At 61.5% G+C, this 112,660-nt stretch carries 103 protein-coding genes and 1 tRNA gene (1 of these 104 only partly in view); 42 read left to right on the top strand and 62 right to left on the bottom strand.

Annotation, left to right across the window (positions count from 1 at the left end; all coding sequences use genetic code 11):
* Positions 1–43: 43 nt before the first annotated feature.
* A tRNA-Thr gene (locus ACQ4WZ_RS22285) sits at positions 44–118 on the top strand.
* Between the two features lie 98 nt (positions 119–216).
* Here the strand turns inward: ACQ4WZ_RS22285 and ACQ4WZ_RS22290 are convergent.
* Positions 217–1,086 (bottom strand): TraB/GumN family protein, encoded by an 870-nt coding sequence (locus ACQ4WZ_RS22290; RefSeq protein ID WP_243857893.1) that lies wholly within the window; start codon positions 1,084–1,086, stop codon positions 217–219.
* Positions 1,087–1,176: 90 nt separating this feature from the next.
* Here ACQ4WZ_RS22290 and ACQ4WZ_RS22295 point away from each other — a divergent pair, with 90 nt between their 5' ends.
* From ACQ4WZ_RS22295 to pabB, 3 genes are all read left to right on the top strand, one after another.
* Positions 1,177–1,911 (top strand): pyrimidine 5'-nucleotidase, encoded by a 735-nt coding sequence (locus ACQ4WZ_RS22295; RefSeq protein ID WP_133988954.1) that lies wholly within the window; start codon positions 1,177–1,179, stop codon positions 1,909–1,911.
* 102 nt (positions 1,912–2,013) lie between these two features.
* Positions 2,014–2,589, top strand: coding sequence for a nucleoid occlusion factor SlmA (slmA, locus tag ACQ4WZ_RS22300; protein ID WP_092798863.1), 576 nt, complete (start codon positions 2,014–2,016; stop codon positions 2,587–2,589).
* Between the two features lie 21 nt (positions 2,590–2,610).
* A complete protein-coding gene (gene pabB / locus ACQ4WZ_RS22305; RefSeq protein WP_101483389.1) occupies positions 2,611–4,446 on the top strand; it encodes an aminodeoxychorismate synthase component I in 1,836 nt (611 codons plus the stop codon).
* On the opposite strand, the gene ACQ4WZ_RS22310 is transcribed toward pabB, so the two are convergent.
* Positions 4,443–4,802, bottom strand: coding sequence for a DUF1428 domain-containing protein (locus tag ACQ4WZ_RS22310; protein ID WP_076565604.1), 360 nt, complete (start codon positions 4,800–4,802; stop codon positions 4,443–4,445). The two genes, pabB and ACQ4WZ_RS22310, sit on opposite strands and share 4 nt — an antisense overlap.
* Positions 4,803–4,923: 121 nt before the next feature.
* Entirely contained in the window at positions 4,924–5,520 is a 597-nt protein-coding gene (locus ACQ4WZ_RS22315; RefSeq protein WP_133988956.1) for a glutathione peroxidase, read from the bottom strand.
* 176 nt (positions 5,521–5,696) lie between these two features.
* On the opposite strand from ACQ4WZ_RS22315, the gene ACQ4WZ_RS22320 reads away from it, so the two are divergent.
* Entirely contained in the window at positions 5,697–6,824 is a 1,128-nt protein-coding gene (locus ACQ4WZ_RS22320; protein WP_436574549.1) for an extracellular catalytic domain type 2 short-chain-length polyhydroxyalkanoate depolymerase, read from the top strand.
* A 6-nt stretch (positions 6,825–6,830) separates the two neighbouring features.
* Here ACQ4WZ_RS22320 and gabD read toward each other — a convergent pair whose 3' ends face one another.
* The 15 genes from gabD to ACQ4WZ_RS22395 form a co-directional block, all read right to left on the bottom strand.
* Positions 6,831–8,285, bottom strand: a complete 1,455-nt coding sequence (gene gabD, locus ACQ4WZ_RS22325; RefSeq protein ID WP_133988957.1) for an NADP-dependent succinate-semialdehyde dehydrogenase — start codon at positions 8,283–8,285, stop codon at positions 6,831–6,833.
* 92 nt (positions 8,286–8,377) lie between these two features.
* Positions 8,378–9,220: a PPK2 family polyphosphate kinase gene (locus ACQ4WZ_RS22330; RefSeq protein WP_133988958.1), complete on the bottom strand. Its 843-nt coding sequence runs from the start codon at positions 9,218–9,220 to the stop codon at positions 8,378–8,380.
* Entirely contained in the window at positions 9,217–9,639 is a 423-nt protein-coding gene (locus ACQ4WZ_RS22335) for a CoA-binding protein (RefSeq protein WP_133988959.1), read from the bottom strand. Before ACQ4WZ_RS22335 ends, ACQ4WZ_RS22330 begins: the two co-directional genes overlap by 4 nt.
* Before the next feature lie 66 nt (positions 9,640–9,705).
* Entirely contained in the window at positions 9,706–10,359 is a 654-nt protein-coding gene (locus ACQ4WZ_RS22340; protein ID WP_101483384.1) for a bifunctional 2-keto-4-hydroxyglutarate aldolase/2-keto-3-deoxy-6-phosphogluconate aldolase, read from the bottom strand.
* A gap of 13 nt (positions 10,360–10,372) precedes the next feature.
* Positions 10,373–11,266: an SMP-30/gluconolactonase/LRE family protein gene (locus tag ACQ4WZ_RS22345; RefSeq protein WP_436574550.1), complete on the bottom strand. Its 894-nt coding sequence runs from the start codon at positions 11,264–11,266 to the stop codon at positions 10,373–10,375.
* A 14-nt stretch (positions 11,267–11,280) separates the two neighbouring features.
* The gene (araD, locus tag ACQ4WZ_RS22350; RefSeq protein ID WP_101483382.1) at positions 11,281–13,011 is read right to left on the bottom strand and encodes an L-arabinonate dehydratase; all 1,731 of its coding nucleotides are present in this window, start codon (positions 13,009–13,011) and stop codon (positions 11,281–11,283) included.
* Positions 13,008–14,021 carry a 2-dehydro-3-deoxygalactonokinase gene (locus tag ACQ4WZ_RS22355; protein WP_133988961.1) on the bottom strand — a complete coding sequence of 338 codons (1,014 nt, stop codon included), beginning with the start codon at positions 14,019–14,021 and terminating at the stop codon, positions 13,008–13,010. Before ACQ4WZ_RS22355 ends, araD begins: the two co-directional genes overlap by 4 nt.
* 84 nt (positions 14,022–14,105) lie before the next feature.
* Positions 14,106–14,873: an aldose epimerase family protein gene (locus tag ACQ4WZ_RS22360; protein WP_133988962.1), complete on the bottom strand. Its 768-nt coding sequence runs from the start codon at positions 14,871–14,873 to the stop codon at positions 14,106–14,108.
* Positions 14,870–16,069 carry a XylR family transcriptional regulator gene (locus tag ACQ4WZ_RS22365; RefSeq protein ID WP_101483379.1) on the bottom strand — a complete coding sequence of 400 codons (1,200 nt, stop codon included), beginning with the start codon at positions 16,067–16,069 and terminating at the stop codon, positions 14,870–14,872. Before ACQ4WZ_RS22365 ends, ACQ4WZ_RS22360 begins: the two co-directional genes overlap by 4 nt.
* Positions 16,070–16,101: 32 nt before the next feature.
* The gene (locus ACQ4WZ_RS22370) at positions 16,102–17,244 is read right to left on the bottom strand and encodes a sugar ABC transporter permease (RefSeq protein ID WP_101483378.1); all 1,143 of its coding nucleotides are present in this window, start codon (positions 17,242–17,244) and stop codon (positions 16,102–16,104) included.
* A complete protein-coding gene (gene xylG, locus ACQ4WZ_RS22375) occupies positions 17,241–18,812 on the bottom strand; it encodes a D-xylose ABC transporter ATP-binding protein (protein ID WP_436574551.1) in 1,572 nt (523 codons plus the stop codon). The genes ACQ4WZ_RS22370 and xylG overlap by 4 nt, the downstream gene beginning before the upstream one ends.
* A 198-nt stretch (positions 18,813–19,010) precedes the next feature.
* On the bottom strand, positions 19,011–19,985 hold the full coding sequence (gene xylF, locus ACQ4WZ_RS22380; protein WP_101484799.1) for a D-xylose ABC transporter substrate-binding protein: 975 nt from the start codon (positions 19,983–19,985) through the stop codon (positions 19,011–19,013).
* 130 nt (positions 19,986–20,115) lie between these two features.
* Positions 20,116–21,903, bottom strand: coding sequence for an IlvD/Edd family dehydratase (locus tag ACQ4WZ_RS22385; RefSeq protein ID WP_436574552.1), 1,788 nt, complete (start codon positions 21,901–21,903; stop codon positions 20,116–20,118).
* Positions 21,900–22,667: a D-xylose 1-dehydrogenase gene (xylB, locus tag ACQ4WZ_RS22390; RefSeq protein ID WP_436574553.1), complete on the bottom strand. Its 768-nt coding sequence runs from the start codon at positions 22,665–22,667 to the stop codon at positions 21,900–21,902. The genes ACQ4WZ_RS22385 and xylB overlap by 4 nt, the downstream gene beginning before the upstream one ends.
* A 26-nt stretch (positions 22,668–22,693) precedes the next feature.
* Positions 22,694–23,854 carry a fumarylacetoacetate hydrolase family protein gene (locus ACQ4WZ_RS22395; protein ID WP_436574554.1) on the bottom strand — a complete coding sequence of 387 codons (1,161 nt, stop codon included), beginning with the start codon at positions 23,852–23,854 and terminating at the stop codon, positions 22,694–22,696.
* A gap of 429 nt (positions 23,855–24,283) precedes the next feature.
* On the opposite strand from ACQ4WZ_RS22395, the gene chvE reads away from it, so the two are divergent.
* The 3 genes from chvE (at position 24,284) to mmsB (ending at position 28,163) form a co-directional block, all read left to right on the top strand.
* Positions 24,284–25,306: a multiple monosaccharide ABC transporter substrate-binding protein gene (gene chvE, locus ACQ4WZ_RS22400; protein WP_243858246.1), complete on the top strand. Its 1,023-nt coding sequence runs from the start codon at positions 24,284–24,286 to the stop codon at positions 25,304–25,306.
* A gap of 114 nt (positions 25,307–25,420) precedes the next feature.
* Positions 25,421–26,962, top strand: coding sequence for a multiple monosaccharide ABC transporter ATP-binding protein (mmsA, locus tag ACQ4WZ_RS22405; protein WP_133988967.1), 1,542 nt, complete (start codon positions 25,421–25,423; stop codon positions 26,960–26,962).
* Entirely contained in the window at positions 26,952–28,163 is a 1,212-nt protein-coding gene (gene mmsB / locus ACQ4WZ_RS22410; protein ID WP_101483372.1) for a multiple monosaccharide ABC transporter permease, read from the top strand. The genes mmsA and mmsB overlap by 11 nt, the downstream gene beginning before the upstream one ends.
* 50 nt (positions 28,164–28,213) lie before the next feature.
* Here the strand turns inward: mmsB and ACQ4WZ_RS22415 are convergent, their stop codons facing one another.
* On the bottom strand, positions 28,214–29,833 hold the full coding sequence (locus ACQ4WZ_RS22415; protein WP_436574555.1) for an NAD(P)-binding protein: 1,620 nt from the start codon (positions 29,831–29,833) through the stop codon (positions 28,214–28,216).
* Positions 29,833–31,344: a polyamine aminopropyltransferase gene (locus ACQ4WZ_RS22420; RefSeq protein WP_436574556.1), complete on the bottom strand. Its 1,512-nt coding sequence runs from the start codon at positions 31,342–31,344 to the stop codon at positions 29,833–29,835. Before ACQ4WZ_RS22420 ends, ACQ4WZ_RS22415 begins: the two co-directional genes overlap by 1 nt.
* 59 nt (positions 31,345–31,403) lie before the next feature.
* Here ACQ4WZ_RS22420 and ACQ4WZ_RS22425 point away from each other — a divergent pair, with 59 nt between their 5' ends.
* The 7 genes from ACQ4WZ_RS22425 (at position 31,404) to rsgA (ending at position 36,831) form a co-directional block, all read left to right on the top strand.
* Positions 31,404–31,790 (top strand): DUF350 domain-containing protein, encoded by a 387-nt coding sequence (locus ACQ4WZ_RS22425; RefSeq protein ID WP_101483369.1) that lies wholly within the window; start codon positions 31,404–31,406, stop codon positions 31,788–31,790.
* Between the two features lie 31 nt (positions 31,791–31,821).
* Positions 31,822–32,868, top strand: a complete 1,047-nt coding sequence (locus ACQ4WZ_RS22430) for an SPFH domain-containing protein (RefSeq protein ID WP_436574557.1) — start codon at positions 31,822–31,824, stop codon at positions 32,866–32,868.
* A gap of 10 nt (positions 32,869–32,878) precedes the next feature.
* Entirely contained in the window at positions 32,879–34,342 is a 1,464-nt protein-coding gene (locus tag ACQ4WZ_RS22435; protein WP_436574558.1) for a DUF4178 domain-containing protein, read from the top strand.
* Positions 34,339–34,509 (top strand): hypothetical protein, encoded by a 171-nt coding sequence (locus ACQ4WZ_RS22440; RefSeq protein WP_157814714.1) that lies wholly within the window; start codon positions 34,339–34,341, stop codon positions 34,507–34,509. Before ACQ4WZ_RS22435 ends, ACQ4WZ_RS22440 begins: the two co-directional genes overlap by 4 nt.
* Before the next feature lie 2 nt (positions 34,510–34,511).
* On the top strand, positions 34,512–34,883 hold the full coding sequence (gene speD / locus ACQ4WZ_RS22445; protein WP_101483366.1) for an adenosylmethionine decarboxylase: 372 nt from the start codon (positions 34,512–34,514) through the stop codon (positions 34,881–34,883).
* Between the two features lie 63 nt (positions 34,884–34,946).
* Entirely contained in the window at positions 34,947–35,501 is a 555-nt protein-coding gene (locus ACQ4WZ_RS22450; protein WP_071080003.1) for a hypothetical protein, read from the top strand.
* 265 nt (positions 35,502–35,766) lie between these two features.
* Complete coding sequence (gene rsgA, locus ACQ4WZ_RS22455) at positions 35,767–36,831, top strand: ribosome small subunit-dependent GTPase A (protein WP_436574559.1); 1,065 nt, start codon at positions 35,767–35,769, stop codon at positions 36,829–36,831.
* Between the two features lie 89 nt (positions 36,832–36,920).
* Here rsgA and ACQ4WZ_RS22460 read toward each other — a convergent pair whose 3' ends face one another.
* The 13 genes from ACQ4WZ_RS22460 to mnmG form a co-directional block, all read right to left on the bottom strand.
* The gene (locus ACQ4WZ_RS22460; protein ID WP_065307860.1) at positions 36,921–37,340 is read right to left on the bottom strand and encodes a F0F1 ATP synthase subunit epsilon; all 420 of its coding nucleotides are present in this window, start codon (positions 37,338–37,340) and stop codon (positions 36,921–36,923) included.
* A gap of 62 nt (positions 37,341–37,402) precedes the next feature.
* The gene (gene atpD, locus ACQ4WZ_RS22465; RefSeq protein WP_101483364.1) at positions 37,403–38,803 is read right to left on the bottom strand and encodes a F0F1 ATP synthase subunit beta; all 1,401 of its coding nucleotides are present in this window, start codon (positions 38,801–38,803) and stop codon (positions 37,403–37,405) included.
* Between the two features lie 29 nt (positions 38,804–38,832).
* Positions 38,833–39,708: a F0F1 ATP synthase subunit gamma gene (atpG, locus tag ACQ4WZ_RS22470; protein ID WP_101483363.1), complete on the bottom strand. Its 876-nt coding sequence runs from the start codon at positions 39,706–39,708 to the stop codon at positions 38,833–38,835.
* 62 nt (positions 39,709–39,770) lie between these two features.
* Complete coding sequence (atpA, locus tag ACQ4WZ_RS22475) at positions 39,771–41,312, bottom strand: F0F1 ATP synthase subunit alpha (RefSeq protein ID WP_071080007.1); 1,542 nt, start codon at positions 41,310–41,312, stop codon at positions 39,771–39,773.
* A 78-nt stretch (positions 41,313–41,390) separates the two neighbouring features.
* Positions 41,391–41,936, bottom strand: coding sequence for a F0F1 ATP synthase subunit delta (locus tag ACQ4WZ_RS22480; protein ID WP_010393786.1), 546 nt, complete (start codon positions 41,934–41,936; stop codon positions 41,391–41,393).
* A gap of 2 nt (positions 41,937–41,938) precedes the next feature.
* Positions 41,939–42,409: a F0F1 ATP synthase subunit B gene (locus ACQ4WZ_RS22485; protein ID WP_099761157.1), complete on the bottom strand. Its 471-nt coding sequence runs from the start codon at positions 42,407–42,409 to the stop codon at positions 41,939–41,941.
* Positions 42,410–42,452: 43 nt separating this feature from the next.
* Positions 42,453–42,731, bottom strand: a complete 279-nt coding sequence (atpE, locus tag ACQ4WZ_RS22490; protein WP_071080009.1) for a F0F1 ATP synthase subunit C — start codon at positions 42,729–42,731, stop codon at positions 42,453–42,455.
* A gap of 59 nt (positions 42,732–42,790) precedes the next feature.
* The gene (gene atpB, locus ACQ4WZ_RS22495) at positions 42,791–43,600 is read right to left on the bottom strand and encodes a F0F1 ATP synthase subunit A (protein ID WP_071080010.1); all 810 of its coding nucleotides are present in this window, start codon (positions 43,598–43,600) and stop codon (positions 42,791–42,793) included.
* A 51-nt stretch (positions 43,601–43,651) separates the two neighbouring features.
* Positions 43,652–44,020 carry an ATP synthase subunit I gene (locus ACQ4WZ_RS22500; protein WP_101483362.1) on the bottom strand — a complete coding sequence of 123 codons (369 nt, stop codon included), beginning with the start codon at positions 44,018–44,020 and terminating at the stop codon, positions 43,652–43,654.
* Positions 44,021–44,290: 270 nt separating this feature from the next.
* Positions 44,291–45,175 (bottom strand): ParB/RepB/Spo0J family partition protein, encoded by an 885-nt coding sequence (locus tag ACQ4WZ_RS22505; RefSeq protein WP_101483361.1) that lies wholly within the window; start codon positions 45,173–45,175, stop codon positions 44,291–44,293.
* 65 nt (positions 45,176–45,240) lie between these two features.
* Complete coding sequence (locus ACQ4WZ_RS22510) at positions 45,241–46,011, bottom strand: ParA family protein (protein ID WP_046681849.1); 771 nt, start codon at positions 46,009–46,011, stop codon at positions 45,241–45,243.
* Positions 46,012–46,179: 168 nt separating this feature from the next.
* A complete protein-coding gene (gene rsmG / locus ACQ4WZ_RS22515; protein ID WP_101483360.1) occupies positions 46,180–46,824 on the bottom strand; it encodes a 16S rRNA (guanine(527)-N(7))-methyltransferase RsmG in 645 nt (214 codons plus the stop codon).
* On the bottom strand, positions 46,821–48,758 hold the full coding sequence (mnmG, locus tag ACQ4WZ_RS22520; protein ID WP_101483359.1) for a tRNA uridine-5-carboxymethylaminomethyl(34) synthesis enzyme MnmG: 1,938 nt from the start codon (positions 48,756–48,758) through the stop codon (positions 46,821–46,823). The genes rsmG and mnmG overlap by 4 nt, the downstream gene beginning before the upstream one ends.
* A 317-nt stretch (positions 48,759–49,075) precedes the next feature.
* Between mnmG and ACQ4WZ_RS22525 the strand changes: the two genes are divergently transcribed.
* The 3 genes from ACQ4WZ_RS22525 (at position 49,076) to ACQ4WZ_RS22535 (ending at position 51,011) form a co-directional block, all read left to right on the top strand.
* On the top strand, positions 49,076–49,396 hold the full coding sequence (locus ACQ4WZ_RS22525) for a DMT family transporter (RefSeq protein ID WP_101483358.1): 321 nt from the start codon (positions 49,076–49,078) through the stop codon (positions 49,394–49,396).
* A gap of 11 nt (positions 49,397–49,407) precedes the next feature.
* Positions 49,408–49,767: an NADH-quinone oxidoreductase subunit A gene (locus ACQ4WZ_RS22530; RefSeq protein ID WP_101483357.1), complete on the top strand. Its 360-nt coding sequence runs from the start codon at positions 49,408–49,410 to the stop codon at positions 49,765–49,767.
* 86 nt (positions 49,768–49,853) lie between these two features.
* Positions 49,854–51,011, top strand: coding sequence for an iron-containing alcohol dehydrogenase (locus ACQ4WZ_RS22535; protein WP_436574560.1), 1,158 nt, complete (start codon positions 49,854–49,856; stop codon positions 51,009–51,011).
* 57 nt (positions 51,012–51,068) lie between these two features.
* Here the strand turns inward: ACQ4WZ_RS22535 and ACQ4WZ_RS22540 are convergent, their stop codons facing one another.
* From ACQ4WZ_RS22540 to ACQ4WZ_RS22570, 7 genes are all read right to left on the bottom strand, one after another.
* Complete coding sequence (locus tag ACQ4WZ_RS22540; protein ID WP_436574561.1) at positions 51,069–53,129, bottom strand: 3-hydroxybutyrate oligomer hydrolase family protein; 2,061 nt, start codon at positions 53,127–53,129, stop codon at positions 51,069–51,071.
* Between the two features lie 76 nt (positions 53,130–53,205).
* Positions 53,206–54,186, bottom strand: a complete 981-nt coding sequence (locus tag ACQ4WZ_RS22545; RefSeq protein ID WP_101483354.1) for a branched-chain amino acid ABC transporter permease — start codon at positions 54,184–54,186, stop codon at positions 53,206–53,208.
* A 31-nt stretch (positions 54,187–54,217) separates the two neighbouring features.
* Positions 54,218–55,102: a branched-chain amino acid ABC transporter permease gene (locus tag ACQ4WZ_RS22550; RefSeq protein WP_070288905.1), complete on the bottom strand. Its 885-nt coding sequence runs from the start codon at positions 55,100–55,102 to the stop codon at positions 54,218–54,220.
* A 166-nt stretch (positions 55,103–55,268) separates the two neighbouring features.
* The gene (locus tag ACQ4WZ_RS22555) at positions 55,269–56,477 is read right to left on the bottom strand and encodes an ABC transporter substrate-binding protein (RefSeq protein ID WP_436574562.1); all 1,209 of its coding nucleotides are present in this window, start codon (positions 56,475–56,477) and stop codon (positions 55,269–55,271) included.
* 70 nt (positions 56,478–56,547) lie between these two features.
* Positions 56,548–57,276 (bottom strand): ABC transporter ATP-binding protein, encoded by a 729-nt coding sequence (locus ACQ4WZ_RS22560; protein WP_101483352.1) that lies wholly within the window; start codon positions 57,274–57,276, stop codon positions 56,548–56,550.
* Positions 57,276–58,046 carry an ABC transporter ATP-binding protein gene (locus tag ACQ4WZ_RS22565; protein ID WP_101483351.1) on the bottom strand — a complete coding sequence of 257 codons (771 nt, stop codon included), beginning with the start codon at positions 58,044–58,046 and terminating at the stop codon, positions 57,276–57,278. Before ACQ4WZ_RS22565 ends, ACQ4WZ_RS22560 begins: the two co-directional genes overlap by 1 nt.
* A 133-nt stretch (positions 58,047–58,179) precedes the next feature.
* Positions 58,180–59,805 (bottom strand): GMC family oxidoreductase, encoded by a 1,626-nt coding sequence (locus tag ACQ4WZ_RS22570; RefSeq protein ID WP_436574563.1) that lies wholly within the window; start codon positions 59,803–59,805, stop codon positions 58,180–58,182.
* Positions 59,806–60,170: 365 nt separating this feature from the next.
* Here ACQ4WZ_RS22570 and ACQ4WZ_RS22575 point away from each other — a divergent pair, with 365 nt between their 5' ends.
* Positions 60,171–60,503: a hypothetical protein gene (locus tag ACQ4WZ_RS22575; RefSeq protein WP_436574564.1), complete on the top strand. Its 333-nt coding sequence runs from the start codon at positions 60,171–60,173 to the stop codon at positions 60,501–60,503.
* Positions 60,504–61,273: 770 nt separating this feature from the next.
* Complete coding sequence (locus ACQ4WZ_RS22580) at positions 61,274–62,050, top strand: 5'-methylthioadenosine/adenosylhomocysteine nucleosidase (RefSeq protein WP_436574565.1); 777 nt, start codon at positions 61,274–61,276, stop codon at positions 62,048–62,050.
* Positions 62,051–62,217: 167 nt separating this feature from the next.
* Here the strand turns inward: ACQ4WZ_RS22580 and putA are convergent, their stop codons facing one another.
* On the bottom strand, positions 62,218–65,871 hold the full coding sequence (gene putA, locus ACQ4WZ_RS22585) for a trifunctional transcriptional regulator/proline dehydrogenase/L-glutamate gamma-semialdehyde dehydrogenase (protein WP_436574566.1): 3,654 nt from the start codon (positions 65,869–65,871) through the stop codon (positions 62,218–62,220).
* A 207-nt stretch (positions 65,872–66,078) separates the two neighbouring features.
* Here putA and ACQ4WZ_RS22590 point away from each other — a divergent pair, with 207 nt between their 5' ends.
* Positions 66,079–66,534: an Lrp/AsnC ligand binding domain-containing protein gene (locus ACQ4WZ_RS22590; protein WP_010393827.1), complete on the top strand. Its 456-nt coding sequence runs from the start codon at positions 66,079–66,081 to the stop codon at positions 66,532–66,534.
* Between the two features lie 202 nt (positions 66,535–66,736).
* On the top strand, positions 66,737–68,296 hold the full coding sequence (locus tag ACQ4WZ_RS22595) for a methyl-accepting chemotaxis protein (protein ID WP_436574567.1): 1,560 nt from the start codon (positions 66,737–66,739) through the stop codon (positions 68,294–68,296).
* Between the two features lie 54 nt (positions 68,297–68,350).
* Here the strand turns inward: ACQ4WZ_RS22595 and ACQ4WZ_RS22600 are convergent, their stop codons facing one another.
* Positions 68,351–69,331 carry a LysR family transcriptional regulator gene (locus ACQ4WZ_RS22600; protein ID WP_034752642.1) on the bottom strand — a complete coding sequence of 327 codons (981 nt, stop codon included), beginning with the start codon at positions 69,329–69,331 and terminating at the stop codon, positions 68,351–68,353.
* Positions 69,332–69,523: 192 nt separating this feature from the next.
* Here ACQ4WZ_RS22600 and ACQ4WZ_RS22605 point away from each other — a divergent pair, with 192 nt between their 5' ends.
* On the top strand, positions 69,524–69,829 hold the full coding sequence (locus ACQ4WZ_RS22605) for a hypothetical protein (protein ID WP_101483346.1): 306 nt from the start codon (positions 69,524–69,526) through the stop codon (positions 69,827–69,829).
* Positions 69,830–69,893: 64 nt separating this feature from the next.
* On the opposite strand, the gene ACQ4WZ_RS22610 is transcribed toward ACQ4WZ_RS22605, so the two are convergent.
* The 5 genes from ACQ4WZ_RS22610 to ACQ4WZ_RS22630 all read right to left on the bottom strand — a co-directional run bounded on the left by ACQ4WZ_RS22610 (position 69,894) and on the right by ACQ4WZ_RS22630 (position 73,252).
* Positions 69,894–70,490 (bottom strand): chalcone isomerase family protein, encoded by a 597-nt coding sequence (locus ACQ4WZ_RS22610; protein WP_101483345.1) that lies wholly within the window; start codon positions 70,488–70,490, stop codon positions 69,894–69,896.
* A gap of 106 nt (positions 70,491–70,596) precedes the next feature.
* Complete coding sequence (locus ACQ4WZ_RS22615; protein WP_077398358.1) at positions 70,597–70,863, bottom strand: YfhL family 4Fe-4S dicluster ferredoxin; 267 nt, start codon at positions 70,861–70,863, stop codon at positions 70,597–70,599.
* A 14-nt stretch (positions 70,864–70,877) separates the two neighbouring features.
* Positions 70,878–71,375: a pantetheine-phosphate adenylyltransferase gene (gene coaD / locus ACQ4WZ_RS22620; RefSeq protein WP_034752633.1), complete on the bottom strand. Its 498-nt coding sequence runs from the start codon at positions 71,373–71,375 to the stop codon at positions 70,878–70,880.
* A gap of 100 nt (positions 71,376–71,475) precedes the next feature.
* Complete coding sequence (gene rsmD / locus ACQ4WZ_RS22625) at positions 71,476–72,135, bottom strand: 16S rRNA (guanine(966)-N(2))-methyltransferase RsmD (RefSeq protein ID WP_436574568.1); 660 nt, start codon at positions 72,133–72,135, stop codon at positions 71,476–71,478.
* Between the two features lie 211 nt (positions 72,136–72,346).
* Entirely contained in the window at positions 72,347–73,252 is a 906-nt protein-coding gene (locus ACQ4WZ_RS22630) for a DUF6279 family lipoprotein (protein ID WP_180338547.1), read from the bottom strand.
* A 27-nt stretch (positions 73,253–73,279) separates the two neighbouring features.
* Here ACQ4WZ_RS22630 and glmU point away from each other — a divergent pair, with 27 nt between their 5' ends.
* Positions 73,280–74,656: a bifunctional UDP-N-acetylglucosamine diphosphorylase/glucosamine-1-phosphate N-acetyltransferase GlmU gene (gene glmU, locus ACQ4WZ_RS22635; protein WP_101483343.1), complete on the top strand. Its 1,377-nt coding sequence runs from the start codon at positions 73,280–73,282 to the stop codon at positions 74,654–74,656.
* 387 nt (positions 74,657–75,043) lie between these two features.
* Here glmU and ACQ4WZ_RS22640 read toward each other — a convergent pair whose 3' ends face one another.
* Together ACQ4WZ_RS22640 and ACQ4WZ_RS22645 are read right to left on the bottom strand one after the other, a co-directional pair.
* Positions 75,044–75,472, bottom strand: a complete 429-nt coding sequence (locus tag ACQ4WZ_RS22640; RefSeq protein ID WP_436574569.1) for an ATP-binding protein — start codon at positions 75,470–75,472, stop codon at positions 75,044–75,046.
* 371 nt (positions 75,473–75,843) lie between these two features.
* Positions 75,844–76,317 (bottom strand): Lrp/AsnC family transcriptional regulator, encoded by a 474-nt coding sequence (locus ACQ4WZ_RS22645; RefSeq protein ID WP_101483341.1) that lies wholly within the window; start codon positions 76,315–76,317, stop codon positions 75,844–75,846.
* A 161-nt stretch (positions 76,318–76,478) separates the two neighbouring features.
* Here ACQ4WZ_RS22645 and glmS point away from each other — a divergent pair, with 161 nt between their 5' ends.
* Both glmS and ACQ4WZ_RS22655 read left to right on the top strand, forming a co-directional pair.
* Positions 76,479–78,308, top strand: a complete 1,830-nt coding sequence (gene glmS, locus ACQ4WZ_RS22650) for a glutamine--fructose-6-phosphate transaminase (isomerizing) (RefSeq protein WP_101483340.1) — start codon at positions 76,479–76,481, stop codon at positions 78,306–78,308.
* A 175-nt stretch (positions 78,309–78,483) separates the two neighbouring features.
* Entirely contained in the window at positions 78,484–79,644 is a 1,161-nt protein-coding gene (locus tag ACQ4WZ_RS22655; protein ID WP_436574570.1) for a serine hydrolase domain-containing protein, read from the top strand.
* Between the two features lie 30 nt (positions 79,645–79,674).
* On the opposite strand, the gene ACQ4WZ_RS22660 is transcribed toward ACQ4WZ_RS22655, so the two are convergent.
* Positions 79,675–80,607, bottom strand: coding sequence for a LysR family transcriptional regulator (locus ACQ4WZ_RS22660; RefSeq protein WP_133988981.1), 933 nt, complete (start codon positions 80,605–80,607; stop codon positions 79,675–79,677).
* Between the two features lie 128 nt (positions 80,608–80,735).
* On the opposite strand from ACQ4WZ_RS22660, the gene msuE reads away from it, so the two are divergent.
* From msuE to ACQ4WZ_RS22685, 5 genes are all read left to right on the top strand, one after another.
* Entirely contained in the window at positions 80,736–81,317 is a 582-nt protein-coding gene (gene msuE / locus ACQ4WZ_RS22665; protein ID WP_436574571.1) for an FMN reductase, read from the top strand.
* A 70-nt stretch (positions 81,318–81,387) separates the two neighbouring features.
* Positions 81,388–82,368, top strand: a complete 981-nt coding sequence (locus ACQ4WZ_RS22670) for a DUF1852 domain-containing protein (protein ID WP_101484795.1) — start codon at positions 81,388–81,390, stop codon at positions 82,366–82,368.
* Positions 82,369–82,390: 22 nt separating this feature from the next.
* A complete protein-coding gene (locus ACQ4WZ_RS22675; RefSeq protein WP_101483337.1) occupies positions 82,391–83,419 on the top strand; it encodes a methionine synthase in 1,029 nt (342 codons plus the stop codon).
* Between the two features lie 318 nt (positions 83,420–83,737).
* Positions 83,738–84,463: a hypothetical protein gene (locus tag ACQ4WZ_RS22680; protein WP_436574572.1), complete on the top strand. Its 726-nt coding sequence runs from the start codon at positions 83,738–83,740 to the stop codon at positions 84,461–84,463.
* A gap of 208 nt (positions 84,464–84,671) precedes the next feature.
* Positions 84,672–87,137: a DUF3772 domain-containing protein gene (locus ACQ4WZ_RS22685; protein ID WP_243857894.1), complete on the top strand. Its 2,466-nt coding sequence runs from the start codon at positions 84,672–84,674 to the stop codon at positions 87,135–87,137.
* Here the strand turns inward: ACQ4WZ_RS22685 and ACQ4WZ_RS22690 are convergent.
* Entirely contained in the window at positions 87,134–87,622 is a 489-nt protein-coding gene (locus ACQ4WZ_RS22690) for a DUF2938 domain-containing protein (protein WP_101483335.1), read from the bottom strand. The genes ACQ4WZ_RS22685 and ACQ4WZ_RS22690 overlap by 4 nt on opposite strands.
* A gap of 63 nt (positions 87,623–87,685) precedes the next feature.
* On the opposite strand from ACQ4WZ_RS22690, the gene ACQ4WZ_RS22695 reads away from it, so the two are divergent.
* The 4 genes from ACQ4WZ_RS22695 (at position 87,686) to ACQ4WZ_RS22710 (ending at position 91,704) form a co-directional block, all read left to right on the top strand.
* Complete coding sequence (locus tag ACQ4WZ_RS22695) at positions 87,686–88,330, top strand: ArsR/SmtB family transcription factor (protein ID WP_436574573.1); 645 nt, start codon at positions 87,686–87,688, stop codon at positions 88,328–88,330.
* Positions 88,330–88,842 (top strand): ClbS/DfsB family four-helix bundle protein, encoded by a 513-nt coding sequence (locus tag ACQ4WZ_RS22700; RefSeq protein ID WP_101483333.1) that lies wholly within the window; start codon positions 88,330–88,332, stop codon positions 88,840–88,842. The genes ACQ4WZ_RS22695 and ACQ4WZ_RS22700 overlap by 1 nt, the downstream gene beginning before the upstream one ends.
* Positions 88,843–88,936: 94 nt before the next feature.
* Positions 88,937–90,652 carry an NAD+ synthase gene (locus ACQ4WZ_RS22705; RefSeq protein WP_436574574.1) on the top strand — a complete coding sequence of 572 codons (1,716 nt, stop codon included), beginning with the start codon at positions 88,937–88,939 and terminating at the stop codon, positions 90,650–90,652.
* A complete protein-coding gene (locus tag ACQ4WZ_RS22710; protein ID WP_101483331.1) occupies positions 90,649–91,704 on the top strand; it encodes a bifunctional nicotinamide-nucleotide adenylyltransferase/Nudix hydroxylase in 1,056 nt (351 codons plus the stop codon). Before ACQ4WZ_RS22705 ends, ACQ4WZ_RS22710 begins: the two co-directional genes overlap by 4 nt.
* 34 nt (positions 91,705–91,738) lie before the next feature.
* Here ACQ4WZ_RS22710 and ACQ4WZ_RS22715 read toward each other — a convergent pair whose 3' ends face one another.
* Together ACQ4WZ_RS22715 and ACQ4WZ_RS22720 are read right to left on the bottom strand one after the other, a co-directional pair.
* Entirely contained in the window at positions 91,739–92,569 is an 831-nt protein-coding gene (locus tag ACQ4WZ_RS22715; protein ID WP_101483330.1) for a hypothetical protein, read from the bottom strand.
* 139 nt (positions 92,570–92,708) lie between these two features.
* A complete protein-coding gene (locus tag ACQ4WZ_RS22720) occupies positions 92,709–93,611 on the bottom strand; it encodes a LysR family transcriptional regulator (RefSeq protein WP_436574575.1) in 903 nt (300 codons plus the stop codon).
* Positions 93,612–93,738: 127 nt separating this feature from the next.
* Here ACQ4WZ_RS22720 and ACQ4WZ_RS22725 point away from each other — a divergent pair, with 127 nt between their 5' ends.
* Positions 93,739–95,160 carry an MFS transporter gene (locus tag ACQ4WZ_RS22725; protein WP_436574576.1) on the top strand — a complete coding sequence of 474 codons (1,422 nt, stop codon included), beginning with the start codon at positions 93,739–93,741 and terminating at the stop codon, positions 95,158–95,160.
* Entirely contained in the window at positions 95,157–95,555 is a 399-nt protein-coding gene (locus ACQ4WZ_RS22730; RefSeq protein ID WP_436574577.1) for a DUF4440 domain-containing protein, read from the top strand. Before ACQ4WZ_RS22725 ends, ACQ4WZ_RS22730 begins: the two co-directional genes overlap by 4 nt.
* Position 95,556: 1 nt before the next feature.
* On the opposite strand, the gene ACQ4WZ_RS22735 is transcribed toward ACQ4WZ_RS22730, so the two are convergent.
* The 5 genes from ACQ4WZ_RS22735 to ACQ4WZ_RS22755 all read right to left on the bottom strand — a co-directional run bounded on the left by ACQ4WZ_RS22735 (position 95,557) and on the right by ACQ4WZ_RS22755 (position 102,343).
* Positions 95,557–96,132 (bottom strand): DUF1349 domain-containing protein, encoded by a 576-nt coding sequence (locus ACQ4WZ_RS22735; protein WP_436574578.1) that lies wholly within the window; start codon positions 96,130–96,132, stop codon positions 95,557–95,559.
* 25 nt (positions 96,133–96,157) lie between these two features.
* Positions 96,158–97,561 carry an efflux transporter outer membrane subunit gene (locus ACQ4WZ_RS22740; protein WP_436574579.1) on the bottom strand — a complete coding sequence of 468 codons (1,404 nt, stop codon included), beginning with the start codon at positions 97,559–97,561 and terminating at the stop codon, positions 96,158–96,160.
* Positions 97,558–100,656, bottom strand: coding sequence for a MexW/MexI family multidrug efflux RND transporter permease subunit (locus ACQ4WZ_RS22745; RefSeq protein WP_436574580.1), 3,099 nt, complete (start codon positions 100,654–100,656; stop codon positions 97,558–97,560). Before ACQ4WZ_RS22745 ends, ACQ4WZ_RS22740 begins: the two co-directional genes overlap by 4 nt.
* A 15-nt stretch (positions 100,657–100,671) precedes the next feature.
* Positions 100,672–101,781 carry an efflux RND transporter periplasmic adaptor subunit gene (locus tag ACQ4WZ_RS22750; protein ID WP_436574581.1) on the bottom strand — a complete coding sequence of 370 codons (1,110 nt, stop codon included), beginning with the start codon at positions 101,779–101,781 and terminating at the stop codon, positions 100,672–100,674.
* 82 nt (positions 101,782–101,863) lie between these two features.
* Complete coding sequence (locus ACQ4WZ_RS22755; protein ID WP_436574582.1) at positions 101,864–102,343, bottom strand: DUF2165 family protein; 480 nt, start codon at positions 102,341–102,343, stop codon at positions 101,864–101,866.
* A gap of 123 nt (positions 102,344–102,466) precedes the next feature.
* Here ACQ4WZ_RS22755 and ACQ4WZ_RS22760 point away from each other — a divergent pair, with 123 nt between their 5' ends.
* Positions 102,467–103,126 (top strand): helix-turn-helix transcriptional regulator, encoded by a 660-nt coding sequence (locus tag ACQ4WZ_RS22760; protein ID WP_436574583.1) that lies wholly within the window; start codon positions 102,467–102,469, stop codon positions 103,124–103,126.
* On the opposite strand, the gene ACQ4WZ_RS22765 is transcribed toward ACQ4WZ_RS22760, so the two are convergent.
* Positions 103,102–104,394, bottom strand: coding sequence for an MFS transporter (locus ACQ4WZ_RS22765; protein WP_101484792.1), 1,293 nt, complete (start codon positions 104,392–104,394; stop codon positions 103,102–103,104). The two genes, ACQ4WZ_RS22760 and ACQ4WZ_RS22765, sit on opposite strands and share 25 nt — an antisense overlap.
* A 112-nt stretch (positions 104,395–104,506) precedes the next feature.
* Between ACQ4WZ_RS22765 and ACQ4WZ_RS22770 the strand changes: the two genes are divergently transcribed.
* Entirely contained in the window at positions 104,507–105,406 is a 900-nt protein-coding gene (locus ACQ4WZ_RS22770; RefSeq protein WP_436574584.1) for a LysR substrate-binding domain-containing protein, read from the top strand.
* Here ACQ4WZ_RS22770 and ACQ4WZ_RS22775 read toward each other — a convergent pair.
* Positions 105,403–106,155 carry an SDR family oxidoreductase gene (locus ACQ4WZ_RS22775; RefSeq protein ID WP_101483320.1) on the bottom strand — a complete coding sequence of 251 codons (753 nt, stop codon included), beginning with the start codon at positions 106,153–106,155 and terminating at the stop codon, positions 105,403–105,405. The two genes, ACQ4WZ_RS22770 and ACQ4WZ_RS22775, sit on opposite strands and share 4 nt — an antisense overlap.
* 149 nt (positions 106,156–106,304) lie before the next feature.
* Positions 106,305–107,336 carry a methyltransferase domain-containing protein gene (locus ACQ4WZ_RS22780; protein WP_101483319.1) on the bottom strand — a complete coding sequence of 344 codons (1,032 nt, stop codon included), beginning with the start codon at positions 107,334–107,336 and terminating at the stop codon, positions 106,305–106,307.
* A 140-nt stretch (positions 107,337–107,476) separates the two neighbouring features.
* On the opposite strand from ACQ4WZ_RS22780, the gene ACQ4WZ_RS22785 reads away from it, so the two are divergent.
* Complete coding sequence (locus ACQ4WZ_RS22785) at positions 107,477–108,367, top strand: helix-turn-helix domain-containing protein (protein ID WP_101483318.1); 891 nt, start codon at positions 107,477–107,479, stop codon at positions 108,365–108,367.
* A gap of 55 nt (positions 108,368–108,422) precedes the next feature.
* A complete protein-coding gene (locus tag ACQ4WZ_RS22790; RefSeq protein WP_436574614.1) occupies positions 108,423–108,833 on the top strand; it encodes a VOC family protein in 411 nt (136 codons plus the stop codon).
* A gap of 161 nt (positions 108,834–108,994) precedes the next feature.
* Here the strand turns inward: ACQ4WZ_RS22790 and ACQ4WZ_RS22795 are convergent, their stop codons facing one another.
* Complete coding sequence (locus ACQ4WZ_RS22795) at positions 108,995–111,871, bottom strand: insulinase family protein (protein ID WP_436574585.1); 2,877 nt, start codon at positions 111,869–111,871, stop codon at positions 108,995–108,997.
* A gap of 297 nt (positions 111,872–112,168) precedes the next feature.
* On the opposite strand from ACQ4WZ_RS22795, the gene ACQ4WZ_RS22800 reads away from it, so the two are divergent.
* A protein-coding gene (locus ACQ4WZ_RS22800; protein WP_436574586.1) for a HAMP domain-containing sensor histidine kinase crosses the window boundary here: on the top strand, positions 112,169–112,660 show its beginning. It continues 921 nt past the right edge of the window; the window shows 492 of its 1,413 coding nt (coding positions 1–492); it begins with the start codon at positions 112,169–112,171; the stop codon falls past the right edge of the window.

The raw sequence follows: 112,660 nt of genomic DNA on the forward strand, positions 1-112,660 counted from the left end.
GAGTAGTTTGGCGGCGCAGATCACCTGGCGCCGCTTTTAATTTGCCCTTGTAGCTCAGTGGTAGAGCACTCCCTTGGTAAGGGAGAGGCCACGTGTTCGATCCACGTCAAGGGCACCAGTATCCTTTCCCCGCAGCTGAAAAACTGTCCATGGCGGCGTTGTCCTGAACACTTTTCCATCTGCTCTGCTATCTGTAGCCCGCATCTACTGCGCGTTTCAATACACCCGCTCGACCTTCAAACCCTTCTGACGCAACAGATCCGGCACGCTTTTCGTTCCGACCAGATGCAGCACGCCGATGGCGGCCAGGCTGTTCTTTTCGCGCGCCAGCAGCTTGGCGATGCCGTCGGCCAGGGCCGGGTTGCGGCCATCGAGCAGCACTTTTTGCACGAATTGCGCGGCGAACGAAGGGTCTGTTGCCGCTTTCGCAGCCAGCTTGTCAAAGGCGGCCGCGTCGGCCGTGCGCCAGGCGTTGGCGATCTCGCGCGCTTCCTGGCTTTGTTCCTGATCTTCGATCGACGCCACGCCGTCTTCCAGGAAGCGGCACTGGTCGACCGGCGACATGGCGCCAAACAGCGCCATCTGGCCTTCCATCGATTCGAGTTCCACCACGGGGATCTTGCGCGCCTTGGCCTGCTGCGACAGATAATTGTCCACCGCCAGGTCGGAGCGGTAGCCGAGGCTGGAAAATTCGCCGATGGCCAGCATGCTGGCCAGCATCCACGGCTTCATCGGCGCCACCGATTCGGCTGCAATGCCGTATTTTTGCAACAGCGGCGCCAAGCGCGGCGCCAGGGTCTGGCGGCAGTCAATCGGTACTTTGCTACCCGGTGCCTCCATGCCGTATTTCAGCACGGCGCCCAGTGCGGCGCGCGGATCGGCGCCGGGATCGATCTCCAGCGCCAGCGCCCCGGCGCCTTCCAATGCCTGCGTTACGGTCGGCTCCAGCGGATAAAAATCGGGCGCGCCCACATGGATGGTACCGAACAAATACAGGGTGTGGCTGGCATCCTGCACCTTGAACAGGGCGCCCCGGTTTTGCGCCACGGGCGGCGCTTCCGCCAAGGCCGCCTGCAACGGCAGCAAGAATAATCCGCAAAACATCACTATAATCTGGCGTCGCATGGTTTTCCTGATTGTTGAATTTTTCATCTACTCTCGCTAGCAAAGACTCTTGTGCCTGTGTCCCATCTTAACCGCTCGTCGCCGGTGTGGCTGTTTGACCTCGACAACACGCTGCACAATGCCTCGCATGCCATTTTCCCCACCATCACGGCCAATATGAACACGTATATTGCCCGCGTACTGGGCGACGGCGTGACGCCAGCCGACGACGCCATCGTCAATGCGGCGCGCGCGGCCTACTGGCGCCGCTATGGCGCCACCTTGCTGGGCATGGTCAAGCACCATCAGGTGCAGGCCGCGCACTTCCTCCACGAGACGCATACCTTCGACGATTTGCGCGCCATGATACGCGCAGAGCGGGGGTTGGGGGCTTTACTCAAACGCCTGCCAGGCCGTAAAATTTTACTCACCAACGCGCCGCTGCGCTATTCGAGCGACGTGATGCGCCACCTGGGCCTGCGCCAGCACTTTGCGCAGCATATCGCCATCGAGGCGATGCATGTGCACCGCCAGCTGCGGCCCAAGCCATCGACCCTGATGCTGCGCAAACTGATGCGCAAGCACCAGATCCGCCCTGGCCGCTGCATCCTGGTGGAAGACACCCTGGCCAACCTGAAGGGCGCAAAAAGACTGGGCCTGCGTACGGCCTGGGTAACGCAATACCTGAAAATGGCCGATCCGATCGGCGTGGCGAAGTTGCCCAAGGCGTTAAATCGCCCCGCTTACGTCGATGTCAAAGTAAAATCTGTCCGGCATTTGGCACGCCGCCTTCACCGTCTGCGTTGAAGGGGACTCCTGCGCTTCCGGTTGACGCCGGAAGCCACACCGCTAGCGGCGGTGACGGACCTCCCCATCAAGGCAGCATTTTTTTTAACGACAAGAGAAAATATGGCAAGCACACCGCCGGGCCAACGCAGGCTACAAATTCTTCAGGCCCTCGCCGCAATGCTGGAGCAGCCGAAAGGCGAAAAGATCACTACTGCCGCACTGGCGGCCAGACTGGCCGTGTCGGAAGCGGCCCTGTACCGACATTTCGCCAGCAAGGCGCAAATGTTCGAAGGGCTGATCGAATTCATCGAGTCGAGCGTCTTCGGGCTAATCAACCAGATCGCGGACAAGCACAGCGACGGCATGACGCAGACGCGCGACATCATCGGCATGCTGCTCAATTTTGCCATCAGCAATCCGGGCATGACGCGCGTGCTAATCGGCGATGCGCTGGTCAATGAGGACGAGCGCCTGCAAGTACGCATGAACCAGTTCTACGACCGCGTGGAACTGGCGCTCAAGCAGGCCTTGCGCGTGGCCGCCGCCGAAGGCCATGGCAAGGAAAGCGAAGTGGCGGCGCGCGCCACCCTGATCGTCAGCTTCGTCATCGGACGCTGGCACCGCTACGCCAAGAGCGGCTTCAAGATCAATCCATCCCAGGAAGCGGCGCTGCAAATCGCCATGCTGCTGGGGTAAGTCACCGCCGCGGCTGTCACCATGCATACCGACTGTTTCGCCCTGCTCGACGACGCCAGCACCCCGGGCGCCGGTTCGCGCCTGTACACGGGCCTGGCGGCGGTCTTGCGGTGTACCGAGGGGGAACAGTGGCCGGCCCTGCTCCAGGGGCTGCAAGGGGCGTTAGAACGCGGCCAATACGCCGTCAGCGTGTGCAGCTACGAGCTGGGTGCGCATTTGCTGGCCATGCCGCCACGCGCGGCCATCTCCGGCGCGCCGCCACTGGCGCAAGTACTCGTCTTTGACCAATGCACGCAGCTGTCGCAGGACGAGGTGGCACGGTGGCTGGACGAACGCGTCCGCGCGGACGCCGCGCCGGCCGGCGTGGCCGATATACACGCGAATGTGGATCAAGCCGAATTCACCCGCGCGCTGCACCGCATCCACGACTACATCGTGGCAGGCGACACCTACCAGGTCAACTATACGTATCGTTTGCGCTTCGACGCCTTCGGCTCGCCCCTGGCACTGTATGCGCGGCTGCGTGCGCGCCAGCCCGTACCCTACGGCGCGCTGGTGATGCTGCCCGATGGCGGCGCACTGCTGTCACTGTCGCCGGAGCTGTTCGTGCGCCATGCGCAAGGCGAGCTGACGGCGCGTCCCATGAAAGGCACGGCGCCGGCCGCCCCTGCGGATCAAGTGGCAGAGAACGCGCGCCGCGCCAGCGCCCTGGCCAATGATCCAAAGAATCGCGCGGAAAACCTGATGATCGTTGACCTGCTGCGCAACGACATCGGCCGCATCGCCGTCACGGGGTCCGTCAAGGTACCGGCCCTGTTCGAGGTCACGCGCTACAGCAGCGTGCTGCAAATGACCTCCACCGTGCAGGCGCGCTTGCGCGTAGATGCCAGCCTAGCCGATATTTTCCAGGCCTTGTATCCATGCGGCTCAATCACGGGCGCGCCAAAACGGCGAACCATGGAAATCATCGCCGAATTGGAGGGGGCGCCACGCGGCATCTATACGGGCGCCATCGGCTGGTTCGATCCGCCCGCCGCCGGCGCTGCCCACGCGGTGGGTGACTTCTGCATGTCCGTACCGATCCGCACGCTGGCGCTGCAGGCACCCGGGACGAACGGCATCCGGCGCGGCGAGATGGGCGTGGGCGCCGGCATCGTGCTCGACAGCGACCCGCAGGAGGAATTTGCGGAGTGTCAGCTCAAGGCCCGCTTCCTGACGGGGCTGAGCAACGACTTCGAACTGTTCGAGACCCTGCATGCCAGCCGTGCCGGTGGCTGCCGCCAGCAGGAGCGCCATCTGGCACGCCTGGCCGCCTCCAGCGCCTACTTCGATTTCGCCTGGGATGACAACGCTGCACGCATCGCACTGCAGGCGGCCTGCGCGGCACGCCCCGACGATGCCCCTTTCCGCCTGCGCCTGGCGCTGCGCCAGGATGGCCAGTTTACGGTGCAAAGCGGCACGCTGGCCCCCTTACCAGCCACGGTCAATGTCATGCTGGCGCCTGACCCTACGATGGCAAACGACCTGTTCCTGCGCCACAAGAGCAGCGTGCGCGCGCACTACGATGCAGCCTGGCGCGCGGCCGAGGCGCAAGGCGGCTTCGACATGCTGTTCTTTAACGAGCGGGGTGAGCTGACCGAGGGCGGACGCAGCAATGTCTTCATCCGGCTCGATGGCCGCTGGCATACGCCGCCCCTGTCCTGCGGCCTGCTGCCTGGCGTGCAACGCGCGGCCATGCTGGCCGATCCCGCCTGGGATGCGCAGGAAACCATCATTACGCGCGCCATGCTGGCGCAGGCAGAGGCGATTGTCGTGTGCAATGCGCTGCGCGGGGCGTTGCCGGCAGAAATTATTTAAAGATCCACACGCATTTCATAACCACCATAGATCATCCGCTTGCCATCGAACGGCAGCTTGGCCGGATCCATCATCTCGGCCAGGCGGGGGTCTTTCATGACCTTGTCGTTGATTTCATCGCGCTTCGCGCGCGACTCATACACGATCCATGAAAACACCACCACTTCGCCATCTTGCAAGTCCACCGCCTGCGGGAACGAGGTCAGCTTTCCGGGTTTGACATCGTCGCCCACGCATTCGCGAAATTCAAGCGCGCCATATTCGCGCCAGACGGCGCCGCAGGCGCGCGACATAGCCAGGTAAGCATCGAGCTTGGCTTTCGGTACGGGCACCACAAATCCATCGACATACGCCATGATGTTCTCCTTGATGGTTGTTTTGACAAACACGAACAACCAGCTTAGGACAATGATGGGAAGGCGACAAGCACGGCATTAAAAAAAAGCAGGCATTCAAGCCTGCTTGTGTATCGGCAACTTACATCGCCAGCGCTTTTTCCACCGCGCCAACCAGCTTCTTGTCGTCCGGCGTCACCTTGCTGGGGAAGCTGTCGACGACCTTGCCATGGCGGTCGATCAGGTATTTATGGAAATTCCAGGCCGGCGTCTTGCCCGTTTGCTTGATCAGATCCACGTATAGCGGATTCGGCGTGGGGCCGGAGACCACCGATTTGGCGAACATGGGGAACTTCACGCCGTAGGTGTTGTAGCAGAAATCGGCGATTTCCTTGCTATTGCCGGGTTCCTGCTTGCCAAAATCGTTCGACGGGAAACCCAGCACCACCAGGCCCTTGCTGCCGTACTTCGCGTACAGCGCTTCGAGCCCTTCGTATTGATTGGTAAAACCACAATAACTGGCCGTATTCACGACCAGCACGACCTTGCCCGCGTACTGGCACAGATTTTGCGGTACTTCATCCTGCAAGCGCTTGAATGTCTGCTTGAGGATGGCAGGACAAGCGGCCGCTGAAGCACTCGTGGCAGCAGCGGTTTCAGCAGCATGGGCTGGCACGGCCAGGGCGGAACTGGCGGCAAGGGTGGTCAGCGCGAAGAGCTGGGCAAGGGTCTTGGACATGAAGGGCACCATGGTCGAAAAGGAAAAAAACCATTCTATGTCAAACGCCGCGCACGCGTATGATGGCCACAACCACTGCAATTGCTTGACCGGCATCAAGAACGGTGCAGTACTTGCCCAACACACAGTTTTTTTACCTATGCTCGGCCTTCCTGCCCTTGCCCTGTGGAGTAGCCATGCCCTTCCCGCAACTGACCGCATTACCCACCACCCTGCTGGCCGCCAGCCTGCTCATCCTGGCGCCAGACGGCGCATCCGCCGCCACGGCCGTCAAGACAGTCAAGACGGGCACCGCGAGCAAAGACGCCCCCGCCCTGCCCGCCTACCAGGCTGACCTGAGCCAGACCACCGTATCGGGCCTGTCCTCGGGCGGCTTCATGGCGGCGCAATTTGCCGTCGCCTACTCGGCCACCGTCGCCGGTGCCGGCATCATCGCGGGCGGCCCGTATTTCTGTTCGGGCCAGCCGGGCCGCTTCCCCTACATTCCCTATCTGACGAATGCCCTGAGCACCTGCATGAATCCCGGCAGCGCGCAGGTGGCGCCGCCTGTCGCCAGCGAATTGCTGCGCGCGGCCAACGACTTCGCGCGCGCCCGTCTCATCGACGACACGGCCAACCTGAAACGCCAGCGCATCTATCTTTTCAGCGGAACGAAAGACCAGACCGTGACGCGGCCGGTAGTGGAGCAGGTGGGAAAATTCTATGCATTGGCGGGCATGCCGGCGGCGCAGATCCGCTTCGTCGACACGCTAGTCGCAGGCCACGCCATCTTGACCGACAGCCAGCAGGACAAGCCCTGCGCCGTGACGGAGTCGCCCTTCATCAACGACTGCGACTACGTGCAGGCGCGCGACATCCTGCAGCACCTGTACCCGGACCTGCAGCCCTCGTCGAGCACCCTGAGGGGCAAGCTGATCGCCTTCAATCAGCGCAGCTTCATCCAGAACGCGTACTCCAGCATGAACAATACAGGCTACGCCTACATCCCGAAAGCCTGCGACAGCGAGAGCTGCCGCGTGCATGTGGTCTTCCACGGCTGCCTGCAAACGACGCAAGCGATCGGCGACCGTTTCTATACCAGCACCGGCTACAACCAGGTGGCGGATGCCAACAAGATCATCGTGCTGTATCCGCAAGCCGAACCGAGCCCCGTCTACCCGTACAACCCGAAAGGCTGCTGGGATTTCTGGGGCTACACCAGCATCAATCCGATCGACCCGGATTTTTACCGCAAGAGCGGCACGCAGATGGAGGCGGTCAAGGGCATGCTGGACCGCCTCGCCGCGCGCCGCGGCTCACGCTAGGATGCCTTAGATGCCGCCCATGCAGATGTACTTGATAACGAGATAATCCTCGATACCGTAGGTCGACCCTTCACGGCCCAGGCCCGATTGCTTGACGCCGCCGAAGGGCGCGATCTCGTTCGAGATCAGGCCCGTGTTGACGCCAACCATACCCGTTTCCAGGCCTTCTGCCACGCGCCAGATGCGGCCGATGTCGCGAGAATAAAAGTAGGCGGCCAGGCCGAATTCCGTGTTGTTGGCCAGGGCGATGACTTCATCGTCCGTCTTGAAACGGAACAGGGGCGCCAGCGGGCCGAAGGTTTCTTCCGTCGCCACGCGCATGTCGTTCGTCACATCGGCGATGATGGTCGGCTCGAAAAAGCCGTTGCCCAGCGCATGACGCTTGCCGCCAGCCAGCAGGCGGCCGCCCTTGGCCAATGCATCGGCCACGTGCTCTTCCACCTTGGCGACGGCCTTGCCATCGATCAGCGGGCCTTGCGTCACGCCCGCCTCGATGCCATTGCCGACCTTCAGCTTGGCCACGGCGGCCACCAGCTTTTCGGCAAACGCGTCATACACGCTGTCCTGCACGTACAGGCGATTGGCGCAGACGCAAGTCTGGCCCGCGTTGCGGTATTTCGAGGCGATGGCGCCTTCCACGGCCGCGTCCAGGTCGGCGTCGTCAAAGACGATGAACGGCGCATTGCCGCCCAGTTCCAGCGACAGCTTCTTGATCGTCGGCGCGCATTGCTCTGCCAGCAAGCGGCCCACCTGAGTCGAGCCCGTAAACGTCAGCTTGCGCACGATGGGGTTCGACGTCATTTCGCCGCCGATGTCTTTCGGCGCACCCGTGACGATGCTGAACACGCCTGCAGGCACGCCCGCGCGCTCGGCCAGCACGGCCAGCGCCAGCGCCGAAAACGGCGTTGCTTCAGCCGGTTTCAAGACCATCGGGCAGCCGGCGGCCAGGGCCGGACCGACTTTGCGGGTGATCATGGCGGCGGGGAAATTCCATGGCGTGATGGCGGCGCACACACCGATCGGCTCCTTGGTGATGACCAGGCGGCGGTCAGGCCATGGCGATTGCAGGGTATCGCCCGCGACGCGCTTGCCTTCTTCGGCAAACCACTCGATGAAGGAGGCGCCGAACTGCACTTCGCCCTTCGCCTCCGGCAACGGCTTACCCTGCTCGGTGGTCATGATCAGCGCGAGGTCGTCGGCGTTTTCCAGGATCAGGTCATGCCAGCGGCGCAGCACGGCCGCGCGCTCCTTGGCCGTCTTCTTGCGCCAGGCAGGCCAGGCGGCATTGGCCGCCTCGATGGCGCGGCGCGTCTCGGCTGCGCCCATCAGGGGCACCGTGCCGATATGCTCGCCGGTGGCGGGATTGCTCACATTAATCGTCTGGCCACCATCGGCATCTGCCCAGGCTCCATTCAGGTAAGCCTGGTGACGCAACAAGGTAGGATCTTTCAACTGCAGCATATGGATCTCCGGTCTGGTTTGAATTATCGACGAGGGATACTATGCCACAGCGCGGCCGATTCCGCAGGCGCAGCGCTGAACTGCCCTCAGCTCTACTCGACCTTGAAAGACGACAGTTTCGGGTCCGGCGCCGGGTATTCCAGCTTCATGCCCTGCAGGGTTTCCAGCAGCAGGGAGGCGACCACCAGGTTGCGCTGGGTCTTGGAATTGGACGGCACCACGTACCACGGCGCGTGATCGGCATCCGTCTCGCGGATCGCCGTTTCATAGGCGCGCTGGTAGCCATCCCACTTCTTGCGCTGGGCGATATCGTTGGGATCGAACTTCCACTGGCGGTCTGGATCGTCGAGCCGCTCCTGCAGCCGTCCGCGTTGCTCGTCCTTGGAGATATGCAGGAAGACTTTCAGGATGACGGTGCCCGTTTCGCTCAGCATGCGCTCGAAATCGCGGATCTGCGCGTAGCGGCGCTGGCATTCGGCCTTGTCTATCATGTCCTGCACGCGCGTGATCAGTACATCTTCATAATGGCTGCGATTGAAGATGGCGATCTCGCCCTTGACGGGCACCTGCTGGTGCACGCGCCACAGATAATCGTGCGCCAGTTCGATATCGGTGGGGCCCTTGAACGCCACGGCGCGAATGCCCATCGGGTTGATATTGCTGAAGATAGCCTTGACAGTACCATCCTTGCCCGACGTGTCCATGCCCTGCAGGACCAGCAGCACCTTTTTCTTGTGCTGCGCATACAGCATGCTCTGGCACTCGGCGATCTGCGCCGTCAGCGCCACGGTTTCCTCACGGTCCAGGGCCTTGCACTGGGCTGGCGTCAGCTTCTTGTTCGCCGCCTTGGTGGCGGCGCCCAGCAGGCGCTTGCCGGCGAATTTCTCGTTCAGCTCAAAGCCCTGCCCGGCGCGAAATTGCGTGCGCGCCTTCATGCCGCCACCGCCAGCTTGCGGTGCTCGATTTTTGTGCAATGGTCCATCACCACGTCCAGGCCCGCCGCCCGCGCCAGCTGCGCCGCCTCTTCATTGACGACGTCGAGCTGCAGCCACAGGCAGCCGGCCTTGACGGCAACGGCTTCCACGGCGATGGGCAGAATATCTGCCGACTTGCGGAAGCAGTCGACGATGTCGATGCGCGCCGGCGCGACAGCCGCCGCGGCCTCCGTCAGGGTGGCGTAAGCGCGCTGCCCCAGCACGTCGTGCCCTGCGAGTGCCGGATTGACGGGCAACACGCGGTAGCCATGCTGCAACAGGTAATCTGCCACTTCATGGCTGGCGCGTTCGGGCTTGTCGGACATGCCGACGATGGCGATGATGCGGCTCTCTTGCAGGATGCGGGCGATGTTGGGCATATTCTGGTCGTGGTTAGGCGTGCGACATTGCCCGCCTAGCGTAGCAGAATTATCCCGCTGCGGGAGCTAGCCAGAAGATCTAGCCGTGCGCACCAACGCCATCTTCGCCACGAAGGCCTGTGCGCGCGCCGTCACTGCCGCATAGTCTCCCGTGGCGCCCGGTCCACTCAGGCTGCTGCCGATACCCACGGCCACGGCACCGCTGGCAAACCATTCCTGCAGGTTCTCCACCGTCACGCCGCCGGTCGGCATCAATGGCGCTTGCGGCAAGGGGGCGCGCAGGGCCTTGATGTAGGCGGGGCCGAACATCTCGGCGGGGAAAACCTTGACGATGTCGGCGCCCGCCTGCAGGGCCGTGACGATTTCCGTCGGCGTCATCGCCCCCGGCATGGCCAGCACCTGGTAGCGCTGGCACAGCGCGATGGTTTCCACGTTCACGCCGGGCGAGATGATGAACTGGGCGCCGGCCAGGATGGCGGCGCGCGCCGTCTCAGTATCAAGCACCGTGCCCGCACCCAGCAGCACGTCATGACCATGGCGTTCCCGCAGGGTGCGCAACACGCCCAGGGTATCTGGCGTCGTGAAGGCCACTTCCAGCGCCGTGATACCGCCGGCGATGCATGCCTCGGCGATCTGCACGGCCGCCTGCGCCGAAGGTGCGCGTACGATGCCCACCATGCCCCGTTCAATAATGCCCTCAAAAACCGTGTGCTTTTGCATATGCTATCTCCTGTCAGGCCGGCAGGGCGCCAAAGCGCACTTCCGGCAAACCGCGCACATCCACCTGGCGCGCATGAAACAATCCACCGGCCAGCGGTTCGCTCGCCAGCTGCGCTGGCGTCAAACTCTCCTGAGCGGTGGTGACGAACAATTCGTCGTAGTGGGGCCCACCCAGGCTCACGCAGCTGGGCTGCGACACGGGCAAGGTGATCGCGCGCTCGACGCTGCCGTCCGGCGCGAAGCGCAAGACCGTGCCGGCGCCCCACTGCGCGCTCCACAGGTGGTCATCCGCATCGATGGTGGCGCCGTCGGCGGCGCCGGGCCCCGGCTCGAGCACGGCAAACACGCGCACCCGGCTGGCATCACCCCCCAGGTAATCATCCCAGCGGTAGATCGCCTTCTTCATCGAGTCGCAAAAGTACATGGCCGTGCCATCGACGCTGAAGCAGATGCTGTTCGAGATGGCGATCTGCGGCAGCGGCAAGCATTCCAGGCTCAGGTCCAGGTTGAGGCGGTAGAAGCTGGCGATGGCATCGCGGCACGGGCGCTCATCGAGCGTGCCAAAGACAAAGCGTCCCTGGCGGTCGCAGCGGCCATCGTTCAGGCGCGTCATGGGCAAGTCCGCCTCCACCGTGTGCAGGAGCGTGACGGCGCCGCTGCGCGCGTCAAACCAGGCCAGTCCGGAGGCTAGTCCCAGCAGCAGCACGTCGTCGCTGGCCGTCAGCGCAAAGCACGCCAGGCGCTCGGGCATGGCCCAGCTCCGGCGCTCCCCCGTGGCCAGCACCAGCGCATGCAACTGGCAGCCTTCGATATTCGTCCAGAAAACACGACCGCTGCGTTCGCACCAGCGCACGCCCTCGCCCAGGAAGTTCTGCGCATCGACCAGTAATTGGGCCCGTGTCCCCATATCTGCTCCTTCTTTCAATGTGACTCACGCGGCACGGCAGAACCACGGCAACCGACGAGGAAGTCGAGGTCCGCGCCTTCGTCGGCCTGCGTCACGTGCTTGATGTACATAGCCTGGTAGCCGCCCTTCATGGCCGGCTGAGGTGCGCTCCATTCTGCACGCCGGCGCGCCAGCTCGGCCTCGTCGACGTCCAGGTGCAAACGCCGTCCCGCCACGTCCAGTTCAATCATGTCGCCATCGCGCACCAGTGCCAGCGGGCCGCCCACGGCCGCTTCCGGCGCCACGTGCAGTACCACCGTACCGTAGGCAGTACCGCTCATGCGCGCATCCGAAATGCGCACCATGTCGCGGACACCTTGCTCCAGCAGTTTTTTCGGCAGTCCCATATTGCCCACTTCAGCCATGCCCGGATAGCCCTGCGGGCCGCAATTCTGCAGCACCATCACGCAGCTGGCATCGATATCGAGCGCAGGATCGTCGACGCGCTTTTTGTAATGCTCGATGCTGTTGAAGACGACGGCACGGCCACGGTGCTGCATCAGTTCCGGCGAGGCGGCGGACGGCTTGATGACGGCGCCGCGCGGGGCCAGGTTGCCATGCAGGACGGCGATGCCGCCCTCGTCCTTGAAAGGCTGCGCCAGCGGCGTGATCACTTCGGGATTGAAATTTTCCGCCTCGGCCACGTTGACGGCCATGCTGGCGCCCGTGACGGTAAGCGCCTCGCCATGCAATTTGCCCAGCAGGTCGCGGATGATCACCGGCAGGCCGCCCGCATAGTAAAAATCTTCCATCAGGTACTGGCCCGACGGCATCAGGTTCAGCAAACAAGGAATGTCGCGGCCCAGGCGGTCCCAGTCGCCCAGTCGCATGTCCACGCCGATGCGCCCGGCAATGGCCAGCAGGTGGATCACGGCATTGGTCGAGCCGCCGATGGCGCCGTTGACCATGATGGCGTTTTCAAACGCGTCGCGCGTGAGGATCTGCGACAGTTTCAGGTCTTCATGCACCATGTCGACGATGCGCCGCCCCGTCAGCTGCGCCTGCAGCTTGCGGCGCGCATCGACGGCGGGGATGGCGGCGTTGCCGGGCAAGGTCACGCCCAGCGCCTCGACCATGCTGGCCATGGTGGACGCCGTGCCCATGGTCATGCAGTGGCCGGCGGAGCGCGACATGCACGATTCGGCCTGCTTGAATTCGTTTGATGTCATGCGCCCGGCGCGCACGTCTTCGGAAAACTTCCACACATCCGTGCCCGAGCCGATCGGTTTTCCGCGGTAATTGCCGTTCAACATGGGGCCGCCCGACAGCACGATGGTGGGCAAGTCCACGCTGGCCGCGCCCATCAGCAAGGCCGGGGTGGTCTTGTCGCAGCCCGTCAGCAGCACCACGCCGTCGATCGGGTTGGCGCGTATCGATTCCTCGACATCCATGCTGGCCAGGTTACGGAACAGCATGGCCGTCGGGCGCAGATTCGTCTCGCCCAGCGACATCACGGGGAATTCGACAGGAAAGCCGCCCGCCTCGAGCACGCCACGCTTGACCATCTCGGCCAGGTCGCGGAAATGGCCATTGCAAGGTGTCAGCTCGGACCAGGTATTGCAAATGCCGATGACGGGACGGCCATCGAAAGCGTCACTGGGATAGCCCTGGTTCTTCATCCAGCTGCGGTGAATAAAACTGTCCTTGTCGTCGCCGCCAAACCACGCTTGCGAACGCAAGGGACGCTTGTTCTTGTTGTCACTCATACTGTCTCCTGCGGGGAAATCAAGCCGCGCGCAGCGGCGATCAGCAGCGCACCGTGACCGGCCAGATAATCCTGCTGCTGGTCGTCGACGATGATGCGCTTGCCATAAAAAAATCCGTGTTCTTCGATCAGCAGCCCGAGCGCCTGGCGCAACATGGGCTTGCCGGTAATGACGAGCGGTGTATCGGGCCGCATCTGGATGGCGGTACTGTTGCGCAGTGCCAGCAAGTCGCCGCTGAGGACGGCGCCCATCAAAAAATTGGCCCGCTCATTGCATTCGACGGCGCTGAACTGGCCCAGGGTGCGCACGCTGAAGCAGGCGCGCGCCAGCCCTGTTTTTTGCGCCGCAGCCGCGCCGGCCAGCAGCATTTTCGGCACCAGGGTCTGGGCAAAACCGCCATCGACCGATTGCTTGATCAGCGTGTGCTGCGTGATTGCCTGCAGCAGCTCGCCAGCGATGGTGGTGCTGCAGCCGAGGATGCGGCGCTGCTCGTCCACGCTGATCAATTTGGTATGCGAACCGGGCATGATCAGGGTCGCCGCGCCCCGCAGTTGCAGGCGCTCGAGCAGCGCGATAACTTCCGTCTCTTCGCCGCGCATCATGTCCATCGCTTCGACGTTATGCAGGCCGACGGCGCCATGCTGGTTGCGCACGCCGGGGATCAGCCACAGGGGCTGCGCCAGCACGTCGGGCAAGTCCACCGCCAGCATGCCTTGCGCCAGCTGGGCCAGGCCGGCGGGCGCCGGCAAATGCGGCACTTCCTGCACCCCCATGGGTGAGGTGATCATGCCCGAGGCCAGCGCCAGGTCAACCTCGGACGGCGCAATGCCCGCGCTGGCCAGCACGCTGGCGATGGTGTCGCGCAGCGCCTGTTTCAGCGCACCGTTATGACCGTCGATGGCGGTATTGCGCACGCCCGTTTCCAGCTGCGCCTGGGCGACGACGGCGCCCGCGCGCCACAGCAAGGTACGCGTATTGGTGGTGCCGGCATCGATGGTGAGTATGTTCATGGGCAGGTTCGCAGCGTTGGTAAGGGCAAAAATAAATGAGGGAAAAACCACCCCATGGTAGAACTGCCACGCATATCTGACCAATCACTTATTTGACATCATTGATACCGGTTCTGATATGTCAAACGCGTCGATATCCTGCACGCCCAATCGGTAGGCGAGCTTGAACTGCTTCACCTGTCCCGGCTGCAATTGCACGCCCTGCGCCAGCAGGGAAAAACAGCGCGCATCGGAGTACAGACGGCAGCTATCCTGGGTACTGGAAAAACGCAAGACCCGGCCGGAAGCGGGGTCGGCAACCCGCGCCGCTTCGCGCAGCTGGCCGCAGCCCGTCCAGTAAAAGTCATGCCGGAATCCCGGCAAGTGCACCAGCGCGGGCCAGGCCAGGCGCGAAGCGAGCGGCGCCGGCTGGCGGAAGTCAAACGCGCTGCCGGCCACATCGAGAAGAGCGCCGCCCGCGCCGCCGCCGGGCCAGTAGCGATCGGCGGCCAGGCGCAGCACATGGTCGCCCACGCTAGCGCGGCGGCCCTGCAGATTGAACAGGGGCGCAGCAAGCGCAAACCGGGAAACAGTATCGGCCGTGGCAGTGCAATCGAGGTGCAGGCTGCCATCGTCGTCGAGCCGGTAAGCCAGGTGCACCGACAGGCCGTCTTGTGCCAGGCGCAACAGCAAGTGGCCGCCGTCCGGCGATGCACACTGCCAGCCCGTGGAAGCACGCCCCGCAGGGGGCACCGCTCCCAGCACATCGGCCAGGCGGCCATAGCGGTCGGGCGCCCACCAGGCCCGCACACTGGCATCGTGCGCGTCGATGGCCACGCGCATGCCGCGCGCATTGCGCAGCAGATGCATCATGGCGCCTGTCCGGGGGCTGGAGGTGGCCGGCTGCGTTGCTGGAATTCGCGCGGCGTGCAACCGAGTTCGCGCTTGAAGACGGCATGCATGTACTGCACCGTGGTAAAGCCGCAACGCACAGCCACCTCGGCCACCTGCCCCGGCCCGCGCGCCAGCAGGGTCTTGGCCGCATCGAGCTTGAAATGCAGGATCTCGTCGTGCACGCTGCGCCCCAGCTCATGGCGAAAGTGCGATTCGAGCGAAGACCTCGACACCCCCACGTAATCGGCCACCTGCTCCGTCTTGATGCCCTGGCACGCATACTGGCGGATGAAGTGGCGCGCCTGCATCACCTGCGGATGCTGGAAGGGCTGGTGGCGGGTGGAGGCAAGCACGTTCAGGCCGGCCGGCGGTACCAGGATGCGCGTGCCGGACAGGCGCGCGCCATTCAGCATCTGGTGCAGCAAATGCGCCGCCGTGCGGCCCATTTCCTCCGTTCCCTGGATCACGGAACTGAGCGGAATGCGCGTGAGCATGCGCGCCAGCGGATCGTTGTCGATGCCGATCAGGGCCACTTGCTCCGGCACGGCGATGCCCGCATGCATGCAGGCTTGCAGCAGCTGGCGCGCGCGCGCGTCGCTGACGGCGATGATGCCGACGGGTTTTTCCAGGCTGTTGAGCCAGGCGATCTGCTGCTCCACCGCTTCATCCCACGCGGGCGCGCTGGTGGCGACGCCCCGGTACACGTCGGCGCGCATGTGGTCGCGCTCCATCAATGCGCAAAAAGCCGTTTCGCGCTCCTGCGCCCAGCGGTTGACGTCCGCCTCGGGCAGGCTGAAACAGGCAAAGCGCGTCAGGCCCGCTTCCACCAGGTGCTCATAGGCCAGCTTGACGATCTTGAAATTATCGGTTGCCACATACGGAATGCCGGCCGGGTAATCGTCCGTGCGCGCATACGAGCCGCCAACGGCCACCACGGGCAGACGGCTGTGGGCCAGCGCAGCGCAGACGGCGGGATCGTCGAAATCGGCGATGATGCCGTCGCCTTGCCAGCGTTCGATGCCGGGCAGGCGGCAGCGAAAATCCTCTTCCAGGAACAGGTCCCACGACACGCGCGTGGTATTCAGGTAGGCGGCGATGCCCGCGATGATGTCGCGGTCGTAGATTTTATTCCCGTTAAACAGCAGCGCGATCCGGTGCGCGGTCGGCATCTTCATGGTGTCTCCTCCCGTGCCAGATGTTTTCACGGCTATCTGCGCCCTGCCCGCGTGCTGACATCGACCCACACGGCGAGGGTGAGGATACTGCCTTTCACGATCATCTGCCAGTAAGTGTCGACGTCCAGCATGGACATGCCGTTATCCAGGCTGGCCATCACCAGCGCGCCGATCAAGGCGCCATACACCGTGCCCGAGCCGCCGCGCATCGAAGTGCCGCCGATGAAGCAGGCGGCGATGGCATCGAGTTCGCTGAAGGTGCCGGCTGACGGCGACCCGGCCGCCAGCCGGCCCGTGTTGATCAGGCCAGCCAGCGCGCACATCAGGCCCATGATGCCGAAGATCCACAGCTTGACGGCTTTCACGTTGATGCCGGACAAACGCGTCGCCTCCATATTGCTGCCCACGGCGTAGATGCGGCGGCCAAACACGGTCTGGCTGGTGATGTAGCTGAACAGTCCCAGCAAGGCCAGCAGCAACAGCACGGGCAGCGGGATGCCTTCATAACCGTTCAGGGTTTGCACGAAGGCATACAGCACGGCGCCGATGACCGCCAGGCGCAAGCCATCGGCCCAGGGCGCCGTCTGCGGCAAGCCATGCTGCGCGCGGCTGGCGCGCGCGCGCCACGTCAGGAAGGCGGCCAGCAGGAACAGGCCTATGCCCAGCGCAATGCCGGGCATCGCGGGCAGGTAGCCTTGCCCCAGGTAGACCATAGGCTCGGAGACGGGCGCGATCGTGATACCGCCCGTGATGCCCAACAGGATGCCGCGATACGCCAGCATGCCGCCCAGTCCGACAATAAAGGAGGGGATGCCCCGGTACGCCGTCAGGTAGCCATTGAGCAAACCTATCACCAGGCCGCAGCCGAGTACTGCCGCCAGGTTCAGCGCCAGCGGCCAGTGCTGCGTCACGTCCAGCACGGCGGCGATGCCGCCTAATAGGCCCAGCAGGGAGCCGATCGACAGGTCGATCTCGCCGGCGATAATCACCAGCACCATGCCGCAGGCGAGGATGCCGGTGACGGACATCTGGCGCAGCAGGTTCGACAGGTTGCGCGGTGTGAGGAAACTGCCCTGCGTCTTCCACGAAAAGAAGGCCCAGATCAAGGCGACCGCGATCAGCAGGGCCAGCATCTTGTATTGGGTGAACAGCTGTTTGATACTGTGCGGTTTCATGCTGCGGGTTCCTTGTTGTCGGTATGGGCGGCTGGCACCGGGCGCTGGTCCAGCGCCGCCGCCAGCACGGTTTCCTGGCTCAGGCCATCGTTGATAAAGTCGCCGCGCAGGCGGCCCTCGCCCATCACCAGCACGCGGTCGGACACGCCCAGCACTTCTGCCAGTTCCGACGAGACCATGATGATGGCCACGCCCTGGTCGGCCAGCGCCAGCATCAATTTGTAGATTTCATATTTGGCGCCCACATCGACGCCGCGCGTGGGTTCGTCGAGGATCAGCACGCGCGGGCGCGTCAGCAGCATCTTCGCCAGCACGGCTTTTTGCTGGTTGCCGCCCGACAAGCTCGTAATGGGCAGCGACGGGCTGGCCGCCTTCAGTTCGAGCTGGGCGATCTCGCCGCGCACGGCCTTCAATTCAGCCTCTCCATCGATGCGCGTGGCGCGCGCGAATTGCTCCAGCACAGCCAGGGTGATGTTCTGCCCCACGTCGAGATCGGGCACGATGCCGTGATGCTTGCGGTCTTCCGGCACCATGGCCAGGCCCATGGCAATCGCCTTTTGCGGCGAGCGGGTATCGATTTTGCGGCCATCGAGCCAGACTTCGGCCTGGCACGGCCCCTCATAGGCGCCGAACAGGGCCGAGACCAGCTCCGTGCGCCCCGCCCCGACGAGACCGGCGATGCCGAGGATCTCGCCTTTGCGCAGGGTGAACGAGACGTCGTCGACGCGCTTGCGCTGCGGATTGTCGGCGTCGATGCAGCTCACGTGGCGTGCCTCGAACAGCACCTCGCCGATCGCATCTTTTTTTGTGCGCTGCGGATACAGCTGGTTCATTTCGCGGCCCACCATCTGCGCGATGATGCGTTCCACATTCATCTGCGCCATCGGCGTGGTGGCGATATGCTTGCCGTCGCGGATGACGACGATGGTGTCGCAGATGGCCGCCACTTCATCGAGCTTGTGCGAAATGTAGATGCAGGTGACGCCCTTGGCTTTCAGAGCACGCAGGATATCGAGCAGCACGGCGATTTCCGACGCCGTCAGCGACGACGACGGCTCGTCGAGAATCAGCAAGCGCGCATTCTTGTTCAGCGCCTTGGCGATTTCCACCAGTTGCTGGTGGCCACCGCCGTAGTTCATCACGGGCTGCGCCACGTTCAGTTCGGGAATTTTCAGTTCGCGCAGCAGCTCGTCAGCGCGCTTGTACATGGCCGCATAATGCATGCGCCCGCCCGGCAGGGTGAGCTCGCGGCCCATGAAGATATTCTCGGCCACGGACAGCTGCGGCACCAGCATCAGTTCCTGGTGGATGATGATAATGCCCGCGTCTTCCGTATCGCGGATCGATTGCGCGCGCAAGGGCTGGCCATCCCACAGGATGTCACCATCCCAGGTGCCGTGCGGGTAGACGCCGGACAGCACCTTCATCAGGGTTGACTTGCCGGCGCCATTCTCGCCGCACAAGCCGATGCACTCGCCGGCCCGCACCTGCAGATCGATACCGTCAAGCGCGCGGACACCGCCAAACTGTTTGACGATGCCTCTCATTTCAAGCAGATAGTCGGACATGCTCACTCTCGTTGCGGATACGGGGGGGAAAAGTCGGATTACGCGACGCCAAGGCGTCGCTAATCCGACCTACGATCGATGCGGACGGCCGACACCACAACCGGCGTTTCCGGAGCCGGCGATTGTCGGATAACGGCCGATGCGGGCAATCGTAGGTCGGCTTAGCGCGCAGCGCGTAAGCCGACATCAAGCGGGTGATCAATTACCCAGCTGCGCCTTGGTATAGAAGCCGTCATCGACGAGAATGTTCACATTCGCCTTGGTCAGCGGCGTTGGTTTCAGCAGCACGGTGCTGACTTTTTTCAGGCCGTTGTCATAGCTGGAGTTGTAGGCCGGCTTTTCATTGCGCGCCAGCTGGATGGCCAGCTTGGCCGCTTCCGAAGCGATGGTTTTCAACGGTTTGTAGACCGTCATCGATTGCGTGCCGGCGATCACGCGTTTCACCGCCGCCAGATCGGCGTCCTGGCCCGAGACCGGCACCTTGCCGGCCAGCTTTTGCGCGGCCAGCGCCTGGATGGCGCCGCCGGCCGTGCCGTCGTTCGAGGCGACGATGGCGTCGATCTTGTTGCCGTTGGCCGTCAGCGCGTTTTCCACGATGGACAGCGCTTCGGTGGCGCTCCAGTCCTTCACCCACTGCTGGCCAACGATCTTGATGTCACCCTTGTCGATGAACGGTTTCAGTACCTTCATCTGGCCTTCGCGCAGCATCTTGGCGTTGTTGTCGGTCGGCGAGCCGCCCAGCAGGTAGTAATTGCCCTTCGGCTGCAGCTTGGTCACGCCTTCGGCCTGCATTTCGCCCACTTTCTCGTTGTCGAACGAGATATACGCGTCGATATCGGCGTTCAGGATCAGGCGGTCATACGACAGCACCTTGATGCCGGCCTTTTTCGCCTCCTTGACGGTGTTGTTGAGGACTGTGGCGTTGAACGGCACGATCACCAGCACGTCCACGCCGCGCGAGATCAGGTTCTCGATCTGCGAAATCTGGCGCTGCTCGCTGGCGTCGGCCGATTGCACGAAGACCTTGGCGCCCTGCTTTTCGGCGGCGGCGATGAAGAAATCGCGGTCGCGCGTCCAGCGTTCCACGCGCAAATCGTCGATGGAAAAACCGATCTTCGGGTTTTTCGCATCGGCCAGGGCGGCGCTGCTGGTCAATGCCAGCATGGCGGTCATGATGGCTGCGCTGATGATCTTGTTCATTGTGTGTCTCCTTGTGGATTTTATTAACAACGTTTTTTCACTGCGGGGTACTTCTAAAATCACGTCGGGTTACGCCATACCGGCTAACCCGACCTACGTGCTGCTAATGGTTGTGGCGCGGCAGGGTCTGGCCCACGGCACGGTATTTCAGCGCCAGCTCCATGCAGGCGCCCGTTTCCAGCTGGCCCACGCTGGCGCGGTAGATTTCCTGCCACGGCGTGGCGCTGTCGTTGACGGGCGGCGGCAGTTCCTGTGCGCGGCGCGCCAGCTCTATGGCATCGACCAGCATGTCGCAGCGGCCCGCGTTCAGGTCCACGCGGATGATGTCGCCCGTGCGCAGCAGCGCCAGGCCGCCACCGACCGCGCTTTCCGGCGACGCGTTCAGGATCGAAGGGCTGTCCGACGTGCCCGACTGGCGCCCGTCGCCCAGGGTTGGCAAGTTCAGGATGCCCGCCTTGAGCAAGGCATCGGGCGGCTGCATGTTGACCACTTCGGCCGAACCGGGCCAGCCCACGGGGCCAGCGCCGCGCATGACCAGCATGCAGCTGTCGTCGATGGCCAATGCCGGGTCGTTGATGCGCGCGTGGTAGTCGGCAGAACCGTCAAAGACGATGGCGCGCGCCTCGAACACACCTTCGCTGCCGGAACGCGACAGGTAACGCTCGCGGAAAGCGGGCGAAATCACGCTGGTCTTCATGATGGCGAAGTCGAACAGATTGCCCTGCAAGGCCATGAAACCGGCCTTTTCCTTCAATGGCGCGGCAAACGGACGAATCATCTCGCGGTCCGCGCTCTCGCGCCCGGCCAGGTTCACCGCCATGCTCTGGCCCGTGACGGTGGGCCGCTGCGTGTGCAGCAAGCCCGCCTGCTGCAACTCCCACATCACGGCAGGCACGCCGCCGGCGCGGTGGAAGCGCTCGCCCAGGTATTTTCCGGCCGGCTGCATGTTGAGGAGCAGGGGCACGTCGTAGCCGTGCTCCATCCAGTCGCTCGAGTGCAGTTCCACGCCCGCATGGCGGGCCATGGCCATCAGATGCGGCTGGGCATTGGTGGAGCCGCCGATGGCCGCGTTGACGATGATGGCGTCCAGGAACGCTACACGCGTGAGGATGCTCGACGGACGCACGTCCTCGAACGCCAGGTCGACGATGCGCCGCCCCGTTTCGTAGGCGATCTGGCCCCGTTCGCGGTACGGCGCGGGAATGGCCGAGCAGCCAGTCAGCGACATGCCCAGCGCCTCGGCCAGCGCATTCATGGTCGATGCCGTGCCCATGGTGTTGCAGTGGCCGGCCGACGGCGCCGAGGCAGCGGCGATTTGCAGGAATTTGTCGTTGTCGATCAAGCCGGCAGACAGCTGGCGGCGGCCCTTCCAGATGGCGGCTCCGGAACCCACCAGTTCACCGTCCATCCAGCCATCGAGCATGGGACCGCCCGACAGCACGATGGCGGGAATATCGACCGTGGCGGCAGCCATCAGCTGGGCCGGCGTGGTCTTGTCGCAGCCGGTGGTCAGCACCACGGCGTCGATCGGGTAGCCATGCAGGATTTCCACCAGGCCCAAGTACGCCAGGTTGCGGTCCAGCGCGGCCGTAGGACGGCGGCAGTTCTCGAAGATCGGGTGCAGCGGGAATTCCATCGGGATGCCGCCGGCGTCGCGGATGCCGTCGCGCACGCGCTGCGCCAGTTCCAGGTGGATGCGGTTGCAGGGACTGATGTCGCTGCCGCTTTGCGCAATGCCGATGATGGGCCGGCCCGAACGCAGCTCCTCGGCCGTGATGCCGTAGTTCATGAAGCGCTCCAGGTACAGCGCCGTCATGTCGATGTGGTCGGGATTGTCGAACCAGTCCTGCGAGCGGAAGCGCCGCGCCTGGCGTTGGGCTGGAATGTTCATGCGCCGTACCAGCCAGCGTCGACATAGTATTCGCGTCCGGCGCACTTGGCCGCGTTGTCCGACGCCAGAAACAATGCCAGCGCCGCCACGTCCTCCGGCTCCACGCGCAACTGCAGGCATTGTCCCTGCAGGATCACGGCTTCCGCTTCCGGCGTATGCCACAGTTTTTCCTGGCGCGGCGTACGCACGGCGCCGGGAATGATGCAGTTGACGCGGATGCCATGCACGCCCAGGTCGCGCGCCAGGCCGCGCGTCAGGCCCTCGATCCCGGCTTTCGCCGTCATGTAGATTGACAGGTTCGCTTGCGCCAGGTGCCAGGAAATCGAGCCCAGGTTGAGGATTACGCCACTGCCCTTGGCGCGCATGGCCGGCGCCACTGCCTGGGCGCAGAAATACTGGTGGCGCAGGTTGACAGCGATGCGCTCGTCCCAGTAGGCGGGCGTGACATCCTGCAGCTGGTGGCGGTCGTCATTGGCTGCGTTGTTGATGAGGATATCCGTGGCGCCCGCGCTGTGTTCGATCTCGGCGAAAGTGGCGGCCAGGGCGCCCAGGTCGGTCAGGTCGCAATAGCGAAAAACGGGCGGCTGCGGCAAGTGGGCGAGCTTCTCTTGCAGCGCCAGCGACGCTACACGGGCGATATCGATAAAGGTGACGTGGGCGCCCTGGCGTGCGAACGCTTCGACGATGGCCACGCCGATACCGGTGCCGCCGCCCGTGATGACGACGTGCTTGCCGGCCAGGCTGGGATAGATTGCGTGCTGCATGGTGTCTCTCTCTTAAAAAAAACGGATCAAAGCAAGCCGCGTTGGGCCAGGTTCTGGTACAGCGCGCGCACGCCAAACGTCCAGGGAGGGATCGCATCGCAGCGCTGCACTTCGTTGACCAGCGCGCCCAGCGCGGCGCTGGCGATGGTGACGCGGTCGCCCAGGTGGTGCGTAAAGCCGCCGCCCCGCGCACCGCGGTCCTTCACGGGCGAGAACATGGTTCCCAGGAACAGCATGAAGCCATCCGGATACTGGTGGTACTGACCTGCCGTCTGGCGCACCAGGTCGAGCGGGTCGCGACTGATCTCGCGCATGAAGCTGGCGCCTTCGAGCACAAAGCCGTCGTCCGCGCCCTCGATCAGCAGCGACACTTCCGCCTGGCGCACAGTGTCGAGCGTGAAGTGTTCGTCGAACAGGCGAATGAAGGGGCCGATGGCGCAGGAACCGTTGTTATCCTTGGCCTTGCCCAGCAACAGGGCGCTGCGCCCCTCGATATCGCGAAGGTTGACGTCGTTGCCCAGTGAAGCCCCCAGCACTTCGCCGCGGCTGTTCACGGCCAGGACGATCTCCGGCTCGGGGTTGTTCCAGGCGGACGATGGCAGCAAGCCCACCGGCGCGCCGCAGCCCACCGACGACATCGGCTGCGCCTTGGTAAACACTTCCGCATCGGGGCCGATACCCACTTCCATGTATTGCGACCAGGCGCCGCGCTGCTGCAGCTGCTGTTTCAGGCGCTGGGCCGCATCCGAGCCGGGTTTTAATGCAGACAAGTCACTGCCCAATGTCGTTTGCAGCGCGGCGCGCAGGCTCGCCGCGCGCGCCGCGTCGCCCCCCGCCTGTTCCTCGATCACCCGTTCCAGCAGGCTGACGGCGAAGGTCACGCCGCAGGCCTTGACGGCCTGCAGGTCGCACGGCGCCAGCAGCAGCGGCTCGCCGGCAGGCGCGGCCAGCGCCTGCGCCATCAGCGCCTGCACTGGGCCGAGCGCAATACCGGGCGCATGGCGGGCGATATCGAGCGCATCGCCGCGCTCGAACAGCTCGGCCACCGTCGCCACCGTCCGCGTGATATCGACCACTTCGCCGGCGCGCACGGCGACGATGCAAGGGCCGTCACGCCAGATGCGGCCGATGAGGAGGGCCTGCGCCAGGTCGGCGGGCAACAGGGAGGCGGAGGAAATCGGCTGCATGGCAAGCTTTCAAAAGTTCATGACGGGATGGCTGCTCTTCAAGTTCGGACCGATTCTGCGCGCCGCCCTGTGTCGCCGCAATTACGAAAATCACCAAATTGAATGATGATTATTGGTATTGCGGCGCACCAAAAAAAGCCGCCGGCCGGCCTCCGTTTCCGCCCTGTCAGCAGGTGGGAAGGGGCTGATGGCGCATTGCATCAATTGGCTCATCGATATCGTTTTGGATATCGCCAATGCGAAAAAAGTGATTGGTGAGGGATGGATGGACAAACTAGTATCAGCCGTGGCCTGCAATCGGCCATTCGCACAGAGCCCGCCCCACTGGACGACGGCCCTGGCACATTCAACTATCGAAGACGGTGGAGACCTGAAATGAAAACAACAATGAAAATGCTGACCGCGAGCCTGGCGCTGGCCATCTCCGGCATGGCAGTGATGCCTGTGGCAAGCGCCGCCGACAAGGGCGCGATCGGCATCTCGATGCCGACCAAGTCGTCCATGCGCTGGATCGCCGACGGCGACAACATGGTCAAGGTATTCAAGGAGCGCGGCTACAAGACAGACTTGCAGTTTGCCGACGACGATATCCCGAACCAGCTGGCGCAAGTGGAAAACATGATCACCAAGGGCGCCAAGGTGCTGGTGATCGCCGCCATCGACGGTACCACCTTGTCGAACGTGCTGCAAAAGGCGGCCGACAAGGGCATCAAGGTCATCTCATATGACCGTCTGATCCGCGGCACGAAAAACATCGATTACTACGCCACCTTCGACAACTTCCAGGTCGGCGTGCTGCAAGCGGGCTATATCGAATCGGCGCTGAAACTCAAGGAAGGCAAGGGTCCGTTCAATATCGAACTGTTCGGCGGTTCGGCTGACGACAACAATGCGCACTTCTTCTACAACGGCGCGCTGTCGGTCCTGAAACCCTACATCGACAGCGGCAAGCTGGTGGTGCGCTCGAAGCAGATGGGCATGGAAAAGGTCGCCACCCTGCGCTGGGATGGCGCCGTGGCGCAGGCCCGCATGGATAACCTGCTCAGCGCCTACTATGGCAATGCGCGTGTCGATGCTGTGCTGTCGCCGTATGACGGCTTGAGCATCGGCATCCTGTCCTCGCTCAAGGGGGTCGGCTACGGCACGCCGAAACAGCCCTTCCCCGTCGTGACGGGCCAGGATGCGGAAATCCCGTCGGTAAAATCGATTATCCGGGGCGAACAGGCGTCGACCGTGTTCAAGGACACGCGCGAACTGGCCAAGGTGACGGCGAATATGGTCGACGCGATGATGGGCGGCAAGACGCCGACCGTCAACGATACCAAGACCTATAACAACGGCGTCAAGGTGGTTCCATCGTACCTGCTCAAACCCGTCACCGTCGACAAGGCGAACTGGAAGCAGGTGCTCGTCACCGGCAGCGGCTACTACACGGAAGCGCAAGTGAAATAAGCATCGACGGTACTGAAGGCCCGGCGCTGCCGGGCCTTTCGCTTCATGCAATATCCAGAACAAGACTGCCGCACGACCGATGACGAAAACGTGCGGCCGTGCCAGAGAGGTTATATGACGAACACTATCCTGGAAATGCGCGGGATACGCAAAACATTCCCGGGCGTCGTTGCGCTCGACAATGTCAACCTGCGGGTACGCAGCGGCGAGATCCACGCCATCGTCGGCGAAAACGGCGCTGGCAAATCGACCCTGATGAAAGTGCTGAGCGGCGTCTACGGCCATGGCAGCTATACGGGCGACATCGATTACCTGGGCCAGACGCGGCACTTCCGCGGCATCAAGGACAGCGAAGAAATCGGCATCATCATCATCCACCAGGAACTGGCGCTAGTGCCCCTGCTATCAATCGCCGAGAATATCTTTCTCGGCAACGAGCCGGCCCGCATGGGCGTCATCGACTGGGAATACGCGCAAACGAAGACGCGCGAACTGTTGCACAAGGTCGGCCTGAAGGAGTCGCCCGACACCCTGATCACCAATCTGGGCGTGGGCAAACAGCAGTTGATTGAAATCGCCAAGGCGCTGTGCAAGGACGTCAAGCTCCTGATCCTCGACGAACCGACTGCCAGCCTGAACGAAAGCGACAGCGCGGCCCTGCTCGATTTGCTGCTGGAGCTGAAACGCCAGGGCATCGCATCGATCCTGATTTCGCACAAGCTCAATGAAATTTCACGGGTCGCCGATGCCATCACGGTGCTGCGCGACGGGAACACGGTCGACAGTTTCGACTGCCGCGTCGAACCGGTCAGTGAAGACCGCATCATCGAAAAAATGGTCGGGCGCGAGATGGCCGACCGCTATCCCCCGCGCACGCCCACCATCGGCGAGACCATTTTCGAAGTGCGCGACTGGCGCGTCTTCCATCCCGAGCATGCCGACCGCCCCGTCATCAAGGGCATCAGCATGCATGCAAAAAAGGGGGAAATCATCGGCATCGCCGGCTTGATGGGATCCGGGCGCACGGAACTGGCGATGAGCATTTTCGGGCGCGCCTACGGCCAGCGCATCAGCGGCACGGTGCTCAAGAATGGCCAGGAAATCGACGTCAGCACCATCGGCAAGGCGATCGCCCACGGCCTGGCATATGTCACGGAAGACCGCAAGGGCCTGGGCCTGATCCTGGAAGAGGACATCAAGAAAAATACCAGCCTGGCCAACCTGGACGCGGTGTCGACGCGCACGGTCATCGACGAGGCGCGCGAGTTTGGCGTGGCCGACGAGTTCCGCCGCAAGCTCAAAATCCGCTGCTCGAGCATCCTGCAAAAGGTGGTCAACCTGTCCGGCGGCAACCAGCAGAAAGTGGTGCTGGCGAAGTGGCTGTTTTCGCGTCCCGACATCCTCATCCTCGATGAACCGAGCCGCGGCATCGACGTGGGCGCCAAATACGAGATCTACAGCATCATCAGCGAGCTGGCTGCCGAAGGCAAATGCATCATCATGATTTCCTCGGAAATGCCGGAATTGCTGGGCATGTGCGACCGGATCTATGTCATGAACGAAGGCCGCTTTGCGGCAGAACTCAGCGCAGCAGAAGCATCGCAGGAGCGAATCATGCGCGCAATCGTTACACACGGAGAAAACAATGGACAATAAACTGACAGCGGGGGCAGCGGCAGGCACCACCACCGCGCCGGCCGGCAAGAGCTATGCTGGTTTTTTGAAGAACAATATGCGCGACTACGGCATGCTGCTCTCCCTGATCGTCATCATGGGCTTTTTCCAGTACATGACCGACGGCACCCTGATGCAGCCGCTCAATCTCACCAACCTGGTGCTGCAAAACAGCTACATCGTCATCATGGCGCTGGGCATGCTGATGGTTATCGTGGCCGGCCATATCGATTTGTCCGTTGGCTCGGTGGTCGGCTTCGTCGGCGCGCTGGCGGCCGTCCTGATCGTCAACTACCACATGAATTTTGTCGCCGCCAGCATACTCTGTCTGCTGGCTGGCGCCGTGATCGGCGGCGCGCAAGGATATTTTGTCGCCTTCTTTAAAATCCCGTCCTTCATCGTCACCCTGGCCGGTATGCTGGTATTCAAGGGCCTGACCCTGGCGCTGCTGGCTGGCCAGTCGGTCGGTCCCTTCCCGGAAGGCTTCCAGATGCTCAGCTCGGGCTTCCTGCCCGACCCGTTCGGCGGAGAGAATCTGCGCGGCCTATCGCTGCTGCTGGGCGTGATCGCCGCCGCGGCGCTGATCATCACCTCGCTGCGCAGCCGCGCCAAGCAACTCAGGCACGGCATGGAAAACGAGCCGCGCGCCTTCTTCCTGCTGAAAAACGGCATCTTCGCCGCCGTGATGGTGTATTTCAGCTACCTGCTGGCCTCGTACCGCGGTTTCCCCAACGTGCTGGCCGTGATGTCCCTGCTCATCGTCGCCTACACCTTCATTACCAACCGCACCGTGCTGGGCCGCCGCGTGTATGCCGTGGGCGGCAACGAAAAGGCGGCGCGCCTGTCCGGCATCAAGACGGAACGGGTCAGCTTCTACACTTTCGTCAACATGGGCATGCTGGCCGCGCTGGCGGGCCTGATCTTCGCAGCGCGCCTGAACACGGCCACACCGAAGGCAGGCACGGGTTTCGAGCTGGACGTGATCGCCGCCTGCTTCATCGGCGGCGCCTCGGCCTCGGGTGGCGTTGGCAAGGTGATGGGGGCCGTCATCGGCGCCTTCATCATGGGCGTGATGAACAACGGTATGTCCATCATGGGCATCGGCATCGACTACCAGCAGGTGATCAAGGGGCTGGTGCTGCTGGCCGCCGTCTTTATCGACGTGATCAACAAAAACAAGTAGACCGGTTCGAGCCTTAGGGGGCTCTGGCCGGCGCTTGCGCCGGCCTTTTTTCATTTCACCGCCAGCCGCGCCGCCCTGTCACCCCACCACGCCGCCTCCTCGAACACGGAAAAGCCGGACAAATCGGCATGCGCGAACAGGATCGCGCCGTCGTGTTCACGCAGCGCCTTCAGCCCCGCATTGCTGCGAAATCCCGGCAACGGCGCGGCCATCGCATGGCCGCGCACGGTAATGTCGACGCGTTCGACGCAGCTGGCAAAATCGCGCCCATACGCCGTTTTCAGGTCGACGCTGGCCAGCGCCAGCAATTCCTCGGAACTGGCCGTGTCGAGCCACTTGCGCGCTTCCTGCGGCGTGCGGTCGGACAGGGCCACGTAGGCGCTGAAGACAGTTTTCTCGGGCGGGCGCACGCGGATATCCTGGTGCGTGGAGACGACATAGCCGAGGCCAGGTTCCTGGTACACCACGTTGTCCCAGCAGAGCGGCGCATGCGGCAGTTCGTCAGGAAAGCGCTTGAGCAGGAAATTGGCCACCATCCATGGCGCATAGGCGGGCGTATGGCGTTTCGCGTCGAAGCCGTAGTCGGCGATGTTGTTCACCACGCGCGCCGCCACATACAGTGGCATGGCGCAGATGGCCTTGCGTGCCTTGACCAGGTAAGTGCGCGGCTGGCCGTCGACCAGTTCAAAACACAGCGCTTCCACGCCATCAGTCGTGGTGGTGACGGAGATCACCGTACCCGCATGGCGTTCGACGCCGGAGGCCTTTTCCATGGCCGTGGCCACGGGTTGCATGCCACCGGGCCAGGTCAGCCAGGCGCCGTTACCGGCATTGGCCGCCTGGCCCCAGCGGCTGCAGTAGTAATGCAGGCCGGCCCAGGCCGAGACCTGGTCGTAGCGCGTGCCGTAGTCGTCGCGGCAGCAGTAATTCAAATACCAGTGCAAGGTGGGCGAGGTATAGCCGTGCTGCTCCATCCAGGTCTTCAAGCTGATGTTGTCGAGCGCGTGCCAGGCTGGGTCTTGCGACGATTCCACGGTGGGAAAGACAAACACGCGCTTGCCATCGTTGCCGCGCGCCTGGCGCAGCTGCGCCACCTGCGCAAAGAAGCGCTGGTGCTGCGCCAGTTCCGCCGGCGGCACGCCTTCGGTGGGAATGAAGCCATCCTGCCACTGGCCATTGAACAGCAATCGTTCCTCGGGCGCGTGCAGAATATAGCGCTCGTCGTAGGTCGGCTTTTCCGCCATCGGGTCGCGTTGAATGATCCCCAGGTCGAACAGGATCTCACGCACATGGATCGATTCGGGCGAGGGCAACGGCAAATAATGGCCACCGGTCGGATAGGCCAGGTCGCCGAAATGGCCTCCGGCCGCGTTGCCGTAGGGCTGGGGGCCGTCGATCATCAGGAAATCCCGGTGCCCAAGCTTGTTCAGGCGCCAGGCAGCCGTCAGGCCGGCGATGCCGGAACCAAGGATGGCCACATCGGTCGTCAGCGTTCGGGTAGGCGCTGGCAATGCCTTGCGATCGCGAAGATAGTGTCCTTCGCTGCGGCCCGGATACAGCACTGTCGGCGTGATTTCCTGCCAGCGCAGATACGCGGTGATGCTGCCGATGCCAGCTGCGGCTGCCGCCGTGCCGCCGGCGGCCCACAGCATGAAGGAACGGCGCTGCATCAGCGGATCACCCGGTTCCAGTCCTGCTCGAATTCATGCACGAGCGACTGGGTATTCAAGCGATTCGGCGCCATCGGCAGCGGCTGCATGTCAGGCGGGAAGATGAACATTTCGCGCGTAGTGTCCGCATTCAAGTAGCGCATCGGCAGGCGGTACTTCGTCGGCGGTGTGTAGTCGAGCTGGGGTGAAGCCAGGATAAACCCCCATTCGCCGAACGAGGGCACGTAGGCGTGGTAGGGCCAGGTGCGCATGCCCACTTCGCGCAAGGTCGAATTGATGGTCCAGTAGGCATGCGGAGCAAAGAAGGGCGACGTCGATTGCACCACCATCAGGCCTTTGGCCGCCAGGTGCTTTTTCACCAGATCATAGAAGGGAACAGAGTACAGTTTACCGAGCGCGAAGCTGGACGGATCGGGGAAATCGACGATGGCCGCATCGAACATGTCGGCGTTGTTGCGCAGCCAGACGGCGGCATCGGCATTGACGACGGTGACACGCTTGTCCGAGAACGAGCTGTTATTCAACTTGGCCAGTTCCGGGCGCGTAGTAAACGCGCCCGTCATGGCGGGGTCGAGGTCGACCACGGTGACGTGTTCGATATTCGGATAGCGCAGGATCTCGCGCAGCGCCAGGCCATCGCCGCCGCCCAGCACCAGCACGCGGCGTGCCCACGGCAAGGCTTCCAGCACGGGATGCACCAGCGCCTCGTGGTAGCGGTACTCGTCGCGCGAGGAAAACTGCAGGTTGCCATTGATGTATAAACGCGTATCGTCCTTCCAGCGCGTGATCACCAGACGCTGGTAGGGCGTGGTGGTGGAATACACGATCTGGTCGCCGAACAGGCCGTGTTCGCCCCAGGCCACCATGCGGTCCGACATGGCAAAGCCGGCGATCAGCACCAGCATCACGGCGCAGGCGCGCAGGAAGCGCCCCGCGAGGTTCTTCAGCTCCGCGCGAAACACGTAAATCGTCCACAGGCCCACGCCCACGTTGAGCATGCCGAACAAAAAGCCTGTGCGTACCAGTCCCAGGTACGGTGACAGCACCAGCGGGAACAGCAGCGAGACGGCCAACGCGCCCAGGTAATCGAAGGTGAGCACGCGGCTGACCAGTTCAGAAAATTCCGTCTGGCGCGAATTCAAGGCGCGCATCACCAGTGGCACTTCCATGCCGACCAGTGCGCCGATCAGGAACACCATCACATACAATAAGGTGCGAAATGGCGCGGCCATCCACGAAAACGTCATGAACAGGATGGCGGCCGACAGGCCACCGATCAGGCCCACGGCCAGTTCGATGTCGACGAAGCGAGAGAGCACATCATCGTCCCGTACATACTTTGAAAAGTGAGCACCCACACCCATGGCAAACAAGTAACAGCCAATGATGGTGGAAAACTGCAGGATGGAGTCGCCAAGCAGGTAGCTGGACATGGCGCCCGCGATCAGCTCATACGCGAGGCCGCAGGAGGCGACCACGAAGACGGACAAAATCAGAATCTTTTTGTTCATTGGACTTTTTTTGTTCTAATATGCGTTGACGTTATCAAATACTCATTGCGAGGAATGCCGTGCCCGCCATCCTAAACTATCTGATCCATCTTTTACTGGCCGCCGGGCTGCTGATTGTATTTTTTATCATCTACACGCGCGTCACGCCGTATAACGAGGTGCTGCTGATCCGCCAGGGCAACCACGCGGCGGCCCTGTCGCTGGGCGGCGCCCTGCTGGGCTTTTCCGCCACCATCGCCTCGTCCCTGATGCACACGGCCGATTACCAGCAATTCTTCGCCTGGGCCTTCGGCGCCATGGTGGTGCAATTGCTCGCCTATGTGGTCACCACGCGCTTGCTGCGCATGTCGAAGGACCAGATCGAATCGAACAACAGCGCCTTCGGCGGCCTGCTGGGCGCCGTTTCCCTGTCGATCGGCGCCATCAACGCCGCCTGCATTTCCTGACACCGCTTTATCTTATTCAAGGATATCCATCATGAGCCTCGGCAGCTTTATCAAGAAGCAGTTTATCGACGTACTGCAATGGAACGAAGAGACGGAAGGCGTGCTGGCCTGGCGTTTTCCCATGCAGGATTTCGAGATCCAGAATGGCGCCATCCTGAATGTGCGCGAATCGCAGGTCGCCGTCTTCGTCAACGAAGGCAAGATCGCCGACGTCTTCGGTCCCGGCACGCACAAGCTGACGACGCAAACATTACCCTTGCTGACCAACCTGAAAAACTGGGACAAGCTGTTCGACTCGCCCTTCAAATCGGATGTGTATTACTTCAGCACCCGCGTGCAGACAGGCCGCAAATGGGGCACGCCGCAGCCGATCACCATCCGCGACAAGGATTTCGACATGATCCGCGTGCGCGCCTTCGGCATGTACTCGTACCGTATCGCCGACGCCCGCACCTTCTTCACCGAGATCAGCGGCACGCGCGAGGTCTATACGCGCGACGAGGTGGAAGACCAGCTGCGCGGTATCTTGATGTCCAGCATGGCCAGCTCGCTGGGCGGCGCCAACGTGCCCTTCCTCGACATGGCTGCCAACCAGGCGCTGATGGCGCAGGAAGTCAAGGATGGCCTGGCGCAGGCGTTTGCCCGCTATGGCGTGGGCCTCGATGAATTCAACGTGGCCAGCATCAGCCTGCCCGAGGAATTGCAGGCTGCGCTCGACGAGCGCATCTCGGCCGGCATGAAGGGCGGCCTGGGCGCCGACAAGATGAGCGGCTTTACCAAATTCCAGGTGGCCAACGCGATCCCGCTGGCGGCGCAAAACGAGGGCGGCATGGCCGGCATCGGCGCCGGTCTCGGTGCAGGGCTGTCGATCGGCCAGGTGATGGCGCAAAGCATGGGCGGAGCGCTACAGCAGCCGGCACCTGCCCCGGCCGCACCGCCTGCGGCGCCACCGGCCCCTGCGGAAGAACCGATCGAGGCGCGCCTGGGAAAACTCAAAGGCTTGCTCGACAAGGGCCTCATTTCGCCAGCCGACTACGACGGCGCCAAGGCTGAACTGCTGAAAAAACTGATCGGCTAAGCGCGACTGCATGCAAACTGTTTCCTGTCCCAGCTGCGGCGCGGAAGTTCACTTCCGCTCGCACGCTTCCGTGCTCGCCGTGTGCGAGTACTGCCACAGCACCATCCTCAAGGACGCCGATTCCGTCAGGGACGTGGGCAAGATGTCGGCCGTCCTGGAAGACTATTCACCGATCCAGATCGGCACGGCCGGCGTGCACGATGGCTTGCACTTTACCGTCGTCGGCCGCATCCAGCAGCGCTACAGCGCCGGCGCGTGGAACGAGTGGTATCTGCTGTTCGACGACGCCAGCACGGCCTGGCTGGGCGACTCGTCCGGCCTGTACACACTGACGCGGGTACGCGCGACCCAAGACGCCCTGCCCGTCTTTGGCGAACTGGCGCCGGGCAAGCGCTACACGATCTGCGGCGAGCCTTATACGGCGGCCGAGATCCGCAATGCCGAATGCATCGCCGGCCAGGGTGAATTGCCGTTCAAGGTGGGCGCCGGCTGGCGCATCCAGGTGGCGGACTTCCGCAACTACGCCAGCTTTGTCACGCTTGACTACACGGATGGCCCGCAACCCGTCGTCTACCAGGGCGTCGCCGTCACCTTGGACGGCTTGCAGTGCCAGCTGCTGCGCGACGATGACGCCATCGCCAAAAGCGCTGGCAAGTACCGCGGCAAGCTCGACGCGCTCGACTGCCCGTCCTGCGGCAGCGGCATCCAATATGTGCCTGGCGCGGCGGCGCAGCTGGTGTGTCCTGCCTGCCACGCGCAGCTCGACGCCAGCGGTCCGGAGGCGCAGGTGCTGGCCATCGGCAAGCAGGTGCACGACAACGCTGACATCACGCTGGAGCTGGGCGCCAGCGCGAAGATCAGCAATGTCGATTTCACGGTCATCGGCATGATGCGCCGCGCCGACGATGAAGGCAGCGAGTGGAACGAGTACCTGCTGTACAACGCGCGCGCCGGCTTCTTCTGGCTGGTGGAAACGGACGATGGCTGGTCGCGCTCGAACGTGCTGCCGAACTGGCCCAACTGGGCGTCATTGGACGCCGATACCTGCAAGCTCGATGGCGCAAGCTACCGCAAACTGTATGACTACGGCTCGCAGGTCGTGTACGCGGCAGGCGCCTTCAACTGGAAGGTGGCCGTCGGCGACAGCACGCGCGTCTATGAATTCGAGCAGGGACAGACCAAGCTGGCGGCGGAGCTCACCAGCGAGGAAATGACCTGGTCGCGCTCCGTACCCGTTGCCTATGACCAGATGGCAGCCTGGTTCGGCGCCGCCTTCCATGGCGGCGCCAAGGTGCAGAATATCCAGCTGAGCCACCGAGGCATCGCCAAGGTCTTCATCGTCATCGTGCTGGTCTTGAATGCGATCCCCATGTTTGTCTCGTTCTCCAGCACCTTGATGTGGAGTTTGCTGGGCTGCCTGGCGCTGTTCCTGCCCGCCGTTTTCCTCGACAAGAATGCAAAGAATCCTCCATGAGTAAATATGTGATCTATGCCCTGATGGTGACCTTCAGTGTCACGGCCGCCAATTGGGTGCGCATGTTCAAGGTAGCCGGCAGCAGCAGCGGCAGCAGCTGGAGTTCGCGCACGGGCAGCGGCGGCGGCAGCTATGGTGGCGGCTCCAGCGGCGGCAGCCACAAATAAGCATGACCGCCACACCGCATCTGCCCCTGGGCATCCATCTGCTGGCCGACTTGTCCGGCATCGCGCCGGAACGCCTGCGCGACTGCGCCGCGCTCGAACGCCTGCTGCGCGCAGCGGCCATCGCGGCCGGCGCGCAAGTGCTGCACGGCCATTTCCACAGCTTTGGCCCGGGCCAGGGCGTCACGGGCGTGCTGCTGCTGGCCGAATCGCACATTTCCATCCACACCTGGCCGGAATGCAGCTTTGCCGCCGTCGACATCTTCATGTGCGGCGCGGCCCGGCCGCAGCTGGCGCTGGACGTCATCAAGGATGCGCTGCAGGCGGCGCACTGCCAGCCGCAATCCGTGAGGCGCGCCCCGCCGGAGCACTCCTAGCGTCGCTGGTGGATCGCGTGGCGATCGCTTACACTGTCGGCTGATCCTCCAACCGTGACTCCCATGCGCCGTTCCGCCCTCCTCGCCCTGCCCCTGCTACTGCTGGTTTCCGCCTGCGACGACTACACGGCGCCCAGCCTGTACCAGGCTACCACGCCCGAGTGCAAGACCTGGACGGAGGGCTCGCGTTTCGAGCTGCCGCGCGGTATCAGCGTGTATGCCACGCCCCCCGTCACCTTGAAGGAAGGGGGAACGGAGCTGGCGCTGATTTTTACCTTGCCCGTCGGTACCCAAGCCAGTTTTACGCGCCTGTCCTTCCTGCTGGAAGAACCGAAACAAGCACCGTTCGCCGAAGCCAAGATACTCACCATTTACCAGCGCGGCGTGAGCCGCAAGGCGGAGATGGTCGACGTCATCGAAACACTGCCCATCATGTTTTCCGCCGTGGGTTCGAGCGCCGAAACCCAGTGGCGCTTGCGCCTGCAACTGCCGCGCCAGCTGCCGCAGCGCTTTGATCTGTCGATGCCCGACATGCTCGTCGCCGGCAAGCGCTATCCCGTGCGCACGTTTACGTACCGCTATTTCCCCGAGCGCCAGGCTTACGGCATGTGCAGCTGAGGTTGACGCCGGCGCACGCCGCTGGCACACTGGCGTTTTCCATCACACAACAGGAGTAGACAACATGCGCCATTCGGATACTGCCGTGCTGTCGGCTGCCTGATCACGGTCTTTCCCGGCTAAGACCCTTAGCCCGCTCTTCTTCATACGCGTGATCGCGTAGCCGACCTCCCCTTTCTTTCGTGCCAGTCATGGCGACTGGCGGTGCCTGCACGCGCAGGCTACATGTCCGCACGCGGACGACAGAATCTGGAATCACGCTACCATGATCGCATTCGATTTTGCGCAACTACGCCTTATCGGGCTGCAGCAGGCCATCGCCGGCGCGGCCACCCAACTCGACTTATCCTCTCCCGCCGCGCAGCTGATGCGCGTGAGCGCTGTGCACCGCGACAGCATCCTCGTGCACGACGGCATCCAGGAACACCCGGCGCAGCTCCTGCCGTGCCTGCTGCACGAGCTGCTGACGCAGAACACCATGCTCACGGTCGGCCACTGGATCGCCGCCGAACCCGATCTTCACGGCACCTTGTGGATAAGGGCGCACTTATCCCCAGTCACGCAAATCGCCCGGCGCGGCAATGACGGCCGGCGCCAGGTACTTGCCAGCAATGTCGACACAGCCTTGCTGGTGATGGGGCTGGACGAGGACTTCAACCCGCGCCGCCTGGAACGCTACCTTGCCATCGTGCTGGCGGCCCAAGTCAGCCCCGTGGTGGTGCTGAGCAAGGCTGACGTGGCCGACGACGTGGGCGGCAAGCTGGCGCAGCTGAAACACCGTCTGCCGCAGCACGTGCCCCTGTTTGCCGTCGATACGCGCCATGCGTATGACGTGGCCATCCTGGAACCCTGGCTGGGTGCCGGCCAGACCCTGGTGCTGCTCGGGTCATCGGGCGCCGGCAAGTCCAGCCTGACCAATACGCTGTGCGCGGCGAATCAAGCGACCAGCGGCGTGCGCCATGGCGATGGGCGTGGCCGCCATACGACGACGGCGCGCTCGCTGCATCTGTGCGCGGGCGGCGCCTGCATCATCGACACGCCGGGCTTGCGCAGCTGGCAGGCCGATGCCGATGCGGACACCCTGGCCGCCACGTTTGATGACATCGCGGAACTGGCATCCACCTGCCAGTTCCGCGATTGCCAGCATGCCAGCGAACCCGGCTGCGCCGTGCGCGGCGCCGTCGATGGGGACCGCTTGCGCAACTATCACAAGCTCCTGCGCGACGCGCGCCGTATTGACGAGACGCCACTCGAACGCATTGCCGCCCGCGCCAAGTGGAAGACAATATTGAAGGCGGGACTGGAACGGGGAAAGGACAAGCGCCGTTAACTTGTACTGAAATCAGCTTTACTGAAATGAGTTTTGCAAAAAAAAAGGCAGCCCGGAGGCTGCCTTTCTTGCTGCTGCTTGCAAACGAATTAATGCTTGCGCAGCTTCTGGATCGCTGCCAGCTGCGCAATCGCGCTGGCCAGCTCGGCTTGCGCTTGCGCGTAGTCGATGCCCGAATCCTTGTTGTGGATATTTTCTTCCGCCAACTTCTTCGCTTCCAGCGCTTTCGCTTCATCCAGGTCGTGACCGCGGATCGCGGTATCGGCCAGGACGGTCACGGTGTCCGGTTGCACTTCCAGCAGACCGCCAGCAACGAAGACGAATTCTTCTTCAGCCTGGCCGACTACCTTGATGCGGACCGCGCCCGGACGGATGCGGGTAATCAAAGGCGTGTGGCGTGGGTAGATACCCAGCTCGCCCTGTTCACCCGGCAACGCGACGAATTCTGCTTCGCCTGAAAAAATCAGTTCTTCAGCGGAAACCACGTCAACGTGAATTGTGTGTGCCATGTGTGTCCTATCGGGTTGAAGAACCCCGCCTGGTAAGGGGCGGGGTTAGGCCCAGACTTAACTTAGTTAAGTTTCTTGGCTTTTTCGATTGCTTCTTCGATCGTGCCGACCATGTAGAACGCTTGTTCCGGCAGGTGATCGAGTTCGCCCGAAGCGATCATTTTGAAGCCCTTGATCGTGTCTTTGAGCGAAACGTATTTACCAGGCGCGCCGGTAAAGACTTCAGCGACGTGGAAAGGCTGCGACAGGAAACGCTGCATCTTACGTGCGCGGGCCACCAGCAGCTTGTCTTCCGGTGCCAGCTCGTCCATACCCAGAATCGCGATAATGTCGCGCAATTCCTTGTAGCGTTGCAGGGTCGTTTGCACGGCACGCGCGGTGTCATAGTGCTCTTGACCAACGATCAACGGATCCAGCTGACGCGAGGTCGAATCCAGTGGGTCCACAGCTGGGTAGATACCCAGGGAAGCGATGTCACGCGACAGCGCAACGGTCGAATCCAAGTGAGCAAACGTGGTAGCAGGCGATGGATCGGTGTAATCATCGGCTGGAACGTAGACGGCCTGGATCGAGGTGATCGAACCGGTCTTGGTCGACGTGATACGCTCTTGCAGACGGCCCATTTCTTCAGCCAGGGTCGGTTGGTAACCCACAGCCGACGGCATACGGCCCAGCAGTGCCGATACTTCGGTACCAGCCAGCGTAAAGCGGTAGATGTTGTCGACGAAGAACAGAACGTCCTTGCCTTCATCACGGAACGATTCAGCGATCGTCAGGCCGGTCAGCGCAACGCGCAGACGGTTACCTGGCGGTTCATTCATCTGACCGTAGACCATCGCAACTTTGGAGTTCTCTGGATTTTCCAGATCGACCACTTTCGCGTCAGCCATCTCGTGGTAGAAGTCGTTACCTTCACGAGTACGCTCACCCACACCGGCGAACACGGACACGCCGCTGTGCGCTTTGGCGATGTTGTTAATCAGTTCCATCATGTTGACGGTCTTGCCTACGCCAGCGCCGCCGAACAGACCAACTTTACCGCCTTTTGCAAACGGGCAAACCAGGTCGATCACCTTGATGCCGGTTTCCAGCAGTTCTTGCGATGGCGACAGTTCGTCGTATGCAGGAGCGGTGCGGTGGATCGACGCGATCTGTTCGTGCGACACTGGGCCGCATTCGTCGATCGGGTTGCCCAGCACGTCCATGATGCGACCCAGCGTTGCTTTACCGACTGGCACCATGATAGGTTTGCCGGTGTTCTGGATCATCATGCCGCGACGCAAGCCATCGGACGTGCCGAGTGCAATGGTACGGACAATACCGTCGCCCAACTGCTGTTGTACTTCCAGGGTCAGTTCCGAGCCTGCCATCTTCAAGGCATCAAATACCTTAGGCATCGCGTTGCGGGGAAACTCAACGTCCACCACAGCGCCGATACACTGAACGATTTTGCCATCAGCCATGTTCGTTCCTTCAATATAGTTAAATTCGTTTAAACCGCAGCCGCACCGGCGACGATTTCGGAGAGTTCTTTGGTAATCGCAGCTTGGCGGGTCTTGTTGTAGATCAGCTTCAATTCGCCGATCACACTACCCGCGTTGTCGCTTGCAGCTTTCATCGCGACCATCCGTGCCGATTGCTCGGACGCCAGATTCTCCGCGACTGCCTGGTACACCAGCGCTTCTACATAGCGCTCCAGCAATTCGTCGATCACGCTTTGCGCATCCGGCTCGTAGATGTAATCCCACGTGTGGGCGCCCTTGTCGGCAACCATCTTGTCGGCCGTCAGAGGCAGCAATTGCTCCACGACTGGTTCCTGTTTCATCGTGTTGATGAATTTGGTGTAGCACAGGTACACTGCATCGATCTTGCCTGCCTGGAACTCTTCGAGCATGACCTTGACGGGTCCGATCAATTTGTCCAGGTGGGGCGTATCACCGGTTTGAATGGCGTGCGCAATGATCTTGACGCCGATGCGATTCAAAAAACCCAAACCCTTGTTACCGATGGCAACTGCTTCAATCCGGTTGCCAGCTGCTTCCAGCTCGCGCGACTTCGACGTCACCTGGCGCAGGATGTTGGTGTTCATGCCGCCGCACAGACCCTTGTCGGTCGTGACAACGATGAAACCCACTGCCTTCGCTTGCGTACCCTGGGCAGCTGCCAGGAACGGGTGCGTGTATTCCGGATTGGCGGTCGCCAGATTGGCGGCGATATTCCGAATCTTGTCACTGTAGGGACGGGCGGCCCGCATCCGGTCTTGCGCCTTGCGCATTTTGGACGCGGCGACCATTTCCATCGCCTTGGTGATCTTCTTCGTATTCTCTACGCTCTTGATCTTGCCTCGTATCTCTTTGCTTGATGCCATGAGTCCTTACTCCTTCTGCGCGTAGGGCGGCGCCTCACTCAAGGTGGGCGCCGCCTGGCCGCTTAATATGCGCCGGATTTCTTGAAATCAGCAATGGCCGCCGACAGAGTTGCTTCGCTGTCTTTGTCGAGTTGCTTGGTTTCTTCGATCTTGGCCAGCAGAGCAGCTTGCTTGGTCTTCATGTAAGCGTGGACACCAGCTTCGAACGACAGCACTTGCTTGACTGGCACGTCGTCCATGAAGCCTTTGTTCACCGAGAACAGCGATACGGCCATCAGCGAGATCGACAGTGGCGAGTACTGGGCTTGCTTGAGCAATTCCGTTACGCGGGCACCACGGTCCAGCTGCTTGCGGGTCGATTCATCCAGGTCCGAAGCGAACTGCGCAAACGCGGCCAGTTCACGGTACTGCGCCAAGTCGGTACGGATACCGCCGGACAGGTTTTTGATGACCTTGGTCTGGGCGGCGCCACCGACGCGCGATACGGAAATACCGGCGTTAATTGCAGGACGGATACCGGCGTTGAACAGCGAGGTTTCCAGGAAGATCTGACCGTCGGTAATCGAAATCACGTTGGTTGGAACGAATGCGGACACGTCGCCAGCTTGCGTTTCAATGATCGGCAGTGCCGTCAGGGAACCGGTCTTGCCTTTGACGGCGCCGTCGGTGAACTTCTCGACGTAGTCGGCGTTCACGCGTGCTGCGCGTTCCAGCAGGCGGCTGTGCAGGTAGAACACGTCGCCTGGGTACGCTTCACGACCTGGTGGACGGCGCAGCAGCAGCGAGATTTGACGGTATGCAACAGCTTGTTTGGACAGATCATCGTAGACGATCAGTGCATCTTCACCGCGGTCACGGAAGTATTCGCCCATGGCGCAACCGGAGTACGGGGAGATGTATTGCATGGCGGCCGATTCCGAAGCGGAAGCGGCGACAACGATGGTGTATTCCATCGCGCCGTGCTGTTCCAGCGAGCGCACGATGTTCTTGATCGACGAGGCTTTTTGGCCAATCGCGACGTAGATACATTTCATGCCCTGGCCTTTTTGATTGATGATCGCATCAATCGCCACAGCCGACTTGCCGGTTTGACGGTCGCCGATGATCAGTTCGCGCTGGCCGCGGCCAACTGGAACCATCGCATCGATCGACTTCAGGCCGGTTTGCATTGGTTGCGAAACGGACTCACGGGCGATAACGCCCGGAGCGATTTTTTCAATCGCGGCCGTCAGTTTCGTGTCGATGGCGCCTTTGCCGTCGATTGGCTGACCCAGCGCGTTGACAACGCGGCCGAGCAGCTCAGGACCAATTGGCACTTCCAGAATGCGGCCGGTGCATTTCACCGTGTCGCCTTCGGAGATGTGCTCGTAGGCACCCAGAATCACGGAACCGACGGAGTCGCGTTCCAGATTCATTGCCAGGCCAAACGTGTTGCCTGGGAATTCCAGCATCTCGCCTTGCATCACGTCCGACAAACCGTGGATGCGGCAGATACCGTCGGCGACGGAAATAACCGTGCCTTGATTACGCACTTCAGCGCCGCCGTCAAGACCTTGGATCCGGCTCTTGATCAACTCGCTGATTTCAGATGGGTTGAGTTGCATACTAACTCCTAAAAGTGTTTCTCTCAGCTTGCGCGAGGGGTAAGGGTCTGTCTTAGCTGGCCTGCCGAAGCGCGTGTCTTACGACACCAATGCAGCGTGCAGTTGCTGCAGCTTGGCGCGCACCGAGGTATCGAGCACTTGGTCGCCAACAACCACGCGCACGCCGCCGAGCAGCGATGGATCCACTGTGACGGCAGGGTTGAGCTTACGACTGAATTTCTTTTCCAGCGTTGCGACCAGCTCGGCCGTTTGGCCTTCGCTCAGATCGAAAGCGCTCGTGATCTCGGCGTCAGCCGCACCTTCCAGACCATTTTTCAAGGTATGGAATTGCGCGCCGATTTCCGGCAGCAGGCTGATGCGGCCATTTTCGATCAACAACGTGACGAAGTTTTTCACTTCCTCATTGAGCGGCGATTTCAACAACGACAGGATGGTGGCGGCAACGTCGCTTTCCGAAACTTTCGGATTGCGCGCGTACGCCTGTACCTCGGGGTGGCTACCGATCTGTGCCAGTTCGGACACCAGTTCGGACCACGCCGCGAGGTTGCTTGACTCCTTACCAGCTTGGGCTACGCGGAACAAAGCTTCCGCGTAGGGACGGGCGACGGTTGCGAGTTCTGCCATGATTACAGCTCGACAGCAAGACGCTGCAACATTTCGGCGTGAGCCGTAGCGTTGACTTCACGCTTCAAGATCTGCTCGGCACCCTTGACAGCCAGGTCAGCCACCTGAGCGCGCAATTGTTCGCGTGCTTTCGACAGTTGCTGTTCGGCGTCCGACTGGGCTTGCGCAATGATACGCGCAGCTTCAGCTTGTGCATTTTGCTTGATCTCTTCAGCAACCAGCTGCGCGCGCTTTTCAGCGTCCGCAACGCGTTGCGACGCTTCTTCACGTGCACTGTTCAATGCCTCTTGCGCACGCTTTTCAGCGACAGCCATCGAAGCTTGACCTTGATCGGCCGCAGCCAATCCATCCGCGATTCGTTTGGCACGCTCATCCAGCGCTGTGTTCAGCGCTGGAAATACGAACTTCATCGAGAACCAGACCAACACCGCGAAGGTGATCATCTGGCCGATGAGCGACATATTGATGTCCATACCTTTGCTCCTAACTAAAAGTTTCTCCTAGGGTTGGAGCGAATTACTGAGCAACAGCCGTCAGAGCGGACAGGAACGGGTTAGCGAACGTGTACAGCAGAGCGATACCAACGCCGATCATCGAGATAGCATCCAGCAGACCAGCGATAACGAACAGTTTGGTTTGCAGTTGTGGCATCAGTTCTGGTTGACGTGCCGAAGCTTCCAGGAATTTGCCACCCAGAATAGCGAAGCCCAGAGCGGTGCCGATTGCGGCCAGGCCGATGATGATTGCTGCTGCCAGAACGGTCATGCTTTGTACTTGTGCGATCAGAGCTTGCATAAAATTCTCCTAAATTTAAAAACGAAAGATACTAAAAAAACAAAATATAAAGTTAATGATTAATGTTTCTCAACCGCGAGGCTCAGATACACAACCGTCAACGCCATAAACACAAAAGCTTGCAAAGTTACAATCAAGATATGGAAAATTGCCCATGGACCACCCAACGCCCACTGTGCCCACCAAGGCAACAACGCGATCAAGATGAAAATCAGCTCACCGGCATACATATTGCCGAACAGTCGCAGCGACAGGGAGATCAGTTTTGCAACCAACTCAACCATTTGCAGCAAGAAATTAACTGGTGCCAACAAGATCGTGCCGATGATGCCACTTGCATGGAAAGGCGCGGTAAACAATTCCTTGATCCAGCCGCCCAGGCCCTTGGCCTTGACGGAAAACGCGATAATGCACAGAACTACCGAGAACGACATCGCAAAAGTATGGTTCACGTCGGCGGTCGGCACCACGCGCAGCTTGTGCACGCCAAACCAGCTCAACACTGTCGGCAGCAGGTCAACCGGCAAGAAGTCCATTGCGTTCAACAACCAGACCCACACGAAAATCGTGATGGCCAGCGGCGCGATGATCTTGCTTTTTGCGTGGAAGGCCCCATTAATAGTCTCATTGACCATTTCCATGATCATTTCGACGAAGTTTTGCAGTTTGCCAGGAACACCGGCCGTCGCACGGCGTGAAGCCATGTAGAAAACGGCAAGGAAAACAAAGCCCATGATGGCAGACACCCAGAATGTGTCCAGGTTGAAGGCGCCATCGGCGCTTTTCAAGTGGGCCAAATGGTGGCTGATGTATTCTGTGGCGTTGGCCGGGGCAGCATGGCCCGCTTCAATAGCGTGTTCTGTGGTCATAATGAATTTAGATTTGTCGTTTCAGAGCACAACAGGCCCCAAAACCAATGATTAAACAGCGAGCAATGAAAACCAGTATGCTAAGGTTGCCACCGCGAAACCCAAGATCAGCCATAACCAGGCGGCCGACTGAAACAACACCAGTGCCAATATAAACAGCACCGCTGTAATAAATATTTTCACCATTTCCGCACGCAAGTGCGCGCGAAAAGCCTTTTTGGCGTCGCTACTACCGCGAACCACCAGCAAGGCATACGCTAGACTGCCGGCAACGGCGATCGCACCGCCGCATGCGGCTGACCAGCCTCTGACACTGCCACCGAAAAACAAGGTGAGCGTGGCAAAACTGATTACGATTGCTAGCTGCAAGGCAACTACTTTGTAGACTGGCTTGGCAATACTTTGTTGTGAATCACTCAATTGCCAAGTTCCCAGAAAAATCTACACACGCAAAGACACGGGATTATAGTTGGCTTTGTTCTATAGAGTCAAACGTTGCTGCACCGCAGCAGGGCGATTGCTGCGTGAAACTGACGCTTTACCGACTATTCGCCGCCATTTGCACCACTATATGGCAAAGTCGCTTGTCTGGCCGCTTCCAGCCGTGTTATCAAGGAATCACGTGGTGCATCTGGAAAGCATGGCCGGATTGTCCACACCCACACTTCCCATGTCTTTGCAGCTTGCTATTTAACCACGCAAGCGGGTCAACAAACCATCGAGCACGTCAAGATCGGCAAAATCGATCACTAATTGGCCACGGCCTTTGTTGCCCATCTTGAACACCACGGGCGTGGCCAGCGCATCGGACAACTCTTCTTCCAAGCGCGCGATGTCGCCGGACTTTTCCTTTTGCCGCGGTTCGACGGGGTTGGCCGCTTCTTCGGCGGTCCGCGTCACCAGCTTTTCCGTTTCGCGTACCGACAGGCGCTTGGCCACGACCTGGTTGGCCAGATTGATCTGGCTGGCCGCATCGACCGCCAGCAAGGCACGCGCATGGCCCATGTCGATATCGCCAGCCATCAGCATGGTCTGCACGGGACTTGCCAGGTTCATCAGGCGCAACAGGTTCGACACCGCGCTGCGCGAGCGTCCCAGCGCAGTGGCCGCTTGCTCATGCGTAAAATTGAAGTCGGCGATCAGGCGGTGGATGCCCTGCGCTTCTTCCAGCGGGTTCAGGTCTTCGCGCTGGATGTTCTCGATCAGCGCCATCGCGGCGGCGGCCAGGTCGTCCACATCGCGCACCAGCACCGGTACTTCCGTCAGGCCGGCCAACTGCGAGGCGCGGAAACGGCGCTCACCGGCAATAATTTCATATTTAACAAGTCCGCTCAGGGTGTCTTGCCCGATCGGACGCACCAGGATGGGCTGCATCAGTCCTTGCGCCTTGATCGAGGCGGCCAGTTCGTTCAGGGCCCCCTCGTCCATGCGCGTGCGCGGCTGGTACTTGCCAGCTTGCATTTGTGACACGGGCAAGCTGGAGGGTTGATGCGTGTCCGGACTGGCGAAGTCGCCGCCGCCACCCAGGAGGGCGTCGAGTCCGCGACCCAGTCCTTTTAATTTTTTCGTAGCCATGCTGTCCTAATCGTGTTTTCGGAGTAAGCGCTCACATTATTCCATGGGAGTCGCTCGCCCTTTGTTTACATATGTTTGATACGTTCGACCATCTCGGCGCCGAAGGCGATATACGCCTGGGCACCTTTCGAGCTCGGGTCGAAGGTCACTCCGGGCAGGCCGTACGATGGCGCTTCGGCCAGGCGGACATTGCGCGGGATGATGGTATTGAAGACCTTGTCGCCAAAGTGCTGCTCCAGCTGGGCCGACACTTGTTGCGATAATGTCATGCGTGGATCGAACATCACGCGCAAGAGACCGATGATCTTCAGATCCGGGTTCAGGTTGGCATGCACCTTCTTGATGGTGTTGACCAGGTCGGACAAGCCTTCCAGCGCGTAGTACTCGCACTGCATCGGGATGATCACGCCATGTGCGGCGCACAGGCCGTTCAGGGTCAGCATCGATAATGCCGGCGGACAATCAACGAGGATGAAATCGTATTCGCTGTCGACTTCGGCCAGCGCATCCTTCAGGCGGCGTTCGCGGTTGTCCAGTTCCACCATCTCGACTTCGGCACCTGCCAGTTCGCGGTTCGACGGCAAGACATCGAAGCGCCCCGCTTCCGAACGCTGGCGTGCCGTCTTGACATCGGACTCGCCCAACATGACTTCATAGGTGGACGCCTTCAAGCCGGCCTTGTTGATGCCGGCGCCCATGGTCGCATTGCCCTGCGGGTCGAGGTCGACCAGCAGCACGCGCTGGTTCAACTTGGCCAGACCGGCGGAGAGGTTGACGCTTGTTGTGGTTTTACCAACACCACCCTTTTGATTTGCTACACAAAAAATTTTGGCCATGTATCTTCTAGTTGTAAAGAGATGCAAACTTCATCGTGCGCCCCGGCATCCCGCCGAAACGATTTATACTATTTATTTCATTTATACGATACAAATCGTTTATACGGTTTATATTATTTATACCGCATAAACTGTTTATATGATTTATACCATTTAATTCAGCGGCCTTTAAATTCTTGCTATAAAGACCAGATGACGCTCTGCATTTAGCCCTGGCACCTGGATAGGCCGCAATTGTGTCACTTGCCAGTCTGCCGGCAGTCGCTCGCGCTCGTCTGGCGGTGCCACCCCTTTCAAGGCGATGAATTGCCCGCCCTCGGCCAGCACATGGTTCGACCAGTTGACGAAGTCGGACAGGTCAGCAAAGGCGCGCGAGGTAATCACGTCGAATTTCTGCTGCACTTCCAGCTGCTCCACACGCTTCGTGTACACGGTGACGTTGCTCAAGCCCAGTTCGGCCTTCACCTGCGTCAAAAATGCCGTCTTTTTATGCACGGTGTCGATCATCGACACTTGGATATCGGGCCGCGCGATGGCCAGTACCATGCCCGGCAAGCCGCCGCCGGCGCCCACGTCGAGTACATTTTTTGCATGAGCGAACGCCGGCACGGCCGCCAGCGAATCGAGTACGTGCAAGGTCAGCATCTGCAGCGGATCGCGCACCGACGTCAGGTTGTACACGCTATTCCATTTGGCCAGCAAGGCCAGGTAATCGAGCAGTTTTTCCGTCTGATCCGCGCTCAGGTCCAGCTCCAGCGCGGCGATGCCTTCATTCAAAATGGGGGCCAGTGCGGCCCGGTCAAACTGCTTCATTCAACAACCTCATCCTTTAAAGTGGTGGTCTGCGCGGCACCGAAGCCGCGCTTTTTCAAATGCACCAGCAGCAGCGAAATCGCCGCCGGCGTCACGCCGGAAATACGCGATGCCTGGCCCAGGGTTTCAGGGCGCTGTTTGTCGAGTTTTTGCCGCACTTCGACCGACAGCGCGCCGATATCGAGGTAGTTGAAACCGGCCGGCAGGGCCAGGTTTTCATAGTGTTCGTGTCGCTCGATTTCCTTGCTCTGGCGCTCGATGTAGCCCGCGTATTTGAGCTGGATTTCCACCTGTTCGCGCACGGCGGGGTCTTCCACGCCGGGGCCGGCCAGGGCCTGACCTTCCATGCCCGTCATGCTCATCAGGGTATCGTAGGCCACGTTCGGGCGGCACAGCAGGTCCGCCAGCGAGTATTCGCGCTCGATGGCTTGGCCGACGATACGTTCCGATTCGGCGGCCGCCAGGATGCGCGGATTGACCCAGGTGGAACGCAGGCGCTGCAGTTCCAGCGCCACCGCTTCGCGCTTCGTTTCGAAGGCTTGCCATTGGGCGTCGCCCACGCAGCCCAAAGTACGGCCGATTTCCGTCAGGCGCATGTCGGCATTGTCTTCGCGCAGGCTCAGGCGGTACTCCGCGCGGCTGGTGAACATGCGGTACGGTTCCTGCACGCCCTGGGTGATCAGATCGTCGACCAGCACGCCCAGATACGCCTCGGAGCGGCCCGGTACCCAGGCTTCCTTGTCCTGCGTCAGCAAGGCCGCATTCAGGCCCGCCAGCATGCCTTGCGCGGCCGCTTCTTCGTAGCCGGTGGTGCCGTTGATCTGGCCGGCAAAGAACAGGCCAGCCACGGCCTTCGTTTCCAGCGAGGCCTTCAAGCCGCGCGGGTCGAAGTAATCGTATTCGATGGCATAGCCGGGACGCAGGATGTGGGCGTTTTCCATGCCTTTCATCGATTGCACCAGGGCGATCTGTACGTCGAACGGCAGGCTCGTGGAGATGCCATTCGGATAGAACTCATGCGTCGTCAAACCTTCCGGTTCGAGGAAGATCTGGTGCGATTCCTTGCCCGAGAAACGGTGGATCTTGTCTTCGATGGAAGGGCAATACCGGGGACCCACGCCCTCGATGACGCCCGTGTACATGGGGCTGCGGTCCAGGCCGGCACGGATGATGTCGTGCGTCTGGCTATTCGTATGCGTGACCCAGCACGGCACCTGGCGCGGGTGCATGGCCGTGTTGCCCATGACGGAAAAGACGGGTACGGGATCGAGGTCGCCCGGCTGTTCCTGCATGACGGAAAAGTCGATTGTGCGGCCATCGATGCGCGGCGGCGTGCCCGTTTTCAAACGACCCTGCGGCAGTTTCAGCTCTTTTAACCGAGCCGAAAGCGAAATGGCAGGCGGGTCGCCGGCGCGGCCGGCCGAGTAGTTATTCAAGCCCACGTGGATCTTGCCATCGAGGAAGGTACCGGCCGTGAGCACCACGGCGCGGGCCAGAAACTTCAAGCCGATCTGCGTCACGGCGCCGACGACCCGGTCGCCTTCGACGATCAAATCATCGACGGCTTGCTGGAACAGCCATAAATTAGGCTGATTTTCCAGGCGCGTGCGGATGGCGGCTTTGTAAAGAAGCCGATCAGCCTGAGCGCGCGTGGCGCGTACTGCAGGGCCTTTCGACGAGTTCAGGATGCGGAACTGGATGCCGGATTCGTCGGTGGCAATCGCCATCGCGCCGCCCATGGCATCGACCTCCTTGACCAGGTGGCCCTTGCCGATGCCACCGATGGAGGGATTGCACGACATCTGGCCCAATGTCTCAATATTATGCGTGAGCAATAGCGTCTTCTGCCCCATGCGGGCGGAAGCGAGGGCCGCCTCGGTACCGGCGTGACCACCACCGACAACGATGACGTCGAATTCTGTAGGAAATAACATGATAAATAGGTAACAGTGCAAGTAAAAATGCGGGAAGAGAGCTCCGATTATAGAGTCTTTTTGCTAGCGCAACCTTCGTCGGGCCAATTTTTGCTTAATTTTTACTCAGCACGGGCGAGTAAACGGCGATTTCTGTTTCACGTGGAACACTCAACAAGCTCCAGGATGGGGCTGCAGTGTCCTGCAATGTTTGCTACAATTGCCGCATCGTCCGCAACCGTAGTCACGCCAGTGGCCATAGTGACGATCATCCAGGAGGACGGCCTCCCCCATCATGGGCACACACCGGGACGGCCCGCTCTGTATAAGGAGCCGCCATGGCCTGGATACTTTTACTCATTGCCGGCATGCTTGAAGTTGTGTGGGCATACTCGATGAAACTCTCCGAGAGTTTCACCAAACTGACTCCCTCCGTGATTACCGTGGTCATGATGATCGCCAGCTTCGGCTTGCTGTCGATTGCAATGCGCACCCTCCCCTTGGGCACGGCTTACACCATCTGGACCGGCATCGGCGCCGTCGGCGCCTTCATCGTCGGTATCGTGTTTCTGGGCGAGCAAATCAGCACCATGCGCGTGTGCGCCGCCGTCCTCATCGTGTGCGGCATCGTGCTGATGAAGCTGTCTTCCAGCCACTGAGAGGAACCCCCATGCTCCTCGAAAACTATTTTCCCGTCCTCCTGTTCATTCTGATCGGCATCCTGGTCGGCATCGTGCCCATGCTGCTGGGACGCGTGCTGGGTCCGCACAAGCCCGATCCGCACAAGCTGTCGCCGTACGAATGCGGCTTCGAAGCGTTCGGCGATGCGCGCATGAAGTTCGACATCCGCTTCTACCTGGTCGCCATCCTCTTCATCCTGTTCGATATCGAGGTGATCTTCCTGATGCCGTGGGCGGCCAACGTGAACGAACTCGGCTTGCCCGGCTTCTGGGCTGTCATGGGTTTTTTGAGTGTACTGGCCATCGGCCTGGCGTATGAATGGAAACGCGGCGCGCTGGAATGGGAATAGCCCGCGGCGTCTGGTTCCACGTGAAACATACGCAGGGCGGAAAAGCGGAGTAAGCTTGGCTTCTGTCCTTGTTGTCAGGAGTCTGCATGCCCGCCTTCCAGTTCCGCACCGTGCCGCACCTGATTATTGAAGCGGGCGCCGCCGCCCAGCTGGGCGCCCATATCGCCCATCACTTCCCCACGGTGCGCCGTGCCCTGCTCGTCACCGATGCAGGTTTTCTGCGCACGGGACTCGCCGATGCTCCGCTGCATAGTTTGCGAACGGCGGGTATCGACGTGCGTGTCTTTTCCGAGGTGCAAGCCGATCCGCCCGAAGCGATCGTGCTGGCCGGCGTCGCCCAGGCCCGGATGTTTCACGTGGAACTGATTATCGGTCTCGGTGGCGGCAGCTCGCTGGATGTGGCCAAGCTGGTGGCTGTACTGGCTCCCGGCCACCAGGATTTGGCGCAACTGTATGGCATCGGCAATGTCAACGGCCAGCGCCTGCCCCTGGTGCAATTGCCGACCACGGCCGGCACGGGCTCGGAAGTGACGCAGATCGCCATCGTCACCACGGGTGCCACCAGCAAGATGGGCGTGGTCGCGCCGCAACTGTATGCAGACCTGGCCATCCTCGACGCCAGCCTGACCCTGGGCTTGCCACCCGCCGTGACAGCCGCCACCGGCATCGATGCCATGGTGCACGCCATCGAAGCGTACACCAGCCGCCTGCTGAAAAATCCATTGTCCGATATGCTGGCCATGCAGGCGCTGTCACTGCTGTCCGGCAATCTGCTCACGGCCTGCCGCGATGGCAGCAACTTGCCGGCGCGCGAGGCCATGTTGCTCGGCGCCATGCTGGCCGGCCAGGCGTTTGCCAATGCCCCCGTGGCGGCCGTGCACGCGCTCGCTTATCCCATTGGCGGCATGTTCCACGTGCCACATGGCCTGTCGAATGCGCTGGTGTTGCCACACGTGCTGCGCTTCAATCTGCCCCACGCGGCGCCCCTGTATGCGCAACTGGCGGCCGTCGTGCAACCCGGCATCACGGGCAGCGAGGAAGCGCGCGCCGTGGCCCTGATCGACGCCATGCATGACATCGCCCTGGCGACAGGGATCGCGCGCACCCTGCGCGAGGTGGGCATCGCGGCCAGCGACCTGGATCGCCTGGCCGACGAGGCCATGCTACAGACGCGCTTGCTAGGCAACAATCCTCGGCCCGTCACGCGTCTTGATGCCCGCGCCATCTATGCGGCCGCGCTGTAAGCGCTCAAAAAAAAGCCACGTACTCGACGTGGCTCTCGGGCGATATGCAAACTGACGCTAGTTGGGCACATCCACTACCGTGCCCGTCACGCTGATCGCATTGCCAGCCGCAGGCGTTGCCGCTATCGCCGGCACGTTGACATTCGTGATCAAGGTCGACGCATCGGTACGCGTCACTGTGCGCACCACCTGCGAGGGCGGCAAGGCTTGCTTGGCAGACAAATGCGCATACATTGCGTCGAGTGCCCGGTTCAGGTACACATGCAAGGGCACGATCAGGGTCGGCAAGGCGCTGCTGAAGGAATCGAAGTGGTTGGCGTTGGTCACCTCGATATAGCGCAGTTTGCTATTCGTCCCTTCCACCGCTGCGTTCAATCCCAGGTAGGCGCGCGAGGCATGATTGACGGGAATCAGAGTATCGCTGCGTCCCTGCACGATGATGGCCGGTTTGGCTTGCAGTTTTCCGCTGGCCGCTACCTCGGCCATGCCCGCCCGCACGCGCACGCTCTGCCCGTCCAGGGTGCCCTGCAAGTTGGCGCCGCTGACGGCATCCTTGCCCGTCGCCAGGCTGCGCAGACACAGGAAGCCATCGAGCGACTGGTCCGCCAGACCGGTCGAGGGTGACACGCCGGCCGTGTAGCCCTTGGCGCCGCCCACGCTGTTCTCGTACACGACACTGCCAAGGATGCCGTTTTGCGCCGCAAAGCTGGCCGCCTTTTGCGCCGAAGTGAAAGCGACCGGATTGCCGCTGCCATCCGTCTGCGCAAACGTGAAACCGCACACCTTGTCCGTCACGGAAAATTTCCCATAGGCATAGGCATACGTGACGGCCACCAGGATATTCGTGCCCGCGTGCGCGGCTTGCAGCGGATCGGAGTCAAGCAACCAGCCATACGCGCGCAAGCGCTGCTTCGCATCCGCCTGCTGCGCCGCCAGGTCGGCGCCATTCAATAAGCCCTTGGCGACCAGCGCCGTGCAGCGTCCCGCATTGCCGGCCACGGAAGCGATGCACGGCTGGTACAGCGCCGCATAGGTGGCGTAGTCGTATAGCGCGCGGCCCGGATTGGCCAACTGCACCCCGCCCTGCCGCACGCTGTAGGCACTCGATGCCGCAGGCTGGACCTGCGGCTCGCTGGCGGCCACGCCACTGATCAAGCCCTTGCTATCCTGCTCCGCCGCCAGCAAGGCCGAGCCGGCACCGTTGGAAATGCTCGACGCGATCGTGATGGTGTTCTTCGGCGTCAGCCGCACGATGCGCGAACTGCCGTCGCGGGCCAGCACGCCATAGCGCTCGTTCAAGACGTAATACGCCATCTCGACCGCCTGCAAGGTCACCTTGCCCCAATCCTTCTCCGGGTTCTGCTGCGAGTGTGCATGCTTGAAGGCGATACGGTTCGGATAAGCGGCGGCCCAGGCCAGCCGGTCCGCGTCGTTCAAGTCGGGCACAAAGAGCGCACTCTTGCCGGCAGCCACCCTTCCCGCGCGCACGCCGTTCTGCAGATTGACGCTGTCGTCTTCAAACACATACAGCCCTGTGCCGGAACCCTTGTCCGCATATGCCACGGCGCAGCCCTTCTTCAGGCCCCATTCGCCCGAGCTGCCGATGGCGCCGTAGATGCCGCGCGAGCCACTCGACGTGCCCGTGACGATGCAGGCATGCTCGGGATCGAAGCTGGCCGGCACCTGCACCATCAAGGTGACATTCTTCTTGCCCGTGCCATCATCCGCATAGGCGATGTATTCACTGCCGGCCACCAGGCCCTCGCCCGTGCCCACGTTCCCCGACGCATCGACGTTCGGTCCGTACAGGGTGCCATAGCCGCTGTTGGCGGCAATGTCGAGCACGGCACGGTAATTGGCGTAGATTGCATTGCGGCGCAGTTCTGCCGGCGTCGGCTGCTCCGCATTCGCATACGCGGGCGCGACGCCCGCCAGCCCCGTCTTGCCCAGGCCGGCCGTGAGTAAATCATTGGTCTTGCCGTCGTAGTCGGCGCGCGCGATCGTGCCCAGATAACTGGGTATCTGATTCAGTTCTTCCGGTGCATGGTTGCTGCCGCAGGCTGCCAACGCCAGCAGGGTACACAGGCCGCTCCCCGTGCGCGTGATCGTCATTTGCATGGTGGTTCTCTCCGTTGAGGTAACAGTGGACGCACAATGAAAAACGCCGGACTATCCGTCCGGCGTTGCTTGAAAATCAGACAGCGGCCTTGGCGGCCCTGCCGCCGAAGCGCGCGATGGCTTCGCCGACGATGCCGCGCCGGAACAGCAGCACGCAGATGACGAAAATCACGCCAGTGACCATGCCCACCGATTCGCCCAGGGTGCCGAACCATTCGATGCCCGTGTGCGTGGCCAGATAGGTACCGACATCGCCCAGCTTGTTTTCCAGGGCGATGATCAGCACGGCGCCGAGGATGGGGCCCGCCATCGTGCCCATGCCGCCCACCAGTGTCATCAACACGACCAGGCCAGACATGCCCCAGTACACATCGGTCAGGGTTTCAAAGCCCAGCACCAGGGTCTTGGTGGCGCCGGCCAGGGCGGCCAGCGAAGCGGACAGCACGATGGCCATCAGCTTGTACTTGTTGACGTCGTAGCCCAGCGAGATGGCGCGCGGTTCGTTTTCCTTGATGGCCTTGAGCACTTGGCCGAACGGCGAGTGGATGGTGCGCACGATCAGGGCGAAGCCAGCGATGAAGATGGCCAGCACCACGTAGTACAGCACCGTGTCATTGCCCAGGTCTATCATGCCCAGCAAGGTTCCACGTGGAACACCCTGCAAGCCATCCTCGCCGCCCGTGAATGGCAGACGCAAGGCAAGGAAGTACACCATCTGCGCCAGTGCCAGGGTAATCATCGTAAAGTAAATACCTTGGCGGCGGATCGCCAGGCCGCCGATCACCAGGCCCAGCAGGGCACCCGTGGCGACGCCGGCCAGCAGACCCAATTCCGTCGGCCAGCCCCAGGTGCGCAGCGCGTAGCCGGTGACATAGCCGGCGCCGCCAAAGAAGGCCGCATGGCCAAACGACAGCAAGCCCGTGTAGCCGATCAGCAAGTTAAAGGCACAGGCAAACAGGGCAAAGCACAGCAACTTCATCAGGAAGACGGGATAGCCGTAAAACGGGGCCGCCAACGCCAGCAGCAAGGCAATGGCGTAGCCTACATTCTTATTCATCGTGGTAGCTCCAATACATGACTGATGAGGATTACTTTTCTTTGCCGAACAGGCCGGCGGGACGCAGCAGCAGCACGATGACCATCACCACGAAAACCACAGTGGCCGAGCCTTCCGGGTAGAACACGCGGGTCAGGCCCTCGATCACGCCCAGGCCCAGGCCCGTCAGGATGGAGCCCATGATGGAACCCATGCCGCCGATCACCACTACGGCAAACACGACGATGATCAGGTTCGAGCCCATCAGCGGGGAAACCTGAATGATGGGCGCGGCCAGCACACCGGCGAAACCGGCCAGCGCCACGCCGAAGCCAAACGTCAACGTCACCATCAGCGGCACGTTGATGCCGAACGCTTCTACCAGTTTCGGGTTTTCCGTGCCGGCCCGCAGGTAGGCGCCCAGCTTGGTTTTTTCGATGACGAACCACGTGGCGAGGCACACGGAAAGCGAGGCGATCACCACCCAGGCGCGGTAGTTCGGCAAAATCATGAAGCCCAGGTCCGTCGCGCCGGCCAGCGCTTCCGGCACGGCATACGGCTGGCCCGAAACGCCATAGAAGGAGCGGAACACGCCTTCCATGATCAGGGTGATGCCGAAGGTCAACAGCAAGCCATACAGGTGGTCGAGTTTATACAACCAGCGCAGCATGGTCTTTTCGATCAGGATGCCGACCAGGCCAACGAGGATAGGGGCGATGACCAGCATAGCCCAGTAATTGATGTCGAAATAGCTGAGGCCCATCCAGGCCAGGAAGGCGCCCATCATATACATGGCGCCGTGCGAGAAATTAATGACATTGAGCAAGCCGAAGATGACGGCCAGACCGAGGGACAACATGGCATAGAACGAGCCGTTGACGAGACCCAGCAGCAGCTGGCTCATCATCGCTTGTAATGGAACGCCGAAAATTTCCATGGCATCACAGTATAAAAAGCACCGCCGGGTAGCGGTGTGGTATCAAGGGAAACACGCCACCGCAGACCGGACTGGTGCGGCGGCGCAAGGCGAACCCTGCAAGCGAAGAGCATGCAGGACAGATCGCCCGCGCAGCGGCGGGCGATCCGCAGGTATGGCTACAGCGTTACTTCCACAGTGAACACTTCGATTCAGCCTTGGTCACATAGGCTTGCGTACCGGACACGGTGGCAACCACCTTGTAGTAATCCCATGGGTATTTCGACTCGGATGGCTTCTTCACTTCCATCAAATACATATCGTGCACCATGCGGCCATCAGGGCGCACTTCGCCATTCTGGGTAAACATGTCGTTGATCTTGGTCTTTTTCAGATACGCCATGACTTTCTCGGTGTCATCCGTGCCGATCGCCTTGACGGCTTTCAGGTAGTTCGCCGCGGCCGAATAGTCGGCTGCCTGCAGCATCGACGGCTCTTTCTTCATCTTGGCGAAATAGCGTTTCGACCAGGCGCGCGTTTCCGCATTCAAGTCCCAGTACCAGCCGTCGGTCAGGTACATGCCTTGCGTCAGGTTCAAGCCCAGCGAATGGATGTCGTTGATGAAGATCAGCAAGCCGGCCAGCTTCATCGATTTCGTCAGGCCGAACTCGTTGGCCGCCTTGATGCTGTTGATGGCGTCGCCGCCCGCATTGGCCAGGCCCAGGATTTGCGGCTTGGCTGCCTGCGCCTGCAGCAGGAAGGAAGAAAAATCCGAGGCGCCCAGCGGATGCTTGACGCTGCCCAGCACCTTGCCGCCAGCCGCCTTGACGACCTCGGCCGTGTCCTTTTCCAGCGAATGCCCAAACGCGTAGTCGGCCGTCATGAAATACCAGCTCTTGCCGCCCTGCTTGACGATGGTGCCGCCCGTACCGCGCGCCAGCGCCACAGTGTCGTAGGCGTAATGCACGGTGTAAGGAGTACATTCTTCATTTGTCAGGCGCGAGGAGCCGGCGCCGATGGCAATAAAAATTTTCTTCTTTTCCGCCGCCACCTTGGCCATGGCCAGGCTGGCGCCGGAATTGGTGCCGCCGATCAGCATGTCGACGCCTTGCTGGTCGAACCATTCACGCGCCTTCGAGGCAGCGATGTCGGCCTTATTTTGATGGTCTGCGGAAATGAATTCCACCTTCTTGCCGGCCAGTACCACGCCGGCATCGGCGATCGCCATCTTGATGGCTTCCGCGCCACCGAGGCCGTCGACGTCGGAATACACGCCCGACATGTCGGAGATAAAACCGATCTTGATGGTGTCGCCCGACACCTGGGCGTGCGCGGCAGCGGAAAAGCCCAGTGCGCAAAGAGTGGCGGTGGCAATGGCGATAGCGTTACGTTTCATAGAGTCTCCGTTGGGATTATTGTTTGCTATTTAAACGATTGCTCGACGACGATACGGAACTACATGGGCATTACACGCCAAGCAGCTCGGTCAATACCGGCATCTTGGCTTCCAGTTCGGATGCAGCAAAAGTCTCGACGATCTGACCGTGCTCCATCACATAAAACCGGTCTGCCAGCGGTGCGGCAAACCGGAAATTCTGTTCCACCATGACGATGGTGTAACCCTTTGCTTTGAGGGTGGTAATCATGCGCGCCAGCCCTTGCACGATGACGGGCGCCAGGCCTTCGGAAATTTCATCGAGCAGCAGCAGGCGCGCGCCCGTGCGCAGGATGCGCGCCACGGCCAGCATCTGCTGTTCCCCGCCCGACAATCGCGTGCCCTGGCTATGGCGACGTTCCTGCAAATTCGGGAACATGGCATAGATTTCCTCCACTGACATGCCCTTCTCGCCACTGGCCAGGGTCGGTGGCAGCATCAGGTTTTCCTCCGTCGACAGCGATGAAAAAATGCCGCGCTCTTCGGGACAATACCCGATGCCCAGGTGGGCGATTTTGTGCGTGGGCAAACCTATCGCTTCGACGCCGTTGACTTTGATGGAGCCCGTGCGCGCCCCCGTCAAGCCCATGATGGCGCGCAAGGTGGTCGTGCGTCCGGCGCCGTTGCGGCCCAGCAAAGTTACCACTTCGCCCTGCTCCACTTTCAAATTCACGTCATGCAAGATGTGCGATTCGCCATACCAGGTGTGCAGTTGTGCAATTTCCAGCGCGGGTGCGCTGCCATTCACTTGTGTCGTCATCAATGCGCCCCTTCGAGCTCGGCGTGGGTGGTGCCCATGTACGCTTCCATCACTTGCGGGTTGCGCGACACTTCCGCGTAACTGCCTTCGGCCAGCATGGCGCCGCGCTGCAGGACGGAAATCTTGTCGCAGATGCCGGAGACCACGCTCATATTGTGTTCCACCATCAAAATCGTGCGGCCAGCCGAGACCTTCTTGATCAGTTCCGTCACACGGTGCACGTCTTCGTGGCCCATGCCCTGCGTCGGCTCGTCAAGCAGCATCATTTCCGGCTCCATCGCCAAAGTGGTGGCAATTTCCAGCGCCCGCTTGCGTCCATACGGCATGTCGACCGTGATGGTGTCGGCAAACTCCGTCAGGTCGACTTCGGCCAGCAAGGCCATGGCGCGGTCGTTGAGCTGGTTCAGGGAACGCTCACTTTGCCAGAAATGGAATGAGGTGCCCAATTGGCGCTGCAAGCCGATGCGCACGTTTTGCAGCACGGACAAATGCGGGAAGACAGCGGAAATCTGAAAGGAACGGATCACGCCCATGCGGGCGATCTGGGCCGGTTTGGCGGCCGTGATGTCTTTTCCATTGAACAGGATCTGCCCGGAAGTGGGGACCAGGAATTTGGTGAGCAAGTTGAAACACGTGGTCTTGCCGGCGCCGTTAGGACCGATCAAGGCGTGGATATGGCCCCGCTCTACCTGCAGGTTCACCTCGCTCACTGCGGTGAAACCCTTGAATTCCTTGGTCAAATTTCTTGTTTCCAAGATTACGTTTGACATCGTGTCTCCTAGTTGTACTTTTTGTACTACTTAGTCATTTTTATAATACACAACTTAAATTTAACGCACAATACAGTATAACTACGGGGATTTTTCGCCAGCCAGAATGGCGCAAACCTGGGCTTTGACGCAGTCATTTCCAGGCCGCATGTATCATTTGCGCCGCTTTTTCCGCGATCATCACGGTGGGCGAGTTCGTATTACCAGAAGTAATGTAGGGCATGATGGAGGCATCGACGACGCGCAAGCCGGCCACGCCGAGCACGCGCAGCTGGCTGTCGACGACGCTCGATGCATCGCTGGCCAGGCCCATGCGGCAGGTACCCACGGGGTGAAAAATGGTGGTGCCAATCTGACTGGCCGCCTGCGCCAGTTCTTCCTCGCTCTGGAATTGCACGCCAGGCTTGTATTCCTGCGGCGCAAATTTTTTCAGGGCCGGCGCGGCGGCGATGGCCCGCGTCAGGCGCAGGGCGTCAGCTGCGACGGCGCGGTCCTGCTGCGTACTGAGGTAATTGGGCACGATGTCAGGCGCCGCATAGCTGTCGGCCGACGCGATGTGCACGTGGCCACGCGAGGTGGGGCGCAGGTTGCAGACGCTGGCCGTAAATGCGGGAAACGCGTGCAGCGGCTCGCCGAATTTGTCCAGCGACAGCGGTTGCACATGGTATTGCAGGTTCGGCGTGGCTTGCTGCGGGTCGGACTTGGCAAACGCGCCCAGCTGCGACGGCGCCATTGACATGGGCCCGCTCTGGAACAGCGCGTATTGCAAGCCTATCTGCATCTTGCCGACGATATTGCTGGCCATCACGTTCAAGGTCTTGACGCCCTGTACTTTAAAGACCATGCGCAGCTGCAAATGATCCTGCAAATTGCCTCCCACGCCGGCGGCATCGAGCACGGGAACGATGCCATGCTGCTGCAGCAAGGCGGCCGGGCCGATGCCGGACAATTGCAGCAATTGGGGAGAACCGATGGCCCCCGCCGTCAGCAAGGTTTCCCGTTTGGCCGTCGCCTGCCACTGTGTACCGCCGCCCGTAAACACGATTCCCGTGCAGCGCGGTCCCGTTTCCGTCGTTTCCAGCAGCAGACGTTCCACGTGGCAACCCGTCATGATGGTCAGATTCGGACGCCGCGCGGCCGGTTTCAAAAACGCTTTCGAGGTATTCCAGCGTATGCCGCGGCGTTGATTGACGTCGAAATACGCGCTGCCGCTATTGTCGCCTCCATTGAAATCGCTGGTTTTCGGAATGCCGACCTGCTGCGCCGCATCGCGGAAAGCATTCAAAATATCCCAGGACAGCCGCTGTTTTTCCACGCGCCATTCCCCGCCAACACCATGGTTTTCCGAGGCGCCGCCGTAGTAATCCTCGCTTTGCTTAAATAACGGCAAGACTTTGTCCCAGCGCCAGGACACATCGTCCGTCAGGTCGGCCCAGTGGTCGTAATCGCCGGCCTGGCCCCGCATATAGATCATGCCGTTGATGGAAGAACTGCCTCCCAGCACTTTGCCGCGCGGATACATCAAGCTGCGCCCGCCCAATCCCGCGTCTGCCTGCGTGGAATACAGCCAGTCCGTGCGGGGATTGCCGATGCAATGCAGATAGCCGACGGGGATGTGGATCCACACGTAATCGTCCTTGCCGCCCGCTTCCACGAGCAAAACGTTGGCATCCTTGTCGCGTGTGAGCCGGTTGGCCAGCACGCAACCTGCCGTGCCGCCACCCACGATGATGTAGTCGTATTCGCCTGCTGATTCCAATGAAGCTCCTTTCGGTATGCCATCAAGCTGTCGCGCGGTGTGTCTCCCCACCGCGTCCCGTTACCAGAGTCTGTCTTTCTTCACGCATGCATTGCTGTTGAGCCACATTGAGATTACCACCAGTGCCGGACCAGGGCGACATTAATCGTGGCAAGCGGTACGAGCAAGCGTCGCGGCACGCTAAAAAGCAGGGTAAAACAGGGGCTGCAAGCTGTGGATAACCGTATGGATATCCACAGGGACGATATGTGCGTAAACGAAAAAATTTTTCAGCGACGTTTTTTTGTCCAGAAACCATCCCAGGCAGATACAACGCTTACTCAGCGCTTATCCGTACGCCAAGCGATTGTTTACAAGGACAAATCATGACTTATCCACAGAAGATGTCACCGTTAACTACTATTACTATTCTTGTATACGAACTTATTAAGGTAAACCCGACAACGCGCACTTTGCTTGCCGTCCGCCGTCAACAACATCGGCAAGCCTCTCGTCAAAAAAAAGCCGGCAAGCTGCCCATGCTGTCAAAAAAAAAATCCAGCCAACAACTGAGCGACGAAAACCGGCACGGTCGGCATCACGCACACAGCACTGCCAAACCGTTGTGCAAAATGCAAACGTCAACAAACCTGATCAGGCACAGGGCCAGCAGGCGATTCGATGTCGAAAAAGGGGAAATTTACAACGATTGTGGATAAGTCACTTGATATCCACAGGATGACTTGTGAGTAAACACGAAGTTATGCGCAGGCCCGCATTTTATACAATTTTGCTCCTCGCGTGATACAGCGATTATGCACGCTTTATTTTGCGCGTAAACGGTTGATCCTGTTGAAAAAAAGGGAGTTATCCACAGAAAAAACCGCGTTTACTATTACTACTATTTTTATATATAGATCTATTGTAAACCGATAAAAAAAGCGGAACTCCGGAGATATTTCCAAAAAAGCATGCATGAAGCGTCAAAAAAAAGCCAACGACGACATCAAGACCCACTGCCAAACCGTCTGCCAGGAATCACCTCGATGCCAGCATGCGCGAAAGAACAACATTCGTGGTCACTCAAGTTTGATTGGCAAACCAAGAACAATGCATGCACAGCACGTTAACCATGCCACTACAGCAAGAAAATCCGTGATTTCTGTTAGCCACTGTGGATAAGTGCCTGCATATCCACAGGATGAGATGTGGGAAAAGTCGATCTTTGTCCACAGCTCAATTTTTATCCCAAACAAGTCCTCGCTGGATACAATGCTTGTGCGCCTACTTTTTTGTACGCTAAGTCGATGATTTTTCGACGGTATACCGACTTATCCACAAAAAAATGGCCGTTTACTATCACTACTATTTTTATGTATACATCTTTATTTAAAACACAGAGACAAACGCGAACGGTGGAAAAGTCACCGAAATGGCTGTTTTCACCGTACAAACCGTCTTGCAATCCCAAGAAACCTGTAAAAACAGCATGAATTCACACAAAAAAATGCGTTTAGGCATCATCAGTGCCTTGCACGAAGAACAGCAGGGGCTGGTAGAAGCCATGCAAGGCCCCCAGAGGCGTTCGCACGGCATGCGCGACTACACCCTGGGGACCCTGTGGAATATCGACGCTGTGTGCGTCCTGTCGCGTCTGGGCAAGGTTGCCGCTGCCATGACAGCTTCCATCCTTGTGGAAAAGTACGGAGTTACCCACATCGTCTTTACTGGCGTGGCCGGCAGCGGGGATAAACAGGTGAAAGTCGGGGATATCGTGGTGGCCGAAGCATTGTTGCAACACGATATGGACGCCCGTCCCTTGTTTCCCCGCTTCGAAGTGCCGTTGACGGGACTGCAGCGCTTCGCCACGGACCTGGAACTGAGCACGCAACTGGCAGCTGCTGCGGAAGATTTCCTGCGTGATGATGTTTCCAGCGTGCTGAAGGCGTCCGATATCGTGCAATTTGGCTTGCAGCATGCGCAAGTCCACCGTGGTCTGATCGCCAGCGGCGACCAGTTCATCAGCAGCGCCGCGCATATGAACCAGCTGAAAGCGGATATTCCCGATTTGCTGGCCGTCGAAATGGAAGGCGCCGCCGTGGCGCAAGTGTGTTTTGAACTGGGCGTGCCATTTACCGTCATGCGCACCATTTCCGACAACGCCAACGAAGAGGCCGCCGTCGACTTCATGCGTTTCGTGCAGACCGTCGCCTCGCCGTACGCGTTTACGGTGATTCAGCAGCTATGCCAGCGCCTGGCTGCTTGATCCTTAAACTGGCGGTGCATAAAAAAAGGGCAGAACCACTGGTTCTGCCCTTCTTATTTCAAAACAAAGGAGCCTGAAAAATGTTCAGGGCCAGGCGCATTGCCGCAGGCAGTACGAATGTACGGTCAGGCAAGGCAACAACGCCATGGACTTTTTCTCAGGATCCTTTAGACACTCAGCATCATTAAACTTGCATTTCCGCCTGCTGCCGTTGTATTCACGCACAGCGCGCGCTCAGCGACCAGACGCCACAGGGGGATGACACCCTCCTGCGTGGTGGCGATAGTGCTCACCAGGGCCCCTTCCCGGGCCGCCAGCAGCGGTTTGAGCTGGCCATCGAGGCCAGGCTCGATCATGGCGATCTGGAAATCATGCTGGACCGCATCCAGGCTGCTGACGACCTGGATGCGGTCCTTCAGCGCTGCCGGCAAGTCGCCCGGGATCAGATCCAGCGCCTGCGCCAGCACCAGGGCCAGGTTGCCGGTGGCCAGGACTGCTGCCAGCTGGTTCATCAAGGTGCCGGAGGTGGCCGCCGCGCACAAAATCGTGCCGCGTGCGGCAAAGCTCAGGGTATTGCGCTCGCCGGTCGGGCCTGGCAAGACAGTGGTGCTACCCAGCAAAGTCGTGCGCGCGTATTCCTGCGCCAGTTGCTCGACCTTGTCGTGGCCATGCATCTTCGCCCACACGGTCAGCGCGTCGAGCGCTGGCGGCGCCTGACGCTGGTGCTGCGTGCCGGGCGCCGCATTGCGCTGCAGGCGTTTCAGGTACAGGGGCCCGCCCGCCTTGGGACCAGTTCCCGATTTGCCTTCGCCGCCGAACGGCTGCACGCCGACGACGGCGCCGACGATGTTGCGGTTCACATAAATATTGCCCACGTGGGCGCGCTTGGTGATGAAATCGATGGTTTCATCGATGCGCGTATGGATGCCCAGGGTCAAACCGTAACCGCTGTCGTTGATCGATTGCACCAGTTGCGGCAATTCGGAGCGCTTGTAGCGGATCACGTGCAGCACGGGACCGAAGACTTCTTGTGTCAATTGCGCCAGCGACTTGATTTCCAGCACGGTCGGGGCGACGAACGTGCCTTTGACGGTGGGCAAATCGAGCGAATAATGGTCGATAGCCACGGTTTTCATCTTGTTGATGTGCGCCAGCAGATTGCTTTGCGCTTCCGCATCGATGACGGGACCGATATCGGTGGCCAGGCGGTCAGGATTGCCAACGCGCAATTCCTGCATGGCGCCCTTGAGCATGTGGATGGTCTTGTCGGCGATTTCCGTTTGCAGGAACAGCACGCGCAAGGCCGAGCAACGCTGGCCGGCGCTGTCAAAGGCCGACGACATCACGTCCTGGACCACTTGTTCCGGCAAGGCGGACGAATCGACGATCAGTGCATTCTGGCCGCCCGTTTCGGCGATCAGTGGAATGTCGATACCTTCAGCCACGGCCCTCGCGGCCAGGTTGCGGTTGATCAATTGCGCCACTTCAGTCGAGCCCGTGAAAATCACGCCTTTCACGCGCGCGTCATTGCACAGGCCGGCGCCAACGATTTCGCCGCTACCGGGCAAAAATTGCAGCGCGCCCCGCGGCACGCCCGCCGCATGCAGCAGTTGCACGGCGCGGTGGGCGATCAGCGGTGTTTGCTCGGCCGGCTTGGCCAGCACCACGTTGCCTGCCGACAGCGCGGCGGCCAGCTGGCCCGTAAAAATGGCCAACGGGAAATTCCACGGGCTGATGCAGGTGACGGGACCGAGGGCCAGGGTAGCCGGCGCGTGTTCCACCTGCGCCGCGTAATAGCGCAGGAAGTCGACGGCTTCGCGGATTTCCGCGATCGCGTTCGGCAAGGACTTGCCCGCCTCACGCACGGCCAGGGCCATCAGCTCGATATGGTGCTCTTCGAACAGGTCGGCCGCGCGTTGTAATGCTTGTGCGCGGATCGACGGTTCCGTTGTTTGCCAGTCCATGGCGTAAGCGCTGGCGCTGGCCAGCGCCGTTTCCACGTCGGCCGGACCGGCTTCCATGACTTTGCCCACGACATCGTCGTGCTGGGCCGGATTGTGCAGCATGTGCGCGGGGCCATTCAGGCTGACGGCGCCGTCGATCAGCGGCGCTGCCTGCCATTGCTGCTGCTGCGCCAGGCCGGTGGCCAGGGTGCGCAAGGTGTCTTCATTCGACAGGTCCAGGCCGGCCGAGTTCTTGCGCTCGCTGCCAAACATGTCCAGTGGCAGTGGAATCGAGGGGTGCGGCAAGCCGCCCTGCAGGCGCGCCAGCTCCAGGGGGTCGCGGATCAGGCTATCGATGGCCACGCTTTCGTCGACGATCTGGTTGACGAACGACGAGTTGGCGCCGTTTTCCAGCAAGCGGCGCACCAGGTAGGCCAGCAGGGTTTCGTGCGAGCCGACGGGAGCGTAGATGCGGCACGGCTTGTCCAGGTTGTCGGGGCCGACGACCTGGTCGTACAGGGTTTCGCCCATGCCGTGCAGGCACTGGAATTCGTAGTCGGTAATGCCATCGCGCTTCGCCCAGGTATAAATGGTCGACAGGGTTTGCGCGTTGTGCGTGGCAAATTGTGGATAGATCAGGCTGCTGGCAGCCAGCAGTTTTTGCGCGCACACGAGGTAAGAGACGTCCGTGTAAACCTTGCGCGTGTAGACGGGATAGCCTTCCTGGCCATCGACTTGCGCACGTTTGACTTCCGCATCCCAGTACGCGCCCTTGACCAGGCGCACCATGAACTTGCGGCCGCTGCGGCGCGCCAGGTCGATCAGGAAATCGATGGCGAAGGGGCAGCGCTTTTGATACGCCTGCACCACGTAGCCGATGCCGTCGAAGCCGGCCAGGTCCGCATCGAAGGCCAGTGCTTCCATCAGGTCGAGCGACAGTTCCAGGCGGTCTGTTTCTTCCGCATCGATGTTGAAGCCGATGTTGTACTGTTTGGCCAGCAGCAGCAGCGCTTTGACTTTCGGCAGCAATTCTTCCATGACGCGGGCGCGCTGGGCGCGGCTGTAGCGCGCGTGCAGGGCCGACAGTTTCACGGAAATGCCGGGGCCGTTGCGAATGCCGCGCCCGTTCGAGGCCTTGCCGATGGCATGGATTGCCGTTTCGTATGAGGCGTAGTAATTGGCCGCATCCTGCTGTGTCAGGGCAGCCTCGCCCAGCATGTCGTACGAGTAACGGTAGCCGCGCGTTTCATTCTCGCGGCTGTTTTTCAACGCTTCCTCGATGGTCTGGCCCGTCACGAACTGGTTGCCCAGCATGCGCATGGCCAGGTCGACGCCCTTGCGTATCAGCGGTTCGCCGCCCTTGGCGATGAGCTTGGTCATGGCCGAACCGAGGCCCGATTCGCTGCTGGTACTGACCAGTTTTCCCGTGATCAGCAAGCCCCAGGTGGCGGCATTGACGAACAGTGACGGCGATTCGCCCAGATGCTTGCGCCAGTCGCCCTTGCTGATTTTGTCGGCGATCAGGCGGTCGGCCGTTTGACTGTCGGGTATACGCAACAGCGCTTCAGCCAGACACATCAATGCAACACCCTCTTCCGACGACAGCGAGAACTCGTGCATCAGTGCATCGACGCCCGATGCGCGCGTGCGTTTTTGGCGCACGTTCGAGACCAGGCGGTGCGCCAGCGCTTGTCCCTCGGCCGTCGTTTCGGTACTGCTGGGGCGGACTTGTTGCAACAGCCATTGCACGGCTGAAACCTCATCGCGCCTATAGGCGGCGGTGATGGCGGCGCGTTGTGGTGTCGCTTCGGGCAGGATTTCCGCCTGGAACGCAGCAAAAGGAATCGGGGTAAAAGCCGAGGGGCCTGCAGGGTGCATAAGTGCTCTTTACAAGGAAAAAGGGGACGAAAACTGACGTAATTCTTGCTCTTTTTTGGTGCAAAAAAATACAGAAAGTCGGACGTTAAGATGATTCGATTGTAAAGGGGATTCTTATGGATTAATTCTGGTAATACAGGGGGCTAGCAATAGATAGTTTTTGATGCGACAATTTAACCAAATAATATTAATTTGGGGGTGATGGTAATGCTGGACAAGATCAGTAAGAAAATCTTGATGGAATTGCAGAGTGATGGACGCATCAGCAATGTGGAGCTGGCCGCGCGCGTGAACCTGTCGCCTGCCGCCTGCCTGGAGCGCGTGCGCAAGTTGCACGAATCCGGTTACATCATGGGCTATACGGCCCAGTTGAACCCGCAACTGCTCGACGTCTCGCTGCTGGTGTTCATCGAAGTGGTGCTCGATCGCACGACGCCGGAAGTGTTCGACGCCTTCAAGCATAGCGTACAAATCATTCCAGAGGTACTGGAATGTCATATGGTGGCTGGCGGTTTCGATTACCTGGTCAAGGCACGTGTCAAGGACATGGCTGCCTACCGCGAATTCCTCGGCAAGACCTTGCTGCAGAAAGGTGTGCGGGAAACCCACACTTATGCCGTCATGGAAGAGGTCAAAAACACCACGAAATTGCCAATTAAGTGACCTCGGTGTAGCCAGCCCACTTTTCTGATTGAGCTATCGGAACAAATGTTGTAGGGTGGAACTACAATTCTGCTACCCGGTAGCCGCCTGAAACGCCGCGCAGACGTTACGTTCAGGGTGCAAGGTGGGCAATCGTGCCCACCCGCATACGGTTACAGCACGTCCCCGCGGGGACGTGACGGGTTCGCGCAGCGGGGGACAAATGAAGCAGTTGCAGCATCAGCTGGTGCGTTTCTTTGTATTCACGATCCTGGCCATGGCCGTTGCCTGTTGCCTGGCCTATCTGCTGCTGCTATCGGGCGGCGATCATCCTTATCTGATTGCCTGCGTGGCGGCCGCCATTGGCGCCGCGCTGCTGGCGTTCGCCAGCCGTCGGCGCGCCGAGCCGGGCTTGCACCAGTTCGCCGACACGGTGGGCAACGCCATCGATGCCATCATGATAGGCGCGGCGGAAACCTCGTATTTTGTCGATTCCGTCAAACAGAAGGTGGAACTCGATGTGCGCACGGCAAGCGACATCGCCGACAGTTCCGCACAAAATGCCATGATGACTGAAAAGATTGCCGCCAACGCGGAACGGGCCGCCAAGGTAGCCGCTGGCGTGCGCGTGGAAAGCGTGGCGGCACGGGCCGAAGTGGATCAGGGCTTGCGCCGCATCAATAACGCACGCGAAGAAGCGCAAGGCGCCTCCAGCACAATGCTGAGCTTGCAGGAAAAATCCAAACGCATCACAGGCTTTACGGAAGCCATTTCCGATATTTCCGCGCGCACCAACTTGCTGGCGCTGAACGCCGCCATCGAGGCCGCGCGCGCCGGTGAACATGGACGCGGTTTTGCCGTGGTGGCCGGTGAAGTGCGGCAACTGGCGCAGCGCACCAAGGAAGCCTCCGATGAAATCAGCGTGATGGTGCGCGAAATCAATGAACAGTCAGAAAAAGCGGCGCGTGGCATGAGTTCGCTGGCGGCGGGCGTGACGGAAGCGGCGCGCAATGTGGAAAGCGTGCATGCCTCGCTCAGCCACATCGAAGAATCGTCGGGCGTATCGGAAGACGCTATCGGGCAAATTGCCCGCGCCTCGCGCGAACATGTCGACACCACGCAGCTGATCGCCGACGCCATCCTGCAAATCCGCGACAGCATGCTGTCGACGAATGCCGAATTGCCACGCGCCACGCAGTCGGCCATGGCCCTGGCCGAGCGCGCTGAAGTAATCGCCAGCGCCCTTGGTGAATCGAGCGTGGCCACGCCGCACGACGAGATCCGCGAGGCGGCCCAGCACGCCGCGCGGGATGTGGGCAAACTGTTCGAGCAAGCCATCGCTTCGGGGCGCATTACGCGCGAAGCCCTGTTCGACCGCCACTACCGCCCCATCCCGAACACTAATCCGCCCAAGCACAACACGAAGTTCGACGCGTTTACGGACAAGGTGCTGCCCGACCTGCAGGAAGGCCTGCTGGTCGCCCTGCCCCATCTGGCGTATGCGGGCGCCGTCGACAACAATGGATACTTTCCAACGCACAACAAGAAGTTTTCCCAGCCGCTGACGGGCGACTATGCGACCGATATGGTGAATAACCGTACCAAGCGCATCTTCAGCGACCGCACGGGCGCGCGCTGCGGCAGCAATACCAAGCCCTTCCTGTTGCAAACCTATAAACGCGACACGGGCGAAGTCATGCACGATTTATCCGTGCCGATTCACGTTGATGGCAAGCACTGGGGCGGGTTCCGAATTGGTTACCGCTCCAGCAGCCACGCATGAAAAAAAACGCCTGATGATTCATCAGGCGTTTTTTTTCAGGTTCCGGCAGATATTTTATTCAATATGCGGTTTGGGCGCTACGCCGCCGCCTGCCGCCGTGGCCGTGCGCAGAGTGGGCGTGTTCATGCTTTCCAGATGATTACGCAGCCATTTGTGGGCAGGGCTGCGCGCGTCGCGTTCGTGCCACAGCATGTCCAGGTGGACCGCCGGCAGGGTCAATGGCAAATCCTTGTACAGCAGGGACTCCGTCATGCCCGTCGAGGCAATCAGGTGGCGCGGCAAGACGGTGATCAGGTCGGAATTGGCCACTACCCGTCCGGCCGTGAAGAACTGGTTGACCGTCAGCAAGATGCGTCGTTCGCGGTGGATCTGTGACAGCGCTTCGTCGATCAAGCCATGCGCGCGGCCGGAAAAGCTCACCAATAAATGGTTTGCCGCGCAGTAGTTATCCAAGGTCAATTCCTTGTCGGCCAGCGGGTGACCGCGCCGCATCACGCATACATACTTGCCGGAATACAGGCGCTCGTGGCGGATGGGCGAACCCGTTTCGCTCGACAATTGCGCCGCCACGCCGGGAAAGAAGCCCACGGCCAGGTCGATATCGCCGCGTAGCAACATGGGCCGCGGTTCGCGCGTGGTCAGCGGCATCATGCGCACGTTGACGCCCGGTGCCTCCCGTTCGATCGAACGCATCAGCGAGGGCAGCCAGAAGGCGGCCGTCGCATCGGCCATGGCCATGCGGAAGGTGGCATGCGTCTTCGATACGTCGAAGGTTTCCGGCGTGACGGCCGCTTCCAGGCTGGCCAGGGCCGAGCGCACGGACGGCCACAGCGCTTCGGCACGGGGCGTGGGTTTCACACCATACGCCGTGCGGATCAGCAATTCGTCACCCAGGCTCTCGCGCAGGCGTTTGATGGCGTTCGATACCGCCGGCTGCGTCATCGCCAGGTGGCCGGCTGCGCGCGTCAGGTTTTGTTCCGTCATGACGGCGTCGAAAACACGCAGCAAGTTCAGATCCAGCGTCAGAAAACTCATGGAAAGCCCAAGATAAAAGTTGAATTGATTACTTAAGAGTGTAAACCGCGCCGGACGCGAATATTTTCACTCGTCAAAAAATATTACAGTTTTCCATTCACGATTCATATAATTGGTATCAAGAAATGGAATTAGATTTATATGTTGCACTGCACTATAGTACTGGCAAATTCTATAATGCACTGGATCAGTATGTCTACCTTCGCCTCCGCCCTGTACGCAGTATCCGCACCCGTGCTGGAGATTTCCCTGCTGAACGCCCTGCAACTCGTGCTGGTGATCGTGGCCGTGGGGGCCTTCGCCCTGCTGTTCAAGCCTTTGCTGGTGGGTATCGCCCGCGCCATGGTGCTGGTGGTGCGTCCCAAGCTGAGCCGCGAAGAGCGCCTGGCGCGCCAGCAGATGCGCGAAGCGCAAGCTTTGAAACGCACCTTGGGCAAGATGGATGGCGTGTCGCCCAGCAATGCCGCCGAATTGCGCGCCCTGTCGACGCGCGCCTGAGCGATAAACGGTTGCAGCATGACAAGCCGGCGTCAGCCGGCTTTTTTTACGCCCGCGTTTTTGTTCAGGCCACGTCGCCCAGCAAATGGGCGCGCAACAAGGTGTCGGCCGGATGGGCGCCGATCCAGATCTTCAGCAGCGCATTGTAAAAGGCCAGTTCCGGTACCGTGTCGCCCACCTGCTTGCCATTCAGCTTGCACAGGGTTCCCTCTTCCGGCAGCCAGTCCACCGTCAGGATGTCACCCTTTTTCAGGCCGGGCACCATGGCGAACATGGCGCCGAACTGCATCGTCTGGCTCAGCAGGCGCGTGCGGTCGGCCTGGTCGGAACTGCGCTTCAAGCCTTGCATGAAGGCTAGACCCAGCTCGTCGGAAGTAATGTCGCGCAACATGACGATTTCGAGACGGCGCGGCCCGGGCAGCGCCAGGATGTCGGCCAGCTGGGTTTTCTTTTCCGGCAGGTACAGCGCAATCGTGTAGACCTTGAAGATGACTTTGTAGCGCACGCCTGCGCCGTTGAGTTTCAATTCGCGGCTGGCCAGCTGCACCGTGTCGTCCAGCTTGACGCCGCCTACCTCAATGGCCAGCGCCGCTTGCGCCAGGCCGGCGCACAGGCAGGCACAAGCCAGGGTGCGGCCCAAACGGGATGTGCTTATTTGCATCTTCTACCTCCGTGGAAACCATGGGCTGTGGATAAGTCAGCACACAGTGTAGAACAGTTGGCAAAAGAGGGCCGCGCGGGGCGGCGGTGAGGAGGACGAAGAGCGCTTAGGCCTTGGCCGCAGGCAGTTCCGCCTGCAGGCGTTCGTACTTGGCCATCAATTGCTCCGGGCTTTCGCGCCAGGCGGGATTGAAGGGGATGCAGCTGACGGGGCACACTTGCTGGCATTGCGGCTCGTCAAAATGCCCCACGCATTCGGTGCACTTGTTGGGATCGATTTCGTAGATTTCTGCGCCCATGTAGATCGCGTCATTCGGGCACTCGGGCTCGCAAATGTCGCAATTGATGCATTCGTCTGTGATCAGTAATGCCATGATTTCACTCTAACTTATTGCGATGATGCAGCGTTGGCAGCAATCTTGTTTTGCAGCCAGCGGTTCACCGAGGGGAAGACAAACTTGGAGACATCGCCGCCCAGCGCCGCGATTTCGCGCACGATTGTGCCCGAAATGAACTGGTACTGGTCGGACGGTGTCAGGAACATGGTTTCGACATCGGGCAGCAGGTAGCGGTTCATGCCCGCCATCTGGAATTCGTATTCGAAGTCGGAGACGGCACGCAAGCCGCGCACGATGACCCTAGCTTCATGCTTGCGCACGAAATCCTTGAGCAGGCCGGAAAAGCTTTCCACTTGCACATTCGGATAGTGGCCGAGTACTTCGTTGGCGATTTCCAGGCGTTCGTCGAGCGAGAAAAACGGTTGCTTGTTCTTGCTGTCGGCCACACCGACGATCAGCTTGTCAAACAGACCCGATGCGCGGCGCACCAGATCTTCATGACCGCGTGTGAGTGGATCGAATGTTCCTGGATAAACGGCTACAACCATTGCGGCTCCCTAACGATGCACCAATATAGACGGGCATTATGCCTGAAATTGGTGCTGCGCCTCGGGCCAGGGAGCCTTTTTGCCTCATTTATAGGCAGATTCAGGCAGTTGCCGTCACTTTGTTGTAAGTTAGCAAATGATAATAAACGGTACCCGCTTTGTCGGCACGGATGACTTCCCACGGCGCCATCCACTGGGGTTTTTCCAATTCGCTGCTGTCGTCGAAGACCAGCGGCAAGCCCGATTCCGCGTAAATCATGCCGCCTTCCTTGAGCAAGTTGGCGCACAAGGGCAATATCTTGGCCAGAAAATCCTGCTGGTAGGGCGGGTCGAGGAAGATCAGGTCGAAACGCTGGCCGCGCGATGCCAGGCCTTGCGCCGTCAGCAGGGCGTCGCCGCGCAGCAGCTGCACGTTGTCGGCGCGCAACTTCGCCTTGTTCTCTTCGAGCTGGCGGATCACGGGTGTATGCGTGTCGACCATGGTGACGGCGGCGGCGCCGCGGCTGGCCGCTTCAAAGCCCAGTGCGCCGCTGCCCGCGAACAGATCCAGCACCTGGGCGTTGGCCCAGTCGCCATCGCGCAAGTGGTTGATCCAGTTGAACACGGTTTCGCGCACGCGGTCCGGCGTCGGGCGCAAGCCCAGTGCCTGCAAAACAGGCAGCACGGAGCGCTTCCACTGGCCGCCGATGATGCGTACCTGGTTCGGTGGCGGCGCGTGGTGGACGGGGACTTTGGCGGGTTTCTTAATTTTCTTTTGCATGGGCATTTAGAACACCTAACAAAACCTACTGTGCGTCGCGATTTGCGGCCTGCGATGCTCACTGACTCGGCGTCCCCGTGCATTTGCACAGCTGCGCTTCTTAGCCACAACTCACTGCCGCTCGCTACGGTTTTGCTAGGCGTTCCATTTCTTCAATTCGATGGCGGCCACTATAGCATATGGCCCCATCCCCCCTGCTGGCGCTGCCAGTCTATTTGGGCTGTGTGGCCAGGGAATTGAAATCGTCGATCCAGCCCTGCATGCGCTTGACGGCGTGGGCCTTTTGCGTTGGCGTGGCGATCTTGATCACCGTCAAGACCATTTGCGCTGTGCTCGCTTCGTAGCTGTCAAAAAATGCCTTGCGCTCCGAGTGTTCCAGGCGCTCGAAACTGTCCTTGATCAGGCTTGCGATCAAGGCCGCAGCCGCTTCCTTGCCGAGTTTTTCCTGGTGGACTTTCTTGACCAGGTTCAATACGTTCTGCTGGCGCCGCATGCGTTCGTCGAGCCAGATGTCATTGTTCAGCGGACGCGCGTCGGACGCTTTACGTATGATGGCCTCCTGCTCGCTGCTGAAGCTGCCGAACCACAGTTCGAATTGCTCCATGGCTTTCTTGTAGCGCAATTTCTGGCGCTTCTCCTGGTCGCCGCTCAGGTATTTCTTGCGGTAATCCTCATTGTTCGACTTGAACTTCTTTTCCATCTGCGCAATTTGCTCGGGCTTGAGCGAACGCGCCAGGTCGGCCAGCTCGGGCGCCGCCTTCAGCAGCAGCGCCTGGGTGCGCTGCTTGATCTCGCTGTAGTCGCTCATCAGGTCCGCCTGCGTGATATTGCCTTGCAGCTGCTTCTGGCCCGTGCGCAGGATTTCCACATAGTCCTTCAATTGCGTCTTGCGGTGCCAGTCGAACAGCTTGTCGATATCATCGCGCACCCAGCCCTTCTGATCGCGGTCCAGGTCGACATACGCGTTCAGCCACCAGTACAACACGGTATCGCCATTGTTATAGGCCAGGCGCAAGCCGCTGCAGCCGGCCATGACGACGAGCATGATGGCAAGCACGGCATAAGTAAAACGGCCAAAGGGCGTGGAAGACGGGGCCTGCGTGTTAAACTTTTTCATATTCTTAACTTATAAAAATAACCGTCTATGAACGTTGTCATTCTCGCTGCCGGTATGGGCAAACGCATGCAGTCGGCACTGCCCAAGGTATTGCATCCTTTGGCTGGCAAGCCGCTGTTGTCGCACGTCATCGACACGGCGCGCGGCCTGGCGCCGTCCCGATTATGCGTGATTTACGGGCATGGGGGCGCAGCGGTGCTGAAGTTGCTTGATGGCTACAAGACGAACCATGGCCTGGCGATTGATGCTGCCGAGCAAACGCAGCAGCTGGGCACGGGGCATGCCGTGCAGCAAGCCGTGTCCTTGCTGGACGACAGCGTGCCCACCCTGATCCTGTACGGCGATGTGCCGCTGACCAGCGCCGCCTCCCTGCAGCAACTGGTGCAGGCGGCCGGTAACGACAAGTTGGCCATCCTGACCGTGGAACAGGACGATCCGTTTGGCCTGGGCCGCATCGTGCGCGACAACGGCGCCATCGTGCGCATCGTCGAGGAAAAGGATGCTTCCCCAAGCGAGCGCGCCATCCGCGAGATCAACAGCGGCATCATGGTCGCGCCCACCGTGGCCCTGAAGCAATGGCTGTCGGCCTTGTCGAATGACAATGCCCAAGGAGAATACTATCTGACCGATATCGTCGCCCAGGCCGTCGCCGATGGCGTGGCCGTCACCTCGGCACATCCGGCTGCCGTGTGGGAAGTGGCGGGCGTCAACAGCAAGGTGCAACTGGCCCAACTGGAACGCATCCACCAGAACAATATCGCGCAAGCGCTGCTGGAACGGGGCGTGACCTTGCTTGATCCGGCCCGCATCGACGTGCGTGGCGAACTCATTTGTGGCCGCGATGTCACCATCGACGTTGGCTGCGTGTTCGAAGGCAGAGTGGAACTTGGCGATGGCGTGCGCGTGGGCGCCAACAACGTCATCATCAATGCCACCGTGGCCGCTGATGCGCACATCAAGCCGTTTTGCCATATCGAGGACGCGGTCGTCGGCGGCGCTTCCATCATTGGCCCTTACGCGCGCCTGCGCCCGGGAACGGTCCTGGCGGAAGACGTGCATATCGGCAACTTCGTTGAAGTGAAGAACAGCCAGGTCGCCGCGCACAGCAAGGCCAACCACCTGGCCTACATCGGCGACGCCACCATCGGCTCGAAGGTCAACATTGGCGCCGGTACCATCACCTGCAACTACGATGGCGTGAATAAATTCCGCACGGTCATTGAAGACGACGCTTTTATCGGCAGCGACAGCCAGCTGATCGCGCCCGTCACCGTCGGCAAAGGCGCTACCCTGGGTGCCGGCACGACTTTGTCGAAAGATGCACCGGCCGGCAAGCTGACGGTCTCGCGCGCGCGCCAAGTAACCATCGACGGCTGGACGCGCCCCGTGAAAATCAAGAAGTAAGCGGTACCGTTCACTTTTGCACACAGGCAGGCCTCGCAGCCTGCCTTTTTTTTGTGGATAACTATGTGGGTAAGCCGCTGCACAAGTAGTGAATAAAGCTGTGTGCAAGCCCATGCATAAGCTGTTGGCAAGTTTCTCCTTGGCACCTGGCATGCGCCCCTCACTCCCTTTCCTTCGATTTGTAGCTCGCTGCCAGCGCCGCAGCGGCGTTTACTACTCTATTGTGGATAAGTCTGTGTGTAAGCCTGCGGACAAGCGCTGGATAGTCTGGGTACAAGTTGGGATAACTGCTTTTCATCGCCGCCTTTCCATATGCTGCCGTGGATAAACCTGTGGAAAAGCGCGTGAATAGGCGGTGGATAGCATGTGGGCAAGTGCTGCAGTCGATCAGAACAGGCCTGGCGACATATGCTCGGGCATTTCACTGCGGCCTGCCCGGTTCTCGCCTGCCCCGGCGCCGGGATACACGGCGATGCGCTGTACCCAGTACAGGCCCAATCCTGCACCAGGCTTGTGCTGGGCGATGTGGCCGCGGCAGTATTTCTGGTGCAGGCGCGGGATTTCATCGGCAGGCAGGAGTTCGCCCGCATTGCTGACGACGATGTGTACGCAGCCGTCATCGAGCGTGGCGTCTTGCACGCGAATCGCCTGGGCCTGCAGCGCATGCCGGTCAGCATTGCTGAGCAGCTTACGCAGGGCCACGCGCAGCAGGCTGGCCTCGGCTTGTGCCCTGTCCTTGGCGCAGCGCCGCCTGGACACCCAGATCAGCCGTTTGCGCCGCAAGGCCGAGCTGGCCACCGGCATGACCTTGTCCATCAATACCGCCCGCAATGCCGGTTACCGGTTTCATGCCGACGTGCAAGTGCATTTCTGAACGTATCCTTGCCACCGGTTGGTGGCTGTGGATAAATCTGTCGATAAGTGGTGCGTAAGCCTGTTGGCAAGCTGTGTGAAAGCGGTGTAAAAGTCACCGTGGCAATACCTTGCTCTGAGGGCATGCGTGAGCGGCACTGCTTTGTCGGGCACGGTGTCGTCCAGACTGGACATTACTGGAGAAAAATCCCCGTGCCATCGCTCATGGAGCGTGGCCCAGCTTGTGCATAAGCCTGTGTAAAAGTGCCGTATAAGCGGTGTGCAAGAAGCGTATAAGCATGTGGGCAAGCGGTGGATAATCAGCTGATGGCAAATCAGACAGCGATGCGCGTCTCGAATTTGCTGCGAAACGTGGAAAAATAGCTTTTCACATTGCGCACATTGGCGTGCGCGGCAAACAGGCGGTGCGCCAGCGCATGGTAGGCGGGCATGTCGGCCACCTGTACCATCAGCACGAAGTCGGGCCCGGGCGAGACGCGGTAGCACTGCAGCACGGCCGCTTCCATCGCCACCAGCTGCTCGAATTCCGCCATGCGTTCGGCCGCCTGCACATCGAGCGTGATTTCCACGATGGCCGTCAGGCGCGCCCCCACCAGCTGCGGCGCGACGATGGCCACTTGCCGCTCGATCACACCGCTTTCTATTAAATGTTTGACCCTCCGCAAACACGTGGGCGCCGAGACGTGCACCGATCGCGCCAGCTCACTGTTGGTTTGCGATGCATCCATTTGCAAGGCGTTCAGGATGCGACGATCAATGTCGTCGAGAGTAATATTGCTATGGATCATGATTTTGATGAATTGGAGAATATATTGAGTCTAAATGAAATAATATTTCACCGCAAAATAGTGGTGAAATATTTAGTCAAAAATATACAGATTTAGAAAGCATATTTCATTGACTCTGCATTAGCATGCTTGCATTGATTAAATTTTAGACAGAGGTTTCCATGTGCGGCATCGTCGGCGCGGTAGCGCAACGTAACATCACTCCCATCCTGGTCGAAGGCTTGAAGCGCCTGGAATACCGCGGCTACGATTCCTGCGGCATCGCCCTGCATGCGGATGGCCGTTTGCAGCGTTCGCGTTCCACCTCGCGCGTCGCCGAGCTGGAAAAGCAGATCGCCGAAGAAGGCTTGAGCGGTTTTACGGGCATCGCCCACACGCGCTGGGCCACGCATGGCGCCCCTGTTTCCTTCAATGCCCACCCGCACTTTTCCCCAACGGAAGAGAACGCCCGCGTGGCGCTGGTGCATAACGGCATCATTGAAAACCATGACGAACTGCGCGCCGAACTGACGGCCCTCGGTTACGTCTTCCAGAGCCAGACGGACACGGAAGTGATCGCCCACCTGGTCGAGCACATGTATAACGGCGACCTGTTCGAGACCGTGCAGCAGGCCGTGAAACGCCTCGATGGCGCGTATGCGATTGCCGTGTTCTGCCGCGACGAGCCGCACCGCGTGGTCGCCGCGCGCCAGGGTTCGCCCCTGATCGTCGGCCTGGGCAATGGTGAAAACTTTGTCGCCTCCGATGCCATGGCCCTGGCCGGCACGACCGACCAGATCATCTACCTGGAAGAAGGCGATGTGGTCGACCTGCAACTGTCGCGCTGCTGGATCGTCGATGTCGATGGCAAGCCTGTCGAACGCGAAGTGAAAACCGTGCATGCGCATACGGGCGCGGCCGAGCTGGGCCCATACCGCCACTACATGCAGAAGGAAATCTTCGAACAGCCGCGCGCCATCGGTGACACGCTCGAAGGCGTGACGGGCATCATGCCGGAATTGTTCGGCGACAACGCCTATGCCATCTTCAAGCAGATTGACCGCGTGCTGATCCTGGCCTGCGGCACCAGCTCGTATGCGGGCATGACGGCCAAGTACTGGATCGAAGCGATTGCCAAGGTGCCCGTCAGCGTGGAAGTGGCCAGCGAATACCGCTACCGCGACAGCGTGCCGCACCCGAACACCCTGGTCGTCACCATTTCGCAAAGCGGCGAAACGGCCGACACCCTGGCGGCCCTGAAGCATGCGCGCAGCCTGGGCATGCAGCACACCCTGACCATCTGCAACGTGGCCACCAGCGCCATGGTGCGCGAATGCGCGCTGGCCTACATCACGCGCGCCGGCGTGGAAGTGGGCGTGGCGTCCACCAAGGCGTTCACGACGCAGCTGGCCGGCCTGTTCCTGCTGACCCTGTGCCTGGCGCAAGTCAATGGCCGCTTGAGCGAAGAACAGGAAGCGGCGCACCTGAAAGCCATGCGTCACCTGCCCGTCGCCATCGCGTCCGTGCTGGCGCTGGAACCGCAGATTATCGCCTGGTCCGAAGAATTCGCGCGCAAGGAAAACGCCCTCTTCCTGGGGCGCGGCATGCACTACCCGATCGCCCTGGAAGGTGCCTTGAAACTCAAGGAAATTTCCTACATTCACGCCGAAGCGTATCCGGCCGGCGAGCTGAAACACGGCCCGCTGGCCCTGGTGACGAATGAAATGCCGGTCGTCACCATCGCGCCGAACGACGCGCTGATCGAAAAGTTGAAATCGAACATGCAGGAAGTTCGCGCCCGCGGCGGCCAGCTCTACGTCTTCGCCGACGTCGATTCGCGCATCAGCTCCGGCGAAGGCCTGCACGTCATCCGCCTGCCCGAGCACTACGGCGATTTGTCGCCTATCCTGCACGTGGTCGCGCTGCAATTGCTGGCGTATCACACGGCGCTGGCGCGGGGCACGGATGTGGACAAGCCACGCAATCTGGCGAAGTCGGTGACGGTGGAATAAGCAGGCGGGGGGCCGCTCCGGGCCACCAAGAATACAAAGAAAACGCCACTTCCGGGTGGCGTTTTCTTTTATCCAGCACCGCCGTTCACTATCTGGAAAAGCCATACGAGTGACTTTTTTTGTCACCGCCGAACCCATTGTGCGAGAATGCCCCCTCCCCCCCTGGATGGTGCGCATGATGAGCAAATTCGCCGCAATCATAACTGGAATGACACTGGTGCTGGCAGCTTGCAAGCCCGCTGCCACAGCACCTGTGCATGACATTCCTGCGGCAATGCGCCAGACCGCGACCGCGCTGCTGCAGTCAAATTTTCTACACGCGACCTCGATTGCTGTCGTGTATCGCGGCAAGGAATTCATTCTGCATCAAGGCGAGCTGGAGACGGGCAAAGCCAATCCGCCGAACGATACAACGCTGTATGAAATCGGCTCAGTCAGCAAAACTTTTGCTGGCCTGCTACTGGCGAACGCTGTGCTTGATGGGAAGGCGGCGCTCGACGATCCCATACAAAAGTACCTGGCGGCCGCCTACCCGAACCTGCAGTCGCAGGGCCAGCCGGTTCGCTTGCGCCATTTGATCACGCACACCAGCAATATGCCGGGCATGCTGCCATTGCAGGTGAACACCATATTGAAGGATTTCACTGCACACGCCACGCCGGCAAAGCTCAATGCAGCCTACGCCAGCTACGGACAACAGCAATTCTGGCAGGACTTGCACACAGTCAGCATCAAAGGTCCGCTAGGCAAGGACTATGCATATTCAAGCGCAGGTACCGAACTCATTGCGCACACTCTCGAAAAAATCTACGGAATACCCTATGAAGTCCTGCTCGCGCAATTCCTTGCGCGCGAAGCCGGCATGCAGGATACCAAGCTGAGAATCACGGCCAGGGATACCGGCCGGCTAGCGCCCGGCTACCACAGTGACAATCCCGTCGTAACAACGCCGATGCCACAACTGCCCTGGGGGGCAGCCGGCAACCTGAAGTCGACTATGCCGGATATGGCGAAGTACCTGCGCCTGCAATTGGGCGTCCATCCTGCGGTCGTCGAATCGCACAAGCCTTTGGCGCGCTTTCAGGAGGACTTCAGCATTGGCTATTTCTGGAACATCGGTAGCAATCGCCAGTTGGGCACGCATTATGTACACCATGGCGGCGTGCCACGTGCGCAAAGCTACGCCTACGTCGTTCCCAAATATCAGCTTGGGGTCTTCATCATCACCAACCAGAGCGGCGACGCTACCGCCGGCGCCATGGAAAGCGCGCTGGCGCATATTTTCGACGCAGTGGAATCCATGGAAAGCGCGCAGCAGGCTGGCCCCAGGGTATAGGCGTGCGTGATGCTGCTGGCGGGCCTGGGCTTAGCGGGATGCATCAAGGGTTTTAGCATCGCTTCCTTGCGCCATGACGATGGCAGGCTGGCGGGCCAGTTCGATGAAGGCACGCACGTAGTCGATGGCGGTGTCCGTCTCGCGTGCCCCCAGGAAGATTTGCTTGGCGATGCCGCGCACGCCCAGCCGCACAGGCACGACGTCCATCTTGGCCGCATATTCCTCGACCAGCCAGCGCGGCAGGGCGGCCACACCGCGTCCGCTGGCCACCATCTGCAGCATGATGTCGGTGGTTTCGATGGCTTTGTGGCGCTTGGGCGTGACACCGGCCGGTAACAGGAACTGGTTATAGATGTCCAGGCGCTCGATATCCACGGGGTAGCTGATGAGCACCTCCTGGGTCAGTTGCTGGGGCTGCACATAGGCCGCGGTAGCCAGGGCATGGCCCTTGGCCACGACGAGCACCTGCTCGTAGTCGAACACGGGTTCGAATGTCAGCCCCGGTTTGTACAGCGGGTCGGGCGTGACCAGCAGGTCGATCTCGTAGCCGAAGAGCGCGCCGATCCCGCCAAACTGGAACTTTTGCTTGACGTCCACATCCACGTCGGGCCATGCGGCCAGATAGGGGGAAACCACTTTGAGCAGCCACTGGTAGCAAGGGTGGCATTCCATGCCGATGCGCAGCGCACCGCGCTCGCCCTGCGCGAATTGACCCAGGCGCTCTTCGGCCAGGTCCAGTTGCGGCAGTACCCGGTTCGCCACCGCCAGCAGATACTGGCCGGCCTGCGTCAGGCGCAGGTTGCGCCCTTCGCGCAGCCAGACGTCGGTGCCCAGTTGCTGCTCCAGCTTCTTCATGCTGTGGCTCAGGGCCGACTGGGTCAGGTGCAGCACGCCTGCGGCGGCCGTCAACGACCCTTGTTTTTCGACCTGCTGGACGATGCTGAGGTGGATGCGTTCAAGCATTGAAATGAGCCACATTCATGGATGTATGAAATAAGACCATTATACTTCATCGATTCCCGCCGCTATCATCGATGTCCTTGTTGTTGGCATTTTTCGGCCCCGGCGCATCCATCCCTATGAAAGCAAACATGACACGTCCCCTGCGTTTAGTCGCCGTCTCCGGCGGGCTGCAACGCCCTTCCAAGGCGGCAGCCCTGGCAGAGCACCTGATGGACTTGATCGCCGACGAAGTGCTGTGCGAACAACGTCTGGTCGAACTGGGCCAGCTCGCCCCCCAGCTCGCCGGCGCGACCTGGCGCTCCCACCTGCCCGATACGGTGGCGCGGGAACTTGCGGCGGTCGAGCAAGCCGACATCCTGGTGGTGGCAACACCGGTCTTTCGCGGTTCCTACACGGGACTGTTCAAGCACTTCTTCGACTTCATTCATCAGGATGCCTTGATCGACAAGCCCGTCTTGCTGGCGGCCACCGGCGGCAGCGAGCGCCATGCCCTGATGATCGACCACCAATTGCGGCCGCTGTTCAGCTTTTTCCAGGCACGCACCTTGCCGCTGGGCGTCTACGCGACCGACAAGGATTTCGCCGACTACCGTCTGCAGGACGCGGCCCTGATCCAGCGGGCCACACTGGCGGTCCAACGGGCATTGCCGTTGGTCGGCTTGACGCGCCATGCGCAATCTGCCGCCGCCGAAACGCTGGTCGCGGCCTGATACGCATCGCCACGCTCAGCAAGCAATCAACACATTCATCTTTTCGCAGCAATCAGGACACCAGATCACCATGAGCCAAGATTTTGCATTCAGCATCAAGAGCATTGTTTTCGATGAAAACTATCATCCATCGGACAATACGCGCCTGACGACCAACTTTGCCAATCTGGCCAGGGGAGAGCGTCGCCAGGAGAACTTGCGCAACACCCTGAAAATGATCGACAGCCGCTTCAACAACCTGGCGCATTGGGATAACCCGAAGGCAGACCGCTACTCAGTCGAACTTGAAATCATTTCCGTCGCGTTGAATATGGATGCCGCAGGCGGGAATATTCCACTGATCGAGATATTGAAGCCGAATATCCTGGATAAAAAAACCGGAGAGCGCATCGACGGCATCGCTGGGAATAACTTCTCGTCCTATGTGCGCGATTACGACTTCAGCGTGCTGCTGCCAGAGCACAACAATAATAAATCCACCTTTGGCACACCGGACAATTTCGGCGATTTTCATGGCAAGCTGTTCAAGCACTTTGTCAGATCAACTACTTACAAAGCGCACTTCAGCAAGGCGCCGGTCATCTGCATCAGCGCCTCGAGCAGCAAGACCTATCAGCGCACTGAAAACCAGCATCCCATCCTGGGCGTTGAGTATCAACAAAATGAGTTCTCCTCGACGGATGAATATTTCGAGAAAATGGGGATGCAGGTGCGCTATTTCATGCCGCCAAACAGTGCGGCACCTTTGGCATTTTATTTTATCGGCGACCTGCTGGGCGACTACAGCAATCTTGAGCTGATCGGCACCATCAGCACGATGGAAACGTTCCAAAAGATCTACCGGCCCGAGATTTATAACGCCAATTCTGCGGCGGGAAGACTTTATCAACCCAGCCTGAAGAACCAGGATTATTCGTTGACGCAAATTGTCTATGACCGGGAAGAGCGCAGCCAGCTGGCAGTCAAGCAGGGCAAATATACGGAAGAGCACTTCATCAAACCATACAAAAATATTCTTGAACAATGGGCTGCGACCACGCTCTCCGCTTAATTAAAATACGAAACCAGTTATCATGAAAAAATTATTGCCTACATCCACTGCCGGCAGCTTGCCCAAACCTTCCTGGCTTGCGCAACCCGAAAAACTCTGGTCGCCCTGGAAATTACAGGACGAGGAATTAATCGAGGGCAAACAAGATGCTTTACGTTTGTCACTGCAGGAACAACAGCAGGCCGGCATCGATATTGTCAGTGATGGCGAGCAGACCCGTCAGCACTTTGTCACCACGTTCATCGAGCACCTGAGCGGCGTCGATTTTGACAAGCGCGAGACCGTCAGAATTCGTGACCGCTATGATGCGAGCGTGCCGACCGTCGTTGGCGCCGTGAGCCGCCCGAAGCCGGTTTTTGTGGAAGACGCCAGGTTTTTGCGTCAGCAAACCAAGCAACCCATCAAATGGGCGCTGCCAGGTCCGATGACGATGATTGATACGCTGTATGACAGCCACTATAAGAGCCGCGAAAAACTGGCCTGGGAATTCGCCAAGATACTCAATCAGGAAGCCAGAGAATTGGAGGCTGCCGGCGTCGACATCATCCAGTTTGATGAACCCGCATTCAATGTGTTCTTTGATGAGGTGAATGATTGGGGGATTGCCACCCTGGAAAGGGCGATCGAAGGGCTCAAATGCGAAACGGCCGTGCATATTTGCTATGGCTACGGCATCAAAGCCAATACGGATTGGAAAAATACGCTGGGGTCCGAGTGGCGTCAATACGAAGAATCTTTTCCCAAGCTGCAGCAATCGAATATCGATATCATCTCGCTGGAATGCCACAACTCGCGTGTTCCCATTGACCTGATTGAACTCATTCGTGGCAAAAAAGTGATGGTAGGGGCCATTGACGTGGCAAGCAATACCATCGAAACGCCGGAGGAAGTCGCCAACACCCTGCGCAAAGCGCTGCGGTTTGTCGATGCCGACAAACTCTATCCGAGCACTAACTGTGGCATGGCGCCCCTGTCTCGTCGGGTAGCAAGAGGAAAATTGCATGCGCTCAGTGCAGGCGCAGAAATCATTCGAGGAGAACTCTCGACCTAGCCGGCTGCTGAGATACCGGACAGCTGAGTTTTCCCTTGTAGAAGGTGCTCTAAAAAGTCGCTTTATGCCGGTGTCTTGCCCAAGTGCCCCGGCATCACCGGCAAGCGCTCCGTTATCCAATCTTATGTTCATGAATAAACTGGAACCAGGATGCCGCCACCGCACTCTTCTACAATTCCTCACACGGTGCCGGCGCGAACGCTGGCCTGGAAGAAATGGCAAACCTTATTTTATTTATAAAATATCTTACAATGAGCTGATACCCGCCAGACCTGCTGCGGTTTGTAATTCCATTTCCTCACGCCATTTGCCATGCACATGACTGCCTGCCTCGCGCCTCTGCTTGTTGCCACACTGTATGCGCCGCTGGCGCTCGCAGAAACCGGTACTCAGGTTTATCTGGATAACGGCGAGCTCAACTATGTCGGCAGCATCTCGGCCGAGGCGAATCAGCGTGCGCTGGCACTGTTCGCCTCCGAGGAAACCAAGCCGCGCGTGCTGGCCATCCGCAGCAAGGGCGGCCCGACGCAGGCCGGCATGGCGCTGGGTACCTGGGTGCGGGCGCAGGCATTGACGGTCAAGGTGCTCGAGTATTGTTTTTCCTCGTGCGCCAACTACGTTTTTACCGCCGCGCCCCGCAAGATCGTCAGCAACTTTGCCGTGGTCGGTTATCACGGCGGCCTCAGTAGCGCCACGTTTGCCGTCGATGAGCAGCAGGAAGCCATGCTGGCGGCCTTGCCGGCAGCCGAGCGGCAAGCCATGCGTCAGCAGTTGCAGGCGGAGATACAAACATGGCTGGCTCCCCAGCGGGAGGCCGAACGCCAGTATTTTGCGCAGATAGGTGTCCAGCAGCGCATCACGACCATGGGCCAGACGCCCGAACTGGCACGCCACTTCGATGCCGACAGCAAGGTGATCGGGTGGACCTTTTCCGCTGACGACTTCGCCAAGCTGGGCGTGAAGGACATCACCGTCATCAATCCGCCATGGCGGCCGCGTTCTATTGCTTCCGATAAGCAAGTGCATCAAATCGAACTGCCGTAGCGCCGATGCCATGCGCGTGCCTGGCCGTCATTATTGCCGCACGAAAATTTCCGCCATATATCGCTTGAGTGCGCTAGGCTGTCGCTGTTTGCCGTACAGTTAAGCAACTCCCGTAACACCCATCGCCCCGCCGCTGCTCTTTGCCGCGGCGCCTGCTGGCGCGATGCCGTCTCGCTTTCACCCGTATTGACCTGGCCGATAGGACCGCATGATTTCATTCCGTACCCCCCATTTCTTTTCCGCGCGCCAGCCCTGGCGTGGCTGGCTATTGCCGCTGCTATTGACCCTGCTGCTGGCGTGCTCGCTATCGGCGCCGCCCGCCTGGGCGCAGCCCGTCGATGATGCCGCCACGGCCGACCAGCGCCTCGATGGCTTGCGCAAGCAGATCACCACGATCCAGAAGGCGCTCGATGGCGATGCCGATCTCGATGACGCGACTCTGTCGCAGATGCGCGCCGATGCGCTGGCGGCCAGCGCCGAAGCGGACAAGGTTGCCGATGCGCTCGCGCCCACGCTCGCCAGCGTGCAGGCGCGGCTGGCCGAGCTGGGCAAGCCGGCGGCGGGCACGAAAGAGGCCCCTGACGTGGCGGCGCAGCGCAGCCAGCTGGACCGCACCAGCAGCGCGCTCGATGCGCAGGTGAAGCTGGCGCGCTTGCTGGCCGTGGAAGCGACGCAGGCGTCCGAGCAGGTGTCGACGGCGCGCCGCGCGCAGCTGCAGGCGCGCCTGGGCGAGCGCACTGCGTCCATCCTGGCCGGTTCCTTCTGGAAACAGCTGCATGCGGAATTGCCGCAGAATTTGCAGCGCCTGCGGGCGCTGGAGCTGGAGCTGGCCAACGCGGCACGTGCCACGCCGTGGTCGGCCTGGGGTGGCTTGCTGGCCGGCATCGTGGCCGTGATCGGCGCCAGCGTCTGGGTTTCGCGCTATCTGCTGGTGATCACGGCCACGCGCGTGCCGCATGGCCGCTTGCGCCGCTCCTTGCATGCGCTGGCCGTGCTGGTGCTGGCGGCGGCGACGCCGGGCCTGGTGGCCGAATTGCTGGCCATGGGTTTGCGCTGGGATGGCGGCCTGTCTGAAAAAACCTCGACTTTCCTTGGCAGCTTGATCGGCATCATCTGTTTTGCCGGTTTTACGGCGGGCCTGGGCCACGCGCTGCTGTCGCCCTGGCGCGTGTCGTGGCGCTTGCTGCCCCTGCCCGACGCGCTGGCGCATCGCTTGCGCCATTTTCCATCGACGTTTGCCTTCATCGTGGTGCTGGTGTGGGCCACGGAACGCGTCACCATCGTCATTAATGCGGGCCTGTCGACGGCCGTGGCCGTCAATTGCATCGTCGCCCTGGTGATGAGCACGACCATCGCTTATGGCTTGATGCGCGCCGAGCGCTGCTGGCGCCTGTTGCGCGAGGCCGATCCCGCCACCCTGGTCACGCCGCTGTGGCTGCGCTGCATCACGGTGCTGCTGTGGCTGGCGCTGGCGTCGAGCGTTATCAGTTTGCTGGTCGGCTATGTGGCGTTCGGCAGTTTTATCGCCAAGCAAATTGCCTGGGTCATCGTGGTGGTGGGCAGCACCTATCTGCTGACGGTGCTGGTCGACGATATCTGCATGCTGCTGGCCTCCACGCCGCCGCCGCCGGATGCCGCCCATCCCGTGCTGGCCACGCCCAAGGCGCGCGACCAGGCGGCCGTGCTGCTGTCGGGCATCGGCCGCGCCATCGTCGTGCTGCTGGCCCTGATGCTGCTGCTGGCGCCGTTCGGCGAAGGTCCGGGCGAGCTGTTCCAGCGCGTGGGCAAGCTGCAGGATGGCCTGGCCATCGGCGAGGTAGCGATCCGCCCTGCCGCGCTGATCCAGGCCCTGCTGGTGCTGGTGGTGGGCTTTGTGGCGCTGGGCCTGTTCAAGCGCTGGCTGCAAAACAGTTATTTGCCGACCACCAATCTCGACTCCGGCATGCAAGTGTCGTTCATTACCCTATTTGGCTATATCGGGGGCGTGCTGGCCGTGGCACTGGCCCTGTCGGCGGCCGGCATCGGACTGGAACGCATCGCGTGGGTGGCGTCGGCCTTGTCGGTAGGTATCGGTTTTGGCTTGCAGGCGGTGGTGCAGAACTTTGTGTCCGGCCTGATTTTATTGGCCGAGCGTCCTGTGAAAGTGGGCGACTGGGTCTCGCTGGGCGGTGTGGAAGGCGACATTCGCCGCATCAATGTACGCGCCACGGAAATTCAATTGGGCGACCGTTCCACGGTGATCGTACCGAACTCGGAATTCATCACCAAGACAGTGCGCAACGTCACCCTGGCCAATCCGCTGGGCCTGGTGCAGGTCAAGCTGCCGCTGCCGCTGGGCACGGATGCGCAAGCGGCGCGCGCGCTGATCCTGTCCACCTTTGTCGACAATCCTGACGTGCTCGAGACGCCGGCGCCCAGCGTGCAGCTCGACGGTATCGACAATGGCTTTTTGCTGTTCAACGCTACCGGCTATGCCTCGTCGCCGCGCCTGACGTCGGGCATCCGCAGCGCCCTGCTGTTCGAGCTGCTCAAGCGCTTGGACGAGGCGCATATCGCGATTGCCAAGCCCAGCACGATGGTGCTGAGCACCGTGCCGGCGCAGCCAGAGACGCCGGCCATCTCGGCGGCTGTACCCGCACCGGCGCCCGCCCCCGTGCCGCCGCTGACGTCTTAACGCACCGTCGACCACAGCAACGCCGCCAGGTACAGGCCGATGCCGAACGCCGTGTGGGCCATCAGGCTGCGCAGGCGGGCGGCCGTCGGATGCGGCGTCTTGCTGGCGGCCAGGCCGGCGCCCATGCCCGGCTGCAAGATACAGAACGGCGCGGCCACGCTCACGAGGCCAGCCAGCAAGGCCGGCGCGAACGTTGGCCCTTGCACCCACTCCTGCCCCACCAGCGCCAGCAGCACGGCCGCAAACAGCACGCCGATCACGTAATGGGCGGTCCAGCCCAGGATGGCTTCATCGCGTACAGGCGCCGCCTGGGCGATATTGACGTGGCTCACGGTGCCGCGTGGCAGGTGGCCCAGCCAGCGTCCAACCATCGCAAAGTTCAGCGAGGGTATGCACCAGAAGCGTTTCAAGGCCACCGCCCACACATCCATCACCGCCGTCGCGCCCACGCCGATCGCCAGGGCATCGAGCCAGAGTATTTGCATCGTTGTCACCTTATAACATTCAATTGATTGCTTGAATGTTATAAGGGTGCTAGCATCGTGTCAATGAAAAATGCCGATATCGAATGTCTCACCGGTTCCGCCGCGTTTGCCCATATTTTAGGCAGCGCACCGCGTTTGCGCCTGCTAGAGCAGATCGCTCAGGGCGAATATGCGGTGGAGCAGCTGGTGGAGTTGACGGGCCTGTCAGTGGCAAATACCTCCCAGCATTTGCAGCAGTTGCGGCGTGCCGGTTTCGTGCAGGCGCGACGCCACGGCAAGCGCGTGCTGTACCGGCTGGGCAGCGGCCCCATCGTGCAACTGCTGGCCGCGCTGGACGTGTATGCGCAGCATCAGCGCAGCGAGTTGCAGGCGCTGACCCGGGGCGATCATGTGGAAGCGATCACGGGCGACGAGCTGCTGGGGCGCATGCAGGAAGCCAGCATCACCGTGCTCGACGTGCGGCCCGCGCAGGAATTTGCTGCCGGCCATCTGCCCGGTGCGATCAATATTCCTTTTGATGACTTGCAGCGCCGCCTGGGCGAATTGCCGGTGAACGCAGAAATCGCCGCCTACTGCCGTGGCCCGTATTGCGTGCTGTCCGTGCGGGCCGTTGCCGCCCTGCGCCAGCAGGGCTTGCATGCGCGCCGTCTCGGTAGCGGTTACGACGACTGGCAGGCGGCCGGCTTGCCTGTCGTCAAGGCGGCGTGATGGCGATTCCCAACAGCAAGCAGGAACTGGTCGAGGCGATTAGCACCACGTACGCCAAGCTGGCGCAGGAGCTGGCGCGTGTGCCACCGGCCTTGGCGCGTGAGCCCGTGCTGGAAGGGCAGGTCAAGGGCACGCGCATGAGCGTGTGCGATTTGCTCGCCTACCTGGTGGGGTGGAACGAGCTGGTCTTGCACTGGCACGCGCAGCTGCGCGACGGCAAACGCATCGAAGACATCGCCTTTCCCGCCGAAGGTTTCACGTGGAACGCTCTGGGCGCCCTGGCGCAGCGCTTCTATGCGGACTATGCTGAACTGGGCGTGGATGACTTGCTGCAGCGCCTGGAACAGGCGAAAAACCAGTTGCTGGCGCTGATCGAAGCGCATGACGATGCGCAATTGTATGGCCAGCCTTGGTACACGCATTACACGATGGGACGCATGATTCAGTTCAATACCTCCTCGCCGTATGCGAACGCGCGCACGCGCTTGCGGGCCTGGCTCAAGACCTTGTAGCACCCTGATCGGCGGGCTTGCACGATTGCATCAGTACGATGCGTAAAATTTCAGGCAGGATAGTGGTTTCAAGCGCAAGCAATAAAGGATCGCCATGCTGACCATCGCCCTCGCCCAGATGAATCCTACCGTGGGCGACTTCGACGCCAATGTCGCCGCCATCATCGCGCGCATGCAGCGCGCCAGCAGCGATGGCGCCGACTTGCTGGTATGCCCTGAACTGTCGCTGTGCGCGTATTACCCTGGCGACCTGTTCGAGGATGCCGCCTTCCTGCGCGACATGCAGCAGGCGCTCGACAAGCTGCTGCAAGCATCCACGCGCTGGCCGGAACTCGTCACCGTCATCGGCACGGCGCGGCCGAACTCTGGCGTCGGCAAGCCCCTGTACAACGCCTTGCTGGCGCTGCGCAACGGGTGCATCGTCGCCGAATACTACAAGCAGCTGCTGCCGACGTATGGCATTTTCGACGAGGGCCGCCATTTCGAGCCTGGCCCGTCCGGCGCCTGCACCTTGTCCATCGCCGGCTGCAAGGTCGGCTTCATGATTTGCGAGGATGGCTGGAACGACGACGGCCGCGCCTACGCCGTCAACCCTTTCGACTCCCTGCACGCTGCGCGGCCCGACCTGGTCGTCAGCATCAACGCCAGCCCTTCCGACATTGGCAAGCGCGCGCAGCGCCACGCCGTGTTTGGCGCCGCCTGCAAGCGCGTGCACTTGCCCCTGTTGTTCGTCAACCAGGTGGGCGGCCAGGATCAACTCGTGTTCGACGGCGCCTCGTTCGCCATTTCACCGGTTGACGGCGTGCAATTCGAATCGGCCCGCTTCGTCGAAGACTGTCAACTGCTGCGCTTTGCCGATGGGCGTTTTACCCGGACCGATGGCTCGGCGTTTCCCGTACCGGACCCGGAAGGCATCCCCGCCGTGGAGTTTGCGCGGCGTCAAATCGTGCTCGGTTTGCGCGACTACGCGCGCCGTTGCGGTTTTACGAAAGTCGTTGTCGGCTGCTCGGGCGGCATCGATTCGGCGCTGACCCTGGCCCTGGCCGTTGAAGCGCTGGGCGCTTGCAACGTGGTGGCCATTACCATGCCGTCCATCTTTTCCAGCGCCGGTTCCGTCACCGATTCGGTGGCGCTGTGCGCCAACCTGGGCATCGCCCTGCACACGCATCCGATACGCGACATCGTGACGCAGTACGAGGCTGGCTACGCGGGGGCCTTCGACGGCAAGCTGGAGGGACTGCCGCTGGAAAACCTGCAGGCCAGAGTGCGTGGCACGATCCTGATGGAATACTCGAACGCCTTCGGCGCCCTGCTGCTCACCACCGGCAACAAGAGCGAAATCTCGGTCGGCTATTGCACCTTGTACGGCGACACGAATGGGGGACTGGGGCTGATCGGCGACCTGTATAAAACCGAGGTGTTCGCCCTGTCGCGCCACATCAACGCCAGCGCCGGGCGCGAATTGATACCCGTCGCCGTGCTGGACAAGCCCCCGTCGGCGGAACTGGCGCCGGGGCAGCGCGACACCGATAGCTTGCCGCCATATCCCGTGCTCGATGAAATTTTAAAGTGGCATATCGAGGGCAAGCGCCTGCCGGAGGCGGAAAGCGCGCAAGCTTTGAGCCTGGTCGACCAGCTGCGCGAGACGGACGACGGGCGCACCCTGGTGCGGCGCATCCTTGGCATGGTCGCCCGCAACGAATACAAGCGGCGCCAGGCGGCGCCCATCATCCGCGTGCGTTCGCGCGCTTTTGGCAGCGGGCGCCAATTGCCGATCGCCGCCCACTACCCTACCGGAGACGACGCATGACCCTCGCCTATTCCGCCGATGCGGCCATCCTGATCGGCCGCTTCCAGCCATTTCATAACGGCCATGCCGGCTTGCTGCAAACGGCGCTGGCCACCGCCGCCCAGGTGGTGGTGGTGCTCGGCTCCGCCTTCCATGCGCGCAGTCCGAAGAACCCGTTTACGTGGCAGGAACGGGCCGCCATGATCGCCGCCACCCTGCCCGAGGCGCAGCGCGCGCGCGTGCATTACGTGGCCGTGCGCGATTACTACGACGATGGCTTGTGGGCCGATGCCGTGCGGCGCGCCGTGGCGGGCGCCGTGCCGGCGCTGCAGCGCGTGACCCTGGTGGCCTGCTTCAAGGACGCCACCAGTTATTACCTGCACCACTTCCCGCACTGGCAGTTACTCAATCTGGAGATCGATCCCGGTGCGCCCATCGGCGCGACGGCCATCCGCAACGTGCTGTTCGAGGCCGAGGACGTCGATGTGTCGTTGAGCGCCGTGGCGCAGCTGCTGCCGGCGGCCATCGGCCAGTATCTGAAGGCGTGGACCTTGCTGCCGTGGTACGCGCCGCTGGTGCAGGAATACCGCGCCATCGAGGCCTACAAGGCGCGCTGGCGCACGGCGCCGTATGCGCCCATCTTTTGCACCGTGGATGCGCTGGTGCAGACGGGGGGCCACGTCTTGCTCGTGCGTCGCGGCGGCTACCCGGGCAAGGGCTTGTGGGCCCTGCCGGGTGGCTTCCTGGAGCCGCGCGAACGCTTGCTGCAGGGCGCCCTGCGCGAACTGGCGGAAGAAACCCAGCTGGGCGTGCTGGCACCCACCCTCGTCGAGGCGCTGGTCGGCGTGGCCGTGTTCGACCATCCTGACCGCAGCCAGCGGGGGCGCACCATCACGCATGCGCACTATTTTGACCTGAAGACGCGCCAGTTGCCGGCCGTGACGGCAGCCGACGACGCGGCACTGGCGCAGTGGGTGCCCGTGGCCTCCCTGCCGGCCATGGAAGAGCAATTCTTCGAAGACCACTTTCATATCCTGAACCACTTCCTGCAACTGACGCACGAGGGGCGCTGAAGGTCCGGGGGAAGCCCGCAGCGCCCCGCTGCGCTCAGGACGTCACACGTTCCCAGCCATGCTTGACGGCCGCCTTGAAGTCGTCCCACGCCGACTGCGGATACGTGTGTTCCCAGGTGCTGCGCAGTTCAAGCTCGACCTGCTCCCAGCTTTGTCCCCGGTAGCTGTCGCTGCCCGCCATCGAATGGCCATAGCGATAGGCGGGATCGTAGTCGTCGAAGCGCCCGCCACCGGACGCATACTGGCTGCTCCAGTGGTTGCGATAATACTGCTCGTCGTCGTCGCTGGTGCCAGGCAGGTTGTCGGCGCCGGGATAGCGGCGCACGTTGGCGCCCACGCCGGAGGGTGGCGGCGCTGCCATGCCGCCTGCAAATTGCTGGGACCTTGCCGCCTCGTTCAGGTTGCCGGCGAACGTGCCTTGCTGCGATGGCGCGCTTGACTGCATGCTGGCGCCCTGGCGCATCGCGCTGTCGCTTTGCGGCGCGCCTTGCCAGCCGCCAGCGCGCCAGTGGTCGGCGTGCGCATCGATGTCAAGCGGCGCATAGCGCTCGACGAGGTCGGTGGCGCGCTGGATATCGGCGTCGCTCGCCCCTTCCAGTGTCAGCACGACATGCCCGCGCCGTACGGCTTCCGCATAGATGTGGCGGTCGGCGTGGCTGCCGAACAGGTCCGTAAAGAAATGCTTGATGTTGTCGAGCAGGCTGTCGCTGTCGTCGCGGCGGATGTTTTCCGTGGCGGAAATATCATCACTGCCCGCATCGTGCAGGCGGATGCTGGCGCCGGGGAAGCCCGCCGTGATCAGGTCGTGCCGGGCCCGCTCGGCCATGTCGCGCAGGACGAAAACTGCTGCCAATGTATGTGTCATGATGGTCTCCAATCGGTGAACAACGTCCTTTCAGTGTAGGCCGTGAAAAACGAAAGGGGCGCCCGTTTGCCCCTTGGAAATCGTTATGTTCAACAAGTATTGACGACGTGATATTTGCGCCGTGGGGCAAGGCGCATGCTCAGGCGGGCGTGCCCACGAAGGCGCGCAAAAAGTCGATAAAGGCGCGCACCTTTTCCGCAATATGCTGGGTGTTCGGATACACGGCATACACGCCCTGCTCCGGGAAGACAACATCGGGCAGCAGGCGGCGCAGGCGTCCCGCGCGCACTTCCCCTTCCACCAGCCACTGCGGCAGCAGGGCCACGCCGCAGCCGCCCAGGGCAAAGCCCAGCAGGGCCGAGGCGGAGTCGGAATGGATGGCGGCATCGTCCTGCGCGGCAAAGGCGGCGGGGCCGTCTGGCGTTTGCACCTCCCAGCGCAGCGGCGTGCTGAGTCGGCTGTGCGCCAGCCAGCGCGCGCGCTGCAAGTCGGGCAAGGTGGCGATGTCCCTGGCGGGCAGGCTGGCCAGGTAGGCGGGCGAGGCGACGGGCCAGATCGCATACGGCTCGATCAGCGCGGCGCGATAACTTGAATCGTTGAGTGACCCCATGCGGATGGCCAGATCGTAGCCGCCCGAAATCAGGTCTTCATGCGAGGACGATGAGGAGTGCTGGATCTGCAGTTGCGGATGGGCGGCGGCAAAGGCGATCAGCGCGGGGATCACCGTGCGGCCGCCGTATTCGACGGTGGTGGTCAGGCGCAGGGTGCCGCGCAAGCTCTGGTGTCCCTGGCGCGCCGTCTCGATGGCGCTCTGCGCTTCGCTCAGCACGCCTTGGCAATCTTCGTAAAAGCGCCGCCCCACGTCGGTGAGCGCCAGGCTGCGCGTGCTGCGCGTGAGCAGCGACACGCCCAGCTCCGCCTCCAGCTGTTTCAGGTTGAAGCTGACGACGGCCTTGCTCTGGCCCAGCACGGCGGCGGCGGCTGTCAGCGAACCGGCGTCGACGATGGCGATGAAAATACCCAAACGGTCAAGACTGATCATAAATAAAAATGAGTAGGCATGCGGGTTGTAGAGGTTTGTCAAAATTAATTTGACAGTTTAATCGGGGCTGGCCCGTTACGCAAATGGCGATAGACGCTTAAGCTGGCCGTTTGCCATTCGGAGCACCATGGACTATCGCAAAAAGGTCGCGGCCATTTATCTGCTGGGTTTTTTCGTCGACTTGATCAACATGTTCATCACCAGCGTCGCCTACCCCGACATCGGCCATGCCCTGCACGCTTCGGTGGCGCAGCTGGCCTGGATCAGCACCGCCTACATCCTCGGCCTGACCATCGTCATTCCCGCCAGCGCCTGGCTTGCTGCCTATTATGGCAGCAAAACCGTGTTCATGGCATCGTTGCTAACTTTTTTATGCGCCAGCATCGGCGCCGGCCTGGCGCCGTCCATCGAGGCACTGATCGCCTGGCGTTGCGTGCAGGGCCTGGGCGGCGGCTTGCTCATTCCGCTGGGGCAAAGCATGACCTACCAGTTATACAAGCCTGCCGAGCGGCCCGGCCTGTCCTCCGTCATCATGCTGGTGGGCTTGCTGGCGCCCGCGCTGTCGCCCGCCTTGGGCGGCGTGATCGTCGACAGCCTCTCGTGGCGCTGGATTTTCTATCTGAACGTGCCATTCGCGGCGCTGGCGCTGCTACTGGCCGCCTGCTGGCTGCGCCCCGATCCGCCGCGCGCGGCCGTGCCCCGGCTCGACACGGGTGGCCTTGTGGCGGGGAGCATGGCGATTTTGCTGCTGTTGCTGGGTTTGACCATGCTGGGCACGCCGGGAGAGTTGCCTGCCGGCGCTGGCGTGCTGGCGCTGGGCGCCGTCTGCGCCTGGGTGTATGTGCGCGGCGCGCTGCGCAAATCCACGCCGCTGCTCAAGCTGCGCCTGGCCGCTGAACCGCTGCTGCGCATTGCCATGTTGATGTACCTGCTGGTGCCGGGCGTCTTCATGGGCGTGAGCCTGCTGGCCATGCTGTACCTGCAGGGCGTGCTGGGCATGTCGGCGTCGACGGCGGGCGCGCTGATGCTGCCGTGGGCGCTGGCCTCGTTTGCGGCCATTTCGCTCACCGGTAAGAGCTATCGCCGCGTGGGTCCGCAACCCCTGTTCATGGCTGGCGCCCTGCTGCAGGCGGCGGGCATGCTGATGCTGCTGCGGGTGGACTCTGCGGGCCAAGTATTCTGGCTGGCCTGGGCATATGCCGTGATGGGTTTTGGCGGCGGCTTGTGCAGCAGCACGGCGCAAAGCACGGCTTTCTTGCGCACGCCGGACGGGCAACTGAGCCAGGCCAGCGCTTTGTGGAATATCAACCGTCAGCTGGGCTTTTGCCTGGGCGTGGCGCTGCTCAGCGTACTACTGAATGGCTTGCTGGCGGCGCAGGGCATTGCGTCGCTCGACGACCCCACCCAGCACCTGCGCGCGGTCCAGGTTTTTCACTGGTGTTTTGCCCTCGCCGCAGCCTCGTGCGTGCTGCCTTTGGCACTGTGCTCGCGCATCGATAACCGTGCCGTTCTCGACCTTTTACATCACCATGGAGCAAGCAAAAAATGAACGCAACGAACCCCTATTTTGACGACGTCTTGTCCACGCATATACTGATCCGTGCATGGCTCTCTGGCGAGGCGGCGGCGCCAGCACATTGCGCCGAATTGCTGGCGCGTTTTTCACCCGCTTTCACGATGGTGGCGCCAGGCGGCAAGCAGCTCAATAGCGCTGGCTTGACGGCATTTTTCCGCGCAGCCGGCGGCAGCCGACCGGGCTTGCAGATGCGAATTTCCGACCTCGTTTTAATCCAGGAAAGCGCCGCCGGCGCTACCGTCTCCTACCGCGAATTCCAGTCGCTGCCGAGCGCAGAAAATACCGAGCGTTTGTCGACCGTCGTATATGAAAAAACACCAGCTGGCGCCCTGCTGTGGCGCCATTTGCACGAGACGTGGGTGGCTTGATTCAGCTCAAATCATGCAAGTCTTTTTGCTGCGCCGGAGCGATGGAAAACCGGGAAAAAACCACTTCCAGGCCACCGCGTTCCGGTGTGCAGCACATGGGGCCGACGCGGTAGCTAGCGGCCTCGGGAAATGGCGCCAGACGCAGCAGCGGCCAGCGCTGGCCATCGGTGGAATACTGCACGCGGATCACGCCTTGCGCCACCGTTACGCGCAGCCAGAAACCGTCCGGCATGGCGGGGGTGATGCTGACGGCCCAATCCGATTTTTCCAGCGTGAGCACGGTGCTCAATAACAGCTGGCCATCGGAAAATTCGACGCCGCATTTGATCCAGTTCTGTTCGTCGATGCGCACCATCATGCCGGCCTGGTCGTACAGCGACGAATACTGCGCCGCCACGTGCAGCTGCGCCGTGAAATCACCGTCGATGCCAGTGCCGAAAAAGTGGCCGCTGTCGCGTATAAAACCATATTGAGTCTTGCGCCAGAAGTCGGTTTTTTCATCCGTCGTCACGCGCAATTGCGCGTCGTCGGCGGACCATGTTTCCGGTGGATTCAGCCAGCTGCCTTGCGTGAACATCGCGCCCCTTTCCAAGCTAAAAAGATCACATAGTTTGCCCCCATCCCAGCGCCTTGTACAGGGCAATCGCATCGATGTAGGACGCTGTCTCCGCCAGCAGCGCTTCGCGCCGGATATCGAACAAGGCGCGCTGGTTTTCCAGTACCGCCTGGTAGCTGCCGGAGCCACCCTGATAGCGCGTGCTGGCGATGCCGAGAGCCGCATCGCCGTGGCGCGCCGACTGCAGCAAGGAGGCCAGGCGCGTCTGGTTTTCCGCCAGCTGCGTGACGGCGTTTTCCACCTCTTCCTGCGCCACCAACAGCGCGTGCTCATAGTGCGCCAGCGCGCCCTGGGCCTCGGCTTGCGTACCGCGCAAGCGTGCCTTCACGCTGCCTAGGCGAAACGCCGGATAGCTGACGGAAGGCGCCACCTCGAAGGCGCGCGCGCCGCCGTCGAACACGCCGCTACCGCGCAACGCAAAGAATCCCAGGAAGCCACCGAGGCTCAGGCGCGGATACAGGTCCGCCGTGGCGGCCCCCACGTCCTCGCTGGAAGCGGCCAGCAGGCGTTCGGCGCGCACCACGTCGGGGCGCTGCTTGATCAACTGGTTCACGTCGCCCAAGGGCAGTTGGCCCGCCAGCGGCGCCTGTTGCCGTGCCGTCGTGGCCAGCGCGATGGCGCCCGCAGTGTCTGTGCCAGGTTGCTGGCCACTCAAGACATCGAGCCGGTACTGCGCCTGGCGCAAGCCCGCCTGCAAGGGAGGAATGGCCGCCTCGCTGCGCGCCAGGTTGGCCAGCGCGTTGTGGCGCTCTTCCGGCAAGCCGCTGCCGGCGCGAATGCGCGCATCGATGAGGGCCACCGTATCGCGCCAGCTGTGCACCTGCGCCTGCGTCAGCGCCAGGTTTTGCTGGTAGCCCAGCGCCTCGTAGTAATTGCGTGCCACTTCGGCGGCGATCGTCAGCTGCGCCTGGCGCAAGTCCGCCTGCGCCGCGTCGGCCCGCGCCTGCGCCGAGCGGCTCATGTGCGCCAGGCGGCCGAACAGGTCGATCTCCCATTGCGCGTCGAAACCCACGCGCGTGCTGGCGCTGGCGGCGCGGCTGTTGGGCGTGTCTTGCCGCACTTGGCGCTGCCAGTCCGCATGGCCCGTGACAGCAGGCAGTTCGTCGAGGCGGCGCTCGTCGAAAATGGCGCGTGCGGCCAGCAGATTCGCCTGCGCCTGCGCGATATCAAGGTTGTGTTCGAGCGCGCTGGCGATCAGCTGCGACAGGCGCGCATCATCGAAAAACGTCCACCAGGCGGCACTCATGGACGCCGTTTGAGCGGGCGCAAACTGTGCCTGCTGGGGGCTGGCCAGATGGATGGCCGGCGTGCCCGGCGTAACGTAGGCGGGACCGACGGCGCAGCCGGCCAGCACGGGCAAAAGGGAAACTAGATAGCGGTAATTTTTCATATGGATTCCTTCAGCGCCTGCGACAGCTCGCGGGCGCTTGGCGTGGCATGGTCGGCCGTATGGCGGCGGGCCAAAAAGGTGTACACGGTGGGCAGCACGAACAGGGTGAAGAAGGTGCCGATCAACATGCCCGACACGATCACCACGCCCAGGCCGAAGCGGCTGTTGGCGCCCGCGCCGGAAGCGAACAGCAGCGGCACCAGGCCCACCACCATGGCGGCCGTCGTCATCAGAATCGGGCGCAAGCGGATCTGCGCCGCTTTGCGGATGGCGCTGAGGCGGTCCAGCTGTTCATGCGCCTGCAGTTCGTTGGCAAATTCCACCATCAAAATACCGTGCTTGCTGATCAAGCCGATCAGGGTCACGAGGCCGATCTGCGTGTAGATGTTGACGGTGGCGTAGCCCAGCGCCAGCGGAATCAGCGCACCGCAGATCGACAGGGGCACGGTGATCAGGATGATCAAGGGATCCGTCAGGCTTTCATACTGGGCTGCCAGCACCAGGTAAATCACGATGACGGCCGCGAGGAAGGCCAGCAGCAGCGCATTGCCTTCCGTGGCGAATTGGCGCGCATCCGATTGCCAGTCGTAGCTGAAGCCCGGTGGCAGAGTCTTGGCCACGCCGTCGAGGAAGGCCACGGCGTCGCCCAGGGTCACGCCGGGCGCCGGCACGCCCTGGAAAGTGGCCGCATTTTGCTGGTTGAATTGCGTCAGCATGTTCGGCTCGATCTGCTCGCTCACCGACACGACGGCCGAAAGGGGAAGCAGGCTGCCATCGTCGGCGCGCACGTACTGCTGCGTCAGGGCTTGCGCCGTCAATCGCTGTTCGCGCGGGCTTTGCGCGATGACGTCATACGCGCGGCCATCCATGCCGAAGCGGTTCAGGTAATTCTCGCCCACCAGCACGGCCAGCGATTCGCCGATGTCCTGCATGCGAATGCCCAGGCTATTGGCTTTTGAACGGTCCACGCGCACTTTTACAACGGGGTTGTTGTAATCGAGGTCGCTGTCGACGACGGCGAACAGGCCGCTATCGCGTGCGCGCTGCTTGACGTCTTCCATGGTGCGGAACAGGGTGGCGTAATCCTGCGCACTGCGCAAGACCAGTTGCACGGGCAAGCCGCCGCTCGACCCTGGCAAGGGCGCCAGCTGGAAGGCGAAGATGCTGGTGCCTTCCACGTCGCCCACTGCGTGCTGCAATTCGGCCTGGATGACGGCCGCGTTGCGCGTGCGCTCGGGCCATGGCGTCAGGTTGATGCCGCCGATGCTGGACGCCGGGCCTTCGCCGCCATTGATGATCCAGCGCGACGCCGTTTCGGGGATATTTTTGTAGATGTCATCGAGCTTGTACGAGAAGCGTTCGACGTAATCGAGATTGGCGTGCTGCGGCGCCTTGATGGCCGTCAAGACACTTGCCTGGTCTTCCGCCGGCGCCAGTTCGCGCTGCGGCAGCAGGTACAAAAAGGGCAAACTTACCATCACCAGCGCGGCGAAGCCGGCGCTCCACCAGCGGTGGTGCAAGGAACGGTCCAGCAGGCGCGCATAGCGCGTGGTCAAGCCTTCGAAGAAGTGTTCGGCGGCGCGCGCCATGCGCCCTTCCGCCTGTTTCGGCTGCAGCAGCAAGGAACTCATCACGGGCGACAAGGTGAGCGCCACCACGCCCGACACCACCACGGCGCCGGCCAGCGTCAGCGCGAATTCCTTGAACAGCGCGCCCGTCAATCCTCCCATCATGCCGATGGGGGCGTACACGGCCGCCAGGGTGATCGTCATGGCGATCACGGGACCAGCCACTTCGCGCGCGCCCACCAGGGCGGCGGCCACGGGCGTCTTGCCTTCCTCGATATGGCGGTGCACGTTTTCCACCACCACGATGGCGTCGTCGACCACCAGGCCCACGGCCAGCACCATCGCCAGCAAAGTGAGCAGATTGATGCTGAAGCCGAAGGCCAGCATCAGCGCCGCCGCGCCCAGCATCGACAACGGAATTGTCACGACGGGAATGAGCACCGAGCGCAAGGAACCCATGCACAGGTAGATCACGATGACGACAATGAGAAGCGCTTCGAGCAGGGTGTGCGCCACCTCGTCGATGGAGGACTGGATGAAGCGCGCTGTTTCGAACGCCAGCTCGACTTTGACGCCCGGTGGCAGGGTTTTCTGGATTTCCGGCAGCAGCTTCTTGATGCCGTCGACGATCACCAGCGGGTTGCCGCCCGGCGTGGGTGACAGGCCCAGGTACACGGCCGGCACGCCGTCCATGATGCCGCTCGTCTCCGTCGCGGCCGCGCCCAGTTCCACCGTGCCCACGTCTTTCAAACGCACGAGGGCGGCGCTGTCTTTTGCATCGCCGCCCTTGGTGATGACCATGTCGCGAAACTCCGCCACGCTGGTCAGATCCGTGTTAACGCTGATGTTCGAGACGACGAATTGGCCCTTCACTTTTCCGGGTGCCGCCTGGTAGTTGTTACGCCGCACGGCGTCGGCCACATCGGCCGCCGTCAAGCTCCGCGCCGCCAGTTTGGCCGGGTCGATCCACAGACGCATGGCCAGTTGCTGGCCGCCATACACGTCCACTTTCGCCACGCCGTCGATGGTGGCGAACATCGGCTGCACTACGCGCGCCAGGTAGTCCGTCAGCGCCGGCGCGGACACGCTCTCGCTGGCAAAGCCGACGTAGGCGACGGCCGAGGAATCGCCGGCCGAGCGCTCGATGACAGGATCGAAGGCGCCTTCGGGCAGCTTGTAGCGTACCTGGTTGACCTTGGCCATGACTTCCGTCAAGGCCTGCGTGGAATCGCGGTTCAATTCCATGCGCACGGTCACCGTGCTGCTGCCCTGCACCGACGACGACGTCAGGTAATCGATTCCTTCCACCGACGACACGGCCTGGGCGATCGGCTGCGTGACAAAGCCCTGCATCAGTTCCGCCGAGGCGCCCGGATAATTGGTGGTGACGGTGATGGTGGACGATTCGAGCATCGGATACTGGCGGATCGGCAACTGCTTTATGGCGATCACGCCCAGCATCAATATCAGGGTGCTGATCACCAGCGCCAGCACGGGGCGGCGTACGAATAGATCGGTAAATTTCATGGTGTTAGCCTTCCCTTAAGAACCGGACCTGGGCGCGGCGCGCTTGGCCTCGTCCAGGGTATTGGCCACCGCTTGCACGGCCATGCCGTCGGCCAGTTTCAGCTGGCCTGAAGCGACCACGCGCTGGCCCTCGCGCAAGCCTTCAACGATAGCCACGCGGCCGCCAGCCCGCTCGCCCAGTTTCACGCCCACGCGCTTGACGGTGAGCGGCTGCTTGCCCTCTTGCTGCGCCACAAACACCGTGTCGCCGTACGCGCTGTAGGTCACGGCCGTTTCCGGCACCGTCAGCTGCTGGCCTGCTTCGCGCGCCACCCGCACATTGGCGTACATGCCCGCTTTGAGCGCGCTACGCGGATTTGTCAGCGTCGCCTGTACCTGCACCATGCGTGAGCGGGCGATCAGCGGATCGATGGCGTTGATCCTGGCTATAAAAACATCGCCGGGGTAGGCGTCCACCAGGACTTGCACGGCCTGGCCCGGCGCCAGCTTCGCGCTGCTATGCTCATCGAGGGCGAAGTTCACCAGCAGCGACTTCGTGTCGATCAAACTGGACACCGTGTCGGCCGCATTCAGGTACTGGCCCGCGTGGACCTTGCGGATGCCCAGCTGCCCTGCGAATGGCGCGCGGATGGTCTTTTGCGCGATCAGCGCTTCCGTCTGGCGCACGTCCCCCAAGGCCGCGTCGCGCGCGGCCAGGGCGCTATCCAATTGCTCCTGCGTGGCCGCCTTTTCCCTGACCATCTGCACCGTGCGGGCATGGCTGCTTTCCGCGTTTTTCAGCTGCGCGCGCTGGCGCAGCAGGGCCGCCTGTTCTGTGGCGTCATTGAGCTGCACCAGCACGGCGCCGGCCGCTACGCTCTGCCCCGATTCGAAGCGGATCTGCGTGACGCGTCCGCCCGTTTCGGCCGCCACCTGCACCTGGCGCGCCGCTTCCAGTTCTCCCACGCCCGCAAAGAAACGCTCCTGCGTGCCCAGTACGACGGGGACCAGCGCCACCTTGGTGGCGGGATAGGCGGCATCGGCCGCATGCGCAGCGGCTTGTGAATCAGCACGCGGGTATAGCACGGCGCCCGCGACGGCCAGGGTGATGGCCAGCGCGGAAGCACCGACGAGTTTCGTATTCATGATGAAGTCCTTTACAGCAATCAAAGGGATAAAGACAACGGGAAGAAGAGGCGCAGCGGAGGCTGGTCAGGTCCGCTGCGCATTAGAAGTGAAAATTAAAGAGTACAAACAGGCCGATGGTCCACAGCAGCAGCACCAGGTGCGTCGTCTGCAAGCCTTCCTGGACGATCCAGTAGCCGAACCACAGGCCGCCCAGGTGCATCAGCAGCAAAAAGGCGGCCATGGCGCACAAGGCCAGGTTTAGCCAGGGCAGCGCATCGGCCAGTGACGCGCCAAAGAACAGCGCCACGCCCGTCCAGGCGGCGATGGCTGCCAGCAGTTGCAGTGCCAGTACCACGCCCAGCGATAGCCGGTGCAAGGCCAGTGAGGTGAGCGCGCGGCGTAGCAGCGGCGTCTGGATGGTCGGATCCTGGCGCAGCGGGTCCATGCGCATGGTGTTGCCGATGGCCCAGACGGCGCCGTGGAAGGCGTGCAGGTTGTTGACGGTGGCAAGGGTCAGCCAGATGGCCAGGCCGGTGGCGAGAATGGCGTGAAACAGCCAGATGGAGTGCTGCAGCTGCATGGGATTCCAGTCCAAAGTGTGTCTTGCCTGCATGCGGACGTGGAAACTCCTCGACAGCGGAGAGCTAGCGGCCTATTATGCAAGCAATTAGTTGGTTAACTGGCCCCATGATAGTTGAGCGAAATGAATTACACAAGTAAACGTTTGGATAATAGCGAGGCGCCGCAAACGACGGAGCGCATCCTGTATTTCATCAAGACCAAGGGACCCGTCTCCACGGCGACCTTGGCCAAGACCCTGGACATGACGGGCGAGGCGGCGCGCCAGCAAGTGCAAAAGCTGGTGGCGGCTGGCCTCATCGAGGGGCGCCAGGAAGCGCAGGCGGGCGCGGGCCGGCCGCGCCAGAACTGGGTCTTGACGGAGGCGGGCAATGCGCGCTTTCCCGACACGCACGCGCAGCTGACGATCAAGCTGATCGGTTCGGTGCGCCAGCTGTTCGGCGAAGCGGGGCTGGATAAACTCATCACCCAGCGCGAAGAGGAAAGCCGCAGCGCGTATGCATTGGCGTGCTCGGCACCGGACTTGCCCACGCGATTGCAGCAACTGGCGGCCGTGCGCGATGAAGAGGGTTATATGGCGCGCGTAGAAGCGGACGGGACTGACTGGCTGCTGATCGAAGACCACTGCCCCATCTGCGCCGCTGCGCGCACCTGCCAGGGCTTTTGCCGCTCCGAACTGCAGCTGTTCCAGGAAGTGGTGGGGCCGGGCGCGAGCATCGTGCGCGAGCAGCATTTGCTGACGAATGCCATGCGGTGCATCTACCGGATTTCGCCGCTGCCCTGAGCCCTGGGAAACAGGGGCCACGTGCACAGCGCCACCAGCCCTGCCAGCCACCAAACGACGGGCCAGCTGCTGGCCGCCAGCAGGTGCGGGATGGCCATCGGCGTGAGGAACAGGCCCACGTAGACGGCCGTATTCGCCATGCCCAAGGCCGTACCCGCATTGGCGCCGCCCGCTTCCGTGGCCAGCTCCGTGTAGGCCACGCCATGCCAGGCGGATACGGCGATGCCGGCGGCCACCACGGCGGCCATCAACAGCCAGCCCGGCGCATCCGTCCAGGCGATGCATCCCAACAAGACGAACGAGGCCAGCGCCACCAGGGACGAGCCGCGCAGGTAGGCGGGCCGGTTGGCGTGGCGGTCCGTGTGGCGTCCGCTCCAGATGCGCATCACCATGGCGCCCGCCTGCAGGGCCACCATCACGGCCGTGATGGCAGCCAGGCCCAGGTGGCCATGGTCGTGCAGGAACACGGTGGCGTAGCTGAGCACGGCAAACTGGGGCACGCACAGCAAGCCGATGGCCGCCACCAAGCGCCAGACTTTGCGGTTTTTGAGTGGACCTTGCAAGGACGGTGGCGGCTTGACCCCAATCTGGCCCATGGACGCGTTGTGCGGGCCCGTGGCGGCCTCGGCAGAGAAATCGGGCTCATGCATCCAGCGCCACGTAAAAAACGCCGACAGGCCGCATACGAGGGCCAGGGCGCCAAACACGGGCATGAAGCCGTAGCGCGATGCCAGGCTGGGCAGGATGAGGGCGCCGAGGCCGCCGCCCAGCGGCACGGCCGTCTGGCGGATGCTCATGGCGAACCCCCTTTCGCCCGTGCCGAACCAGCGCATCACGGCGCGGCCGCTGGCGCCGTTCACGCTGCCGCCCAGCACGCCGACCAATGCCAGCCCCGCCGCCAGTGCCCATAACGGCGGCACCGTGCCCCCAGCGGGCGTAATCCACAGCAGCAGGGCCAGCAAGGCCAGCATGGTGCCAAGCAAGCCCGTCAGCAGCACGGGGCGGTCGCCCCAGCGGTCGGTGGCCATGCCCCATGGCAATTCGGTCAGGGCCACCCCCAGGCCCATGGCGCCCAGCGCCACGCCCAGTTCTGTATTGCTCAGGTGATAGCCGCTGCGTAGCCAGATGGCCGTCGTGGGCATGCCGTTGGCGGCGGCAGAAAAGCTGGCGTTGGCCGCCACGCCCACGGCCAGCACTTTCCAGCGGTGGGCATCGCCGAGCGCGGGCGGAGTGACAGGAAGGGAAACGGCAGGGCAGCTGGTGGTCATGGCAGGGACAGGAAAGTGGTTGACCCTGACAGTGTTGCGCGCTACGATCATTCTGAATATCAGATAATTTACGATAAACAATCCCATAAAACCGGACGATTGCATTGATGCCATGAGCCTGCTGAATTTCGACATCGCCTTCCTGCGCAGCTATGTGGCTGGCATCGACCTGGGCAGCTTTGCCCGCGCGGCGGACAAAGTGGGCCGCTCCACCTCGGCCGTCAGCGCGCAGTTGAAAAAACTTGAGGAACAGGCGGGCATGCCCCTGTTCCGCAAGGATGGACGGGGGCTGGCGCTGACGCCGGCCGGCGAAGTGCTGCTTGGCTATGCGCGCCGCTTGCTGGAACTCAATGACGAGGCGGCCGTCGCCCTGCGCGGCGCGGAACTGGAAGGCTGGATCAGGCTCGGCTTGCAGGAGGATTTTGGCGAAGCCTTGCTGCCCGACGTGCTGGGGCGCTTTGCCCGCGCGCATCCGAAAGTGCGCATCGAGGCGCACGTGGCGCGCAACACGGCCTTGATGCAAGGCCTGTCCATGGGCCAGCTGGACCTGGCCCTGCTGTGGGGTGGCGCCTGCAGCGCCGACGTGGCCGAGTATCCGCTGCAGCAGCGCCAGCATATTGCCGAACCGTCCATGCGCTGGATCGCCTCATCCAGCCTGGCCTGGCGTCCCGAATCGGGCGAGCCCTTGCCGCTCATTACGTTCGACCGCGATTGCCTGTTCCAGCGCTGCGCCACGCAGGCGCTCGATGGGGCCGGCATCGCCTGGCGCACGGCGTTTACCAGTCCCAGCCTGGCAGGGTTGTGGGCAGCGGCCGCAGCCGGGCTGGGCGTAACGGTACGCACCAGCCTGGGCTTGCCTTCTTCCGTGTGCGCGCTGGATCACGTGGCGGCGGGCTTGCCCGCCCTGCCCCCGTTGTCGCTGGAACTGCTGCGCGCCTCCAGCGTGTCCAGGCCGCCCGTCGAGCGGCTCGCTAGCCTGATCATCGAGGCGCTGCAGCAAGATGTGGCTTAAAACTCCTGCACCGTGGGACGCAGCACGATTTCATTGATGCTCACGTTGTCCGGCTGCCCGATCGCATACGCCACGGCGCGTGCCACGGCGTCGGCGGGGATGGCTTGCTTGTAAAACTCTTTCAGGCCGGCCGCGCTTTCCGCGTGGCTGCTGCCGCCCGTCAATTCCGTGTCGATGGCGCCCGGCAGGATGGTGGTGGTGCGGATGGTGCCGCCGCTGGCGGCCAGTTCATGGCGCAAGCCTTCCGAAATGGCGCTGACGGCAAACTTGGTGCCGCTGTAGACGGTGCCGCCCGGACTGAAGACTTTTTGTCCTGCCACCGACGAGATGTTGATGAAGTGGCCGCTATTTTGCGCCTGGAAATATGGCAGGACGGCGGCGATGCCATTCAACACGCCTTTGATGTTGATATCGATCATCTTGTTCCACTCATCGACCTTCAAGGCGCTCATCGGTGCGATGGCCATCAGCCCCGCGTTGTTGATCAGCACGTCGACCTTGCCGAATACGGCCAGCGCCGTATCGATCAGATTCTTGACGTCGGCAGGCACCGTGACGTCGGTATCGGCAATGGCGGCCTGGCCGCCGGCGGCCGTGATTTCCTCGGCGATGGTATTGAGCAAATCCATGCGCCGCGCACCGAGCACGACAAAGGCGCCCAGTGCGGCCAGGTGGCGCGCGGTGGCTTCGCCCAGGCCGCTGCTGGCACCGGTGATGACGACGACTTTCCCTGCAATTGTTTGACTCATGATGAATTCCCTGTGGAGGCAGCGGAGTGCTGCGGATGACATCGATCAATGCTGGCGAGCCACGTCAGGCAGCGGCCACGCTGCAGGTATAGCTTAGCGCATTTGTGTTGCCATCCACTATAAAAATGATAATTATTAAATGATAATCGTTAGCTACGCGCAATCAGCACTTGTACGGGCGCCATGGGGAAATCGCTGGCGCTGTATTGTTCCACTTGCCGCCAGCCCGTGTCGCGCAACAGTTGCGCCAGTTCACCCTGCCGTGTCACCGTCCGGCCCAGCATGCGCATCGGCAAGTAATACGGCAGCACGCGCGCGGCATCAAAGGGCGTTGACGCGATTTCTGCCTGCACGCAGACGAACACGCCACCGGGTTTCAGTGCCGCATGGATCTTGCGCAAGGCCGCTGCCATGTCGGGCACGAAATGCAGCACGGAGGAGCACCAGATCAGATCGTAATCGCTGCCGATCTCGTCGCTGTCCAGGTCGCCACCCAAGGTTTCCAGGCGGTCAGATAGTTGCGCGTGGGCGATGTTCGCGGCTGCCACGGCCACCGTTTCCGGCCAGTCGAAAACGCAGCCGTGCAAGCCCGCATGGGCTTGCGCCAGCGCCATGGCAACCCAGCCCGGCCCGCCGCCCAGGTCGAGCAGGCGCAGCGGCGTGTTGCCGTCCGCAAATGGGGCAATGCGCTGCATCACGGACAGGGCCGCGCGCATGGTGACGGCGCGTTGTTCCTGGCCGATCTGCTGCTGCGCGGCAACGGCCCAGTTGACCGCATTTGCCGTGTTGTATGGCGCCGCTTTGCCGCCGTCGCGCACGAGGGTAGCTAACTGCGTGGCGAAATGGCGCAGCGCATGCAGCCGGTATAGCCAGGCGTCGCCGCAATAAGAAACAGAGTTGCGGCAGAAGTACTGCAAGGTGGCGGCTGTGCAGCGGTAGCGCTGTGTCTCGTCATCGGTCGCATCGCGTTCCAGCACCTGCATGCTCCAGAGTAATTCCATCAGCAGGGCCGTGTGCGGCGCATGCAGAGACAGGGCTGCGGCCAGCTGTGCCGGCGTGTGCGGCGTGGCCAGTACCTCGAAAACGCCCAGTTCCAGGGCGGCGGCCAGCCCATCTGCCTGGACGGGCGCAACGGCCAGGTCCCAGTAGGGCTGCAAAGTGTGTTGCGATGTGAACGTCATGGTGCTTCCTTTCGGCGAGGTGGGCATTGAGGTGTGCATGAACGCTATTTTATGCAACAATGAGAATAATTATCATTTGCATTTGTATGCGACACGGTGCATTTCGTATGCGCGACGGTGCGCCAGGACAGGGAGGAGCGATGAGGGAACAGGACAGGGAAGCGGCAGGCTGGACGCGGCGCCAGCTGGACCCCGGGATCGGCGAGTGCCGCGCCGACCAGAGGCAGGTCGACCAGGGCTTGCTGCTCGTGCATTCCGATTACCGTCCGCGGCTCGCGCTTGTCGAGCAATCGAAGCATGACGATGCGGGCGGCATGGTCATCACCATCGGCCTGGAAGGCGCGTCCGGCTACACCACGCGCGATGGCGAACAATTGCGTTTCCGGGGCGGCCATACGACAGTGACGGCGTTTCGCCATACGAGCGGCGAGCGCCGTTTTGAGGCGAATCAAAAGGCGGCGCAATTGCGCGTGCTGGTCGACGAAGATGCGCTGGCGCGCTACTGGCCGGCGGGCTTGACTTCCCTGCTGCCCAACGGCGGCGCGCGCCAGCTGGCGCATGCCGCCACCACGGCAGCCTCCGCCCTGCACGCTCGGTCGCTGCTGCGCGCGACGGACCCGCTGGCCGTGCATATCGGCGTGCTCAGCCTGCTGGCGGAACAGCTGCGGATACTGCGGCCAGCGCCCGCGTCCGCGCCGCGCTGGTCCGAGGCCGACATTGTCAAACTGGAGCGCGCGTATGCGCTGATGCAGGAGCAGATGGCGCAGGCACTCACGCTCGATTACCTGTGCGCGCAAGTGGGGCTGAGTTTGTTCAAGTTCAAGCAGGGATGGCGCTACCGCTACAACGACAGTCCCCAGCGCACCTTGCTGGCGCTGCGCATGCAGCGGGCAAAGTTGTTATTGGAAAATGGTTGCCAGGTGGCGCAGGCGGGCTGGCAAACGGGCTACCGTCACCCGGCCAATTTCAGCGCCGCGTTCAGCCGCCATTTCGGCTACGCGCCCAAGACCGTGGCGCGCGCGAGGGGCTGAAAAGCCGGTGTAGAATCGGCGGGCAGCATTTTTCATCTCAACTCAAGGAGACATGATGGCCCGCAAAATCTTTGTCAATCTGCCCGTCCAGTCGCTCGAGCGTTCCGTGGCCTTTTTCACGGCGCTGGGCTTCAGTTTCAATGCCCATTTCACGGATGAAACGGCGACGTGCATGATCGTCACCGACGACATTTTCGTGATGCTGTTGACGCACGACAAATTCAAGCAATTCACGCCCAAGCAGCTGTGCGATACCAAGGTGGCGACGGAAGTGCTCGTGTGTTTGTCGGCCGAGAGCCGCGGCGAAGTCGATGACCTGGTGGCGAAGGCCGTCCAGGCGGGCGGCAGCATCTACAAGGAGCCGATCGATTTCGGCTTCATGTACGGCCACAGTTTCCAGGATCCCGATGGTCATCAATGGGAGTTGATGTTCATGGAGCCGAACGCCGTACCTGGAAACGCCTGACCAAACCTACTGCGCGTCGTGCTTTGCGGCCGGCGATGCTCACCGGCTCGGCGCCCCCGTACAGAGTACGGTTGCGCTTCTCGGCCACAAATCACTGCCGCTCGCTACGGTTTTGTCAGGCGTTGCAACAGCCAAGTCAAAACACTTGTTATGCCCACGCCTTAGCTGGCCAGCGCCAATAAATCGACCACTTCCAGCCCGGCCAGGTCTTGCGTCGTGTTGCCCGCAAACGCGGCGCGGCTCGGTTGGCCGTTTTTCAGCCAGGTGCGTGTCACGTCCTTGATCTGCGCCAGGGTGCAATTGAGCACGCCGCTGCGGAATTGCTGGCGCACGGCTTCTGTCGTGCCCCGCTGCTGCATGTTCCACGCTGTGAGCGCTTCCGCGTACGGCGAGTGCGGCTTGTCCAGGCCCTTGATGACGCAGATGATGGCCTCTTCCACTTGCTCTTGCGAGAAATCGCCGTCGAGGATTTGATCCAGGGTCGTGCCGAAGTCGGCAAACGTGCCGGCCAGGCGCGGATCGCGGTAGGAACTCAGGGTAAACGTGCCGGCGCCGGCCGCATAGCTGGCGCTGCCGCCATATGCGCCGCCTTTTTCGCGCAGGGCCGTATGCAGCACCTGGTTGGTCATCAGTTCGGCGGCGACAGCCAGGGCCGAGGCGTCCGGATTGTGCACGCCGGGCACGGCCCACGAAACGAAGCAATGGTTGATCTGGCTCGTCGCATGCAGGGCCGTGTTGGCCAGCGGTAATGCTGCTGGCGCTGGCATTTCCGTGTCCGCAGGGACAGCGGTGTCGACGCTGGCCGCTGGCAATTCCAGCAAACGGGCCAGGGCGATGCCATCCTGCTCCAGGCCCGCGCACAGCACGGTTGGCGCCTGGGCGATGATGTGCGCGTGCAGGGTGTCGAGTTCGCGGGCGATTTCCTGCAAGCCTGCCGAGATCTTGCTCAGTTGCTGCAAACGGCGGTAGAACGGCAATGCCGCCGGGCCGCCGACGATGTCGTCGAAGCGGCGCGTGGGCGACAGCGGTGCTGCCGAGGCCAGCATGGCGTAGCGGTTGCCCGATTCGGCCAGGCTGCTCAATTTGTCTTGCACCAGGCTTTCGATCAGGAAGGCCAGGCGCTCTTCTTCATCGAAGCGGGGCTTGGCGATCCAGGCCGACAGCACGGCGGCAATCGCCGCATGTTCCTCGCGCAAGCCGCTGGCCGAGAACGACAGTTCCACGCGCATCGCTTGGTGTGGGCGGGGAATGGCTTCCAGGCCGATGTGGAACGAAGGCACCATGCTCTGGCGCCAGGCGCTAGCGTCGTCGAACGACATGTCGCCCACGCCCAGTTCCGGCGCCAGGTCCGTGTACAAACGCAACCAGGGCCACGATGCTTCCGGCAAGTTCGACACGTCGTACAGCACGTTGGCATAGCTGATGCCGTTCGAGGCAATGGAAAACGCCACGGCGCCATCGACGGCGGGCGGAATCGGCAGGGCCGGGCGCGGCGAGGCGCTGACGTCGCCAGGGCGGATGCGCGGCAAGACTTCGGAATTCGATGGCAGTTGCTGATGCGCTTCCAGGGCGGCGGACTCGGCCACGATATGTTCGCGTTCGGCGTCCGTCAGGCGCGCTTGCAGGGCCGCCAGCTTGGCGTCTTCCTGCGCGGCGCGGTCCGTGAAGTAGGCGCTGTCGGGTACCACGTGCGTGGTCAAACGGGTCGGATTGGCGATCAGCTCGCGCACCAGTTGCTTGAAGAATTCCGGGTCTTCGATCTGCTGTTCCAGGGTTTCCAGGATGGCCGCATTGTCGAAGGCGTCCATCACGTCGCCGCCATACATGGCCAGCGGCAAGGCGTGCAGCAAGCGGCCCAGGCCGTAAGGCATGCGGCCGCTGCTGATTTCGCGCTGGCTGTATTTGATGTCGCGCAAGGCCGCGTGCAGTACGGCGGCGGGTATGCCCTCTTCCGCTGTTTCTTCCAGGGCCGTCCAGATGCGCTGGTGCGCATCGGCGATCTGTTCCTGGGTCAAACCTTCCATGCCAATGTGGAACACCATCTGGCGGATGCCCGCGTCGCGGCCATTCATGTCCGATGGGCGGCCATAGCCGGCCGATTCCATGGCGCGCATGACGGGCGCTGACGACTCACCCAGCAAACCGTGCGACAGCAGATGCGCGTGGTAATAGGCGATAGGGTCGCTCGATTCGCCCATCAGCCAGGCAAATTGCAGGCCGAATTCATCGTCGCGCGCTTCCTGCGAAGGAATTTTGACGATGTTTTCCTGCGGCGCGGTCCACGCGGGTGCCAGTTGCGGCAAGCGGCGTTCGGAGAAACCGCTGAGCTTGGACAGCACGCGTTCGGCGACTTGTTCCTGCACGGCCGACGCTTCGATATTGCCGGCAGTCATGATCACGGCTTGCGAAGGATGGTAGTGGCTGGCGTGGAATTCTTTCAGCATGGCATGCGTCAGCTCGGGAATATTCAGCGGATCGCCGCCCGATTCCACTTCATACGTCGTGCCCTTGAGCAAGGCGCTGGCGATGCCGCTGTCGAGTGCGCGCATGGGGCTGTTGAATGCGCCCTTCATTTCATTGAAGACGATGCCCTGGTACACAAGCTTGTCGCCTTCGAATGCGTGGCGCCAGCCTTCCTGGCGGAAATTCAGGTAATCGAGGTTCGGGAAGAAGGCGGCATCGAGGTAGACGTCCAGCAGGTTGAAGAAATCCTTGCGGTCGGTGCTGGCGAACGGGTACACGGTGCGGTCCGGATAGGTCATCGCATTCATGAAGGTGGCCGTCGAGCGGCGCAGCATCGAGAAGAAGGGGTCGCGCACCGGGTAGCGGGACGAGCCGCACAGTGCCAGGTGTTCGAGGATGTGGGCGCGCCCGTCGCTCACTTCCGGCACAGTGGGAAAGGCCACCAGGAACACCATTTCAGCCTGCTCGGTATGCATGTGGATATGGCGCATGCCCGTTGCCGGCTCGACATATTGCTCGATGGTTGCCTGCAAGACTGGAATGAAGTTGCTGCTGACTTTTTCAAATGTGCTCATGCGGTATGGGATTTCTTCGGTAGGTGAAACGGATAGTCGGTGGGGCTGCATCACATGTTGGGGCAAAGTGGCGTAATGCCAGGGCTGGCCGCCAGGGCGGGTGTCACTTTGATGCCTGTATCAAGTTTTCCCTATTGTACTAGGAGTATTCGTGCGCCGCCGCCGGGGCCTTGCTGACCGCCGGAAAAGCGGCAGTGTTGCAAAATTGATCATTCCTGGGTGGGTGGCGTCTCTGAATGAAAGCTTAGCGTACCATGCGCCTTTTCCCCCTTGCTGACTGAACCGAAGGCGCTTACCTTGTCCAGACTGTCCTTTCGCCAACTGTTATTTGCCGCCTTCATTTTGACGACGGGTATTTTGACGGCCACCTCCGTACAAGCCTTGCTGACCCTGGAGCACCTGGCGCGCCTGGGGCGCGAGACGGCGGCGCAGGCGATTACCCTGACGGAACAGTCGCAGCGCTTGTCCGAGCGCACGCTGGCCATGGAGCGCAGCGCGCGCCAGTTTCTCGTGCTCGATGATCCCGTGTTCCGCGAGCGCTACGCGGCGGCCCGCGATGAAGCAACGGCGGCGCTGCAAGTGCTGAACCGCGCCACGCCCGAGTTCGCGCCCCAGCTGGCCGACGAATGGAAGGTGCAAGCGCAGTCGGCCTGGGAAGTGTTGCAGGCCGGTAAACGCCGCAAGCGTGATGGCCACGCTGTCGTCTACCGCGCGTTTGCCCGCATGACGCAGATCAATGACAGCCTGGCGCGCGAAAGCAAGACGGAAATCGGCAGCCGCAACGACGCC

Origin of the sequence: Janthinobacterium darwini, assembly GCF_051380905.1 — a bacterium.
Lineage (GTDB): Bacteria > Pseudomonadota > Gammaproteobacteria > Burkholderiales > Burkholderiaceae_D > Janthinobacterium.

Excerpts from the sequence above, each read along its gene's own strand:
- slmA (WP_092798863.1), top strand. The coding sequence starts at position 2,014 with ATGGCAAGCACACCGCCGGGCCAACGCAGGCTACAAATTCTTCAGGCC.
- pabB (WP_101483389.1), top strand. The coding sequence starts at position 2,611 with ATGCATACCGACTGTTTCGCCCTGCTCGACGACGCCAGCACCCCGGGC.
- ACQ4WZ_RS22310 (WP_076565604.1), bottom strand. The coding sequence starts at position 4,802 with ATGGCGTATGTCGATGGATTTGTGGTGCCCGTACCGAAAGCCAAGCTC.
- ACQ4WZ_RS22315 (WP_133988956.1), bottom strand. The coding sequence starts at position 5,520 with ATGTCCAAGACCCTTGCCCAGCTCTTCGCGCTGACCACCCTTGCCGCC.
- ACQ4WZ_RS22320 (WP_436574549.1), top strand. The coding sequence starts at position 5,697 with ATGCCCTTCCCGCAACTGACCGCATTACCCACCACCCTGCTGGCCGCC.
- gabD (WP_133988957.1), bottom strand. The coding sequence starts at position 8,285 with ATGCTGCAGTTGAAAGATCCTACCTTGTTGCGTCACCAGGCTTACCTG.
- ACQ4WZ_RS22330 (WP_133988958.1), bottom strand. The coding sequence starts at position 9,220 with ATGAAGGCGCGCACGCAATTTCGCGCCGGGCAGGGCTTTGAGCTGAAC.
- ACQ4WZ_RS22335 (WP_133988959.1), bottom strand. The coding sequence starts at position 9,639 with ATGCCCAACATCGCCCGCATCCTGCAAGAGAGCCGCATCATCGCCATC.
- ACQ4WZ_RS22340 (WP_101483384.1), bottom strand. The coding sequence starts at position 10,359 with ATGCAAAAGCACACGGTTTTTGAGGGCATTATTGAACGGGGCATGGTG.
- ACQ4WZ_RS22345 (WP_436574550.1), bottom strand. The coding sequence starts at position 11,266 with ATGGGGACACGGGCCCAATTACTGGTCGATGCGCAGAACTTCCTGGGC.
- araD (WP_101483382.1), bottom strand. The coding sequence starts at position 13,011 with ATGAGTGACAACAAGAACAAGCGTCCCTTGCGTTCGCAAGCGTGGTTT.
- ACQ4WZ_RS22355 (WP_133988961.1), bottom strand. The coding sequence starts at position 14,021 with ATGAACATACTCACCATCGATGCCGGCACCACCAATACGCGTACCTTG.
- ACQ4WZ_RS22360 (WP_133988962.1), bottom strand. The coding sequence starts at position 14,873 with ATGATGCATCTGCTGCGCAATGCGCGCGGCATGCGCGTGGCCATCGAC.
- ACQ4WZ_RS22365 (WP_101483379.1), bottom strand. The coding sequence starts at position 16,069 with ATGAAGATGCCGACCGCGCACCGGATCGCGCTGCTGTTTAACGGGAAT.
- ACQ4WZ_RS22370 (WP_101483378.1), bottom strand. The coding sequence starts at position 17,244 with ATGAAACCGCACAGTATCAAACAGCTGTTCACCCAATACAAGATGCTG.
- xylG (WP_436574551.1), bottom strand. The coding sequence starts at position 18,812 with ATGTCCGACTATCTGCTTGAAATGAGAGGCATCGTCAAACAGTTTGGC.
- xylF (WP_101484799.1), bottom strand. The coding sequence starts at position 19,985 with ATGACCGCCATGCTGGCATTGACCAGCAGCGCCGCCCTGGCCGATGCG.
- ACQ4WZ_RS22385 (WP_436574552.1), bottom strand. The coding sequence starts at position 21,903 with ATGAACATTCCAGCCCAACGCCAGGCGCGGCGCTTCCGCTCGCAGGAC.
- xylB (WP_436574553.1), bottom strand. The coding sequence starts at position 22,667 with ATGCAGCACGCAATCTATCCCAGCCTGGCCGGCAAGCACGTCGTCATC.
- ACQ4WZ_RS22395 (WP_436574554.1), bottom strand. The coding sequence starts at position 23,854 with ATGCAGCCGATTTCCTCCGCCTCCCTGTTGCCCGCCGACCTGGCGCAG.
- chvE (WP_243858246.1), top strand. The coding sequence starts at position 24,284 with ATGGCAGTGATGCCTGTGGCAAGCGCCGCCGACAAGGGCGCGATCGGC.
- mmsA (WP_133988967.1), top strand. The coding sequence starts at position 25,421 with ATGACGAACACTATCCTGGAAATGCGCGGGATACGCAAAACATTCCCG.
- mmsB (WP_101483372.1), top strand. The coding sequence starts at position 26,952 with ATGGACAATAAACTGACAGCGGGGGCAGCGGCAGGCACCACCACCGCG.
- ACQ4WZ_RS22415 (WP_436574555.1), bottom strand. The coding sequence starts at position 29,833 with ATGCAGCGCCGTTCCTTCATGCTGTGGGCCGCCGGCGGCACGGCGGCA.
- ACQ4WZ_RS22420 (WP_436574556.1), bottom strand. The coding sequence starts at position 31,344 with ATGAACAAAAAGATTCTGATTTTGTCCGTCTTCGTGGTCGCCTCCTGC.
- ACQ4WZ_RS22430 (WP_436574557.1), top strand. The coding sequence starts at position 31,822 with ATGAGCCTCGGCAGCTTTATCAAGAAGCAGTTTATCGACGTACTGCAA.
- ACQ4WZ_RS22435 (WP_436574558.1), top strand. The coding sequence starts at position 32,879 with ATGCAAACTGTTTCCTGTCCCAGCTGCGGCGCGGAAGTTCACTTCCGC.
- ACQ4WZ_RS22440 (WP_157814714.1), top strand. The coding sequence starts at position 34,339 with ATGAGTAAATATGTGATCTATGCCCTGATGGTGACCTTCAGTGTCACG.
- speD (WP_101483366.1), top strand. The coding sequence starts at position 34,512 with ATGACCGCCACACCGCATCTGCCCCTGGGCATCCATCTGCTGGCCGAC.
- ACQ4WZ_RS22450 (WP_071080003.1), top strand. The coding sequence starts at position 34,947 with ATGCGCCGTTCCGCCCTCCTCGCCCTGCCCCTGCTACTGCTGGTTTCC.
- rsgA (WP_436574559.1), top strand. The coding sequence starts at position 35,767 with ATGATCGCATTCGATTTTGCGCAACTACGCCTTATCGGGCTGCAGCAG.
- ACQ4WZ_RS22460 (WP_065307860.1), bottom strand. The coding sequence starts at position 37,340 with ATGGCACACACAATTCACGTTGACGTGGTTTCCGCTGAAGAACTGATT.
- atpD (WP_101483364.1), bottom strand. The coding sequence starts at position 38,803 with ATGGCTGATGGCAAAATCGTTCAGTGTATCGGCGCTGTGGTGGACGTT.
- atpG (WP_101483363.1), bottom strand. The coding sequence starts at position 39,708 with ATGGCATCAAGCAAAGAGATACGAGGCAAGATCAAGAGCGTAGAGAAT.
- atpA (WP_071080007.1), bottom strand. The coding sequence starts at position 41,312 with ATGCAACTCAACCCATCTGAAATCAGCGAGTTGATCAAGAGCCGGATC.
- ACQ4WZ_RS22480 (WP_010393786.1), bottom strand. The coding sequence starts at position 41,936 with ATGGCAGAACTCGCAACCGTCGCCCGTCCCTACGCGGAAGCTTTGTTC.
- ACQ4WZ_RS22485 (WP_099761157.1), bottom strand. The coding sequence starts at position 42,409 with ATGGACATCAATATGTCGCTCATCGGCCAGATGATCACCTTCGCGGTG.
- atpE (WP_071080009.1), bottom strand. The coding sequence starts at position 42,731 with ATGCAAGCTCTGATCGCACAAGTACAAAGCATGACCGTTCTGGCAGCA.
- atpB (WP_071080010.1), bottom strand. The coding sequence starts at position 43,600 with ATGACCACAGAACACGCTATTGAAGCGGGCCATGCTGCCCCGGCCAAC.
- ACQ4WZ_RS22505 (WP_101483361.1), bottom strand. The coding sequence starts at position 45,175 with ATGGCTACGAAAAAATTAAAAGGACTGGGTCGCGGACTCGACGCCCTC.
- ACQ4WZ_RS22510 (WP_046681849.1), bottom strand. The coding sequence starts at position 46,011 with ATGGCCAAAATTTTTTGTGTAGCAAATCAAAAGGGTGGTGTTGGTAAA.
- rsmG (WP_101483360.1), bottom strand. The coding sequence starts at position 46,824 with ATGAAGCAGTTTGACCGGGCCGCACTGGCCCCCATTTTGAATGAAGGC.
- mnmG (WP_101483359.1), bottom strand. The coding sequence starts at position 48,758 with ATGTTATTTCCTACAGAATTCGACGTCATCGTTGTCGGTGGTGGTCAC.
- ACQ4WZ_RS22525 (WP_101483358.1), top strand. The coding sequence starts at position 49,076 with ATGGCCTGGATACTTTTACTCATTGCCGGCATGCTTGAAGTTGTGTGG.
- ACQ4WZ_RS22530 (WP_101483357.1), top strand. The coding sequence starts at position 49,408 with ATGCTCCTCGAAAACTATTTTCCCGTCCTCCTGTTCATTCTGATCGGC.
- ACQ4WZ_RS22535 (WP_436574560.1), top strand. The coding sequence starts at position 49,854 with ATGCCCGCCTTCCAGTTCCGCACCGTGCCGCACCTGATTATTGAAGCG.
- ACQ4WZ_RS22540 (WP_436574561.1), bottom strand. The coding sequence starts at position 53,129 with ATGCAAATGACGATCACGCGCACGGGGAGCGGCCTGTGTACCCTGCTG.
- ACQ4WZ_RS22545 (WP_101483354.1), bottom strand. The coding sequence starts at position 54,186 with ATGAATAAGAATGTAGGCTACGCCATTGCCTTGCTGCTGGCGTTGGCG.
- ACQ4WZ_RS22550 (WP_070288905.1), bottom strand. The coding sequence starts at position 55,102 with ATGGAAATTTTCGGCGTTCCATTACAAGCGATGATGAGCCAGCTGCTG.
- ACQ4WZ_RS22555 (WP_436574562.1), bottom strand. The coding sequence starts at position 56,477 with ATGAAACGTAACGCTATCGCCATTGCCACCGCCACTCTTTGCGCACTG.
- ACQ4WZ_RS22560 (WP_101483352.1), bottom strand. The coding sequence starts at position 57,276 with ATGACGACACAAGTGAATGGCAGCGCACCCGCGCTGGAAATTGCACAA.
- ACQ4WZ_RS22565 (WP_101483351.1), bottom strand. The coding sequence starts at position 58,046 with ATGTCAAACGTAATCTTGGAAACAAGAAATTTGACCAAGGAATTCAAG.
- ACQ4WZ_RS22575 (WP_436574564.1), top strand. The coding sequence starts at position 60,171 with ATGACTTATCCACAGAAGATGTCACCGTTAACTACTATTACTATTCTT.
- ACQ4WZ_RS22580 (WP_436574565.1), top strand. The coding sequence starts at position 61,274 with ATGAATTCACACAAAAAAATGCGTTTAGGCATCATCAGTGCCTTGCAC.
- putA (WP_436574566.1), bottom strand. The coding sequence starts at position 65,871 with ATGCACCCTGCAGGCCCCTCGGCTTTTACCCCGATTCCTTTTGCTGCG.
- ACQ4WZ_RS22590 (WP_010393827.1), top strand. The coding sequence starts at position 66,079 with ATGCTGGACAAGATCAGTAAGAAAATCTTGATGGAATTGCAGAGTGAT.
- ACQ4WZ_RS22595 (WP_436574567.1), top strand. The coding sequence starts at position 66,737 with ATGAAGCAGTTGCAGCATCAGCTGGTGCGTTTCTTTGTATTCACGATC.
- ACQ4WZ_RS22600 (WP_034752642.1), bottom strand. The coding sequence starts at position 69,331 with ATGAGTTTTCTGACGCTGGATCTGAACTTGCTGCGTGTTTTCGACGCC.
- ACQ4WZ_RS22605 (WP_101483346.1), top strand. The coding sequence starts at position 69,524 with ATGTCTACCTTCGCCTCCGCCCTGTACGCAGTATCCGCACCCGTGCTG.
- ACQ4WZ_RS22610 (WP_101483345.1), bottom strand. The coding sequence starts at position 70,490 with ATGCAAATAAGCACATCCCGTTTGGGCCGCACCCTGGCTTGTGCCTGC.
- ACQ4WZ_RS22615 (WP_077398358.1), bottom strand. The coding sequence starts at position 70,863 with ATGGCATTACTGATCACAGACGAATGCATCAATTGCGACATTTGCGAG.
- coaD (WP_034752633.1), bottom strand. The coding sequence starts at position 71,375 with ATGGTTGTAGCCGTTTATCCAGGAACATTCGATCCACTCACACGCGGT.
- rsmD (WP_436574568.1), bottom strand. The coding sequence starts at position 72,135 with ATGCAAAAGAAAATTAAGAAACCCGCCAAAGTCCCCGTCCACCACGCG.
- ACQ4WZ_RS22630 (WP_180338547.1), bottom strand. The coding sequence starts at position 73,252 with ATGAAAAAGTTTAACACGCAGGCCCCGTCTTCCACGCCCTTTGGCCGT.
- glmU (WP_101483343.1), top strand. The coding sequence starts at position 73,280 with ATGAACGTTGTCATTCTCGCTGCCGGTATGGGCAAACGCATGCAGTCG.
- ACQ4WZ_RS22640 (WP_436574569.1), bottom strand. The coding sequence starts at position 75,472 with ATGGACAAGGTCATGCCGGTGGCCAGCTCGGCCTTGCGGCGCAAACGG.
- ACQ4WZ_RS22645 (WP_101483341.1), bottom strand. The coding sequence starts at position 76,317 with ATGATCCATAGCAATATTACTCTCGACGACATTGATCGTCGCATCCTG.
- glmS (WP_101483340.1), top strand. The coding sequence starts at position 76,479 with ATGTGCGGCATCGTCGGCGCGGTAGCGCAACGTAACATCACTCCCATC.
- ACQ4WZ_RS22655 (WP_436574570.1), top strand. The coding sequence starts at position 78,484 with ATGATGAGCAAATTCGCCGCAATCATAACTGGAATGACACTGGTGCTG.
- ACQ4WZ_RS22660 (WP_133988981.1), bottom strand. The coding sequence starts at position 80,607 with ATGCTTGAACGCATCCACCTCAGCATCGTCCAGCAGGTCGAAAAACAA.
- msuE (WP_436574571.1), top strand. The coding sequence starts at position 80,736 with ATGACACGTCCCCTGCGTTTAGTCGCCGTCTCCGGCGGGCTGCAACGC.
- ACQ4WZ_RS22670 (WP_101484795.1), top strand. The coding sequence starts at position 81,388 with ATGAGCCAAGATTTTGCATTCAGCATCAAGAGCATTGTTTTCGATGAA.
- ACQ4WZ_RS22675 (WP_101483337.1), top strand. The coding sequence starts at position 82,391 with ATGAAAAAATTATTGCCTACATCCACTGCCGGCAGCTTGCCCAAACCT.
- ACQ4WZ_RS22680 (WP_436574572.1), top strand. The coding sequence starts at position 83,738 with ATGACTGCCTGCCTCGCGCCTCTGCTTGTTGCCACACTGTATGCGCCG.
- ACQ4WZ_RS22685 (WP_243857894.1), top strand. The coding sequence starts at position 84,672 with ATGATTTCATTCCGTACCCCCCATTTCTTTTCCGCGCGCCAGCCCTGG.
- ACQ4WZ_RS22690 (WP_101483335.1), bottom strand. The coding sequence starts at position 87,622 with ATGCAAATACTCTGGCTCGATGCCCTGGCGATCGGCGTGGGCGCGACG.
- ACQ4WZ_RS22695 (WP_436574573.1), top strand. The coding sequence starts at position 87,686 with ATGAAAAATGCCGATATCGAATGTCTCACCGGTTCCGCCGCGTTTGCC.
- ACQ4WZ_RS22700 (WP_101483333.1), top strand. The coding sequence starts at position 88,330 with ATGGCGATTCCCAACAGCAAGCAGGAACTGGTCGAGGCGATTAGCACC.
- ACQ4WZ_RS22705 (WP_436574574.1), top strand. The coding sequence starts at position 88,937 with ATGCTGACCATCGCCCTCGCCCAGATGAATCCTACCGTGGGCGACTTC.
- ACQ4WZ_RS22710 (WP_101483331.1), top strand. The coding sequence starts at position 90,649 with ATGACCCTCGCCTATTCCGCCGATGCGGCCATCCTGATCGGCCGCTTC.
- ACQ4WZ_RS22715 (WP_101483330.1), bottom strand. The coding sequence starts at position 92,569 with ATGACACATACATTGGCAGCAGTTTTCGTCCTGCGCGACATGGCCGAG.
- ACQ4WZ_RS22720 (WP_436574575.1), bottom strand. The coding sequence starts at position 93,611 with ATGATCAGTCTTGACCGTTTGGGTATTTTCATCGCCATCGTCGACGCC.
- ACQ4WZ_RS22725 (WP_436574576.1), top strand. The coding sequence starts at position 93,739 with ATGGACTATCGCAAAAAGGTCGCGGCCATTTATCTGCTGGGTTTTTTC.
- ACQ4WZ_RS22730 (WP_436574577.1), top strand. The coding sequence starts at position 95,157 with ATGAACGCAACGAACCCCTATTTTGACGACGTCTTGTCCACGCATATA.
- ACQ4WZ_RS22735 (WP_436574578.1), bottom strand. The coding sequence starts at position 96,132 with ATGTTCACGCAAGGCAGCTGGCTGAATCCACCGGAAACATGGTCCGCC.
- ACQ4WZ_RS22740 (WP_436574579.1), bottom strand. The coding sequence starts at position 97,561 with ATGAAAAATTACCGCTATCTAGTTTCCCTTTTGCCCGTGCTGGCCGGC.
- ACQ4WZ_RS22745 (WP_436574580.1), bottom strand. The coding sequence starts at position 100,656 with ATGAAATTTACCGATCTATTCGTACGCCGCCCCGTGCTGGCGCTGGTG.
- ACQ4WZ_RS22750 (WP_436574581.1), bottom strand. The coding sequence starts at position 101,781 with ATGAATACGAAACTCGTCGGTGCTTCCGCGCTGGCCATCACCCTGGCC.
- ACQ4WZ_RS22755 (WP_436574582.1), bottom strand. The coding sequence starts at position 102,343 with ATGCAGCTGCAGCACTCCATCTGGCTGTTTCACGCCATTCTCGCCACC.
- ACQ4WZ_RS22760 (WP_436574583.1), top strand. The coding sequence starts at position 102,467 with ATGAATTACACAAGTAAACGTTTGGATAATAGCGAGGCGCCGCAAACG.
- ACQ4WZ_RS22765 (WP_101484792.1), bottom strand. The coding sequence starts at position 104,394 with ATGACCACCAGCTGCCCTGCCGTTTCCCTTCCTGTCACTCCGCCCGCG.
- ACQ4WZ_RS22770 (WP_436574584.1), top strand. The coding sequence starts at position 104,507 with ATGAGCCTGCTGAATTTCGACATCGCCTTCCTGCGCAGCTATGTGGCT.
- ACQ4WZ_RS22775 (WP_101483320.1), bottom strand. The coding sequence starts at position 106,155 with ATGAGTCAAACAATTGCAGGGAAAGTCGTCGTCATCACCGGTGCCAGC.
- ACQ4WZ_RS22780 (WP_101483319.1), bottom strand. The coding sequence starts at position 107,336 with ATGACGTTCACATCGCAACACACTTTGCAGCCCTACTGGGACCTGGCC.
- ACQ4WZ_RS22785 (WP_101483318.1), top strand. The coding sequence starts at position 107,477 with ATGAGGGAACAGGACAGGGAAGCGGCAGGCTGGACGCGGCGCCAGCTG.
- ACQ4WZ_RS22790 (WP_436574614.1), top strand. The coding sequence starts at position 108,423 with ATGGCCCGCAAAATCTTTGTCAATCTGCCCGTCCAGTCGCTCGAGCGT.
- ACQ4WZ_RS22795 (WP_436574585.1), bottom strand. The coding sequence starts at position 111,871 with ATGAGCACATTTGAAAAAGTCAGCAGCAACTTCATTCCAGTCTTGCAG.